This is a genomic window from Fictibacillus barbaricus, from assembly GCF_031457135.1.
Classification (GTDB): Bacteria; Bacillota; Bacilli; order Bacillales; family Fictibacillaceae; genus Fictibacillus; species Fictibacillus barbaricus_A.
The window spans coordinates 916128-1005508 of the sequence record NZ_JAVDWA010000001.1 but is presented as its reverse complement, the minus strand read 5'-3'; the positions used below and the strand labels follow the sequence as shown (position 1 = coordinate 1005508).

Annotated in this window: 101 protein-coding genes and 1 tRNA gene; 32 read left to right on the top strand and 70 right to left on the bottom strand. The window is 37.9% G+C overall.

Annotated features, from left to right (window positions below):
* Positions 1 to 212 precede the first annotated feature (212 nt).
* Positions 213 to 1256 (bottom strand): SepM family pheromone-processing serine protease, encoded by a 1044-nt coding sequence (locus J2X07_RS05415; RefSeq protein WP_310257338.1) that lies wholly within the window; start codon positions 1254 to 1256, stop codon positions 213 to 215.
* Positions 1246 to 2040: a patatin-like phospholipase family protein gene (locus J2X07_RS05410; protein ID WP_310257336.1), complete on the bottom strand. Its 795-nt coding sequence runs from the start codon at positions 2038 to 2040 to the stop codon at positions 1246 to 1248. Before J2X07_RS05410 ends, J2X07_RS05415 begins: the two co-directional genes overlap by 11 nt.
* A 123-nt stretch (positions 2041 to 2163) precedes the next feature.
* Here J2X07_RS05410 and ylbJ point away from each other — a divergent pair, with 123 nt between their 5' ends.
* Complete coding sequence (gene ylbJ, locus J2X07_RS05405; RefSeq protein WP_310257334.1) at positions 2164 to 3381, top strand: sporulation integral membrane protein YlbJ; 1218 nt, start codon at positions 2164 to 2166, stop codon at positions 3379 to 3381.
* Here the strand turns inward: ylbJ and coaD are convergent.
* From coaD to J2X07_RS05390, 3 genes are read right to left on the bottom strand one after another with little or no spacing between them, the layout of a single operon-like run.
* Positions 3378 to 3866: a pantetheine-phosphate adenylyltransferase gene (gene coaD, locus J2X07_RS05400; RefSeq protein ID WP_310257333.1), complete on the bottom strand. Its 489-nt coding sequence runs from the start codon at positions 3864 to 3866 to the stop codon at positions 3378 to 3380. The two genes, ylbJ and coaD, sit on opposite strands and share 4 nt — an antisense overlap.
* Positions 3867 to 3886: 20 nt before the next feature.
* Positions 3887 to 4441, bottom strand: coding sequence for a 16S rRNA (guanine(966)-N(2))-methyltransferase RsmD (gene rsmD / locus J2X07_RS05395; RefSeq protein ID WP_310257331.1), 555 nt, complete (start codon positions 4439 to 4441; stop codon positions 3887 to 3889).
* Positions 4441 to 4830: a hypothetical protein gene (locus J2X07_RS05390; protein ID WP_310257329.1), complete on the bottom strand. Its 390-nt coding sequence runs from the start codon at positions 4828 to 4830 to the stop codon at positions 4441 to 4443. Before J2X07_RS05390 ends, rsmD begins: the two co-directional genes overlap by 1 nt.
* Between J2X07_RS05390 and J2X07_RS05385 the strand changes: the two genes are divergently transcribed.
* Positions 4822 to 5199: a DUF7147 family protein gene (locus J2X07_RS05385; protein ID WP_310257327.1), complete on the top strand. Its 378-nt coding sequence runs from the start codon at positions 4822 to 4824 to the stop codon at positions 5197 to 5199. The two genes, J2X07_RS05390 and J2X07_RS05385, sit on opposite strands and share 9 nt — an antisense overlap.
* Before the next feature lie 404 nt (positions 5200 to 5603).
* Here J2X07_RS05385 and J2X07_RS05380 read toward each other — a convergent pair whose 3' ends face one another.
* Positions 5604 to 5879, bottom strand: a complete 276-nt coding sequence (locus J2X07_RS05380) for a YlbG family protein (RefSeq protein WP_310257325.1) — start codon at positions 5877 to 5879, stop codon at positions 5604 to 5606.
* A gap of 92 nt (positions 5880 to 5971) precedes the next feature.
* On the opposite strand from J2X07_RS05380, the gene J2X07_RS05375 reads away from it, so the two are divergent.
* Positions 5972 to 6295, top strand: a complete 324-nt coding sequence (locus tag J2X07_RS05375) for a hypothetical protein (protein WP_310257323.1) — start codon at positions 5972 to 5974, stop codon at positions 6293 to 6295.
* 3 nt (positions 6296 to 6298) lie between these two features.
* Here the strand turns inward: J2X07_RS05375 and J2X07_RS05370 are convergent, their stop codons facing one another.
* The 4 genes from J2X07_RS05370 to ylbD all read right to left on the bottom strand — a co-directional run bounded on the left by J2X07_RS05370 (position 6299) and on the right by ylbD (position 8055).
* Entirely contained in the window at positions 6299 to 6733 is a 435-nt protein-coding gene (locus J2X07_RS05370; RefSeq protein WP_310257321.1) for a YlbF family regulator, read from the bottom strand.
* Positions 6734 to 6849: 116 nt separating this feature from the next.
* Positions 6850 to 7287, bottom strand: coding sequence for a hypothetical protein (locus J2X07_RS05365; RefSeq protein WP_310257319.1), 438 nt, complete (start codon positions 7285 to 7287; stop codon positions 6850 to 6852).
* Positions 7288 to 7331: 44 nt separating this feature from the next.
* The gene (locus J2X07_RS05360; RefSeq protein ID WP_310257317.1) at positions 7332 to 7640 is read right to left on the bottom strand and encodes a YlbE-like family protein; all 309 of its coding nucleotides are present in this window, start codon (positions 7638 to 7640) and stop codon (positions 7332 to 7334) included.
* A 16-nt stretch (positions 7641 to 7656) separates the two neighbouring features.
* Positions 7657 to 8055 carry a spore coat protein YlbD gene (ylbD, locus tag J2X07_RS05355; protein ID WP_310257315.1) on the bottom strand — a complete coding sequence of 133 codons (399 nt, stop codon included), beginning with the start codon at positions 8053 to 8055 and terminating at the stop codon, positions 7657 to 7659.
* A 170-nt stretch (positions 8056 to 8225) separates the two neighbouring features.
* Here ylbD and J2X07_RS05350 point away from each other — a divergent pair, with 170 nt between their 5' ends.
* Positions 8226 to 8699, top strand: coding sequence for a PaaI family thioesterase (locus J2X07_RS05350; RefSeq protein ID WP_310257312.1), 474 nt, complete (start codon positions 8226 to 8228; stop codon positions 8697 to 8699).
* 71 nt (positions 8700 to 8770) lie between these two features.
* Here the strand turns inward: J2X07_RS05350 and J2X07_RS05345 are convergent, their stop codons facing one another.
* Entirely contained in the window at positions 8771 to 9805 is a 1035-nt protein-coding gene (locus tag J2X07_RS05345; protein WP_310257310.1) for a CAP domain-containing protein, read from the bottom strand.
* Between the two features lie 474 nt (positions 9806 to 10279).
* On the bottom strand, positions 10280 to 10708 hold the full coding sequence (locus J2X07_RS05340; RefSeq protein WP_310257308.1) for a CBS domain-containing protein: 429 nt from the start codon (positions 10706 to 10708) through the stop codon (positions 10280 to 10282).
* Positions 10709 to 10878: 170 nt separating this feature from the next.
* Between J2X07_RS05340 and J2X07_RS05335 the strand changes: the two genes are divergently transcribed.
* Positions 10879 to 11229 carry a YugN family protein gene (locus J2X07_RS05335; protein WP_310257306.1) on the top strand — a complete coding sequence of 117 codons (351 nt, stop codon included), beginning with the start codon at positions 10879 to 10881 and terminating at the stop codon, positions 11227 to 11229.
* Between the two features lie 31 nt (positions 11230 to 11260).
* Here the strand turns inward: J2X07_RS05335 and J2X07_RS05330 are convergent, their stop codons facing one another.
* From J2X07_RS05330 to cyoE, 7 genes are all read right to left on the bottom strand, one after another.
* On the bottom strand, positions 11261 to 11983 hold the full coding sequence (locus J2X07_RS05330; RefSeq protein WP_310257303.1) for a nucleotidyltransferase domain-containing protein: 723 nt from the start codon (positions 11981 to 11983) through the stop codon (positions 11261 to 11263).
* Positions 11984 to 12242: 259 nt separating this feature from the next.
* Positions 12243 to 13115 carry a cytochrome c oxidase assembly protein gene (locus tag J2X07_RS05325; RefSeq protein ID WP_310257301.1) on the bottom strand — a complete coding sequence of 291 codons (873 nt, stop codon included), beginning with the start codon at positions 13113 to 13115 and terminating at the stop codon, positions 12243 to 12245.
* A 158-nt stretch (positions 13116 to 13273) separates the two neighbouring features.
* Positions 13274 to 13618: a cytochrome C oxidase subunit IV family protein gene (locus tag J2X07_RS05320; RefSeq protein WP_310257299.1), complete on the bottom strand. Its 345-nt coding sequence runs from the start codon at positions 13616 to 13618 to the stop codon at positions 13274 to 13276.
* A 3-nt stretch (positions 13619 to 13621) separates the two neighbouring features.
* Entirely contained in the window at positions 13622 to 14242 is a 621-nt protein-coding gene (locus tag J2X07_RS05315; RefSeq protein ID WP_310257297.1) for a cytochrome c oxidase subunit 3, read from the bottom strand.
* Positions 14242 to 16086: a cytochrome c oxidase subunit I gene (gene ctaD / locus J2X07_RS05310; protein ID WP_396193568.1), complete on the bottom strand. Its 1845-nt coding sequence runs from the start codon at positions 16084 to 16086 to the stop codon at positions 14242 to 14244. The genes J2X07_RS05315 and ctaD overlap by 1 nt, the downstream gene beginning before the upstream one ends.
* Positions 16087 to 16117: 31 nt before the next feature.
* Positions 16118 to 17137 (bottom strand): cytochrome c oxidase subunit II, encoded by a 1020-nt coding sequence (coxB, locus tag J2X07_RS05305; protein WP_310257295.1) that lies wholly within the window; start codon positions 17135 to 17137, stop codon positions 16118 to 16120.
* A 170-nt stretch (positions 17138 to 17307) separates the two neighbouring features.
* A complete protein-coding gene (gene cyoE, locus J2X07_RS05300) occupies positions 17308 to 18201 on the bottom strand; it encodes a heme o synthase (RefSeq protein ID WP_310257405.1) in 894 nt (297 codons plus the stop codon).
* 375 nt (positions 18202 to 18576) lie between these two features.
* Here cyoE and J2X07_RS05295 point away from each other — a divergent pair, with 375 nt between their 5' ends.
* Positions 18577 to 19473 (top strand): COX15/CtaA family protein, encoded by an 897-nt coding sequence (locus J2X07_RS05295; protein WP_310257293.1) that lies wholly within the window; start codon positions 18577 to 18579, stop codon positions 19471 to 19473.
* A gap of 238 nt (positions 19474 to 19711) precedes the next feature.
* Here J2X07_RS05295 and pyc read toward each other — a convergent pair whose 3' ends face one another.
* The 3 genes from pyc to J2X07_RS05280 all read right to left on the bottom strand — a co-directional run bounded on the left by pyc (position 19712) and on the right by J2X07_RS05280 (position 25110).
* Positions 19712 to 23155, bottom strand: coding sequence for a pyruvate carboxylase (pyc, locus tag J2X07_RS05290; RefSeq protein ID WP_310257291.1), 3444 nt, complete (start codon positions 23153 to 23155; stop codon positions 19712 to 19714).
* A 23-nt stretch (positions 23156 to 23178) separates the two neighbouring features.
* Entirely contained in the window at positions 23179 to 24348 is a 1170-nt protein-coding gene (gene ftsW, locus J2X07_RS05285; RefSeq protein ID WP_310257289.1) for a putative lipid II flippase FtsW, read from the bottom strand.
* 492 nt (positions 24349 to 24840) lie between these two features.
* Positions 24841 to 25110 (bottom strand): YlaN family protein, encoded by a 270-nt coding sequence (locus J2X07_RS05280; protein WP_396193595.1) that lies wholly within the window; start codon positions 25108 to 25110, stop codon positions 24841 to 24843.
* 142 nt (positions 25111 to 25252) lie between these two features.
* Between J2X07_RS05280 and J2X07_RS05275 the strand changes: the two genes are divergently transcribed.
* Positions 25253 to 25756 carry a peptidyl-prolyl cis-trans isomerase gene (locus J2X07_RS05275; protein WP_310257284.1) on the top strand — a complete coding sequence of 168 codons (504 nt, stop codon included), beginning with the start codon at positions 25253 to 25255 and terminating at the stop codon, positions 25754 to 25756.
* Positions 25757 to 25799: 43 nt separating this feature from the next.
* Here J2X07_RS05275 and J2X07_RS05270 read toward each other — a convergent pair whose 3' ends face one another.
* Complete coding sequence (locus tag J2X07_RS05270; RefSeq protein WP_310257282.1) at positions 25800 to 27134, bottom strand: PhoH family protein; 1335 nt, start codon at positions 27132 to 27134, stop codon at positions 25800 to 25802.
* A 133-nt stretch (positions 27135 to 27267) separates the two neighbouring features.
* Between J2X07_RS05270 and J2X07_RS05265 the strand changes: the two genes are divergently transcribed.
* Both J2X07_RS05265 and J2X07_RS05260 read left to right on the top strand, forming a co-directional pair.
* Positions 27268 to 27900, top strand: a complete 633-nt coding sequence (locus tag J2X07_RS05265) for a YhcN/YlaJ family sporulation lipoprotein (protein WP_310257280.1) — start codon at positions 27268 to 27270, stop codon at positions 27898 to 27900.
* Between the two features lie 94 nt (positions 27901 to 27994).
* On the top strand, positions 27995 to 28195 hold the full coding sequence (locus tag J2X07_RS05260; RefSeq protein WP_310257279.1) for a YlaI family protein: 201 nt from the start codon (positions 27995 to 27997) through the stop codon (positions 28193 to 28195).
* Between the two features lie 251 nt (positions 28196 to 28446).
* Here the strand turns inward: J2X07_RS05260 and J2X07_RS05255 are convergent, their stop codons facing one another.
* From J2X07_RS05255 to typA, 3 genes are read right to left on the bottom strand one after another with little or no spacing between them, the layout of a single operon-like run.
* Positions 28447 to 28725 carry a hypothetical protein gene (locus tag J2X07_RS05255; RefSeq protein WP_310257277.1) on the bottom strand — a complete coding sequence of 93 codons (279 nt, stop codon included), beginning with the start codon at positions 28723 to 28725 and terminating at the stop codon, positions 28447 to 28449.
* A gap of 13 nt (positions 28726 to 28738) precedes the next feature.
* Positions 28739 to 29068, bottom strand: a complete 330-nt coding sequence (locus J2X07_RS05250; protein WP_396193567.1) for a YlaH-like family protein — start codon at positions 29066 to 29068, stop codon at positions 28739 to 28741.
* A gap of 30 nt (positions 29069 to 29098) precedes the next feature.
* Entirely contained in the window at positions 29099 to 30934 is a 1836-nt protein-coding gene (gene typA, locus J2X07_RS05245; RefSeq protein WP_310257275.1) for a translational GTPase TypA, read from the bottom strand.
* A gap of 153 nt (positions 30935 to 31087) precedes the next feature.
* Between typA and J2X07_RS05240 the strand changes: the two genes are divergently transcribed.
* Positions 31088 to 31258, top strand: a complete 171-nt coding sequence (locus J2X07_RS05240; RefSeq protein WP_310257274.1) for a DUF5325 family protein — start codon at positions 31088 to 31090, stop codon at positions 31256 to 31258.
* Positions 31259 to 31660: 402 nt separating this feature from the next.
* Here J2X07_RS05240 and J2X07_RS05235 read toward each other — a convergent pair whose 3' ends face one another.
* Together J2X07_RS05235 and J2X07_RS05230 are read right to left on the bottom strand one after the other, a co-directional pair.
* On the bottom strand, positions 31661 to 32455 hold the full coding sequence (locus J2X07_RS05235; RefSeq protein ID WP_310257272.1) for an inositol monophosphatase family protein: 795 nt from the start codon (positions 32453 to 32455) through the stop codon (positions 31661 to 31663).
* Positions 32456 to 32568: 113 nt separating this feature from the next.
* The gene (locus J2X07_RS05230; protein WP_310257270.1) at positions 32569 to 32757 is read right to left on the bottom strand and encodes a hypothetical protein; all 189 of its coding nucleotides are present in this window, start codon (positions 32755 to 32757) and stop codon (positions 32569 to 32571) included.
* Between the two features lie 150 nt (positions 32758 to 32907).
* On the opposite strand from J2X07_RS05230, the gene J2X07_RS05225 reads away from it, so the two are divergent.
* Positions 32908 to 33537, top strand: a complete 630-nt coding sequence (locus J2X07_RS05225) for a YktB family protein (protein WP_310257269.1) — start codon at positions 32908 to 32910, stop codon at positions 33535 to 33537.
* Between the two features lie 102 nt (positions 33538 to 33639).
* On the opposite strand, the gene J2X07_RS05220 is transcribed toward J2X07_RS05225, so the two are convergent.
* Positions 33640 to 34602: an NAD(P)H-dependent flavin oxidoreductase gene (locus J2X07_RS05220; RefSeq protein WP_310257267.1), complete on the bottom strand. Its 963-nt coding sequence runs from the start codon at positions 34600 to 34602 to the stop codon at positions 33640 to 33642.
* 124 nt (positions 34603 to 34726) lie between these two features.
* On the opposite strand from J2X07_RS05220, the gene J2X07_RS05215 reads away from it, so the two are divergent.
* On the top strand, positions 34727 to 36205 hold the full coding sequence (locus J2X07_RS05215) for an aminotransferase class I/II-fold pyridoxal phosphate-dependent enzyme (protein WP_310257266.1): 1479 nt from the start codon (positions 34727 to 34729) through the stop codon (positions 36203 to 36205).
* Between the two features lie 42 nt (positions 36206 to 36247).
* Here J2X07_RS05215 and J2X07_RS05210 read toward each other — a convergent pair whose 3' ends face one another.
* Entirely contained in the window at positions 36248 to 36370 is a 123-nt protein-coding gene (locus J2X07_RS05210; RefSeq protein WP_310257265.1) for a GapA-binding peptide SR1P, read from the bottom strand.
* Positions 36371 to 36484: 114 nt separating this feature from the next.
* Complete coding sequence (locus J2X07_RS05205) at positions 36485 to 36784, bottom strand: DUF3055 domain-containing protein (RefSeq protein WP_310257263.1); 300 nt, start codon at positions 36782 to 36784, stop codon at positions 36485 to 36487.
* A gap of 215 nt (positions 36785 to 36999) precedes the next feature.
* Here J2X07_RS05205 and J2X07_RS05200 point away from each other — a divergent pair, with 215 nt between their 5' ends.
* Entirely contained in the window at positions 37000 to 37425 is a 426-nt protein-coding gene (locus J2X07_RS05200; RefSeq protein WP_310257261.1) for a DUF1885 family protein, read from the top strand.
* Positions 37426 to 37474: 49 nt separating this feature from the next.
* Here J2X07_RS05200 and J2X07_RS05195 read toward each other — a convergent pair whose 3' ends face one another.
* The 5 genes from J2X07_RS05195 to pdhA all read right to left on the bottom strand — a co-directional run bounded on the left by J2X07_RS05195 (position 37475) and on the right by pdhA (position 42750).
* Entirely contained in the window at positions 37475 to 37711 is a 237-nt protein-coding gene (locus tag J2X07_RS05195; protein ID WP_310257260.1) for a hypothetical protein, read from the bottom strand.
* 138 nt (positions 37712 to 37849) lie between these two features.
* Positions 37850 to 39262 carry a dihydrolipoyl dehydrogenase gene (gene lpdA, locus J2X07_RS05190; protein WP_310257258.1) on the bottom strand — a complete coding sequence of 471 codons (1413 nt, stop codon included), beginning with the start codon at positions 39260 to 39262 and terminating at the stop codon, positions 37850 to 37852.
* A gap of 4 nt (positions 39263 to 39266) precedes the next feature.
* Entirely contained in the window at positions 39267 to 40586 is a 1320-nt protein-coding gene (locus tag J2X07_RS05185) for a dihydrolipoamide acetyltransferase family protein (protein WP_310257256.1), read from the bottom strand.
* Between the two features lie 102 nt (positions 40587 to 40688).
* A complete protein-coding gene (locus J2X07_RS05180) occupies positions 40689 to 41666 on the bottom strand; it encodes an alpha-ketoacid dehydrogenase subunit beta (RefSeq protein WP_310257254.1) in 978 nt (325 codons plus the stop codon).
* Between the two features lies 1 nt (position 41667).
* Complete coding sequence (gene pdhA, locus J2X07_RS05175; RefSeq protein ID WP_310257252.1) at positions 41668 to 42750, bottom strand: pyruvate dehydrogenase (acetyl-transferring) E1 component subunit alpha; 1083 nt, start codon at positions 42748 to 42750, stop codon at positions 41668 to 41670.
* Positions 42751 to 43287: 537 nt separating this feature from the next.
* Here pdhA and def point away from each other — a divergent pair.
* On the top strand, positions 43288 to 43839 hold the full coding sequence (def, locus tag J2X07_RS05170; RefSeq protein ID WP_310257250.1) for a peptide deformylase: 552 nt from the start codon (positions 43288 to 43290) through the stop codon (positions 43837 to 43839).
* A 98-nt stretch (positions 43840 to 43937) separates the two neighbouring features.
* Here the strand turns inward: def and J2X07_RS05165 are convergent, their stop codons facing one another.
* Positions 43938 to 44846: a DMT family transporter gene (locus J2X07_RS05165; RefSeq protein ID WP_310257248.1), complete on the bottom strand. Its 909-nt coding sequence runs from the start codon at positions 44844 to 44846 to the stop codon at positions 43938 to 43940.
* An 894-nt stretch (positions 44847 to 45740) separates the two neighbouring features.
* Between J2X07_RS05165 and J2X07_RS05160 the strand changes: the two genes are divergently transcribed.
* Both J2X07_RS05160 and rnjA read left to right on the top strand, forming a co-directional pair.
* Complete coding sequence (locus J2X07_RS05160; RefSeq protein ID WP_310257246.1) at positions 45741 to 45950, top strand: DNA-dependent RNA polymerase subunit epsilon; 210 nt, start codon at positions 45741 to 45743, stop codon at positions 45948 to 45950.
* Between the two features lie 3 nt (positions 45951 to 45953).
* Positions 45954 to 47624, top strand: a complete 1671-nt coding sequence (rnjA, locus tag J2X07_RS05155; RefSeq protein ID WP_310257243.1) for a ribonuclease J1 — start codon at positions 45954 to 45956, stop codon at positions 47622 to 47624.
* Positions 47625 to 47666: 42 nt separating this feature from the next.
* On the opposite strand, the gene J2X07_RS05150 is transcribed toward rnjA, so the two are convergent.
* Both J2X07_RS05150 and J2X07_RS05145 read right to left on the bottom strand, forming a co-directional pair.
* A complete protein-coding gene (locus J2X07_RS05150; protein ID WP_310257241.1) occupies positions 47667 to 48332 on the bottom strand; it encodes a potassium channel family protein in 666 nt (221 codons plus the stop codon).
* A 148-nt stretch (positions 48333 to 48480) separates the two neighbouring features.
* Positions 48481 to 49029 carry a peroxiredoxin gene (locus J2X07_RS05145; protein WP_310257240.1) on the bottom strand — a complete coding sequence of 183 codons (549 nt, stop codon included), beginning with the start codon at positions 49027 to 49029 and terminating at the stop codon, positions 48481 to 48483.
* A 250-nt stretch (positions 49030 to 49279) separates the two neighbouring features.
* Here J2X07_RS05145 and J2X07_RS05140 point away from each other — a divergent pair, with 250 nt between their 5' ends.
* The gene (locus tag J2X07_RS05140) at positions 49280 to 49483 is read left to right on the top strand and encodes a ChaB family protein (protein WP_310257238.1); all 204 of its coding nucleotides are present in this window, start codon (positions 49280 to 49282) and stop codon (positions 49481 to 49483) included.
* A 6-nt stretch (positions 49484 to 49489) separates the two neighbouring features.
* Here the strand turns inward: J2X07_RS05140 and J2X07_RS05135 are convergent, their stop codons facing one another.
* The 5 genes from J2X07_RS05135 to J2X07_RS05115 all read right to left on the bottom strand — a co-directional run bounded on the left by J2X07_RS05135 (position 49490) and on the right by J2X07_RS05115 (position 54285).
* Positions 49490 to 50800, bottom strand: a complete 1311-nt coding sequence (locus J2X07_RS05135) for a hemolysin family protein (protein ID WP_310257236.1) — start codon at positions 50798 to 50800, stop codon at positions 49490 to 49492.
* Positions 50801 to 50914: 114 nt separating this feature from the next.
* Positions 50915 to 51163, bottom strand: coding sequence for a YkuS family protein (locus J2X07_RS05130; RefSeq protein WP_310257235.1), 249 nt, complete (start codon positions 51161 to 51163; stop codon positions 50915 to 50917).
* A 319-nt stretch (positions 51164 to 51482) separates the two neighbouring features.
* Positions 51483 to 52607, bottom strand: a complete 1125-nt coding sequence (locus J2X07_RS05125; RefSeq protein ID WP_310257233.1) for an N-acetyldiaminopimelate deacetylase — start codon at positions 52605 to 52607, stop codon at positions 51483 to 51485.
* A 24-nt stretch (positions 52608 to 52631) separates the two neighbouring features.
* Positions 52632 to 53348, bottom strand: coding sequence for a 2,3,4,5-tetrahydropyridine-2,6-dicarboxylate N-acetyltransferase (dapD, locus tag J2X07_RS05120; protein ID WP_310257231.1), 717 nt, complete (start codon positions 53346 to 53348; stop codon positions 52632 to 52634).
* Positions 53349 to 53415: 67 nt separating this feature from the next.
* Positions 53416 to 54285, bottom strand: coding sequence for a LysR family transcriptional regulator (locus tag J2X07_RS05115; RefSeq protein WP_310257229.1), 870 nt, complete (start codon positions 54283 to 54285; stop codon positions 53416 to 53418).
* 121 nt (positions 54286 to 54406) lie between these two features.
* Between J2X07_RS05115 and J2X07_RS05110 the strand changes: the two genes are divergently transcribed.
* Entirely contained in the window at positions 54407 to 55138 is a 732-nt protein-coding gene (locus tag J2X07_RS05110) for a sulfite exporter TauE/SafE family protein (protein ID WP_310257228.1), read from the top strand.
* A gap of 5 nt (positions 55139 to 55143) precedes the next feature.
* Positions 55144 to 55506, top strand: a complete 363-nt coding sequence (locus tag J2X07_RS05105) for a VOC family protein (RefSeq protein ID WP_310257227.1) — start codon at positions 55144 to 55146, stop codon at positions 55504 to 55506.
* Between the two features lie 10 nt (positions 55507 to 55516).
* Here J2X07_RS05105 and J2X07_RS05100 read toward each other — a convergent pair whose 3' ends face one another.
* The 5 genes from J2X07_RS05100 to J2X07_RS05080 form a co-directional block, all read right to left on the bottom strand.
* A complete protein-coding gene (locus J2X07_RS05100; protein WP_310257225.1) occupies positions 55517 to 56389 on the bottom strand; it encodes a cation diffusion facilitator family transporter in 873 nt (290 codons plus the stop codon).
* Between the two features lie 91 nt (positions 56390 to 56480).
* Positions 56481 to 57227 carry an SDR family NAD(P)-dependent oxidoreductase gene (locus J2X07_RS05095; protein ID WP_310257223.1) on the bottom strand — a complete coding sequence of 249 codons (747 nt, stop codon included), beginning with the start codon at positions 57225 to 57227 and terminating at the stop codon, positions 56481 to 56483.
* A 124-nt stretch (positions 57228 to 57351) separates the two neighbouring features.
* Positions 57352 to 57798: a CotD family spore coat protein gene (locus J2X07_RS05090; RefSeq protein WP_310257220.1), complete on the bottom strand. Its 447-nt coding sequence runs from the start codon at positions 57796 to 57798 to the stop codon at positions 57352 to 57354.
* 131 nt (positions 57799 to 57929) lie between these two features.
* Positions 57930 to 58005: transfer RNA gene (locus J2X07_RS05085), tRNA-Val, on the bottom strand.
* A 415-nt stretch (positions 58006 to 58420) separates the two neighbouring features.
* The gene (locus J2X07_RS05080) at positions 58421 to 58978 is read right to left on the bottom strand and encodes a phosphatidylglycerophosphatase A family protein (protein ID WP_310257218.1); all 558 of its coding nucleotides are present in this window, start codon (positions 58976 to 58978) and stop codon (positions 58421 to 58423) included.
* Between the two features lie 497 nt (positions 58979 to 59475).
* Between J2X07_RS05080 and J2X07_RS05075 the strand changes: the two genes are divergently transcribed.
* The 4 genes from J2X07_RS05075 (at position 59476) to J2X07_RS05060 (ending at position 62156) form a co-directional block, all read left to right on the top strand.
* Positions 59476 to 60207 (top strand): alpha/beta hydrolase, encoded by a 732-nt coding sequence (locus tag J2X07_RS05075; RefSeq protein WP_310257216.1) that lies wholly within the window; start codon positions 59476 to 59478, stop codon positions 60205 to 60207.
* Between the two features lie 59 nt (positions 60208 to 60266).
* Positions 60267 to 60782, top strand: coding sequence for a YjcG family protein (locus J2X07_RS05070; protein WP_310257215.1), 516 nt, complete (start codon positions 60267 to 60269; stop codon positions 60780 to 60782).
* Between the two features lie 5 nt (positions 60783 to 60787).
* Positions 60788 to 61222, top strand: a complete 435-nt coding sequence (locus tag J2X07_RS05065; RefSeq protein WP_310257213.1) for a GNAT family N-acetyltransferase — start codon at positions 60788 to 60790, stop codon at positions 61220 to 61222.
* Positions 61223 to 61460: 238 nt separating this feature from the next.
* The gene (locus tag J2X07_RS05060) at positions 61461 to 62156 is read left to right on the top strand and encodes a DUF421 domain-containing protein (RefSeq protein WP_310257211.1); all 696 of its coding nucleotides are present in this window, start codon (positions 61461 to 61463) and stop codon (positions 62154 to 62156) included.
* Here J2X07_RS05060 and J2X07_RS05055 read toward each other — a convergent pair.
* Together J2X07_RS05055 and J2X07_RS05050 are read right to left on the bottom strand one after the other, a co-directional pair.
* Positions 62128 to 63045 carry an MBL fold metallo-hydrolase gene (locus tag J2X07_RS05055; protein ID WP_310257209.1) on the bottom strand — a complete coding sequence of 306 codons (918 nt, stop codon included), beginning with the start codon at positions 63043 to 63045 and terminating at the stop codon, positions 62128 to 62130. The two genes, J2X07_RS05060 and J2X07_RS05055, sit on opposite strands and share 29 nt — an antisense overlap.
* 72 nt (positions 63046 to 63117) lie before the next feature.
* Positions 63118 to 63348: a hypothetical protein gene (locus J2X07_RS05050; protein WP_310257207.1), complete on the bottom strand. Its 231-nt coding sequence runs from the start codon at positions 63346 to 63348 to the stop codon at positions 63118 to 63120.
* A gap of 249 nt (positions 63349 to 63597) precedes the next feature.
* On the opposite strand from J2X07_RS05050, the gene J2X07_RS05045 reads away from it, so the two are divergent.
* A complete protein-coding gene (locus J2X07_RS05045; RefSeq protein ID WP_310257205.1) occupies positions 63598 to 63780 on the top strand; it encodes a hypothetical protein in 183 nt (60 codons plus the stop codon).
* Between the two features lie 107 nt (positions 63781 to 63887).
* Here J2X07_RS05045 and J2X07_RS05040 read toward each other — a convergent pair whose 3' ends face one another.
* Complete coding sequence (locus J2X07_RS05040; protein ID WP_310257203.1) at positions 63888 to 64781, bottom strand: hypothetical protein; 894 nt, start codon at positions 64779 to 64781, stop codon at positions 63888 to 63890.
* 132 nt (positions 64782 to 64913) lie between these two features.
* Positions 64914 to 66059 (bottom strand): hypothetical protein, encoded by a 1146-nt coding sequence (locus tag J2X07_RS05035; protein WP_310257202.1) that lies wholly within the window; start codon positions 66057 to 66059, stop codon positions 64914 to 64916.
* 125 nt (positions 66060 to 66184) lie between these two features.
* Between J2X07_RS05035 and J2X07_RS05030 the strand changes: the two genes are divergently transcribed.
* On the top strand, positions 66185 to 67225 hold the full coding sequence (locus tag J2X07_RS05030) for a hypothetical protein (RefSeq protein WP_310257200.1): 1041 nt from the start codon (positions 66185 to 66187) through the stop codon (positions 67223 to 67225).
* A gap of 168 nt (positions 67226 to 67393) precedes the next feature.
* Here the strand turns inward: J2X07_RS05030 and cysC are convergent, their stop codons facing one another.
* Positions 67394 to 67999 carry an adenylyl-sulfate kinase gene (gene cysC / locus J2X07_RS05025; RefSeq protein ID WP_310257198.1) on the bottom strand — a complete coding sequence of 202 codons (606 nt, stop codon included), beginning with the start codon at positions 67997 to 67999 and terminating at the stop codon, positions 67394 to 67396.
* Between the two features lie 22 nt (positions 68000 to 68021).
* Complete coding sequence (gene sat, locus J2X07_RS05020) at positions 68022 to 69152, bottom strand: sulfate adenylyltransferase (protein WP_310257197.1); 1131 nt, start codon at positions 69150 to 69152, stop codon at positions 68022 to 68024.
* Positions 69153 to 69347: 195 nt separating this feature from the next.
* Between sat and J2X07_RS05015 the strand changes: the two genes are divergently transcribed.
* The gene (locus J2X07_RS05015; RefSeq protein ID WP_310257195.1) at positions 69348 to 70676 is read left to right on the top strand and encodes a glycosyltransferase family 2 protein; all 1329 of its coding nucleotides are present in this window, start codon (positions 69348 to 69350) and stop codon (positions 70674 to 70676) included.
* 69 nt (positions 70677 to 70745) lie between these two features.
* Here the strand turns inward: J2X07_RS05015 and J2X07_RS05010 are convergent, their stop codons facing one another.
* Genes J2X07_RS05010 through wecB form a run of 4 tightly spaced genes read right to left on the bottom strand, consistent with a single transcriptional unit; the run spans position 70746 to position 74494 of the window.
* On the bottom strand, positions 70746 to 71615 hold the full coding sequence (locus tag J2X07_RS05010; RefSeq protein WP_310257193.1) for an NAD-dependent epimerase/dehydratase family protein: 870 nt from the start codon (positions 71613 to 71615) through the stop codon (positions 70746 to 70748).
* Positions 71612 to 72418 (bottom strand): dTDP-4-dehydrorhamnose reductase family protein, encoded by an 807-nt coding sequence (locus J2X07_RS05005; protein WP_310257402.1) that lies wholly within the window; start codon positions 72416 to 72418, stop codon positions 71612 to 71614. The genes J2X07_RS05010 and J2X07_RS05005 overlap by 4 nt, the downstream gene beginning before the upstream one ends.
* A gap of 5 nt (positions 72419 to 72423) precedes the next feature.
* Entirely contained in the window at positions 72424 to 73413 is a 990-nt protein-coding gene (locus J2X07_RS05000; protein ID WP_310257192.1) for a polysaccharide biosynthesis protein, read from the bottom strand.
* Complete coding sequence (wecB, locus tag J2X07_RS04995; protein ID WP_310257189.1) at positions 73403 to 74494, bottom strand: non-hydrolyzing UDP-N-acetylglucosamine 2-epimerase; 1092 nt, start codon at positions 74492 to 74494, stop codon at positions 73403 to 73405. Before wecB ends, J2X07_RS05000 begins: the two co-directional genes overlap by 11 nt.
* A 178-nt stretch (positions 74495 to 74672) precedes the next feature.
* On the opposite strand from wecB, the gene J2X07_RS04990 reads away from it, so the two are divergent.
* Positions 74673 to 75731 carry a glycosyltransferase family 4 protein gene (locus J2X07_RS04990; protein ID WP_310257187.1) on the top strand — a complete coding sequence of 353 codons (1059 nt, stop codon included), beginning with the start codon at positions 74673 to 74675 and terminating at the stop codon, positions 75729 to 75731.
* Positions 75732 to 75780: 49 nt separating this feature from the next.
* Here J2X07_RS04990 and J2X07_RS04985 read toward each other — a convergent pair whose 3' ends face one another.
* From J2X07_RS04985 to J2X07_RS04975, 3 genes are all read right to left on the bottom strand, one after another.
* Positions 75781 to 76485, bottom strand: coding sequence for a glycosyltransferase (locus tag J2X07_RS04985; protein ID WP_310257184.1), 705 nt, complete (start codon positions 76483 to 76485; stop codon positions 75781 to 75783).
* Positions 76486 to 76753: 268 nt separating this feature from the next.
* Positions 76754 to 77668 (bottom strand): glycosyltransferase, encoded by a 915-nt coding sequence (locus J2X07_RS04980; protein ID WP_310257182.1) that lies wholly within the window; start codon positions 77666 to 77668, stop codon positions 76754 to 76756.
* Positions 77669 to 77741: 73 nt separating this feature from the next.
* Entirely contained in the window at positions 77742 to 77984 is a 243-nt protein-coding gene (locus J2X07_RS04975) for a hypothetical protein (protein ID WP_310257180.1), read from the bottom strand.
* A 306-nt stretch (positions 77985 to 78290) separates the two neighbouring features.
* On the opposite strand from J2X07_RS04975, the gene J2X07_RS04970 reads away from it, so the two are divergent.
* Positions 78291 to 78632 carry a hypothetical protein gene (locus tag J2X07_RS04970; protein WP_310257178.1) on the top strand — a complete coding sequence of 114 codons (342 nt, stop codon included), beginning with the start codon at positions 78291 to 78293 and terminating at the stop codon, positions 78630 to 78632.
* A gap of 119 nt (positions 78633 to 78751) precedes the next feature.
* On the opposite strand, the gene fabI is transcribed toward J2X07_RS04970, so the two are convergent.
* From fabI to J2X07_RS04955, 3 genes are all read right to left on the bottom strand, one after another.
* Positions 78752 to 79531 carry an enoyl-ACP reductase FabI gene (gene fabI / locus J2X07_RS04965; protein ID WP_310257175.1) on the bottom strand — a complete coding sequence of 260 codons (780 nt, stop codon included), beginning with the start codon at positions 79529 to 79531 and terminating at the stop codon, positions 78752 to 78754.
* Positions 79532 to 79644: 113 nt separating this feature from the next.
* The gene (locus J2X07_RS04960) at positions 79645 to 79791 is read right to left on the bottom strand and encodes a hypothetical protein (RefSeq protein WP_310257407.1); all 147 of its coding nucleotides are present in this window, start codon (positions 79789 to 79791) and stop codon (positions 79645 to 79647) included.
* A gap of 273 nt (positions 79792 to 80064) precedes the next feature.
* Positions 80065 to 81909, bottom strand: coding sequence for a monovalent cation:proton antiporter family protein (locus J2X07_RS04955; RefSeq protein WP_310257173.1), 1845 nt, complete (start codon positions 81907 to 81909; stop codon positions 80065 to 80067).
* A 152-nt stretch (positions 81910 to 82061) separates the two neighbouring features.
* On the opposite strand from J2X07_RS04955, the gene J2X07_RS04950 reads away from it, so the two are divergent.
* Positions 82062 to 83219, top strand: coding sequence for an FtsW/RodA/SpoVE family cell cycle protein (locus J2X07_RS04950; protein ID WP_310257170.1), 1158 nt, complete (start codon positions 82062 to 82064; stop codon positions 83217 to 83219).
* 65 nt (positions 83220 to 83284) lie between these two features.
* A complete protein-coding gene (gene prpE, locus J2X07_RS04945; RefSeq protein ID WP_310257165.1) occupies positions 83285 to 84025 on the top strand; it encodes a bis(5'-nucleosyl)-tetraphosphatase PrpE in 741 nt (246 codons plus the stop codon).
* Between the two features lie 320 nt (positions 84026 to 84345).
* On the opposite strand, the gene J2X07_RS04940 is transcribed toward prpE, so the two are convergent.
* The 5 genes from J2X07_RS04940 to J2X07_RS04920 all read right to left on the bottom strand — a co-directional run bounded on the left by J2X07_RS04940 (position 84346) and on the right by J2X07_RS04920 (position 87963).
* Positions 84346 to 85128, bottom strand: a complete 783-nt coding sequence (locus tag J2X07_RS04940; RefSeq protein ID WP_310257162.1) for a sulfotransferase family 2 domain-containing protein — start codon at positions 85126 to 85128, stop codon at positions 84346 to 84348.
* Positions 85129 to 85209: 81 nt separating this feature from the next.
* Positions 85210 to 86106 (bottom strand): RluA family pseudouridine synthase, encoded by an 897-nt coding sequence (locus J2X07_RS04935; protein WP_310257159.1) that lies wholly within the window; start codon positions 86104 to 86106, stop codon positions 85210 to 85212.
* A complete protein-coding gene (locus J2X07_RS04930; protein WP_310257156.1) occupies positions 86103 to 86903 on the bottom strand; it encodes an NAD kinase in 801 nt (266 codons plus the stop codon). The genes J2X07_RS04935 and J2X07_RS04930 overlap by 4 nt, the downstream gene beginning before the upstream one ends.
* A gap of 14 nt (positions 86904 to 86917) precedes the next feature.
* On the bottom strand, positions 86918 to 87559 hold the full coding sequence (locus J2X07_RS04925) for a GTP pyrophosphokinase family protein (RefSeq protein WP_396193593.1): 642 nt from the start codon (positions 87557 to 87559) through the stop codon (positions 86918 to 86920).
* A 2-nt stretch (positions 87560 to 87561) separates the two neighbouring features.
* Positions 87562 to 87963 carry a hypothetical protein gene (locus J2X07_RS04920; protein WP_310257154.1) on the bottom strand — a complete coding sequence of 134 codons (402 nt, stop codon included), beginning with the start codon at positions 87961 to 87963 and terminating at the stop codon, positions 87562 to 87564.
* A 121-nt stretch (positions 87964 to 88084) separates the two neighbouring features.
* On the opposite strand from J2X07_RS04920, the gene J2X07_RS04915 reads away from it, so the two are divergent.
* Positions 88085 to 88675: a CYTH domain-containing protein gene (locus J2X07_RS04915; RefSeq protein WP_310257153.1), complete on the top strand. Its 591-nt coding sequence runs from the start codon at positions 88085 to 88087 to the stop codon at positions 88673 to 88675.
* Positions 88672 to 89340: a lytic transglycosylase domain-containing protein gene (locus J2X07_RS04910; protein ID WP_310257151.1), complete on the top strand. Its 669-nt coding sequence runs from the start codon at positions 88672 to 88674 to the stop codon at positions 89338 to 89340. The genes J2X07_RS04915 and J2X07_RS04910 overlap by 4 nt, the downstream gene beginning before the upstream one ends.
* The last annotated feature ends 41 nt before the right edge of the window (positions 89341 to 89381 follow it).

Below are 89381 nucleotides of genomic sequence, written 5' to 3'. Positions count from 1 at the left end.
CTCGGATAGCGCTCGTATTTCTCGGATAGCGCTCGTATTTCTCGGATAGCGCTCGTATTTCTCGGATAGCGCTCGTATTTCTCGGATAGCGCTCGTATTTCTCGGATAGCGCTCGATCAGCGGGTAAATAACCCGCTGATCGAGCTTTATTTATGCAATAAAAATAATAAAATGCGTGCGGTTGTCAATAAACCGCACGCAGCCTTCTTTTTTTATAGCTTGTTTAAATAATTCAGTGCATCATCCAATGTTTTAACAGGAACGATCTTCATTTTTGAACCGATATCTTTTTGAGCCTTGAGCGCATCTTTGTAGTTATTGCCGGCTACTGGAGCAAAAAAGATTTCCGCCCCTGCATCATTTGCTGCGACCACTTTTTGCTGGATTCCTCCAATCGGACCAACATTCTTTTCAAGGTCCATCGTTCCGGTACCTGCAATTTTTTTACCGTGTGTCATATCTTTGTCGAGAAGCTGGTCCATAATTTCCAATGTAAACATTAAGCCCGCTGAAGGTCCTCCAATTTGAGATGTATTAATCTTAATAGAAGGATCAGTTGCAATTGAAACGTCAGTTACCGGAGAGGTAATCCCCAGCCCTGCTTTTGGCCCTTCATTTTGGATGTATTTCTTAGGAAACTGTTTAACATCAAGATTGACATTCATTTTCTTCTCTCCGCGAAGGACAGTGAGATCCACTTTGTCCCCTGCTTTTTTAGGACCAAGTACATCTAAAAGTTCTTTTGTTGTCATAACCGGGTTATGGTCAACTGCTACTATTTTATCTGCTACTTTCAGCTTGCCTTCTGCTGGCATACCTTCCATAATCCCTGTCACGTATACACCGTGATATTTAATATCTACTTTTTTCCCAGCCGATTGATACGCAACAACCGTTGCTGCATGCTGTGAATCTTCCATCATCTGCAGCTGACGCTGGTTATATTCTTCGTCTGTTTCTTCATCACTGCGAATTTGATTGGCGGGAATGACTTCTTTATAATCACTGAATTTTGCCCATATGTATTGAGGAATATTCGCTTTTCCTACTGCCACCGTCAGCAGCATGAATTCCCCTTTGTCTTTGTCTCCTCCCTCGACTTTAATGATGGGGTCGAGTACCATGGCGTCACCTGGAGAAGTAATATAATAAGGAAGCGGATAGAAGACTAAAACCGCAAAAATCAAAATGGTTAAAAGAATTCCCTTGTTCTTTGAGAAAAAGCTCTTCTTTTTCTCATCTGTGTTATTGGACATTTGTTGATTCCCTCCACTCGCTGATCTTTTCTAGAATTTTTGGTATGTGTTTTTTCCCTGCTTCTTCCCCAATAGCAATTATATCATTAACATCTTTAAATGCAGTTGAACTAAATTGTTCAACCATAGGACGAATCATAATATCGGAAGAGACTTCATGCCATCTCACCATTTCCCGCTGCATAATATCAATACTCTGAAAGATTACATCAAAAATTGAGGATACTTGCTGCTCAGCTTTAAAATGGGAAATATCAACGGCTATTACTAAATCTGCTCCCATTTCTCTAACGACCGAAACAGGAACTCTGTCAATTACTCCTCCATCCACTAACAGCTTGCCATCTATTTTTTCCGGTACAAGTATTCCAGGAATAGATATACTTGCTCTTACTGCATCTGCAATCGGCCCTTTTCTAAATACAACTTTTTCTCCATGGATAAGATCTGTAGCTACAATTGCTAAAGGAATCTCCGCTTCTTCAATATTTTTTTGTTTCGTTAAAAGCTTCATCAGTTCCTTTATTTTTTTTCCAGAAATAAAGCCCATTTTCGGCACCGTATAATCCATATAGTATTTCCTTTTAAATAAGGTTGCCATTCTATACATATTTTCATCACTTTGTCCGATGCAAACCATTGCTCCAACCAAAGCACCCATGCTGCTGCCAGCAATCATATCAATAGGAATATCTGCTTCTCTCAACGCTTTTATTACTCCAACATGAGCAAATCCTCTAGCTCCACCTGAACCAAGAGCAAGTCCGATTTTCGGCTGATTCATCCTTTGCTCCTCCTTTAGAAGCATCATCTTTTTTTAACATATGGTCTAAAGAGTATGGCTATACGTATAAATAAGGATGAGGACAAGGTAAGACTTGTATTATTTAGTGAGAGGAGTCCCTTTATGAACAAAGCATTTTTCAAGTCTGTCGTGCTGGCAGCTTCGGCCATTATTGTTGCCTTATCTATTATTATATACCCGAAAGATACGTATTTAGCTTCTGTTAATGGGCTTAAAATGTGGTGGGACGTTGTCTTCCCTTCTCTTATGCCTTTTTTTATATTATCAGAAGTATTGATGGGCTTTGGTGTCGTTCATTTAATTGGTGTCATGTTTGAACCGCTGATGCGCCCTTTATTTAGAGTACCTGGAAGCGGAGGCTTTGTATGGGCTATGGGGATTTCTTCAGGATTCCCAGCTGGAGCCAAACTAACAGCTAGACTATGGCATCAAAAACAAATTACTACCCTTGAAGCTGAAAGGCTCGTCTCATTCACAAATTGTTCTAACCCGCTATTTATGTTCAGTGCAGTAGCTGTCGGTTTTTTTCATAATGCCGCCCTTGGCATCGTTCTTGCGGTCAGCCATTATGCCGGAAATATTTTTGTTGGATTAATCATGCGATTCCATGGCTGGAAAAAAGATTCTGCTTATTCAAAAGATACTTCAAGAGGCGGAGGAATGAAGAACGCTCTCACTCAAATGCATAACGCACGCCTTTCTGATAACCGTCCAATAGGACAGCTGCTTGGTGATGCGGTACAACAATCCACTAAAACTTTGCTTATGATCGGCGGTTTTATCATTCTTTTCTCGGTGCTAAGCCGTATGATGGATCTGCTTCATGTCACTGAGATGCTTTCAAAACTAATCAGCCCTGTATTTCTTCTATTCTCTTTTTCAGAAACGTTAAGTCTGCCCCTCATGAAAGGAATTTTTGAGATTACCTTGGGCAGCAGTTTAACAAGTGTGGCACAATCGTCAGTTTTGCAGCAGGCTGCGATAACAAGTTTTATACTTGCTTTCAGCGGTCTTTCTGTACAAGCGCAGGTAGCAAGCATTCTCGCAGAAACAGATATAAAATTCAGACCCTTCTTTATCGCCAGAATCATGCACGGGTTTTTGTCCGCTGGAATCTGTATGTTAGTATTCCCTTATTTGTACAACACTAAAAGCAATGCCGCACCCGCATTTCATTATATAAGAGAAAAAAGTGAAAGTATTGGGGAATGGGGAATGACTGCCATCGCTCACAGTCACTATGTAACACTTGTCTTTCTGCTGCTTTCTATTGGTCTATGGAGCAGGAATATGATGAAAAAAAACAGCCTCCGCTATTAACGGGGGCTGTTATATTTTTCTTTTAACGCTTTTTCTACGATTTCAGGAACGAGGTCAGAAACATTAGCATGATATTTTGCCGCTTCTTTTACGATGCTAGAACTTAAGAATGAGTACTGGTTGTTCGTCATCATAAAAAATGTCTCGACTCCATCATCAAGCTTTTTATTGATCGATGCGATTTTCATCTCATATTCAAAGTCAGAAACGGCACGAAGCCCTCTTAAAATTACATTTGCTCCTATACTTTTTACATAATCGATCAGAAGACCGTTAAAGGAATCTACTTTTACATTCGGAAATTTTTCCGTAACTGCTTTTAAAAGCGTAATTCTTTCTTCTACCGTAAATAACGGATCTTTACTTTGATTATTCGCTACCACAACAATTACTTCATCAAAAACATCAGCACCGCGTTTAATAATGTCTAAATGTCCGCGAGTTACAGGATCAAAGCTTCCTGGACATACAGCTGTCGTTGGCATAAAAGTCACCTCATATCATCTTAATTGCGTTTATAAATCGAGATTGTTGTTGTTTTGCCGTACGTCTCCTGTCTTATTAATTCAAAATCACCTATTTTTTCAGGAAGCGTTACTTCTGAGCCATGCTCTGCTACTATACTTCCGCTGTCCGCTAAAAGATTCAGCTTTCCGATTTCTTCTATATCCTTCAGTAGCATTTGCTTAGCATATGGAGGATCTAAGAATATCATATCAAACTGCAGCTCTCTTTTGTGAAGCGCTTTCAATGCGCGTTTTGCATCATTCCGGAAAATCTCAGCTTTTTCTTCATACTTGCATTGTTTTAAATTCTCTTTGATCGTTTGTAAAGCTTTCTGATCTTTATCAATAAAAATAAAATGGTCCATGCCGCGGCTAAGTGCCTCAATGCCTAATCCGCCGCTTCCGCCATAAAGATCAAGCCCTTGACCACCATCAAAAAAGGGACCGATCATATTAAAAATAGATTCTTTTATTTTATCGGTAGTCGGTCTAGTCCCCATTCCTGGTACCGCCTTAAGCGGTCTGCCTTTGCAATCGCCTGCTATAACTCTCACTATTTCTCACCTGATTCTTTATCCTTTTTTCCATTACCTATCCTATCATAAGTATTCATGTAATCAAATAATGAAATCTTATTCATATAAGTATAAGGCAAAATAAATGAGGTCATACTACAATTAACAACATCAGTGAACGATGTTGTTGCCAACCGCGGAGAAGACTTACTCCCCATAAGTTCTTCATCCGGTTTCTCCTCTCCCATCGCCTTTGAACAGAAGTGATTTTGTTTTGAAGGCAACCTGCAGTTATTAGCTGCAGGTTTTTTTGTTTGGATAACGTAAAGATTATCCATCATCAATCCTATCGTATAAAAGCTCTTTATCCTCTCTGGCCTTTGTGCTACATTTTTAGGAGAAGAAAGGAGCAACACAATATGATTCAACGATTCATCGAACTCGGTGAAGGGTATTCTGATCTTTATGAACTCTTTGAGATCATAGAGACCAACCAGCACCGATTATCACAGCTTTTATGCTTGAGGGTTAAGAAGGACAGCAAAGAATATGCTTCTTTTATCGCGGTGCTTGACCCTGCCTCAGAAGGAAAGTTTCAACCGCTTTATATTTGCAGGGAAGGAATTCCGATGCCTTCTAAACGCTATGAATTGTTTAAAGCAAAAGCTGCAGAAGTAAATAAAGAGATCATTACATTTGATGTCAAACATTCAACGGATTTTGCTGATACAGAACTCTTTTTTAACTATTTAACAGGCATATTACGATTGAACTACTTAATACCGCCGTTACTGTAGATGGCTGTTTCGCTATCATTGTTGCTTTTGAAAGTAGTTGAATTCCGTTCCAGGTTGCTCGCTTTCCGCGGGGCAGGCGGTGAGCCACATTCGGACGTTTCACTTATAAGTGTCTCACCTGTCTAGCTGCAGCGGTTAGCCCCTCGAGGTCAAAAGTTCAATGGTCCCGAAGGCAAAAAACGCCTTCTTAGCCCATTTCCCTTTTGCTTGTCGGGGCTGACCAAACCGCTTCCGCTTTTCGAACTGCCCGCCTGTCCCGCAGGAGTCTCGCACCTTCTACTCCATTCAACTGTCAAGGAAGACAATAAAAAGATTAAAAAGCAACAATCTTTTTAGAAAACAGCCTTTAGAAAAGGACCAAATAAAAAACAGGCAGCAGCCACATTGGCATTGCTTGCCTGTATTTAAATACCCATTTTATAATCGTATTCTTTTGCCTTATCTACGATTTTGCTTTCATATTCAGTTTTGATGTCTGGTTTGTGAGATTTTTTTACATCTTTAACAAAATGTAATGATTTAAGCTTCTCTGCTATTTCATCAATTTTATTTCCATCACAATATAGTACGGCATATTTTAATCTTCTTGAAACATAATGAACATTGCCATAGCGCCGCAATTGCTTTGAAAACTTTAATGAATGAAGATAGACAGAAAGTCCACGGCGGTTACCTATCATAATAATAGCCCCTTTTATTATACTTAAATACGAGTGCTAAAAGTGAGTGCGTATGATACTCAAAATAACAGCAAATAAGGATGTGATGCACGATGGATTTAAATGACATTTGGAGTATATTCTTCGATCATATTAATAAAGATCCTCACATCATAACCATCGATAAAAAAATGAAGGCTGGCATTCCATTTGTTTATGTATGCACTTGTCCTGACGCATCTTTAGACGCGACATTAGCCATTTTAAAGAAATATGCTGTAAAAGCAATGAAAGGGAAACGGCTTACACTCGAACTCGCTTTTATCAGGTCAGAAGAAAACCTGCATGTATTCCGGATGCGTTTCCTCGTTCCTCAAGAGAAGATGTTCTGCTGCGGAAATCTATGCTTTGATTGTATCAGGTTAAGAGAACTTTAATGTTTATGCACAACCGCATGAACCGCCAGATCCACAGCCGCCGCTGCACGAACTTTCGTCAAAAAATGGATTGCCGGTCGGCACCTTTATCTGTTCTGAAACACTATAGGCCAATATTCTGCTGCATTCTATTAAAAGACTTTCCAATTCTTTTTCAGCTTTTTTAAAATTTGCGATATTCTCATGAAAATCAAGTTCCCGTTTAAGCGTTCGAATTTGACTTGAAACTGTATGAAAATCCGGATGATATTTCCCAAAACGCTGAACTTCCTCGTACTTGTCCTTCATCTCAGAAAAACGAGCAATCATCTCCTGAGCTTGCTTATCTTGTTCTAATATATGTTTCATATACCGATAGTCTTCTGCAATGCTGGAATTGGATACCATGTCTGCCAATGCAAATGAACCATCCAGCAATTCAGTCTGATCTATACTCATACTTCACACCTCCCTTTAGGTATGAGGTTTCTATTTTATTATAGCGGATATCCTTACTATATAAAAGCATGGTGTACGAATCCGGCAAAAAATAAAACCCCTCTCCATAAGAAGGGTTAGTGCACATGAACATATATGTTTTTCTTTAATCCATAATCTGTACCGTCTTTTTTCTTTAATCTTAGTGAAACTTCATGTTTCCCTTGCGGCATTTGCTTGATGATAAAAATGGACTGGTGTACATTCATCTTCCATTTTCCGTCTATGAAAACCGCAATGAATCCATCCCTAGATGCAAGTTTTGAATCACTGCCTTGAAAAGAAAACCTTGTAATGACATTTTCAAAATATATCCCTTTATTTTTCACATGATATTTCACAGACCAGTCACGGTCTGTTAACGGATAGCTGGAAGCCTCTACTGACTCTTGTTTTTCAGCAAATCCACCTTTTTGTAACAGGTTATGATTATTAAAATTATTGATAAGTAATACGGCACATACAGCAGCACTTAAAAAAATGACTAGTAACCTTCTGTTCTTATTTTTTTTCATGAAAAAAACCACTCCTTCTGGAGATAGTTTTTTCCATTTGCTGTTTAATTATCCATCATTGGCATGTCTGGCGGCATTTCAGGCATCATTTGCGGCGGTTCTGGCATACTTCCTGATTTATCTTCTCCCATAACACTGATTAACTCCATAAGCAGGCCGAAATTTTGTACTTGCTGATGGAAACGGTCAACACGCTGCCCGAACGTACGCCCATAAAACACTTTTGCATTTTCCTCTAACTCCGAAACGGTAAAGGGGTTACGGCTTAGCTTTCGATACCACTCCGGTTTTTCTCTTATAAAATATTTAAGGTCGGGTCTAGTATTTAAATATTCCAATATCTCTCTGCGCACTCTAGATACACATCCTTTAATCTTTATAAGAAGGATAATCATGAATATTATTCTCCGGCAGCTGGGTAGATCTGTCAGACTGATTGTTAAACTGTTGCAGAAGTTCTTGAACAGCATCCATTAAACTGCCAAATTGAGATAAATACTTTTGAACATCAGTTATCTGTAATTTACTTAACCCTGAGACAATATCTCCTACGGTTAGTTCTACTTTTGTTCGTTCTGATTCAGAAGCTTTTTCTTTTTTCTTATTTTTTCCTTTTGCATACTGATTCCAGCTTTCATGTTCCTCGCCTAATATAATCCAGTCTTGATAAATTTCTTTCCAAGGCCGGTTATTTTTCTTTACCTCTTTAACTAATTCAGGATGTTTTTGTACAAATTCCTTAAAACTTTCAATATCAGTCTTTACCACAGAATACACCCCCAGCCGTCCACTGACGATTCATTATCTATTACATGATACATAAATGCCCATTAAAAGGTGCGCCCATTTTTAAATAATTTTTTATTTCAAATCCTGTTTACTTTATTCAGCCTTACATAAAGAGTTACAATAAAGGAAAAAGATTGAGGGACATCATCGTGGATATTAGAGAAGAACTAAATGACTTTTTTGAAGAAAGCAGCACTGAAGAACAGGATGTATTAAAAATTGTTCTAGCTAGTTTAAAAGCAAAGCGCAATCTTCATAATAAAACTCATATCGGTGGGTTATTACAGTTTGAGACAACTTATATCGATGACAAGATACTTGAAATGGTTATGCCGAACACTCCGATCCTTGATAATTCAATCGGGATCGTTCACGGCGGTCTCACAGCAACATTGCTGGATACCGCTATGGGAACAATGGCAAGCCGTGTTCCGGGAAACAAAAAAGGTGCCGTTACAGTTGAATTAAAAGTTGATTTTCTAACTCCAGGTATCGGCGAAAAATTTACTTGCCGAGCTGAAGTAGTTCATAATGGAAGGCAGCTGGTTCGAATGGAAGGTAAAGTTAGAAATGAACTAGGAAATTTAATTGCTTCAGCAACGGGGACATTTTACAAACTATAATTTTTATATGCATATGCAGGAACACAAAAGAACTGGCTTCTGAAAAAAACAGCTTCAGTGCCAGTTCTTTATTATTCTGCAGGTACAAGAAAGTTTTGTGTATAATATTTCTTATAAACTCCTACGCCTAGATGTGTATATTCTTTATTTAATAATGCCTTTCTGTGACCCTCACTATTCATCCATCCATGAACTGCTGCAATACCATCCGTGTAATTAGCTGCAATATTTTCTCCCGCCTGCAAAAAGGAGACATCCCCTTCCTCTAAACGGTCAGATAAGGTTCTTCCATCTTTACTTTTATGAGAAAAATAATTTTGGTCAGCCATATCTTTCGAATGCAAAAAAGCTACTTCAGAAGTTGCCTCATCCCATTCAACAGGGTTTAAATCATAACTCATACGGATTACATTTGAAAGTTCATAGATTTCCTTCTCTTCGGAATCGTCAATTTCTTTCTGTTTAGCTTCTGATAGTTCAGGCAGAGGCGGCAAATTACCTCGATATACAATGGAATATGGTTTTTGCTTTAATAATAGATCTGCAGTTATGTATCTAACACTCGACAATTTATTTGTGAATTTATCAAAATAAAGCTGAACCCAAACATCATTTCCTATATCAACGAGCGGTCTGACCACCACTTCTTCTTCTGACAGTTCAAATTTATAAAAATCTTTCCCTTTATGAATGGTAATGTCACTTTCCACTGGATATTTTTCAATAATGCCATTTGAAGAAGCTCCGATATTAAATGGCTCTGTATTCACTTCTGAACCAATAACATATAGAGTTACTATTTTGCCGTTTTCAACACCTGCCTGCAAATACCCTTTCGTGCTTTTGCTTCCATAGATATACCATTCATATCCATATGCAGAGGGATCGATTCTCTCAGGTTCTCCCCATTTTTTTTTGAAGGAATCTATGTCTCCTCCTATCCAATTAGACACCGCATCATCAGGAATCGTAACGGATTGTTCATTTGCATATTCCAGTTTCGTTTTATTAGGTTCTTTTTCAGTCTTGAAATCGGGAAGTAAATCCTGAAAAAACAACCCGATTAAAATAAAGACGGATAGAAAAAATGTCGTCAGTCCACGCATTAAGGTTCCCCCTGTATCTGTCTATTACTATAAGTGTAGCATAATGGGGGCTTAAATGGCTTTAATAAAAGGCTGTTTCCGCAAACTTTGTTGTCCATGGATGGGGTTAATTTCCGCTACAGGACTCGCTTTCCGCACGGTGTGCGGTGAGCTCATTCGTCGCCTTGCGACCTTGATTGGTCTCACCTGTCCCACTCATCCTGCAGGAGTCTCGTCTTTCCGCTCCAATTAACTGTTCAACGAAGTACGTGATTAAAATCTCTTGATAGCTACTATCTTTAGAAAAGCTCTTTTCGAAAAGATTGGTGCTTATGGGGGTTTTTGTAATATGACTTCAACGCCTGCCCAGTGGAAAGCGAGCAACCTGGAAAGGAAATCAACTACTTTCAAAAGCAACGATGAATATGAGAAGAACGTTTAGTAAAAAGCATTAAAAAACAGCGTCATCTATGATGACACTGTTTACCTTCTATATTATTGCAATTGGTTATTGTGCTCAGACACTTCTGATAATGCATGACCAGCTGCTGAATTACTTTCTTTTGTTAATGAGAGATCTCCTAAAGATATAATCCCAACCATTTTATTGTTTTCAACGATCGGTAATCTCCTAATTTGTTTTTCTGCCATCAGTTTTGCAACTTCTTCAACACTCATCTCGGGAGTACCTGTATATAATTCAGAACTCATAATATCAGAAACATTTGTTGAGCCAGGACGCTTTTCCGCTACTCCTCTTATTACAATATCCCTGTCTGTTATAACTCCAAGTAACTGATCATTCTCACATACAGGAATAACCCCTACATTATTATCTTTCATTTTGACGGCTACTTCATATACATTATCTGCTGGTGCAACAAAATCAACTTTTTGTGTCATGACATCGCGAATTTGTTTCATGAACTCTTCCTCCTTTATTTCCATTTCTGGTCATTTTGTTCATTCATTATCCTTTAACCGATGTGAAGTAAATATGCATAGCATTTTCAGAAGGATTGCATCTTTAGCGCTTTCATAATATCATTAAGAAGTAATTGTAATTTTTTATTGAATTCCTAGGAGGTTTCATAATGAAATTTGAAGAAAGCGGCTTAAACGGGAAGGTTCTTGAATTCTCACTTTTAGAACATGTGATGGAAAAACACGGAATTATTCGTGCTGGTCAATGGGATTACGAACGAATTACATACGATTATAAATTTGAAGACATGACAAATGGTGATGTCTATTATTTCCGTTTCCCATGCCACGTAATTGAAGCTGAAACTGAAACACCGCATGCTAAAGTTGAACTGGGTACACCATATTTAGGTAAACACTATTATCCGCACGGTGTTGAATATGATGAAGAATTTCCAAAAAACATCGTGACACACTGCAACAAATTAATTGAAGCCTTACATAATGAACTGCATATTTAAACGAAAAACCCTCAATTTTGAGGGTTTTTTACTATTCTGCAGCACTTTCTCTTGTTTGGGATACATACCCTTCGAATAATCTGCCTCCGTAAGGCGCGATGATTTCATCAACGAAGTGGATGACTGATGTTTTCTCACGAGTTGAAAAATAGTGGTCGAAAACATTAGCGAATTTTTCAGCAAAAGAATCGTTATATTCTTTTAATGCGCGTAACATCCATTTTCCTTCGCCGATCCAATGCCCATTTACACGTAAAACAAACTCATGTGTAAGATCAGCAAGTTTTGTGACAATGAATAAATCTTCTAACGGGTTTGTCGAACCTTCTAAATCATTTAACAAGTCAGTAAGATGATACCTTGCTTTTTCAATCTCTATCGTTTTCCAAGGTGTCGGACCTGCTTTTAGTAATTGCAGAGCTTCATTTTTAATGCGTGAAGCTTGTCCATTATCACGTAAAATAATTCCTTCTGCACACATTTGAGGCAGAGATGGTCTGGCACGATCTATATTTTCTTTAAAATAATTCTTATATGTAAACATATTATAGACAAACACTTCGATTGGCCAATCAAATTCATTTAATGATTGACGATAGGATTCATTAACACTGCTGTCAATAATAATGATGTCTAAGTCTGAGTTCTCTGTGTCTTCTCCCCTTACGACGCTGCCGGCCAAAAAGGCGACTTCACAGGAAGGATAGTGCATCTCGATAAATTTTTTTGCAGCTTCCCTGGCGGATGTTTTCATGAGTTTATTCTCCTTTACAAATCTTTTGCTTATATTTTATATTCGACATCCCCCTCTTTAAATCTTTTTTTATCTAAGGCTGTTTTCGCAAACATCGTTAATCTCGAGTGTGGTTAATTTCCTCTGCATGCCTCTATCCCTTCCGCGCCAATTAACTCTTTAATGAAGAACTTTTCATAAATATCTCTGTAGTAACAATCTTTTAGAATAGAGCCATTTATAAAGGGATAAAAAAAATAACCAGCGCTCTACAGGCTGATTATTTTAATTCTGGATGAAGATGTCTATTTTCATTTTTTATCATTTCTAAATCTGCTTTATCTTGTGCTCTTTCTTTCTTTACCCAGCGTGCAAAAATCAAAGCAAGTACGAAAGCATAGATCACTTCTTGGAAAATTTTCATTGTTACTCCGCCAACACGCTGGTCTTCAGCAGGTGTCATTGCAGTATAGAGCTGCGGAACATTCCGATATGCCTCGTATAAGGGCATGTCTGAAAACATGATCAATGCACAGGCAGGTGTCATTAAAACACCGTTCGCAAATACATATCCAATTTTTTTAATATCGGAAAGAGAATCTAACTCTTTAACTGGACATAGCACCGGCCACCACATCGTAATGGAAGTAATGAGCAAAATGATATGATAAATATAGTGTAATAACATATTCTGTACAACTGTATCGAATACAGCAGGAATGTGGTAAAACGAGAATAATGTGTTAAAAACTAACAGTGCAATTAATGGTTTCGTCAGTATATGAAATACATTAGTCAGCAAGTTTTTTTTGCCTAACCACGTTTCCCAGCGCTGTGAAGGAATCGCTAAAATCATACAAGGTACGATCATTAAGTATAAAACAGCCATTTGTGCCATATGAACGCTAAAAAGATAATGATGGCCAAGAACCTCTAATGGTGTTCCTTTAATAACAATCAGTGAAACAAGTGCTCCTATCATAGACGTCTGCTGCCAGCGTGTAGCTATTATTTCTCTCTGTTTTCCACGTGCAATCCACTGGTAATAGAGTACAGCTAAAATAACAGTAAATATGTAAACAGCAGGTGGGTATAATTCATACCAGCTATAGTCACTTAAACTCATAGGCATATGATGGTGATCATGTTGCATGTGCATTCATCTCCTTTATAGATAGTACCCATACTAACTATAACAGTCTTTTAATATCTTGTAATCGTCATATTATGACAATTCTTCATCTTATAAGATTTCCTATACTGACAGTAATAAACAAATAAAAAGGGCTGCTAATAAGCAGCCCTTTATTATTATGAAGTCCAAATCATTCCCATTAAAGAAGCTACAGTAACGGCTGCAACTAAAATACCTGTAGCCATACCCCAGATCGGGAAGTCATGACCTTTGTGGTTTAAGTGCATCCATACATAAAGCTGGAAAAATACTTGAACAACTGCCAATGTCAGGATAAACAGGACAGCGAATGAATCACTGATTTTATCACTCCAAATGGCATAGAAAGCAACAATTGTTAAAAGAATCATCATAATAAAAGATACATTATGATGTTTTCTTTCTTCTTTTAAGGCAAGTTTGCGCTGTACCGCCTCATGACGGTGTACGTTTGTTTCAGGAGTTTTATGTTGATCAGCCATGGTTTAACCTACCTTTCCCATTAGATAAACAACTGTAAAAATGAATACCCATACTACATCGACAAAGTGCCAATAAAGAGCAAACAGATAATACTTAGGTGCATTATATAATGAGATGCCTCTGTTCCAGTTCCTGAAAATCAGCGTAGTAATCCATAAACATCCAAACGCTACGTGAGCTCCGTGGAAACCAACGAGTGTATAGAATGCAGATCCAAATGCTGAGCTAGTAAACGTATGTCCTTCATGTACATAGTGGTTGAACTCGTAGATCTCTAAGCCAAGGAAACCAAGACCCAAAAGCAGCGTTACAAGAAACCAGCCTTGCAATGAGCGAACTTTGTTTTGTTTCAAAGAAAGAACTGCATATACACTCGTTAATGAACTAGTCAATAGCAGCATTGTTGCTAGAAAAACTAAGGGTAATTTAAATAGTTCTTCACCTGTAGGACCATCCAAGTGCATATTTCTGAGCCCTAAATACGTTCCAAATAATGTTGCGAATAAAACTGTCTCTCCGCCTAGGAAAAGCCAGAAACCTAAAAATTTATTTTTACCTTCAAGGGTCGCTTTTTCCGGGTGAGCAGGAAAATTAGCATCAGTTAAACGTTCACCTGCATTCATTAAGCTCTACCCCCTTTAATGTCTGCTTCCACTTCTTCTTTGTGGATATGGTAACCGTGATCATCAAGGATGGAACGAAGGAACATCGTTAATAACACGATTCCTAAGCCGACTCCCGCAATGATCCAATTTGCATAAATTAATGCAAATCCCGCAATAAACAATCCTAATGATAAGACAAATGGAAGAATTGAACCATTCGGCATATGAATCTCTCCTACAGGTTCTGCAGGTGTCATCTTACCGTTGCCAGCCATTTTTTCAACAAATAATGCATCAAGTCCACGTACTAGCGGAGTTTGAGCAAAATTGTATTCAGGCGTTGGAACTGGCATTGACCATTCAAGCGTACGGCCATCCCATGGATCTTTATCTGCAACTTTTTTAGACGATGCTGTAACGATAATGTTAATAAATAAAACAATCGTTCCGGCACCCATGAAAAGTGCTCCAATTGTACTTACGAAGTTTGCTTCATCTAGATGCTGTCCAGACATATATGTAAACACACGTCTAGGCATTCCCATTAATCCTAACCAGTGCTGAGGGAAGAACGTTAAATGGAAACCGATAAAGAATAACCAGAAGTTAATTTTACCAAGTGTTTCATTCAATACACGGTTAAAAATTCTTGGGTACCAATAGTATAACCCAGAAAACAATCCTAAAATTAATCCACCAACAATTACGTAATGGAAGTGAGCTACTACGAAGTAACTGTCATGGTATTGGTAGTCAGCTGCTGGAACAGCTAGCATTACACCAGTTACCCCACCCATTACAAATGTAGGGATAAAACCAACTGCAAACAGCATAGCTGTTGTAAAACGAATCTGTCCGCCCCACATAGTGAAAATCCAGTTAAAGATTTTTACACCTGTAGGAATTGCAATAGCCATTGTTGCTACCGCAAAAATGGAGTTAGTAACTGGACCAAGTCCAACAGTAAACATGTGATGGACCCAAACCATGAATCCTAGGAATCCGATTAATACAGTTGCGAATACCATCGCACTATAACCAAAAAGGCGCTTATTAGAAAATGTTGATACAACTTCAGAGATAATACCGAATGCTGGAAGAATCAAGATATAAACTTCCGGGTGTCCGAAAATCCAGAAAATGTGTTCCCAGATTAAAATGTTACCGCCCATTTCAGGATTAAAGAAGTTGGCATCGAATACTCGCTCAAACATTAATAAAAAGAAACCCACTGTAAGAGCAGGGAAAGCAAATAAAATAAGTCCTGATGTTACAAAAGATGCCCAAGTGAATAGCGGCATACGCATAAACGTCATTCCAGGTGCACGCATGTTGATGATAGTAACCAAGAAGTTAATACCACCGGCTAATGTACCAGCACCAGCGATCTGCAGACCCAACACGTAGAAATCTACACCTGTATCTTGTGCGCTGGTTGATAATGGTGCATATGCTGTCCACCCTGCTTCAGGTGCTCCGCCTAAGAACCAGCTTAGGTTAAGAAGCACTCCACCGAAGAAAAACAGCCAAAAACCTACAGCGTTTACATATGGGAACGCAACGTCGCGCGCACCGATCTGCAATGGAATAACTGCGTTCATATATGCAAAAATCATCGGCATCGCTGCCAAGAAAATCATGGTTGTTCCATGCATCGTTAACAACTGGTTAAACAGTTCACCTGTAAACAAATCGTTTTCAGGTTTAATTAATTGAATACGCATTAATATAGCTTCAAGTCCTCCGATTAGAAAGAAGAACCCACCAGCCAGAAGATATAGAATACCGATCTTCTTATGGTCAACGGTTGTGAGCCAATCCATTAGCCCACTTCTCTTTTTGTGACTTTCATGAGTTGCCACGGTTTACCCTCCTTTTCCGCTATGCTTTAGACTATTTAAGTTTAAGACCTAACAAGTAATCCGCTACAGCATCAATTTCCTCATCTGAAAGGTTAAGTTTTGGCATGTTATTGCCAGGCTTAACGGCTTGAGGATTTTTAATCCATTTTTTCACGTTTCCTTTGTTATGAGCTAAAATACCGGCCACACGATCTTTATCCCCAAATCCATTTAAGCTTGGGCCTGTGTTTCCGCCGTTTTGTCCAACTGCGTGACAAGATAAACAGTTCTTTTCAAAAACTTGTTGTCCATTAGCATTCGCAGAAGATTTTCCGTCTGCAGCTTTAAAGCTTGCAACCCAGTTTTTATAGTCTTCTTTAGAAACTACTCTAACTTTGAAATCCATTAGAGCATGCGATGCACCACAAAGCTCTGCACATTTACCTTTGTAGACAACATCTGTCTTGCTGCCAGTATCAAACCACATATAGTTTTTGCTCTTGTCTCCAGGGTTTGTATCTGTTTTTCCTGCAAGTGAAGGAATCCAGAACGAGTGAATTACGTCAGCTGAGGATAACTCAACATGTACTTTCGTATTAACTGGCAATACTAATTCTTGTGACGTAATAAGTTCTTCTTTCGGATACTCAAACTCCCACCAATATTGGTGTCCTGTAACTTTTAGGCTTAATTCACCTTTTGAACTAGGCTTAGCATCTGCAGAGAATTCAAATGTTCTCATTACAGTAGGCACTGCTAAAATAATCAAAAGAAGAATTGGAATAACTGTCCAAAGCAGTTCTAGCATGTGATTTCCTTCCACTTGCTTTGGTGTAGAATTGTCGCCCTTTTTCTTTCTGAATTTCAGTAGTACAAATGCATAAAGAACAAAAACTACCACAAGTACCAAAATCATAATGCTAATGGAAATTAACATTAACTGATACTGTTTGTCAGCAACTTCACCTTGCGGAATTAACGTCGATAATGTCGGATCTCCGCACCCCATCAAAAGAAGAGCCAACATGGCAAATAAGGAAACAAATCGTCCTTTGTGTAGCCATTTTCTCATCACTACATATACCCCACTTTCTCGTTGTAGTCTGTTTTGACTGGATTGTCTATCTATTCAATTCAAATAGTTTTATTTGAATGGAAATAGCTTAATAGCTTTTGTAAGCCCTTTTATGTAAAGGCAATTAGAGGAACAGCACTAAATATGCACTGTTCCGGTTCAAATTACTATATGTTAACTAGAATCATAGCTACAAACATGATGGTTAGATAGTTTAATGAATAAATAAACATCATGCGAGCCCATTTCATATCATCTTTCGTTTTCAATCCGGAAAGGGCTAATACGAGCCAGCCAATTCCTAAGACGGAAGCGAGGATCAAATAAATCTTTCCAAAATCGAATAAATAAAGGGAAACTGGAATTAATGCAGCAACATACCAAATCATCTGTCGCTTCGTGATTCCAAATCCTGATACAACAGGAAGCATCGGTATACCGGCATTTCGGTAATCTTCACACCTTTTCATAGCAAGTGCCAGAAAGTGCGGCGGCTGCCATAAAAACATGATCAGGAATAAAATCCAAGCTACCCAATGAAGGTTTGCATCAATAGATGCCCAGCCAATTAACGGAGGCACTGCACCAGATATTCCGCCTACAACCGTATTAATTGAGTGAGTACGTTTCAGCCACATCGTATACACGACAACGTAGACGAAAAGTCCAATCAAACCCATTACAGCAGCTGTAAGGGTTGTCATTGCTAATAAAACCGTACCTAAGGCTGATACAATTATTCCGACCCATAAAACTTGACTGGCAGGAATTCTCCCTGTTACAGTAGGTCTTTTAATTGTTCGCTCCATGTGCTGATCGATATCCCTATCAATATAGTTATTTAAGCAGCAGCCTCCCGCAATTACTAATGCTGCACCGAGTATGCATAGTATTAACGTCATAATGTTATCAGAAAATACGGCGTCATTATATTTAATAGCCAGAAAAAAACCAGCAAATGTAGTAATCAAATTACTAAATACAATGCCAAGTTTTGCAATGGTTAAAAAATCTTTCCATGTTCCTGAAGGATTCGATTCAGAAAGAGGACCGGGTTCCATGACTTTGTTAGCTGCTTCAAAAGCAGTTTTGCTCAACAGATACACCCCCTTCTCAATGGAAACTTCTGTTCAATTTCACAATTTGTGCAAAGTAAGCCCTCATTCATTCTATATGGGCTTGTATGTAAAAGCAATGGTTAAAAAATGTGCTTATCTGTTCACAATATAGGAAAACACTCTATTTAACCGTATGTTACGATAGACATAATTAAAGAAAATGTCCTTTAACATTATAAAACAAATCATGTACTTTGTATACTTCAACAAATATTGACAATTCCTTAATTTATTTGTACTATCAGGCAGGTTAGAATACCAGTTTAAATTATTACAAATTTGTGAAGTGTTCATTTTATATTAAAGCAGGTGGATTATTTGAAAAAAGCATATCAAATTTATTCAATCATCACTTCCTTTGGAATGCTGCTTGTCCTCTTAATGGGAGCTATCGTAACAAAGACAGATTCTGGAGATGGCTGCGGTAATTCTTGGCCCCTTTGCTATGGTCAACTTTTACCGACACAGCCTAAATTAGAAACTATAATTGAAGTCAGTCACCGTGCAGTTTCTGCCTGGCTTGGAATATTGGTTATCATATTAGCAATATGGGCATGGAGAAGAGAGCCGCACAAAAAAGAGATTAAGATACTTGCTTTTATTTCCGTATTCTTTATCGTATTACAAGGACTGTTAGGAGCAGCTGCCGTAATTTGGAGCCAATCTTCACTCATCTTAGCTTCTCACTTCGGCTTTTCACTCGTTTCATTTGCGAGTGTGTTGATGCTAGCCATTCTTTCTTTTGAGGATTGGGACAAACCATACATTGCAACTGTTTCCCGATCATTTAAAAAGAACATCTATTGGCTTTTTATTTATATGTATCTGGTCGTGTATACGGGTGCTCTAGTGCGTCATACTGGATCAGCTATGGGTTGCTCAGATGACTTTCCACTGTGTAATGGATCATTGATACCCGAGTTTACCAAGCAAGCGAGCATTCATTATTTGCATCGTACCGCAGCGTTCATCTTGTTCATATGGATTCTATATTCGTGGTATCATGCCAGAAAACATTATCGAGATCAAAAAGTTTTAAACAAAGGATTCCAGTTTGCACTTCTTTTCATTTTTCTGCAAGCAGCATCTGGGTCGTTGATTGTGATTTCAAATCTTAACTTATTCGTAGCTTTATCTCACGGATTAATCATTTCCTTTTTATTTGGAACATTATCCTTTATTGCATTGATTGTATATCGAAAAAAAATAACTTGATCGATTAAAAAGCCGGCCAAATTTGCCGGTTTTTTTGTTGGATTGAACGTAGTAGAGTCAGGAACCTGCAAATAGATGGATTTGCAGCTTATCAACTCATTACAAAAATTTATACGAAAAACATCGGCTGCGTTGCATCTCACGAAGAATTAGAAAAGAATCTATAGAAAACAACCTTGAGAAAAAATGCCTTACACCAAAAAGGATGTCCCGATATTCGGGCCATCCTTTTTATTCGTTATTTTGTTAATTCAATTAACAGGTCTCCAGCACTAATGCCTTCCCCATCTTTTACAGTAATTTCTTTCACTCTTCCGTCAAAAGGTGCTTGTACAGTCGTTTCCATTTTCATGGCTTCTGTAATCATGAGATGATCACCTTTTTTCACTTTTTCACCAGGCTCCACTAAAACTTTAATCACCGTCCCAGGCATGCTTGCACCAATCTGACCAGGAACTTGAGGATCGTATTTCTGTTTTGCCGTTACTGAAACTTTTGCGCTCTCGTCTATAACAACGATTTCACGGGATTGTCCATTAAGTTCAAAGTAGAGAACTCTAGAACCATCATTTTGAGCTTCACCAATTGACACAAGTTTAACGATTAACGTTTTCCCTTGTTCGATCTCTACTTCAATCTCTTCTCCTAATGTCATGCCATAGAAGAATGTAGGTGTATCTAACACGGAAACATCTCCAAATTGCGCATAAACTTTTTCCCGATCTAAGAACACTTTAGGATATAAAGCGTAAGAAAGGGCATCAAAACTAGTGATTTGACGATTGATCTTATGGAAAAGCGTTTCCTTGATATCATTAAAGTCCGCAGCTTCTAAAAGTTCCCCTGGCCTTACATGGAGAGGTTCTCTTCCTTTTAAGATAATGCGCTGAAGTTCTTTCGGGAAACCTTGATAAGGCTGACCGATATAACCCTGGAAGAACTCAACTACTGAATCTGGGAAGTCCAATGATTCACCTTTCTCATAAACATCATCTTCCGTTAAATTGTTTTGGACCATATACAAGGCCATGTCTCCTACAACTTTAGAAGATGGCGTTACTTTTACAACATCTCCAAACATATCATTAACTCTTCGATACATTTGTTTCACTTGATCCCAACGCTCTCCAAGTCCGACAGCTTTTGCTTGCTGCTGCAGGTTGCTGAATTGGCCGCCAGGCATCTCATGCTCATAGACTTCAGGATCTGGAGACGTCATGCCGCTTTCAAAACCGCGATAATATTTTCTGATGTCCTCCCAATAAGAAGAAAGCTGATTAGCATGGTGAATATTGAGATCAGGCTGTCTTTCATTGCCCGTTAGCGCATATAAAAGAGAGTTGCTGCTAGGCTGTGATGTTTGTCCTGCCATTGCACTTAATGCAACATCTACAATATCAACACCCGCTTCAGAAGCCTTCGCATACGTATAAATTCCGTTACCGCTCGTATCATGTGTATGCAAGTGAATCGGAATATCAATGGAATCTTTTAAAGCTGAAACGAGATCGTAAGCTGCCTGCGGCTTTAACAGTCCAGCCATATCTTTAATCGCAAGAATATGTGCTCCTTCTTGCTCAAGCTCTTTTGCTAAATTCACATAATACTTCAGATCATATTTCGACCTGCTCGGGTCGAGAATATCACCCGTATAGCAAATTGCAGCTTCAGCAAGCTTTCCTGAATCTCTGACTGCTCTTATGGCTACTTTCATACCTTCTGCCCAGTTCAAGCTATCAAAGATCCTGAATACATCAATCCCTGCCATTGCAGATTTTTTAACGAATTCCTCGATTACATTGTCGGGATAATTTTTGTAACCCACAGCATTCGATGCTCTTAATAACATTTGAAACAGAAGATTCGGAATTTTTTCTCTAAGCTTTAATAAACGCTCCCATGGATCTTCATTCAAGAATCGGTATGAAACATCGAAGGTTGCGCCTCCCCACATCTCTAATGAAAACAAATCTGGCATTAGGCGTGCTGTTGGCTCTGCAATATTTACAAGGTCATTCGTTCTTACACGAGTTGCCAAAAGTGATTGGTGACCATCACGGAATGTTGTATCTGTAATCAGGAGTTTCTTTTGATTTTTTACCCATTGTGCAACCGCTTCAGGTCCCTCGTTATCAAGCAGCTGCTTCGTACCAGAAGGAATAGGTTCAGATAATTTAAGCTTCGGTACACGCGGTTTATCAAACAATGGCTTTTCTTGTTTGGCTAATCCAGGAAACCCATTGATCGTTGTTGAACCGATATACGTAAGCATCTTTGTTCCTCTGTCCTTACGTTTAGGAAACACAAATAGTTCACTGCTCGTATCAATAAAGGATGTATCGTAATTACCCGTGAGGAATTTCTCATGAGTTACGACATTTTCAAGGAAAGCAATATTTGTTTTAATGCCTCGAATTCGGAATTCCTTTAGATTTCTAAACATTTTTGATGCTGCCTGCTCGTAGTTGAGTGCCCATGTGGAAAGCTTTACGAGTAGTGAATCATAGTATGGTGTGATAACAGCACCCTGGAAACCATTCCCGGCATCTAATCTTACTCCAAAACCGCCACCAGAGCGGTATGCCATGATTTTTCCTGTATCAGGCATGAACTGATTAGAAGGATCTTCTGTTGTTACACGGCTTTGAATGGCAAATCCATGGCAGTAAATATCTTGTTGCTCAGGAATCCCAAGCTCATCACTATGCAATGAAAAGCCCTCTGCAATCAGGATTTGAGATTGTACGATATCAATACCCGTTACCATCTCGGTAATTGTATGTTCTACCTGTACACGCGGGTTCACTTCAATAAAATAAAATTTGCCGTCTTCTGTTACAAGGTACTCTACGGTTCCGGCATTCAAGTAGCCAACATGTTCAGAAAGGGATACAGCTGATTCACAGATTTCATGACGCAATGAATCAGGTAAAGAAACACTTGGAGCAACTTCTACCACTTTTTGATGTCTTCTTTGAACAGAGCAGTCACGTTCATATAAATGAACGATATTCCCTTCTTTATCTGCCAGTATTTGAACTTCAATATGCTTAGGACGCTCGATAAACTTTTCTACATATACTTCATCTTTTCCAAAAGCAGCTTTTGCTTCTGATTTTGCTCTTTCATAGCTTTCCTTAAGCGAATTTTCGCTTCTAACGATCCGCATACCGCGGCCGCCACCACCCATTGAAGCTTTTATAATGATGGGGTATCCGTTTGAATCTGCAAAGTCTTTTACTTCTGACAGATTGTTTACTGGTCCATCACTTCCAGGAATAACAGGGATATTTGCTTCGATTGCAGCTTGTCTTGCTTTCACTTTATCTCCAAAAATATCTAAGTGCCTTTCTTCTGGTCCGATAAAAATGATGTTTTCTTCACGGCAGCGAATTGCGAAATCTTTATTCTCAGATAAAAAACCATAACCAGGATGAATCGCGTCTACACCATTTGTTTTCGCGATTTCAATTATGCCTTCAATATCTAGATAAGCATCAATTGGTTTCTTTCCCTCACCAACAAGATAGGCTTCGTCCGCTTTATAACGATGATAGGAACCGGTATCTTCTTTCGAATAGACGGCTACTGTTCGAATGTTCAGCTCTGTACACGCTCTGAAAATCCGGATTGCGATTTCTCCTCGATTTGCTACTAAGACTTTGCTGATCTTTCTGTTCATTCCAGTTCCTCTCCTTTTAACCGTTACGTTATTGCTCGTAATCTCTTTTCTTTTACATTCGGCTTTTTGTCAGGTACTTTGTTATTCAGTTTTACTTTTGCAGATATATTAATTAAAATCCCCATCGACATTAAGAATAGTAATAGGGATGATCCGCCATATGATATAAATGGCAGCGGTACTCCTGTTATCGGGAGAAGCCCGACAGCAGCACCTAGATTAACTACCGTTTGAATCCCGATCATTCCTGAGATTCCAAAGGCTAAAAGACTTGAATACGTATCTGTACTTTGCATACCTATCCAGAAACCCTTTAATACAATATAGGCTAAAAGACAGATGATTACAAATACTCCGACAAATCCAAGCTCTTCAGCAATGATGGCAATAATGAAGTCAGTGTGCGGCTCAGGCAGGAAACCATACTTTTGGATACTTTCACCTAATCCAGAACCTGTTATTCCCCCTGCAGCCATCGATACATAAGCATTTACTAACTGATAGCCATCCCCCGCAGAATCTTTAAATGGTGCATATGCGGCATCAAAGCGTGATAGTTGTTCATCACTCAGCCTAAAAAACAAACCAACTGCGCAAATGCCTGCGAAAGCTGCCATAGAAAAAATATGTTTGAATTTAATTCCGGAACAAAATAGGATGACACCTGCGACGCCGCTAACAATGATGCCAGTCCCTAAATCCGGCTGCAATAAAATCAAGAAGAACATGATGGCAAAAATAGTTAATGGAGGTATTACTCCCTTTTTGAAATCATGCATTTTGCCTTGTTTTTTTGAGTATATAGCTGCTAAATACATGGCAAGAGTTAACTTAATAAATTCAGCAGGCTGAATTCCAACTGGCCCAATATACACCCAGCTTTTTGCGTTGTTAACTTCCCTTCCGAAAAGCAATACTGCAACGAGCATTCCAATTGAAAGAAGCACAATCGGCATCATCATTTTTTTGTAAATTTGAATGTTGAATCTCATTGTAAAATACATGAGGAATAGACCTACAATTAAAAAAACGAGCTGTCTGAGGAAGAAAAAATTTGTACTATACTCATACTTGTTTATCGTAACCCCTATACTCGCACTGTATATCATGACTAATCCGGCACTACATAACAATAGGACGGCTACGAGCAGTGAATAGTCATATGGCCGCACTACTTTTTTCACGATCTTCACATTTCTCCTCTCAATTAATTCTTTTATGTATTCTTTATTATTAGATATTGTATCATAGAAAACCTTTTTCTTTTATTCTCACTCCCTTACCCGTTATCTAATTATTCGAAGCATTATTCATTTTTTTGATTGACTGTTATGTAAAAGGTTGTTCTAATAAGAGATTTTGGAATGTTCTTCTTTGAACAGTTAATTGGAGCTTATGGGCGAGACTCCTGCATACCAGCTACCTGAATATTCGTCTAGAAAGGTATGCGATGAGGAAGCTAACTTCGGCAGGATTTCATGCAGACGCAGGAGCAGGATTCATTCTTATTCTAACGAGTGCTCAGCGCACACACTAAGGAAAGCGAGTCCAAAGTGCGGAAATTAACCTCATGAAAAAAGCAACAAAGTTTACGAAAACAATCTTTTGATTTTACTTAACTAAACTGAATTAAACGATATGACTATATAAAAAAATCCAGTCCAATTAATTCGGACTGGTAGTTATCATTTTTTCATAGACGCATCATGCAAAGCAGTCAGCTGCTTTTCAAGTGATTCTAACAATTGTTTCCCCGCCTCTTCATTAACTAAATTAAGGCGTACTGCAAAATCTATTTCACGGGATAAACCAAACATTTGCGTGTCCAATACTTCCTCATAGAGGGGACATTGAGGCATAGTTAAGTTTTCCATTTGAACTTCAATTAATTTCAGGATTTTATCTGCATCTGCTTTTAAAAGCTCATATGCTTTTTCCTGATGTCCTGTTGCCATCTCAGCGGACAATGATCATCCCTCCGTTCCCTCGAACTTCTATCTTTAAATATAAAGGTTTAAAATAAAAAAATCAACATATTACAGTATTCGGATAATCATGCTATGCTTTAAATAGTGTTTATTTTTCAAGGAGGTTTCTATGGATTTTATTGTATCTCTAAACGGAAACGTCAATTACCCTTTAACTTTAGATCCTGGAGTTTGGATATTTGATGACAGAAAGAAAGATTTGAATACATTATTTGATTTCAGTCAATCAAATGAAAGTGAACAAGAGAAATACCTTAAAGATGTTTCAGCCCACTGGGACAGAGAATTACAAGAAGGTGCCGTCCCCCCATCTGAACAAGATAAACAGCAGCCTAAAAAAACATTAAAAGAAACTTTGCTGACAAGTTCATTTGCAATTTCACTTTCTTACTTTATCTTTAACGCACAACCTAAGCCAGGTACAGATAAAGTTTTGATTACATCATCTGACGGTAATGTTGAAATTACTTTAGAAGAAGCACAACAAGGATATCTCGCCTTTTCCGACAATGGAAAACCCTTAAAAGTAGATGGACCTGTACATTTTTACTTTGGTGATGGGCGCAATAAGAAAAACCCAATTAAAAACATAAAAGGTATTACACTTCAATAGTAAGTTTGGAGACAGCTCATTTTACGAGCTGTCTTTTTTACTTTTATAGTAAATCGGCTGCTAATTGCGCCAAAGATGAACGCTCCCCTTTTTCAAGCTTGACATGTCCGCTAATGGCCTGATCCTTTAATTTTTCTACCACATAAGTCAAACCGTTTGTAAATTCATCAAGATAAGGGTGATCAATCTGCTGCGGATCTCCGAGCAGTACGATTTTACTTCCCTCGCCTACCCTTGTCAAAATGGTCTTTACTTCATGCTTCGTTAAGTTCTGTGCTTCGTCAATAATAATAAATTGGTCGGGAAGACTTCTTCCTCTTATATAAGTAAGGGCTTCAACATGAATAGAACCAATTCCGGCTAGGATCTTTTCAAGTTCGCCCTGTTTTTTCGTATTGAACAGGTATTCTAAATTATCGTAAACCGGCTGCATCCAAGGCTTAAGCTTTTCTTCTTTTTCCCCAGGCAAATAACCGATGTCCTTCCCAACTGGTACAATTGGGCGAGCAATGAACAATTTGATGTAATCCTTTAAATCCTCAGTCTGCAAAAGAGCAGCAGCAAGCGTGATAAGCGTCTTTCCAGTTCCTGCTTTTCCGATAAGTGTAACGAGCGGCAAGTCTTTACGGAGCAATAACTCAAAGGCCATTTTTTGCTGAACATTTCTTGCACGGATGCCCCAAATTTGTTCAGAATCATATCGAAGAGGTTTTAATAGCTTTCCATGATCATCCACTTTTCCTAATGCTGAAACCGACGCTCTGAATACATCCTTTAAAATCACAAACTGATGCGGATAAAATGAATGACCAGACAGTTCAATGAGTTGAAGTTCGCCTTTTTCATAAAATTTATTAAGCAGATCTCCTTGCACATAGATCTCTTTATACCCCGTATAAGTTTGATCATTTTTATCGATAACACGGTCGCTCAAAAAATCTTCAGCAACAATTCCTAGAGCATCTGCCTTCACTCTTACCAAAACATCTTTAGACACAAGCACAACTCTTATGCCCGTTTTCTTAGCTTCTTCTTCTAATTTCAAATTCAATGTCACAGCAAGAATACGATTATCGTTTGTTGGCTCGACAAACGTTTCCTGCAATCTTTGAAACGATTTATGGTTAAGTTCTACACGAAGTTTCCCGCCATTTTCTAATGGGACACCTTCATGTAGCCTCCCGTTCTGTCTCACTCGGTCAATTAAACGGGAAACCTCTCTTGCGTTCCTTCCTATTTCGTCCATGTAGCGTTTTTTGGAATCCACTTCTTCCAAAACAACAGCAGGTATGATTACTTCATTATCTCCAAACGATTGTATCGAGTAAGGATCCTGTAACAGTACGTTCGTATCAAGGACGTATCGTGTATTCAACATTCAGCCTCCTGACCTAAATGTATTGGAATTTGATCGCTTTTATGGACTGCCTTTTTAAAAATGTATGTGTAAAAGAATAAAGTTAGAAGAATGTACAAAAAATAACGGAAATGACTAGGAAGGATTGATTGCAATGAAAACACTTCGATTACTTGCCGTTTTAAGTGCGATATTCGTCTTGTTCGGCTGTATGAATAATAAAAAAAATGAAAATGCACAAACCGATCAAAATGCACCGCAGCTTACAAAAGTTAATCAAACGGCTGATAATAAGGAAAAAGGAACGAAAGGAAACCAGGCTGTTTCCAAACACCTTGTTCAACTAGCAACTGGTATTCCCGGTGTTAGAGATGCAACAGCAATAGTATTAGGTCCTTATGCTGTAGTTGGAATTGATATTGACCGAAAATTAGATAATTCACGTGTAGGAACGATCAAATATTCTGTTGCCGAAGCACTTAAAGAAGACCCGAACGGAAAAAACGCTGTAATTACCGCGGATCCGGATACAGTTGAAAGATTGCGCCAAATGGGCAGAGAAATTCGCCAAGGTCATCCTATTGGAGGCATTATGAGAGAGCTTTCGGCTATCGTAGGCCGGTTAATGCCCCAAATACCGCAAACATCACATACAAAAAAACCATCTCCTACTGAGACGAATAACAAACAGCTTAATAATAAAAATGAACAGAAACTAAAAAATGAACAGCAGAAACAAGAAAAATCAGATAAGAACCAGCCTCAACGCCTGAAGAATGCACAATAACAAAAGCCCGTATGTCTTTTCTTACTGACGTACGGGGTTTTGGTTTAATTTAGGTTTTTCTTTGTGGTATACTTACACAAAGAGGTGAAATACGATGCGTGTAAAATGCGTATTATGTGATAATATTGAAGTCATTGAAAACGAATGTTTACTTGCAAAAAAATTAAGAAATCGTCCTATACACACTTTTATGTGCGAAAAATGCAAAGAGCGTATTACTGACAAAACAGCACAGAGGGCTGCAACAGGTAATTTCACTTTATATAGAAGTCCTGACACCAATAACGATTGGTAAAAGTAAGTTAAAAATTCATACATGATAAAACTCGCTGGTAGAACACAGCGAGTTTTTTGTTTTGCCTGAGCCCTCAGTTTCGCAGGTCGTTTCGAGGAGAGGAGTAATTAGCCACAACTTGCATAATTACTAGGAATTGCGATGAGTAACCACAGGAGCTTACTATGCCTACATATGCACCCAAAAACAAAGCGAACGAAGAGATTCACAGCTTATCAATTAACAAAACAAAAAAGAGTGCTGAAAAAAATTCAGCACTCTTCATTGAACCTTGGTTCATTCGCAATTCCTTCATATAGAGCATCAATCATATCCGCAAAAAAACGTTCGGATTGATCAACACCATCCGCCGTGAAGTCCACAATATAAAATGGACCTTTTAACGAAACAGACAGGTTTTCAACTTTATGATCTTCTTTTAAAATCTCGCTAAAAAAATCAAACGTATCTTTTGCTGCTAAATCAGCTGGCCGTTCTTCATGAACCTTTTTTATACTTAGCCAATTTGAAAGAGCGTCTGTAAGCTTCATTTAAGAGATCCCCTTACTCAGCTTTTTCTTTCTTGCTTTGGTGCAGTCGTACCTTATAAATAATAAGGATTAGCGCTGCTGCAATTAAGCCTTCCGCGACCGGAAGACCGATCCCGAAAAAAGCAAGCGGTACACACCCTATAATTAAAAACAGATAAATTACTGCTGTTTTCAATGGGGGCAGTTTTTTTGCGAATCCTAATTTAAAAACAACGATACTTAGTACGGTGATGAGTAAATAAAGCAGTAAAAAACCTCTGACAGGATCATCCTGAATGCCTAATAGCAAAGCAATCGATGATGAATCTTCCCCAGTTGCTGCCATGATATTGTTTTCTTTCACGAGTCCCACTCCCGCTCATCAAAAAGAAGTTTAGTTTGAAGCAAGCTTCTTTTTCTTCTCGATTCTTTCACGTTCACTCTTATCAAGAATTTTCTTGCGAAGACGGATGCTTTCAGGTGTTACTTCACAATACTCGTCATCATTCAAGTATTCAAGAGCTTCTTCCAATGACATAATACGCGGCTTTTTCATACTTACTGTTTGGTCTTTGTTTGCGGAACGCATATTAGTCATTTGCTTCATTTTAACAATATTTACTGTGATGTCATTCTCACGAGTGTGCTCCCCAACGATCATACCCGTGTATACTTCTGTTCCTGGTTCGATAAAGATCGTACCACGGTCTTCAACACCCATAATTCCATATTGAGAAGCTTTTCCATTCTCCATAGAAACAAGAACACCTTGACGGCGGCCACCAACATTACCAGCAACCATTGGCTGATAGCTGTCAAATGTGTGGTTTAAGATTCCGTAACCGCGTGTTTGTGTTAAGAACTCAGTTGTGTAACCGATCAATCCTCGTGCAGGTACCATGAACTCTAGACGAACTTGTCCAGAACCATTGTTAACCATGTTCTTCATATCACCTTTACGGTCACCTAATGATTCCATGATCGCACCTGTGTATTCTTCAGGGATGTCGATTTGTACGTGTTCAACTGGCTCACATTTAACGCCGTCAATTTCTCGTACGATTACTTCAGGTTTTGATACTTGGAGCTCAAATCCTTCACGACGAAGGTTTTCAATCAAGATTGAAAGGTGAAGTTCACCACGGCCTGAAACGATCCAAACATCTGGTGATTCAGTGTTTTCAACGCGTAAACTTACATCTGTTTCAAGTTCAGACATTAAACGCTCTTCAATTTTACGGCTAGTTACGAATTTACCTTCACGGCCAGCAAACGGCGAGTTGTTAACAAGGAACGTCATTTTAAGAGTTGGCTCGTCAATACGCAGAACCGGAAGTGCTTCTTCTTTCCCTTCTGGACAAACCGTCTCACCTACGTTGATCTCTTCCATTCCTGAAACTGCAATAAGATCTCCAGCTTTTGCTTCAGTAATTTCAATACGCTTTAAGCCTAAGAAACCAAATAGTTTTGTTACTCGGAACTTCTTAACAGATCCGTCTAGTTTCATAAGTGAAACTTGCTGACCAACTGAAATTGTTCCACGGAATACACGTCCGATTCCGATACGTCCAAGGTAATCGTTGTAATCAAGCATCGTTACTTGGAATTGAAGCGCCTCATCACTGTTATCCACAGGAGCAGGAATAGTATCAATGATCGTATCAAGCAAAGCTGTCATATTTTCATCTTGCTTTTCAGGATCCATACTTGCAGTCCCTTTTAATGCAGATGCATAAACAACCGGGAATTCTAACTGATCTTCTTCAGCACCAAGCTCGATAAACAAGTCGATTACTTCATCAACTACTTCTTCAGGACGAGCGAAGTCACGGTCAATTTTGTTAACGACAACGATTGGTGTTAATTTTTGTTCTAAAGCTTTTTTCAAAACGAAACGAGTCTGAGGCATACAACCTTCATATGCATCAACAACAAGAAGTACACCGTCTACCATTTTCATGATACGTTCAACTTCTCCGCCGAAATCGGCATGTCCAGGCGTATCCATAATGTTAATACGCTTGTCGTTATAATTGATTGCTGTATTTTTCGCTAGAATGGTAATTCCGCGCTCACGTTCAAGAGCGTTTGAATCCATAGCACGTTCGTTTACTTGTTCATTTTCACGGAACGTTCCTGATTGATGAAGCAGTTTGTCCACTAGTGTTGTTTTACCGTGGTCAACGTGGGCAATAATCGCTATATTGCGTAAATCTTCTCTTCTATTCAAAGTTATTCTCTCCTTATAACTATATCTCTTTAAGTCATTTTTTTGTTCAACTTGACTATTATATCATATTTTTATGTTTAGGCTTTTTCTTTTTACTTAAATTCGATACACTTAATAGTAAGTATAGACAAGTTTTCTACAGTGGAGGTCATCATGAAGGCAATTTTCTTTATTATTTCGCTGTTAACGGCATTATCCATTTGTGGTATTGGTGTTGCAATTGGTGAAAAAAGTTTTCTTATTTTTATTATTTCTGTAGTTTTGGTAATTATTTTGATGGGGTTAGGATTTACGTTAAGAAAAAAACAAAGAGAGCGTTCGTAATTGAATGCTCTCTTTTTTTATTTGGATTTATTTTCTAAAAACTTTTTTTAAAAGCTTATTACTAAAAATTATTGCTATTTCGAGTTAATGTTTGAGAAATTCTTCATGGAAAAGTTAATTGGAGCGGAATGGGTGAGACTCCTGCAGGATGAGTGGGACAGACGAAAAGCGAAAACGGTTTGTACCGCTCCGACAAGCAAAAGGGAGATGGGCTAAGAAGGCGCTTTTTGCCTTCAGGACCATTTAACTTTTGATCTCGAGGGGCTAACCGTTGTAGCTAGACAGGTGAGATTTCTCACTGTACACAGTACGGAGGGGGCTCACCGCACACCCTGCGGAAAGCGAGCCCATGCAGCGGAATTGACCTCTTTCAATAGCAACAAAATTTACGAAAACAGCTTTTTATTTTAATAAATGATCCAGCATTTCTCCATGGAGACCTGGTTTGCTCGCAAGGATGCTGTTTTGTTCGAGTAGACGGATTGGTTTCCCATCAGCATTTGTTGCGATTCCGCCTACTTCATTTAATAAAATAATTCCCGCTGCAAAATCCCACGGCGACAGTCTCATTGTTAAATATGCATCTATTTTTCCTGAAGCCACATAAGCCAGTTCAATTGCCGCAGATCCATAAGATCTAGTTCCTCTGGATTTTCTAACAATGCTTTGAACATTTTCATGATTAATTCTTCGATTCGGACCTACCCAAGTCGCATTCACACCAATTACAGCTTCAGATAGTGCAACATTTTCAAGCATCGGGAGCTTAACATCATTCAGGAAAGCACCTTCACCCTTTTTAGCGAAGAAAAAATCTCCGCTTGCAACATCAAAAATAATCCCTAAAATTCCAACTCCATCTTCATAAATACCGATTGAAATTGCGAAATTCGATTGCTGATGTACAAAGTTTGTGGTCCCATCAATCGGATCAATAATCCATATGACACCTGATTTGCTTTGAACGTCATCACCATAGCCTTCTTCACCCAGTACTTTATGGTCTGGAAATGATTCTTGGATTTTTTGAATAAAAAATTGTTCGACCTTCTTATCCATATCCGTGACAAGGTCTGCGATATGAGACTTATATGTAATTGTTAATGTGTTCTCAAATGAGTCTTTTAAAAGTTTCGCAGCTTCCAGCACCCACTTTTTTGCGGCTTGTTCAATTGTGATCCATTTCTCATTTTTCATCAATACCACCCCTTGCCTTTCCATATTAGTATATGCCATATTGCGTTTCATCACAAAAAAACGAACCATCCTTTCTTGATGGATTCGTTTTTGCTATCCGCTCTTTTGTTGAATCATGCTTCCAATCTCACGAGCTCCAGCCGTAATCGTTCTAATTTACGTTTACATTCATTAATCTGTTTTTGATCTTTTTCTTTTAAAGCATCGAACAATGTGGCCAACTCATAATCAATCTCAAGTTTCAGTACAGGTATTCTTCTTTCAGCATCCGTTCGTTTAAGGGTGTTAATTACTTGTTTCATTGCCGGCACATCCTTTCTTTTTCGTTTTCGTTTGTTTATTTTATGAATGGCAGATGTATATGGAGACGGCTTTTACGCAAACATTTTTTATTAAAGAGGCTTGTGTGATAGAATTTTTTGTATCGTTTCTAAATCAGGAGGAATAAGCTCATGTCGTTTAATGGATTTCAGGAAGAAGATTTTAACGTGTTTCAAACAGATGGTCTAGAGCAGCGAATGGAACAGATCATCAATCATATCCGTCCTAAACTTGAAACACTTGGAAAAAAATATGCTGATGAATTAACCGTTTTAACCGGTGAGGAAATGTACTTTCATGTGGCAAAACATGCCAGACGGACTGTGAATCCTCCGAAGGATACTTGGGTCGCATTTGCACCAAATAAAAGAGGCTATAAGATGCTTCCTCATTTTCAGATTGGATTATTCGGGACGCATGTTTTTGTTTGGTTTGCTTTAATATACGAAGCACCGATTAAAGATACATACGGGAAAGTGCTTAAGAAAAATCTCAAAAAGATTAAAACTAAGATCCCGGATTCCTTTGTCTGGTCGGATGATCATACAAAACCTGAAAGCTTCAAACATCGTGACGTTAAGAAGAAAAAATTAGAAGAAATGGCATTGCGTCTAAGTACCGTAAAAAAAGCTGAGCTGCTATGCGGTATTCACATACCAAAAGATGAGGCTGTTAAAATGTCTGCACATGATTGGTATGACCGCTTGGATGAAACATTTAAAACGTTAATGCCCCTCTACGCGTTAAAAAAGGAACTTTAATAAAAAAAGTGGCAGGAAGCAGGTTTTCTACTGCTTCTTACCACTAGTATATTGCCGTCATGCACAAATGTATGGGTATGTATCACTATTGTTAGAAAAGTGTTATAAAAGGCTGTTCCATTTTTGCTGAACAGACTTGGCTTCTTCCTTAATCTGCCGGAATAGTTCTTCCACTGTAAGGATTTCTTTAATTCTTCCGATCACTTGGCCAGCCCATCCAAATCCCTCGGTCTCATCGCCTTCATAAATAAACTTTCGGTTAGCTCTTCCGCTTATATATGATTTTAAATGTTCATAGGTTGCATTCTTGCTTTCTTCTTCAATTATTTTTTGTGCGAAAGCAGTATTCAATGTTCTACCAGGCATACCTAATTGTCTTTTTATTACGACTGTGTCGTTTTCTGTGCCTTCAAGGATTCTTTTTTTATAGTTCGGATGAGCGTGTACACATTCTTGCGTAGCAATAAACCGTGTTCCCATTTCAATCCCTTCGGCACCTAAAGCGATAGCAGCCATAAGTCCTTTTCCATCTCCTATCCCCCCCGAACCGATAACAGGAATAGATAGGCTTTCAGCAACTTGAGGGATTAAAACGAATGTACCAATATCATCTTTGCCAATATGCCCTCCCCCTTCTTGTCCGACAGCCATTACAGCATCTGCACCTAATTGTTCTGCTTTAATAGCCTGTCTTTTACTTGCTACAAGAACGAGCTTTTTGACAGTCGTATTTTCTAATCTTTTTAAAACTGGTGCGGGATTTCCTCCTGTTATACTAATGACTTCAACACCTTCTTCAATAGCTGTCTCCAGCATCTCTTCATATGTCCTGCCGTGTTGTCCGATGGCGAAGTTAACTCCGAATGGTTTTGAAGTCAGATTTTTCGTCTTCCTGATTTCTGTTTGCAATGATTGGGTGTCCGGCAGAGACATCGCCGTGATCTGGCCAAGCCCTCCTGCGTTTGAAACCGCAGCTGCCAGCTCGGAATAGGCTAAATAAGCCAATCCCCCTTGTATAATTGGTATTTCTATATTAAGCATCGTTGTAATTCGTGTTTTAAACATTAAAATATCCCCCTTGAAAATTCAATCATTTACTTACATCTTCATGCATTTTCTGTTATAATTCATTTGTTTTATAAATTATTGATATTGCATTTAGTTCATAATAGATGAGGTGTAGTAAAAATTGTCTCAACACGAAACTCCATTGTTTACAGGCTTGCGTAAACATGCAAGCAATAACCCATTACAATTTCACATTCCTGGTCATAAAAAAGGGCAAGGGATGGATGAAGAATTTAAAGATTTTATTGGACCGAACGCCCTTTCAATTGACTTAATCAACATTGCACCACTCGATGATCTGCATCACCCAAAAGGGATGATCAAGAAAGCTCAAGAATTAGCTGCACAAGCTTTTGGAGCTGATCATACGTATTTTTCCGTACAAGGAACGAGCGGTGCCATAATGACGATGATAATGTCTGTTGTATCACCTGGCGATAAAATTATCGTACCAAGAAATGTTCATAAATCAATAATGACAGCAATCGTATTTTCCGGAGCAACCCCGATCTTTATCCACCCGGAAATTGATCTTGAGTTGGGGATTTCTCACGGAATCACGCCTGACAGCGTAGAGAAAGCTTTGAATCAGCATCCTGATGCGAAAGCAGTACTTGTTATCAACCCGACATATTTTGGATTTGCTGCTGATTTAAAAGAGATCGTGACAATTGCTCACAGATCGAATGTTCCGGTACTTGTCGATGAAGCACATGGTGTTTTAATTCACTATCATGATCATATGCCGCTATCAGCTATGCAAGCTGGGGCAGATATGGCTGCCACAAGTGTTCATAAACTCGGAGGATCATTGACCGGCAGTTCCATTTTAAATGTTAAAGAAGGTCTTGTCTCTCCTGAACGTATACAGACTATTTTAAGTATGCTTACAACGACTTCTACTTCTTATATTTTGTTAGCTTCATTAGATGCTGCACGAAGACGTCTCGCTACTGAAGGATATACGCTCATCGAAAAAACATTACGACTGGCAAATGAAACAAGAGCTAAAATTAATGATATTCCTAACCTTTATTGTGTCGGCGAAGAAAGACTTGGTACATCCGCTACATTTGATTACGATCCTACAAAACTGCTAATTTCTGTAAAAGATCTTGGAATAACTGGGTATGAAGCAGAAACGTGGCTTCGTGAAGAACATAACATCGAAGTTGAACTATCCGATTTGTATAACATACTTTGTTTAATTACAACAGCAGATCATGAAAGAGATACAATGATACTAGTTGAAGCTCTCAATCAATTATCAGCAATAAAGAGTTCTTCTGAAACAACTGAAGTGCAATCTCTGCTTCCTGTACACGTTCCAGATATACCGGTTTTGGCTCTTTCTCCGCGTGATGCTTTTTACGCAAATACTGAAAGCATTCCTTTTGATGAATCAGCCGGAAGAATTATTGCTGAGTTCGTCATGGTATATCCGCCAGGCATTCCAATTTTCATTCCTGGTGAAATTATCACAAAAGAAAATTTAGCTTATATTAAAGAAAATCTTGAAGCTGGGTTACCTGTTCAAGGGCCAGAAGATGCCAGCTTAAATTATTTAAAAGTGATTAAAGAACAAGTAGCGATACGCTAGCCGCAAAAAAAGAAGACCGTTTGCCGGTCTTCTTTTTATTTCTTATTTCTCCAATTTAGCTTGCTCTTGGCAATGTGGACATTTTTTAGAATATAAAGTGGTTACCTTCTCTTCTTCAAAATGTTCAATTGTTGTTTCACATGTTTGGCAAATGATTACTCCCATCCGATCCATCTCCCTTCACATTTTGAAAGCGCTTACTGTTTATACTTGTATAATATTATGTCACAATTAATTTGTCAACGGTTTTTAGTATAACACATTAAAAAAATATGATTATTAATCATATTGTTCAACAACGGGTAGTGTTGGTACAGCTTCTTCAAAAAACAATGCTAAATCTTCTGCTTCTTTGAGAGATTTAATATGAAATACTTGCTTAATATAATCAAGGTTTCTCATATCATTGGAATCCAGCAATGCTGATCTGCCGGTTTGCATGCAAACCACAAGTGGCTTGCCAAAAAACATATTCGTATACACAATCCCAAAATCATAGCGCACCGTATCTGTTGTAAACCCTACAAACCTAACGTTCACTGATTCACTTTCATCATACAATTTTTCAAACCATTCCATATTACCCCTCCTCGTATGATTGAAATGCTCTCAATGCCGTATAGTATGCCGATCTGCAATGTATTGAAATAATCACTAGTGAAATACGTTTTGAGTGTATAGGTTATTCCCTTGTTCAATGGTGCTTAAACTTATATTGTCAAAATCTTCTTAATATATGATAAACTATTCTATGTACATTTATTGTTAAAAATGACCTATTGGAGTGAGGTACATTGTCCAAAAATGCCTATATTAAGCTTGTTCCTGCATCTCTGAAACAAAACATTACTGTGGAAGAAGTTAAAGAATTATTCAATTTTTTTATGACCAACACAGCAAAAACGGGTGAACAGCTCTCATGGGGTTACTCCGAAGCTGCATTTCCCTATACAATTGAAGAAAAAGAAGATGCAAATGGGAACTGGTTTTATTTAAAAGGAAAAGATCCTCGAACACACAAATATATCTTAGTAGGTGTGGGAACGGAAGAAGGAGAAGATCACACTCATACTAGCTATATCCAATTCACTCTTACTGATATTTCCACACATGGTGACAAAGGCAAGGCGAATGAATACTGCAAATATTTAGCGGCTAAATTAAAAGGAGAATTGCATCTCTTTAATGGAAGGGTTATGTATCATTACCCGAAAAAGTAATAATTCCGCGAAAACTGAGGAAGTCCAATCATATGATTGGACTTCCTTGTTAGATAGTGAAAAGCACAATTCTTCCTATCAAATAAATGGATGCTGCAGACAAAGATAACAAAATAGAAAGCTTCGTGTTTTGAATCAATCTTAAAGCAACAAGATAGCCAAAATAAGCAAACATGAACATTAATATCGTTTCATAAAAAGAATGATCATGATGCGAAAGATATAAAACCAAAGAATATCCGCACCAGATCACAGCTTGACTAATTAAACAAAATAAAATAATCATCATGTCCTCCATCACATACTATTAGTAAATGGTATGTGACAAGGCAGAAAATAAGTCTTGGCAGAAACACAATTTGATAATACTAAGCACAACAAAACCCCCTTTGTGAACGTATCACAAAGGGGGTTTATTGATGCATTATTTTACAATGTGAACAGGTAATCCGATAGCCACTTCAGCAGCTTCCATTGCAATTTCTCCAAATGTCGGATGAGCATGAATTGTCATCGCGATATCTTCAGCTGTCATTCCTGCTTCAATCGCAAGACCTAACTCAGCAATCATATCAGATGCGTTTCCGCCTGCAATTTGAGCCCCAAGTACCAGTCCATCTTCTTTACGAGTGATTAATTTCATGAAACCATCAGTCTCGTTCATTGATAGGGCACGACCGTTAGCTGCAAATGGGAATTTAGATACGGTTACGTCAAATCCTGCATCTTTAGCTGATTTTTCGTCATAGCCAACTGTAGCAAGTTCTGGATCAGTAAATACTACCGCAGGAATCGCCATATAGTCGATTTCAGCTGCATGTCCACTGATAACTTCCGCTGCTACTTTACCTTCATAAGAAGCTTTGTGAGCTAGAGCTGGTCCTTCAACAATGTCACCAATGGCATAGATGCCATTTACGCTTGTTTGAGCTTTTTTGTTGATTTTAATCAAGCCGCGCTCAGACATTTCAACGCCAACTTGCTCAAGACCAAGTTCTTCAGTGTTCGGACGACGGCCAACTGTAACAAGAACATAATCAGCTTCAAACGTTTTAGATTCACCTTTAATTTCTGCTGTAACTGTTACACCGTCTTTTGTTTCTTCTACGCCTTTAGCCATTGCTTCAGTGAATACTTCAACATTGCCCTTTTTCTTCAAGCGTTTAGATACCACTTGGCTCATTTGCTTTTCAAAACCAGGAAGGATTTGCTTGCTTCCTTCAAGAATGGTTACTTCTGTACCGAAGTTAGCATAAGCAGTTCCAAGCTCCATACCGATGTATCCTCCGCCGATTACAACCATCTTTTTAGGAACTTCTTTAAGTGCAAGTGCTCCTGTAGAAGAAATGACACGGTCACTCCATTTGAAACCTGGGATTTCAATCGGACGTGAACCTGTTGCAATAATAGCGTTTTTGAATGTGTAAGTCTGAGAATTCTTTTCATCCATAATACGAACTGTGTTTTCGTTAACGAAATACGCTTCACCACGAATGATTTCAACTTTATTTCCTTTAAGAAGACCTTCAACACCGCCTGTAAGCTTTTTAACAATACCAGCTTTCCAGTCTTGGACTTTGCTGAAATCAACAGTTACGTTTTCAGCTTTAATCCCCATGTCTTCAGAGTGTTTAGCATGTTCAACACGGTGACCTGCATTAATTAAAGCTTTTGATGGGATACAACCGACATTCAAACAAACGCCGCCCATCTCGCCTTTTTCCGCAATAGCCACTTTTTGTCCTAATTGTGCAGCACGAATTGCCGCTACATATCCCCCAGGACCTGAACCAATAACAAGTGTGTCTAACTCAATCGGAAAATCTCCTACTACCATCGAATTACGCCTCCATTACTAATAGTTGTGGATCGTTCAACAAACGCTTAATGTGATTCAATGCATTTTGTGCAGTTGCACCATCGATCAGACGGTGGTCGAAGCTTAGAGAAAGAGCCAATACTGGTGCAACAACAACTTCTCCATCTTTAACAACTGCTTTTTCAGCGATACGGCCAATACCAAGGATCGCTACTTCTGGGTGGTTGATAACCGGTGTGAACCACTGTCCGCCGGCAGAACCGATATTTGTGATCGTACAAGATCCGCCCTTCATTTCTTCACCAGACAGTTTACCATCACGAGCTTTTGTAGCTAGTTCATTGATTTCAGAAGAGATCTTAAAGATCGATTTACGATCAGCTTCCTTTACAACTGGAACCATTAATCCGTTATCTGTATCAGCTGCAATACCGATGTTGAAATAGTGCTTGTACACGATTTCTTCATTTGCATCATCAATGGATGCATTCAATACAGGGTACTCACGAAGAGCTGATGTTAATGCTTTTACCACATATGGAAGATAAGTTAACTTAATACCTTTATCCATCGCAACTTGTTTGAACTTCTTACGGTGTGCAACAAGATCAGTAACGTCCACTTCATCCATTAGTGTAACATGTGGAGCTGTATGTTTGGAGTTAACCATCGCTTTTGAGATCGCTTTACGGATTCCTTTGATCTTCTCGCGAGTTTCCATTTCTCCAGCCGGGATAGCTTTTGGAGCTTCTTTCTTAGCTGTGTCAGCCTTTTGTTCTGCTTGTTCAGCTTTAGGAGCTTCAGTTGCTTCTCCTCCACCACTAGCAAATTTGTCGATATCTTCTTTAAGTACACGTCCATTATCTCCAGAACCTGTAACTTTACGGATATCAATCTCTTTTTCACGAGCATATTTACGAACAGAAGGCATAGCAATTACGCGCTTCGTTTCGTCAACTGGTTCTTCTTTAGCTGTATCTTCAGTCTTTTCAGCTGTTTTCTCAGTTTCTTTAGCTTGATCAGCCGTAACTTCTTTTTCTTCTTTCGCTTTTGGCTGTTCAGGAGCTTCTTCACTGTCACCATGTGCAGATGGAGGAATTTCTCCTTCCGCTTCGATTGTTAAAAGTACATCACCAACAACAGATACTGTACCTTCGTCTACTTTTAATTCTAAAATTTTACCGTCTACTGGAGATGGAATTTCAACTACGGCTTTGTCGTTTTGAACTTCAAGCAGGATATCATCTTCTTTAATTGTATCCCCTGCTTTTACAAACCACTTTACAATCTCACCTTCGTGAATTCCTTCACCAATATCGGGAAGCTTAAATTCAAATGCCAAGATTAACGCCTCCTATTTGTTCAATCTAATTTTGTCACTGATGTGAAAAGGCTGAAAGAAGCAGTCTCAAATAGACAGCCCTTTCAGCTAATTTTCAATTTTTTAGAAATTGTAGACTTTCTTCGCTTTCTCTACAATATCACGATGATCTGGAAGCCAAACATCTTCAGCAGATGCAAATGGGAAGACAGTATCTGGTGCAGTAACACGCAGTACAGGAGCTTCTAGGCTAAGAATTGCACGGTCGTTAATTTCAGCTACAACGAACGCACCGATACCAGCTTGTTTTTGTGCTTCTTGAACAACGATTGCACGGCCTGTTTTTTCAACAGAAGCAACAATTGTGTCAATATCCAGCGGACTGATCGTACGAAGGTCAATTACTTCAGCAGAGATGCCGTCTTTTTCAAGCTCTTCTGCAGCTTTTAATGAAGCATGGACCATAGCTCCATAAGTAATGATCGAAACATCTTTACCTTCACGTTTCACATCTGCTTTCCCGATTTCAATTGTATATTCTTCCTCTGGCACTTCACCACGGAAAGAACGGTACAGCTTCATGTGCTCTAAGTAAACAACAGGATCATTATCACGAATCGCTGAAATCAAAAGACCTTTTGCATCATAAGGTGTTGCCGGAATAACAACTTTAATTCCTGGCGTTTGATACATTAAACCTTCAAGGTTGTCTGCATGCAATTCAGGCGTTTTAACTCCACCGCCAAATGGTGAACGAATGGTTACTGGAGAATTGTAAACTCCTCCTGAACGGTAACGCATACGTGCCATTTGTGCAGCAACTGAATCGAATACTTCAAATACAAAACCGAAGAATTGGATTTCCATAACCGGACGGAAACCAGTAAGCCCAAGACCTATTGCAAGTCCCCCAATTCCAGACTCTGCAAGAGGAGTATCAAACACACGATCTTCACCGAATTCTTTTTGAAGTCCTTCAGTCGCACGGAATACTCCTCCGTTTTGACCTACATCTTCACCAAACACGAGCACATTTTCATTGTTTTTCAATTCTGTGCGCATTGCGTCTGTAATTGCTTGAATCATGGTCATTTGAGCCATATTATTTCGACTCCTTTGCTGTATATTCTTCTAATTGCTCACGAAGGTTAAAAGGCACTTCTTCAAACATAAAGTTAATAAGGTCTGTAACTTTTTGCTTTGGCGCTCCATCAGCTTTTTTGATCGCTGCTTTAATATCTTCCTTCGCTTGATCAACTACTTCATTTTCTTTCTCTTCAGTCCAAAGGTTTTTCTTTTCTAAGAATTTACGGAAACGAACAAGTGGATCTTTCTTTTCCCACTCGTTATCCAAATCCTTAGTACGGTAACGAGTCGGATCATCACCAGCCATCGTATGTGGACCATAACGATACGTTAATGTCTCGATTAATGTAGGGCCTTCACCATTTACAGCACGTTCACGAGCTTGTTGTGTAGCTGCATAAACAGCAAGTACGTCCATTCCGTCAACTTGAATGCCTTCGATACCAGCTGCAACAGCTTTTTGAGCAATTGTTTTTGCCGCAGATTGCTTTTCAACTGGAACGGAAATCGCAAAACGGTTATTTTGAACAACAAAGATTGTGTTTGCTTTATAAGCACCTGCAAAGTTAAGACCTTCATAAAAGTCACCTTGTGATGCTCCACCGTCACCTGTATAAGTAATACAAACATTTTTAAGATTCTTTTTCTTTAATCCAAAACCAACACCGGCAGCTTGAATAATTTGTGCACCGATAATGATTTGAGGCATAAGTACGTTTACTTCTTTAGGAATCTGACCGCCTTCGAAATGTCCGCGTGACCATAAAAATGCTTGAGATAATGGAAATCCGTGGAATACAATTTGAGGAATATCACGGTAACCTGGTAAAATCCAGTCTTCCTTATCTAATGCAAATTGTGATCCAAGCATTGAAGCTTCTTGGCCAGCAACTGGTGCATAAAATCCTAAACGTCCTTGTCTGTTTAATGAAATCGCACGCTGATCCCAAATACGAGTGTAAACCATGCGACGCATAATTTCTTGGAGCTGTTCATCAGATAAATCAGGCATTGCTGATTCATTAACTACTTCTCCATCTTCTGAAAGAATTTGAAAAGTTTCAAATTGATCTTGAACAGCATCAATTGTTTTCGCCATGAAAAGTCACCTCTTCCTTTCTTTTAACCCTGTCAATTTTCCCTATCTATAAAAAGCTGCACATATTTTACAGGTTGCCCAAAGTACTGCGTTTTTAAGACAGGTTTTCATATATTAAAGGCTTTAAGGCATACCCTCAGCTACCAATAGAAGTTTTCCCTTGTATTCAAGAGCTAAACCCATTGAAGGCATCCTAGCTGTATTACTTAAAATATGTATTTATAGTAACACAACATCCCTTTGCACGTAAATTAGTTTACACCAGCCGATAAAGTCCGTCAATCCTTATGATAAATAAGATTTTTTACTAAATTAAGATTCATATTTCCTATTCCTGTAATCGCTGTATTATAAAACTGTTTCATTAGTTATCCTATTCTGTATCAGTCCCAAAACAGTTCGTTGATAAAAGGAATCGGTATATTCCAGGAATAAATCATTATTAATAATTTGAGTTCTTTTTTACAAAAAAAGTTCTATGTTATGATAAGAGCAAATTATCTAAAAAAACATATTAGGTCACCGGAGGTTTTGCGCGTGTTAACAATGAAAGATATTGTGCGGGAAGGACATCCCGTTCTTAGACAAAAAGCTGCCGAAGTTTCCCAGCCATTTTCAGAGGAAGATGTTGCTGTTGCCAATCAACTGCTGGAATTTGTTAAGAACAGTCAAGATCCCGAAATTTCTCTAAAATATAAATTAAGACCCGGAATTGGTCTTGCGGCACCACAGATTGGTGTATCCAAGCGAATTTTCGCCATGCATGTAACAGATGATGAAGGAAAATTGTATAGCTATGCTTTATTGAATCCCAAAATCATTAGTCATTCGGTACAGATGACGTATTTAGATAGCGGTGAAGGCTGTTTATCTGTAGACCGTGATGTTCCTGGTTTTGTTCCCCGTTACGCAAAAGTAACCGTTAAGGGATATACCCCTGATGGATCTTTAGTAGAGTTGAAATTGAAAGGTCTGCCAGGCATCTGTATCCAGCATGAGATGGACCATCTGGATGGCATTATGTTTTATGATCGGATAGATGAAAAGAACCCCTTTGAACCGCCATCAAATTCAGTAACCATTCGTTAACAAAAAAGCTGGCATAACACACTAAATTCGTGTGCAGCCAGCTTTTTTGCATGATTTAAAAGGAAATCGTTAATAAAGTAAGTGACGCAAGCCCTTACCTATGCTGTACGATTATGCTCCATTGACGCTGATCTTGCAGACTTTTTTCGTCCTGTTAAATAAACGCCAAGAAAAATTAAAAACAAGCCCAAAAATGCGATGGGAGGAATTTTCTCATTAAGTAATACGCTCCCCCATATGACAGCTGAAACCGGCACAAGATAAGTGACAAGGGCTGCAAATTCAGCTGATCCCGCTGAAATCATATAATAAAAGAGTAAGTATGCTAGACCAGAGCCAAAAATACCTAATCCCAGCAATGAAAGAACAGCTTTATGTGTCACTTCATGTACAGGTAAATGCCAGCCCCCTGTAAAACTCATAATCATAGCGCTAATAATGGAACCTACGAGTAAAGTGGCCAATGCTGTAATCCATACAGACGTTTGTTGAAGATGCTTTTTAGCATATTGTGAACTAAACCCATAACAGCAAGTGGCCGAGAGCATAAATAAAATACCGATAAGAAACTCACTTTTGGATAGCCCAGGCGTATTGGCACCCATTAAAAAAATAATTCCTACAAACCCAACAAAAACACCTATCCACTGTTTCCATTTCATTTTTACAGAGAAAAACAGGACTCCCATCATCGCCGTCCAAATAGGAGTGGTAGCATTTAAAATAGCTGTATAGCCGCTATCTAGAAATGTTTCACTTAATGCAATCAATCCCCACGGAATTCCAGCATTTAATAATCCGACTAAGAACAGAGATTTCAAAGGAAGAACTTTAACTTTTATTTTTTGTCTGCGCAATAAAATAATCGGCAAGATCGTCAATGCCCCAAGAACGCATCGAATAAAAACAATTTGCCATGGATCAAACACTTCCAATAGAACTTTTATAAATAAAAACGACATCCCCCAAATAAGACTCAGCGTAAAAAGAGCAGAATAAAGTTTCATAAATCCTCCTAGTTATAAAAGCTAAAATGACCGTTAAGACACGACAAGCACTTTGATCTTGACTGAAGACACGCTTTTTGTGTCTAGGGAAAGAGAAAAGTGACCTCGAGTGTCTGGTCATTGAAGCTGGATAAAATTAAAGCTGAAGCGGCTCATTTAAAAGTGACAAGCACAAAGGTTTTTGAGGATGAACACGCTTTTTGTGTTCCTCGAAAAAACGTTGTGACCTCGAGCTTTTAGCCGCTGAAGCTGGATAAATAAAAGCTAAAATGACCGTTAAGACAAGACATAGAAAACACAGTTTGACTCTCATTCAAACTGATGTTGCACTTGTGCCTGTGGTGCAAGCACTTTGATCTTGACTGAAGACACGCTTTTTGTGTCTAGGGAAAGAGAAAAGTGACCTCAAGTGTCTGGTCATTGAAGCTGGATAAAATAAAAGCTGAAGCGGCTCGTTTAAAAGTGACAAGCACAAAAGTTTTTGAGCATGAACACGCCTTTTGTGTTCCTCGAAAAAACGTGTGACCTCGAGCTTTTAGCCGCTCAAGCGCAATTAAAATGGATTAACACAATTTCCCTCTAAAAAAACAACCATTATTACGCATACTATGTAATAAAAAATGGAACGGAGGGTAATAAATGAAAAAGAAACTGCGCTTGTTAAAGAAATTTAAAAATTGGGTAAAACGGCAAAACAATAACGGTAAACTGATCATGAACTAAGACAAGCAATAAATCCATTATAAAGGTTTTTACAGTTTGCTTAACAGCAAATATTTGTTAGCGTTGCCACTATTCGTGCAGCGTTATGAAAAATACATGAAAAACATGTCGCTTTCCTTTATAATAGAACGAAGACAGCAAAAAACTAATGATCGGTAAGGAGACATGAAAATGATTTTTAAAGTATTTTTTCAAAAAAGTTTAACTGAGGTACCTGTTCGCGAACACACACAAACGGTGTATGTAGAAGCCGAAACTGTAAATGAGGTCCGTCAAAAATTAGCTGACCGTAAATATAATATCGAGTACATACAAGAAATTAAAGGTAAATTTCTTGATTATGAAAAAGAAACGAATTCCTTGGAATTGGAGAATGTATAATATATGAAATTTGTAAAAAACCATCAAGCTGCCGTGTTCGCCCTCGGCGGTCTAGGGGAAATCGGCAAAAATACCTATGCCGTACAGTTCCAGGATGAAATCATCCTGATTGATGCAGGAATAAAATTTCCGGAAGACGAGCTATTAGGTATTGATTACGTTATTCCTGATTATACGTACCTCGTTAAAAACGAAGAAAAAATAAAAGGTTTATTTATTACCCATGGTCACGAAGATCATATTGGCGGTATCCCTTATTTATTAAGACAAATCAATATCCCTATCTATGGAGGGAAATTAGCTCTTGCTCTTATAAAGAATAAACTGGAAGAACACGGTTTACTTCGCCGCACTACACTTAATGAAATTTCAGAAGATGATGTTGTGAAGTTCAGAAAAACATCTGTCAGTTTTTTCAGAACAACACACAGTATTCCTGAATCCTACGGTGTCGTTGTAAAAACACCTCCTGGTAATATCGTTCATACGGGGGATTTCAAATTCGACTTCACCCCAGTTGGTGAACCAGCAAACTTAACCAAAATGGCTGAGATAGGAAAAGAAGGTGTTCTATGTTTACTTTCTGATAGTACAAATAGTGAAGTACCTGGCTTCACGCTATCTGAAAGAAAAGTCGGAGACACCATTCAGGATATTTTTAGAAAAATGGATGGACGAGTAATATTTGCTACATTCGCTTCAAACATTCATCGGTTACAGCAAGTTGTAGAAGCATCTGTTGCCAACAACCGTAAAATTGCTGTTTTTGGACGAAGCATGGATTCTGCTATAACGGTTGGTCAAGAGCTCGGGTTTATCAAAGCTCCTAAAAACACGTTTGTTGATGCTAATCAAATCAATCGCCTGCCTGACAATCAAGTTACAATCCTATGTACAGGAAGTCAGGGAGAACCTATGGCTGCGTTATCTAGAATCGCTAACGGTACACACCGTCAAATTCAGATCATTCCTGGAGATACTGTTGTATTTTCGTCATCACCTATCCCTGGAAATGCATTAAGCGTCAGCCGTACAATCAATCAATTATATCGTGCAGGTGCGGAAGTTATTCATGGCTCTTTAAGTGATATTCATACTTCTGGCCACGGCGGGCAGCAAGAACAAAAATTAATGCTTCGACTAATGAAGCCAAAATTTTTCTTACCGATTCATGGCGAATACAGAATGTTAAAAATGCATACAAAACTAGCTGAAGAATGTGATGTTCCACTACAAAATTCATTTATTATGGATAATGGAGAAGTATTGGCTCTCTCTCAAAATGAAGCTATGATTGCTGGCAAGATTCCTTCTGGTTCCGTTTATGTAGACGGAAGCGGAATTGGCGATATCGGCAATATCGTACTTCGTGACCGAAAAATACTTTCAGAAGAAGGTCTGGTTGTCGTTGTAGTAAGTATGGATATGAAAGAGTTTAAAATTGAAGCAGGACCTGATATCATTTCCCGCGGATTCGTATACATGCGTGAATCAGGTGACCTTATCCAAGATGCTCAAAATTTATTAAGCAAGCATCTTCAAAAAATTATGAATGAGAAGCGTACAACACAGTGGTCTGAAATTAAAAATGAAATTACAGATACACTCGCTCCTTTCTTATATGAAAAAACGAAAAGACGCCCAATGATTTTGCCAATCATTATGGAAATCTAATCTATAAAACAAAAACCGTTTCCCTTTAAGGGGAACGGTTTTTTATGATTCGTTCGTCATATGTTTTTCCAAACGGTTTATATCTTTATCTCTGCCGATTACGATTAAAATGTCACCTTGATGGATGGACTGATTAGCTTGCGGAGAAACATATATCTCTTTTCCTCTCCTAACCGCTACAACGTTGCATCCAAATCTTGCGCGAATATCAAGTTCGATTAAATTCTTGCCATTCATCTTTTCCGACGCTTTAAGCTCGACCATACTATGCTCTTCCGATAATTCAAGATAATCTAATACACTGCTGGATACAATTTGATGTGCAATGCGGATGCCCATATCACGCTCAGGGTGAATGATTTTGTCAGCACCAATCTTTTTAAGTACTTTTTCATGGTAGTCATTTTGAGCTTTGACAGTAATCTTTTCAACACCCATCTCTTTTAAGATTAAGGTGGTTAAAATGCTAGCTTGTAAATTATCCCCGATCGCAACGACAACATGCTGGAAATTACGGATTCCTAAGCTCTTTAAAACACTCTCATCCGTTGTATCAGCAATTACAGCATGTGTAGCAATATTCGAAAATTCATTAACGCGTTCTTCATCTATATCAATGGCCAATACTTCCATACCTTGATCAGACAATGCTTTGACCATGCTGCCGCCAAAACGTCCAAGACCTATAACAGCATATTGCTTCTTCAATCGAGCCACTCCAATCTTGTTATGTAGCCTTATTTTACCATAAAAATGTATAAACGTTATATTCGTCCATATTAACTTATGTATTTTATTTAAAATGTGCAAAAATAACCCAAGAGCAAATCTCTTGGGTTACTTAAACATTCATGAATTAAACTTCTAAAGTTTTTTGACCTGGCTTCCAGTTTGCAGGACAAAGTCCGCCAGTTTGAAGTGCTTGAAGAACACGTAATGTTTCTTCAACGTCACGGCCAATGTTGTTATGGTTAACAACAGAATACATTAATTCACCTTCTGGAGAAATAATGAACAATCCGCGAAGAGCAACTCCTTCTTCCTCAATAAGTACACCATAATCGCGTGAAACTGAGTGATTTGTGTCTGCTGCTAATGAATAGTTCAACTCGCCTAGACCATTCATGTCACGTGGAGTGTTAATCCAAGCTTTGTGAGTGTGAATAGTATCAGTTGACACACCAATCACTTCTGCATCAAGATCCTCAAACTCATCAAAACGATCGCTTAAAGAAGTGATTTCAGTTGGACATACAAATGTGAAGTCCATTGGATAGAAGAAAAGTACAGTCCACTTATCATTTTTCATGTTCTCTTCTAAACTAACTTTACCAAATTCTTTGTTCGGTAAAACTGCATCCATTTCAAATCGTGGTGCTTGTTTTGCTACCATACGTTCTGCCATAGGTGTAAATCCCTCCAAAAAACATGTTTTTTACATGGGTAATTATAGTATAATCCTTATTTTTAGTCAATGTTAAATAATAATTAATTTAAATAAGTCAAAGCTCCCCACGTCTTAATTTCTCCTTAATCATAGCAATTTAAACACAAAATGTGAAATAATAAGCTTGTTTTTTACGATACTCATTCTCATTTCCGCTGTTTAAATAGATACTTACTTGGGAATCCATTGTACAAGGAGGTGTATTCATATGCCATATGATTCGTTAAAAGATCTTCCTGAAGGAGTGAAAGACAACCTCCCTCATCATGCACAGGAAATTTATAAAGAAGCATTTAATTCTGCTTTAGATGAGTACAAGGAAGAAGAAACTGCACACAAAGTAGCATGGAGCGCTGTGAAAAATAAGTATGAGAAATCAGACAGTGGAAAATGGGTAAACAAAGACTCCTGAAAAGAATCAGGAGTCTTTTTCTGTTTTCCCTTGTTTTATATTTTCAATTTGAATCCTTTTAACTTGTCGGCCATCGAGCTCTAATATCGTGAAGTGATAACTCTCATATTCAAATTCACTTTCATTTTCCAGATCGATAGGGCGTGTAAGGACCCATCCGCCAATCGTATCAATTTCAGAGTTATCGATATCAAGCGCAAACATGGCATTTATTTCTGAAATCAGAACTTTTCCATCAACAATCGTTTTTGTTGGTGTAATTTGCTGAATCTCGGGCACTTCATCAATATCAAATTCATCACGAATTTCTCCAACGATTTCTTCAAGAATATCTTCAACAGTTACAATACCTGCTGTTCCACCATATTCATCAACAAGTACAGCCATATGCGTACGGTCTTTTTGCATTTTTACAAGCAGTTTTTGAATAGGTGTATGTTCATGAACGGTAATAATCGGACGGATATAATCATGCAGGTCATATTCCTGGTTGTTAAAATGCTCATTGAAAAATTCTTTGATATTAACGAGTCCGACGATATGATCTTTGTCTTCTGTAGCTACAGGATAACGCGTAAACTTTTCTTCCCGCATGATAGCTAAATTTTCTGCACTTGAATTATCTAAAAACAAACATACCATCTCTGTTCGAGGAATCATGATTTCTTTTGCTACACGATCGTCAAATTCAAATATTCGGTTCACATAGCGATATTCCGACTGATTGATTTCCCCACCTTCTAAACTTTCAGATAGAATCAATCGCAGTTCTTCTTCCGTATGTACAGCTTCATGTTCACCAGCTGGACCGACACCAAACATTTTAGTAAATAAGTTTGCTGATCCATTCAGAACAAAAATAAATGGAAACATTACTTTATAAAATGTGATGATGGGTCTAGCAATCGCTAAGCTAATAGCTTCTGCTTTTTGAATTGCGAATGTTTTCGGTGAAAGTTCTCCAAGGACAACATGGATGAATGTGATAAAAGAAAAAGCAATCGTAAATGACAAAGTGTGTGTTAATCCTTCACTTAATCCAGCTTTTTTAAAAAGTGGATCAAGAAAAGCTTGAACGGTTGGTTCACCGAGCCACCCTAAACCTAATGCTGTAATTGTGATCCCTAACTGGCATGCTGAAAGATAACCGTCCAAGTTTTCAATAACTTGTTTGGCAGCTATCGCATTCTTGTTTCCTTCTGCGGCCAAATGATCGATTCTCGTCTTTCGGACTTTTACTATTGCGAATTCGGTAGCCACGAAGAACGCTGTAAGAATGATGAGTAAAATGATCATGAGTACGTTTATGTATGGCATAAGATCCTCCCCATCTGTAGTTCTAGGTATAATTGTGAGATTGGTCAACATATTCCCTATTCTGGAACGTATTAAACAGAAAGAAAGGGGCAGCATGGCTGTCCCCGGGAAATGTTATGATTGTAATCTGCTTTCAACAGCCTGACACACTTCCTCTGCTGACATACCATGAGCATTTAATACAGAACCTTGGATCGCCGCATTTTGAATACCCATCACGTTTTGATCTTGTCCTGTAATTACACAGCAGTCACAACCATTAGCATCTTGTTCCTGTTGAAGTTCTACTACGTCATAACCCTTTGCTCTTAATGCATCACTTACATTCGTTAAAGATTGTTCAACACCAATTCTTTTACCCATAATCCCACCTCCTTACCACTTTAATGTTTCCAACACAGGAAAGGAATATGTATCCAAAGTATCTCTTCAGACAAAGGTAATCTGGTCATTATATGAGGATGTATATCATGTGATGGATCTATGAAAAATCGCGACGAGGAAGCCCGTATCGATAGCGTTTGCGTACAGAAGCAGGAGCAAGGACTTCTATGTTTTTCAAAATAGCTCACCGCCTGCCCCATGGAAAGCGAGCAAACTGGAACGGAAATCAACTACTTTCAAAAAAGCAATAATGAATACGAAAACAGCCAAAGAAAAAAAACGGCACTTTCGCCGTTTTTTAATTTCTCGTACCTTTAAAGGTAAAATATTTAGTTAATAAGTCTACAGCGCTTTGTATGGCACCTTCTTGCGGAGTTAATCGTGAATGATGAAGTCCATATGGCGTATCTACGCCAAGCCAAAACATGAAGCCTGGCACTTTTTCTAAAAAGTAACCATAATCTTCTCCAGTCATAGCCTCTTTACATTCAACCACAGTCAGATTTGATTCGTTCGATGCAAACTCCATGAACTCTCGCGTCAATATTGGTTCATTATCGACTTGACGATAGTTGGAACCATAATCGATGACAGCTTCACAATCAAATCCATTCGAAATCCCCTCGACCAGTGATTCAATCCGTTTTTTTACTTTTTCCATGGCTTCCTGAGAAAGTGTACGAATTGTCCCTTCAAGTCTAGCCTGTTCAGCAATAATATTCTGCTTTGTCCCGCCCGTAATCTTACCGATTGTCACGACTGCAGAATCGAGAGGGTCAATATTACGGGAGATGATGGTCTGTAATTGTGTCACAAGATGACTGCCGGCTACCACCATATCATTACTTAAATGAGGATAGGCTGCATGGCCGCCTTTACCTATTAGGTCGATAAACAGTTCAGACGTATTTGCGAATAACAGCCCTTCTTTTAAAGCGATTGTCCCAACCGGATATTCCGGCGCAATATGAAGTGCGGTTATTTGGTCAGGCTGGAGGCTTTGAAAAAGTTCACTTTCTCTCATCGGAAGCGCTCCTCCTGGTCCCTCTTCTGCTGGCTGAAATATAAATAGCAGATTATCATCCAGTGGATGCTGTGCAAAATGGGACAACAACCCAATCGCAATTGTCATATGAATATCATGTCCGCAAGCATGCATCATACCCTCATGAATAGAAGCAAACTCATATCCGGTCTCTTCCTTTATAGGAAGTCCATCCATATCCGTCCGGTAAGCTAATGTTTTCTTCGGGTCTTTCCCCTTTACTTTCACGAAAATACCCGTTTCCCAAGTTGTTACTTCAAGATGATCAGATGGAAAAGAAGAGATGAGATCCAGCAAATACCTTTGTGTCTTAAACTCTTGAAAGCCTAGTTCAGGTATTTGATGAAGATCTTTTCTGATATCCGTTAGTGGCTTCATAATCTCATCCCCTCAAAAACTAAATTAATCGTTTAATTGGCGTAATTCTTGCTTGATTTCTGTTTTTGATTTTGTTTTTTCGTCGATTTGTTTCAGAACACGAGCAGGTGTACCGCCAACTACAGTGTAAGGGGCTACATCTTCAATAACGATTGCGCCAGCTGCAACAACTGCGCCTTTACCTACTGTAACACCTTCAAGTACTACTGCATTCGCTCCGATTACTACATCATCTTCAACTACAACCGGCTTAGCAGATGGCGGTTCAATAACGCCTGCTAAAACAGATCCTGCACCGATGTGGCAGTTTTTACCTACAGTTGCACGTCCACCAAGGACAACGTTCATATCAATCATTGTACCTTCACCGATTACAGAACCAATATTAATTGAAGCCCCCATCATGATGATAGCATTGTCTCCAATTTCAACTTGATCACGAATAATCGCGCCTGGTTCGATACGTGCTTTAATATTTTTCATATCAAGCAATGGAATCGCTGAATTACGTCGGTCATTTTCTACTACAAAGTCTTCGATGCTGCTTTCATTTGATTTTAGAGCAGCTTCGATTTCTTTCCATTCACCAAATAATACTGCTGTATTACCTGAAGGGAATACTTTAGTTTCTTTACCGAAATCTATATTTTCAAGATTTCCTTTTACATAGACTTTAACAGGTGTTGATTTTGTACTGTTTTGAATAAATGAGATAATCTCATTTGCATCCATCATTTTCATAATGCATGTCCTCCTTAAAAATCATTCTGTATTGTATTAAACCACTAAATATTGAAACATTCAAACGTTATTCATTGATAAATTTTTGGATTAATTCCATAAACACATTTACTTGTTTCAGTTCAGAAGCCGTACCATGATGAATCAGCCACGTATCCCTCTTTAGTACATTTCCGGTTTTATCACTTAATGGTATTTTGTACATGTCATCTTCAGGTCTAAGACTGATCGACGGAAGAATGGCATATCCGATACCGTTTAGAGCCATCTGTTTACACGTTTCAATCTGGTCCACAACAATTGTCTTTTGCGGTGTAGTATTGAATTGGGTATGCCACCAGTCTTGAATTTCTTGATAATACGTTGAATGACTTCTGAATTGTATAAAAGGCTTTGTCGTTTCAGAAAGCTCTTCTATGGAGGAAATCGTTGTATCCACTAAATATAGGTGATCTGATAAAATGTGCTCTTTGTTGCCTCGCCATTCCGGATTTCCTCGTACAATTCCAAGGTGAATTCTGTCTTCGTATAAATGCTTGATAATTTCCGAACTCCACCCCGTTATTAAAGAAATATTAACGTACGGATAAAGCTTCACATACTCTTTTAAAACATGCGGCAGCCAATACTGGCCAATAATTGAAGCAACTGCAAGCTTCAGGGTTCCGTGTACATGTTCGGAAAGAGATTGGAGTTCTTCTTTCACTGATTCTTCTTTTTTTAACACTTCATTGACAAACGCTATAATTTTTTCACCTGCTGGTGTTATGGTAAGCCCTTTTTGAGATCGAATAAATATGATTGTTCCCCAATTGCTTTCGATTGTTTGTAGCCGCTGACTTAGAGCTGGCTGTGATACATAAAGTCTCTCAGAAGCTTTTCTCATATTTAATTCTTGAGCCAGTACTTGTAAAATACGAAATTCAGACAGCTGCATAGTAAACCTCTTTTCAAACAATAAGTTTTTCTTATTAAGAAATGTCCGTTTTTTGTAATTTTATTTAAGTATACCTTAACATAGGATAATAATGTAAACAGAAAACATAGGTGGTGATTTGATGTACATTTTATTAATCGTTGGATTTGCTGCAACTTTTGTCGGTACCTTAGCCGGAAGCGGCGGAATGATTAATTTTCCGATTATGCTGCTGTTAGGTGTACCTGTCCACTCCGCCATTGCCGCAAATAAGTTTGCTAATATGTTCAGTTCCTTTTCCAGCTTTTTTGTACTTATAAGAAAGAGCAATACAAAACTTACACCTTACTTGTTTTCAGGAATCTTGAGCTTAACTGGAGGAATAAGCGGTGGTTTAATTGCTTCTTCTATATCCAGAGATCACTTAACAATCATTGCATTAGTTTTATTATGCGGAGCTCTCTTTTTAACATTTGTAAAAACAAAAAAGGATGCTAATGCTGAAAACGAAGTAATAAGATTGCCTGCTCGACTTTATCCTTATTTGTACGGAATCGGTGCTTATGATGGAATGTTTGGGCCGGGTCAAGGAACGATGCAGATGCAGTTATTTTTAAGAAATGGATTCTCCTATTTACAGACCGTCTCATTTACACGGTTTAATACCTTTTTAAGCTGTACTGGCGCAGTATTTACTTATTTCTTTGCTGGCCATTATATGTGGAACGTTGCAATCCCTCTTACCATTGGCAGTATTTGCGGTGCGCAAATGGCGGTCAGGCTTGCACCAAAACTCAACACCAAACAAGTTACAATCCTAATGCGGACTGTAACCGTGTTTTTAATTCTTCAATTGATTTTTAAATGGGGGTAATTCAAATGAAAATAGTCGGCGTTCACCATGTTCAATTATGTATTCCTGCTAATCAGGAGAAAGAAGCTCAAAAGTTTTACTGTGAAATTCTTCAGCTGCAAGAAATAGAAAAACCCGATTCACTAAAAAAGAATGGTGGCATGTGGTTCCAGCTAGGCTCGCAGGAATTACACATTGGTGTTGAAAATCTGTCGGGACCTAAAGGAAAACAACACCCAGCCTTTTTAGTTCAAGAGATTGACCTTTGGCGGAATCATTTAATCGAACAAGGTATAAACATTCAAAAAGAAGCCGCCATACCTGGTTTTAACCGTTTTTCCATACGTGATCCTTTTGATAACCGATTAGAATTCATTGAGCCCATTTGATTAAATGGGTTTATTTTTTTTCGTCTTCCGGCTCCACGTGAACTTGTATGCTTTCCACATTGTATGCTTCTTTAATCGTATCTTCAATTTTCTCGGTAATTTCATGACTTTCAATAACATTCAAGGTCGGGTCTACTTTTATTGTTACATCAATAATCGCACGGTTACCATGTCTTCTTGCCTTTAAGTCTCCTACCATTTCTACGCCATCAACATTTAAAATCTTATCTTCCATTTCCTTTCCTTCCTCATAATCAAATCCATCGGAAAGATTGTGTGAGGTTTCAGAAAAGATCTCCCACCCTGTTTTAATAATAATTAGACCTACAAAAACAGCAGCTGCAGGATCGAGCCAAGGCAAACCAATCTGGGCACCTAAGATTCCAACAGCAGCCCCAATACTGACAAAGGCATCAGACCGGTTATCAAGCGCTGCCGCTTTTAATCCTTGACTGTCTGTTTCTCTTGCGACTTTAATATTATAAAAATAAACCCCAAGCATTACAGCTGCACCAAATAATGCAATCATTGCAGCAATTAATGACGGCTCTGTTTCAATGCCTTTAAACACTTTTTTAATAGATGATATTAATACTTGCAGACCGATTACCACCATAATAAAGGAAGCAACCATAGAAGCGATCGTTTCCGCCCGTAAATGTCCATACGGGTGATCTTCGTCTGCAGGTTTCCGGGATATTTTCAACCCGACCAAGACTGCCATTGACGCAATAATATCTGTTGCATTGTTTAATCCGTCAGCTATTAACGCATCTGAATGAAAGAAAAAACCAGACACTAACTTTACAATTGAAAGGAAAATATATGCTCCTAAACTGATATAAACCCCGCGTTCCACTCTTTTTTGCTGATCTAAATGCATTCTCTTTTCTCCTTCGTTCCATAATACCTAAATAATCATAATGAATGATTACCGAGTGGGTCTAGAGCAATCTTTTTCCCCTTAGGAAACATTAGTGTTCATAAATCATTTTACGCGTCATACCGCCATCAATGACCATGTTTTCACCGGTTATAAAATCATTCTCTGGATCAGCTAGAAACAGGCACGCTCTTGATATATCAGAAGGCTTCCCGACTCTTTTTGAAAGATGCTGTTCATGATCAATATCTCTTAATTTTGAATAATCACCTGTATGAATCCACCCTGGACTGATCGAGTTCACTGTTATCTTATCTTTGGCTAATGAAGCAGCGAGCGCATGGGTAAGTGCAACGATACCTCCTTTTGTCGCAGCATAAGCTTCAGAATCCGGCTCTGACATAAATGCCCTTGTCGATGTCATGTTTATAATCGTACCGCCGTCTGAACAAGACATGTATTTTGCCGCTTCTCTTGAAAAAAGAAAAACACTTCTTAAATTTGTATGTATGATTTCATCCCATTCCTCTACTGATAATTCATATGGAGACTTCCATTTTGAAATGCCTGCATTATTGATTACACATTGAATACCTTTTAATTTATCTTGTGTTTCCGTTACTGCTTTTATAATTGAATCAGGATTTTTAACATCACATTGTATAGCAATGCTCTCCGGCTGAACAATACGAACTTCAGCTAATGTTTTTTCTAACTGATTTTGATCAACATCCACCAAAGAAACAATCCAGCCCGCTTTTGCAAAATCAATTGCTATTTGTTTTCCAATTCCTTGTGCCGCACCTGTAATCAGTACATTCCTTCTGCTATTTTTCATTTTAAGATGCCTCCCATCCATTTTTCACTCTATTATTCATTCCCCAGTTTCTTTCATTTTCAACAACAATATTAAAAATGAAGCTGCCAACTTCATGTGTTGACAGCTTTTCATAGAGAATCAATTATTTTTTTCGGAACGGAGAGCATGGACACGGACAAGGCGGCGGGCAAAGAAATGGTTGTACGGGCTGCGTAGTTCCTAATAAATTTTGCTGTGTTGCTTGATTAACGACGTTCGTGTTCTGAGGGAAGTAATGAACATATTTGTAGTTCATTTGATTTACCTGTGTGTTTTGAGTTGGATGAATCATCGGTACGTAAACATCTTGCTGGTTAAATTGTAATTGTTGATTAGTAGGGCTGACTTGAGCTGGCAGAACTTGTGGAGGATAATACTGTGATGGTAGTGTTTGAGGGAAACCCCAAGAAGGCTGCTGCATTTGTGCCATTTGCGCTGCCTGTACAGCTTGCATTTGCTGCATCTGCTGCATTTGTGCCATCTGAGCCATTTGTGCTGCTTGAACAGGTGATCCCATCCCTTTCTTAGGGAATAAAGGGCGTTTAAACAAAAATAGTTCTCCTTTCAAAAAAACTTAAATACTTATTTCTCTATATTTTATGTGAGACAACTTAAAAAGTTCGTCCAAATTTCACACAAAAAATCCTTCTTGGAAAACCAAGAAGGATGTATGTACGTTTATGGTGACCCGAGAGGGGTTCGAACCCCCGACCTCTACCCTGTCAAGGTAGCGCTCTCCCAGCTGAGCTATCGGATCTTAATTTTTTCGGACAATTTAAAATATACGATACAGACCGATTTCTGTCAATAAAAAATTACTCAAGTGAAGCTCCCCTCTTGTTTGTTGGACTGCGACCTTCGTTTGTTGGACTAAGCCCTTCGTTTGTTGGATTTGGACCTTCGTTTGTGGGACTTTGCCCTTCATTTGTTGGATTAAGCTTTTCGTTGGTAGGATTGAGCCTTAGTTTAGTAGGATTACACCTTAATTGGGTTGGATTGTACTCTGAAATGGTTGAACCAAAGAATTTTTGCGCTGCATTGCACTCTTCGTTTGTTGATTAGGGGATTCACCTGCTAAAAAACGACTCTAATCCAAAATGATTGGAGGAAATTTCAATAAATGACCCAAAAGCGATACTTCTATCAACTTTCGGGTCTTCAGCAATTATTATTTATCCTATTTTCTCTTCTTCATCCCGCATCTGGATTTCTTCACTGTCGAGCCGTTCTTGTTTGTCTCGCAGTCTATGCGCGAGTCTGCTCGACGCGTTTGCAGCGATACTGGCAACGAGGTCATCTAAAAAAGTATGAACTTTCCCGTTTGCTATTTTCGTATCCAGTTTTTGAATGATACCCATCTTAAATTTGTCTAAGTGACCAAATGTCGTTACCGCGATGCTTCCGTAGCCAAATACCGCTCCGAGTGCGATCGTCTCATCTACGCCAAAAAGTCCTTCGTCCATTTCGACAATACTTTGTAAAGGTTCTGACAGCATTTTTTTCTCTGCTAATATATCCAATTCAACACCCACTAAAATGGCATGCTGAATCTCTCGTTTAGTTAAAACTGCATCAACACTCTCAATGCAATCTTCTAAAGTAAGACCTGGTGAAAACGGAATTTGCATTTCATAGACGATTTCAGCAATTTCAGGAATGGTGACGCCTCTTTCCATAAGCAGTTTTCTGGCGGCTGCTTCAACTTCTCGACTGTGCACTCTTTTTTTCAACAGACTTCACCTCTTCTATTTCTTTCAATATAAAGCTTAATCTTATTGATATTTTCATTATATCATTGTGTGTTACAATAATACGAGTTGTATGAAAACGCTTTTTTAATTATAGCTCTTTTCTAAAATTTATTGCATTTAGCTCGTATTGTTCATTATCATCATTGACAAGTTGATTGGAGTGCAAGTTGCGAGACTCCTGCGGGATCAGCGGGACAGTCCGAAAAGTGAATGCGGTTTGATCAGCCCCGACAAGCAAAAGGGGAATGGGCTAAGAAGGCGCTTTTTTGCCTTCATGACCATTAAACTTTTGACCTCGAGGGGCTAACCGCTGCAGCTAGACAGGTGAGACACTTAAAGGTCGTAACGCCAAGGTGGCTCACCGCACGCCCCGCGGAAAGCGAGCATCAAGAAACGGAGATTAACTTCTTTCAAAAACATCAATGATTGAGTAAACTGCCATTGTTATTATCAACTTGAAACAAGGAGGTCTTCTCATGGCCATTCTAAAAGGATCCATAACAGACGATAAAATTTATAGTAAATACCTAGATGAAACAATAGATCTTTTAATCTACCTCCCTTCCAGATTTACACCGCTATTAAAATATCCCATTCTAATCGCTCAGGATGGCAGAGATTATTTTCAATTAGGAAAACTTGCAAAAACAGCCGATCGGCTTATGGAAGAACGAGAAATTCAGGATTGCATTATCATTGGTGTCAACCATAAAGGGATAGAAGATCGAAAATCAAAATACGACCCAACCGGTGAAAAACACGAAGATTATATTCGATTTATGGCCATTGAGCTAACAGCTTATTTAAATGGCAAATTTAACACGCTTCAACTCGGTGCAGGTTTAGGCTTAATTGGTGATTCTCTTGGCGGATATGTAGCATTAAAACTAAGCCTTCTCTATCCGCACACTTTTGGAAAATGTATTCTTCAGTCTCCATATGTCCCTGAAGAAATGATTCAAACCGTTGAAGACATTGAACAAATGCAGACGCTCACAATTTATCATTCAATCGGCGACGAAGAACATAGCTTTACAAACCCCGAAGGAATCACGCGTGATTTCCTGGACCCGAATCGCCGAATAAATCAGCTTTTAAGTAACCTTGCACTTGATTATGAATACCATGAATTTCAGGGAAATCACCTTTGGAAAAACTGGCAAAATGACTTGGTGCCAGCTTTAATGTTTCTTTACAACGATCACTAAAAGTGGGAAATAGAAAGAATATTTGGTATACTATTTCAAAAGATGAGGGAGGAAGAATCATGAAATATGGCATTGCTATTTTTCCATCAAAAAATTTACAAGATAAAGTTAATTCTTATCGGAAAAGGTACGATCCCCATTATGCCCTTATCGCACCTCATATCACATTAAAAGAACCATTCGAAGCTACTGAAGAAGAACTTCAAGAACAAATTGCATTTATTTCTTCTATAGCAAACGAGACAGAACCTTTTTCAATTTTCATTAATAAAGTGGGATCATTCCATCCCGTAAATAATGTTATTTACTTAAAAGTGAATGATTCAGAACAATTAAAATCGTTGCATGATCAACTATATACAGGTCCTCTCGATCACCAGCAGCCTTACAATTTTGTACCTCATTTAACAATGGGGCAAAAACTTTCAGATGAAGAACATTCCGATGTGCTGGAAAGACTGCGTATGATAGACATTGAACATGAAGAAACGATTGACCGATTTCAATTACTTTATCAATTAGAAAATGGTTCTTGGACTGTTTATGAAACATTTCGGTTTGGAAAGGGTGTTTAACAAGATTGATTAAGAAGTACTCAACTGAAGACAAAGGCTACAAAGATGCATTACATGTTAGAAGAGACGTGTTCGTGCATGAGCAGCAAATAGATGAAAGTGAAGAAATCGATGATTATGAAGATTCTTCTCTCCATTTCGTATTATATGATGAAGAAAAGCCTGTTGGTGCCAGCCGGCTTCGACAAGTAAATAAAGATGGCAAAGTTGAACGAGTTTGTATTCTGTCTTCTCATCGAAAAAAAGGGCTTGGCGAAAAATTGATGCGTGCTATGGAACAAACAGCTATTGATCAATCCTTTTCCAGCCTTATATTATATGCACAAATTCAAGCTGAAGACTTTTACAAAAAACTTGGGTATGAAACTACTTCAACAGAACCTTTCTTAGATGCCAACATTCCACATGTAGCGATGAAAAAAGTATTGAAATCGTCTTAATGGCGAAATCAATACTTTTTTTAGTTTACAAATGATTGTTCTCGTCAAAACTGATAAGGAAAATCGGCTGACATCTAGCCCTTAAGTTAGCCTTAGTTGCACCTATACTATAGGCTTTCATTTGTTTCAGCATCGAAAACATCTAGCGAATAAGTACTTTCTGTTCGTGTAAGAATAACGTGGCTGAAAGCAAACCTTAAGAATAAAAATACATTCATTTTGAGGAGACATGGCTGGAATGGAATTTCACGTTGGTCATTTAACAATTGAATTAATTGTAGGATTTATTTCACTTTTTTTATTGACTAAAATTTTAGGGAAAACTCAAATTTCGCAAATCACACCTTTTGATTTTATTTCATCTATCTTTTTAGGTGAACTGGTAGGAAATGCGATGTATGATGATAAAATCTCTATTTTTATAATTCTTTATGCAATCTTAATCTGGGGAACTCTCGTCTACGTCGTGGAGATCATCACACAAAAATTCAAAAAAACAAGAAAACTTTTAGAGGGCGCACCCTCTATTGTTATTCGTAAAGGTATGATAGATAGAGAGCAATTAAAAAAGAATAAGCTGGATATCAATCAGCTTCAAAATTTGGTAAGACAAAAAGGCTACTTTGGGCTTAGGGAAGTAGAATACGCTATATTGGAAACAAATGGTGCACTTAGCATTTTACCTAAATATCAATACGGTGCTCCTACTCGACAGGACATGAGGTTATTTAGTCAACAGCAGCCTGAGCTTCCTATTACCCTTATTCTAGACGGAGAGCTCAATCATGATAATTTATCAACCGCAGAAATCTCAGAAAAACAGCTGTGGGAAATGCTGCATGAGAAGGGCTATAAATCATATTCTGAAATTGTTTATGCTGAAATGTCTGAGGGAAAATTGCTTATTATGCCGATGATTGACCCGAATAAATAACTGGGCGGCCTTCTTTAATTGTATAGACCGCTCTTTTCTCATGAATAAGATGAATGAGATAGGCCGTAATTGTAGTTCGGAATAAAGAATAGGATCCTAAATTATTAGGTTTGATTTCTTGTTTATTAAGCATTTCTGCGACTAAATCTTCTAGGGATAATCCTCGATCCCTCTTTGTTAATATGATATTCAGTATTTGGCTCTCAACCATTGAATGAATCTCTAAGTTAGCGAGTATTATGTCTTTATAACTCTCAGAATATGAGCCATGGCCAGGTATCATTCCTTCAACTTTCAAATCAAACAAATATTCTAATGTCATCCTATTCGTCTCTGAATCCACAATAAAAGGAATTTTATGTTTTAAAAGTGCTTCATCTCCTAGAAAAGCATCTGCTGCATAACAGATGTCATTATAGATCATTCCGAACTGATTATAGCTATGCCCTGGAAGAGGAATGAATTCAACATTAAGGTTAGAATCATTCCATTTTCCTTTTTGGCATATTTCATCAATCCTTATTGCCGGAGCTTCCAAGAACTTGTTTCTCATCTCATTTAATGGAATGCTTCCATGTAATAGATAGATTGGTTCTAATATAGGATATTTCATGATTGCTTCTTCTAATGAGGGAGCAATTGTATGAACATCATATTTCTTTTGAATATACTGTGCCCCACCAAAATGATCGGCATGGGCATGTGTAATAAATAAATGTGTTAACGGCAACTTATTTTCTTCAAGAACTCTCAGTACTTTCTTCGCTGATGCAGCTTCTAGACCTGCATCTATCAGCATCCCGCTTCTTTGGTCTTCACTCGTAATATAACCCATATTAACAGCACTGCTGAAATAGTAGCAATTCTCTTTTATTGTGATAAATTCCATTATGAACACTCCCGTATATCATATAATCCATGTATTATAATCAGGTTAACTTTTCAAAAAAAAGAAACCCTATTAAATGGTTTCGTTAATGATTAACCCCTTTCCTTCAATACGGCTCAAAACTTGCTGAAAACTTATTTTTTTATGTTCTTGGCTGGTTTTATGATGCGCAGAAAAACTATTTTGAATATCGTTTTGTATAATCGGAACGCTAGAAACAACCGGGATTCCTTGTTCCCCTTTTTCCATTCGATTTGCATATTGCATGCTTTGAATAGGTATATAAGGTAATATGTAACCCATCTTGTCTCTCTCCTTTTACTTAAGGTTTATTTATCATTTTATATTCCCATAAAAAAGAAAGAGTACTCCTCTATTTGGAGCACTCTGCTGGAAAACATGAAAATCTTTTACTCCCAAGGATCGTAAAAGTTGCTGTGACTAGAACTTGAGCTTGAGCTTGAACTTGAGCTTGAAGAAAGTGTATCCTTGCTAGCGGCAGGATCCTTCATAGAGGATTTTGGTTTATCCTGACTTGATGAAGGCTTTTGCTTGCTAGAACTGCTGCTGATGCTCGAACTGCTTGAACTTGAAGATTCAGACTTGCAAAAGCCGCAAGAACTGCTGGAGCTTGAGGATTCACACATACAAAAACCGAAACAGCTCGAGATGCTAGAGCTTGAGGATTCCCTTTGCTTCATTTTCACGTTCTTGTTCTTCGTATTCTTGTTCTGATTGCTGTTCTTCTTCTTCATTTTAATGAAAAAAAAGTCTTCCATGTTTCAACCTCCTCGAATAGTACATCTTATGCATGTCTAACGAGTTGGTTATAGGCTGTCTTACTAAAAATTGATTGCAATATGGTTTACTGCCTTTGCTCGAAAATTTTGTTTGTGACAATAAACGAATGCCTCTACTGTAATATTTTCATCAATTTTGCTTTTTATCGGAATTTGAAAATCATCTAACGATATTCGCTCTCCGCTCTTTAATTTTGTTTCGCGCAGCGGGCAAATCCAGATTTCCCCTCTTTCTTTTGCTTTTTCCGCCCATTCGTTATCGTCCATATATATCCAGAGGGATTGCGACATTTCTTCTTGTGTCGGTGAAGCAATTAAAGAAATGATCTTTCCTTTTAAAGCTAATGTCTCAGCTGGCTGGAACCGAAAACATATATACGGATTATCTAATGGTTTTGCACCTGTGTTTTCAATATAAAATGTCCCTCTGACAAAACCGGTTCTTTCTTTGGTAAAGATAACCGAGTAGTCAAAATAGCTCATGCAGTTGTATTCTTCTTTTTTCCTTGGTGCTGAATCTGCATTTCCTAGATTGGCTACCTCAAATACAGGTTCAGATGTACGGTTAATATTTATCCGTTTCTCCATACTTTTCATTCGCTGCTGATATAAGTCGATCTGCTGGTCTTTATCATTTAATTCTTCTTGAATACTGCTAAGTAACTCCTCATAACTCTTTATTCTTTTTTCAAGTTCATGTTCCTCTAATTTTTGCACTTTATTTGTAAGGTTTTTCATTTCTGCTCTTAAAGCAACCAGTTCTCTTTCCTTCTCTTCAATGATTTGAAGTGAATCACTCGAGTTCACTTCACTTTCTAATCGTTCAATGGTCTCTTCTGCAAATACTAGCTTTTTCTCGAGGTCGAGTGCTTTTTCCTTATAGTATTCAACCCGTGATATGAGCCGTTCGTAGCTTAATTTATCTTTCGTACCCATCCAACTTCCCCCTTGCTAAAATAGGCTCTTTTTTTATTGTATGTATGCCCTATCCATTCGTTCACTCTTTTTTAGTAAACAAAAAAGAACCAGCTGGATTTTATAACCAGCGGTCCTTTTTCATATCTTTTTTTACTGGTGCAGCAGGCAATTTTCTACAGCGATTAGACCTGCGTTGGCAGCAACTGTTCCTGTTGAGAATTCTCTTGTACCTGAAGAATTGATAAGCTCCGCTTCAAAAAGATTGCCATCTGCTGTTTGTACTAGAGCTAGATTAAAATTAAATTGTTCTCCAGTTTTATCTACAATACCTCTTCCAGAAACCGTTAGCTTTAAGCCTCCATCATAATCATCACAGCATAAAGTGTTTTGAGTAAATTCGGTAGCAGTGAAAGTAAACGCTCTATCACCATCTGATGTATCAGAGTCAGTAAAGCTTAACCGGAAACTACTGTTTACCAGTTGATCATTTGGACAAATATCAACTAAAACTACGGCACTGCCGGTTTCTGTTGCTCCTTCTAACTTGCTTGTTAATCCGCTTGATTCTCCTGTGGCCCTGCATCTACACCCTGGCCTGGGATATATGTCCGGGCATCTTTGTGGGTACGATACCGCTGGACACAATTCACCTTCACTTTCGGGTGCGACTAAGTCATTTCCACGAGGTGAACAGAATTTAGCAAGGACCTCGAGTCTTACTTCTGCTTCAACCTGGATATCTACACAGAAAGTAATATCCACTACAAAACCTGTTGGTGCCGGACTGTTTAACATGACTGTACCTGACGGAACTCGGGAAAAGATTTTAGAAATACGGGCATAAAGTTCTGTTCCGTCTGGATAACAAAGTACAAAGGATTCAAATACAGAAGCATTTACCAACAATTCAGTAACGACATCGCCGTTTCTGTCTACAATTTGAACAAGAGTATCTGCTGTAAACAAAAGTTCGACAAGCTGGGCTTCTGCACGCCCTCCATTTAGCACTACTGTTACGTCTCTCTTATCTCCTACTTGTTCAGTTAGATAATGTTCAGTAGTATCTTCTTGCGGTTCGACGGCTGCTGTTGTTGGTGGTGTTGCTGTTGTTTTAGGTACTTTTGCTACGATCCTTAACGGGCGCAGAGAAGGATCTTCCAGAGCTTTTTCGATTGCTTCGACTTGTTCTTCAGTAAAAGATACTGTTTTTCTTACATTTAGTGTATCGGTCACCCAGTCGTAAACTTTCTGTACGCGGATACACTCATCCTGCAAGTGGTTATGATTGTTTCCCATTGTTTCCCTTCCTTTCCTCATCATGATCTCAAGATTCCATACATACTATGGGAATAGAGTGGGTTATGACACAAGAACGAAAGCCTATTTTTATAGAGAAAAGCGCTTAAGGAGGAAGAACATCAATGAAATCAGTTTGGTATAACAATCAAAAAGTGTGTGACTTAACACCATTGGAATATGAAGCTATCTGCCTTTTAATGCCTTATTGGGGATTACAGATTGAAGAAGACGGCGAATCGATTTCCGGTGCTCTCTCTACTTTTATGTTAGGGATTCAAGGTCTAACCCCACAAAAAGTAAAAGAGCTAAATCAACTTTTACGTCATACTGGCATTTCAATAACAACAGATGATCATGTTAAATGTGATCAAAGATTCTATGTAGATTTTCATTCAAATCATCCTATGCCTTTAGCACTGAATACACCTAACAAAAAGCTTTATTATATAAACCCTGCCACATCGTTTCAACTGCCGGTACAATCCGGCATTCATAAAGGGATCACATTAAAAAGAAAAGATGGCCCTCTCTTTTTAGCTGTACAGCCATCTTATGAAAAACAAATTGCGGAATGGATAAGTTATTTAGTGATCCAATCGTTTATGCGTTTCTCATTTGAATCACTCTCCTCCATATCCGAATCAACCTTTCTTTCATGTGCTGAAAAAGTTTTAAATCCTATTAATAATAGTTTTGCTGCTGTTCAAGTTCCTGATATAAATAATAGTTCCGCTATCAAGCCGAAAGCTGAAAAGAAAACTCAGCCAAACAAAAAACCATATGTTGAAAAAGCTGAAAAAGTGAATAATGACGTCTTTTATGAAAAAGAGAAACTATCCAAATCTAAAATACTTTCAGGTCCAAAATCAAATGTGCCACAAATACGGCCGTTTTCTGCAAAAGGTACATTAATAACAAATAGTGTTCCTAAACTGCGAGATGAAAGTCAATTTATACCACCAAATGCGCAGCCCATTAATCCATTTAAATCAAAAGCAGCTAAACATCAGCCCATACGGCCATTCCATACTAATTCACAAAATACTCAAGAAAAACACGTTATGCGTCCATTTCAGAAAAATCAAAACACTCCGTCCTCTGATAAAGAATATACTGACAATGAATCTACGATATTTAATAATCAGAGGAGAGATGGCAAGTGACTAAGGACGATGTGCAAAAGCTATATGCAGAAATAAAAGCAAATAGATCAAAAGTTTCTGCTTCTAATAATACTCTCTTTAAACCCGCAGTAAAAAAGGGATGCGGTTCATGCGGAAAGGTAACATGGAAACCAAATAAGACGAACTAATCAAAAATGCAGCAGCACTTTAATTTATGAAGTGCTGCTGCATTAAATATTGAATAATATGATTTGTACACTCATCTATATTGTTCTTTTCTGTATCGATGACGATCTCAGACGAATCTGGGATTTCATACGGCGTAGCAATACCCGTGAAGTTTTGAATCAGGCCGTTCCTTACCTTTTTATAAAGACCTTTTGGATCACGCTTTTCACATTCAGTAATACTGCAATTTACATAAATCTCAATATATTCATTTGAACTAAATTTTTTTCGCACCTCTTGCCTTATTTGTTCCATGGGTGAAATAGCCGCTACGATTACAATAATTCCGCTATCCACAAATAACTTAGCCACTTCCCCTATTCTTCTTATGTTTTCCTTTCGATCAGCATCACTAAATGAAAGATCTTCGTTTAGTCCATGGCGGATATTATCTCCATCCAGCATATAGGTTGATAGACCTCTTTTATATAAAAAATGTTCCAATTCTGACGCGATTGTTGATTTTCCTGAACCCGATAAACCAGTAAACCACAGGACAAAGCTCTTATGACCATGCAGTTTCTGTCTCATTTCTTTTGTTATATTTGTTTTTTGCCATTTAATATTTTTCTGCGAATCATCCATTACTTTTCCTCCACGTTGCTTATTAATCTGCGTAATAGTTCCTTAATATGGAAACAACCTCTGGTCTGCTATAGTGATAGGGAATGGGTTCTTGATTACGCAGCATTTCTCTCACTTTTGTCCCTGATAAGATGAGCTTATCGCTCTCTTCATGGGGGCAGGTTTTTACCGTAGCCATGGATTGGCACTTATTACAATAAAAACTATTTTCAAAGAATAGTGGTGTAATCCCTATTTCTTGTTCTTGAAATTCTCCAAAAATTTTATGCGCATCATAAGGACCGTAAAAATTCCCTACCCCTGCATGATCTCTTCCGATAATCATATGTGTACATCCGTAATTTTTTCTTATAAGTGTATGGAACAGCGCCTCTCGCGGACCGGCATACCTCATTGAACCAGGAAAAACGCCTAAAATTACTCGATCCTTTGGATAATAATTTTCAAGCAGGGTTTCATAGGATTTTATTCTGACTGCAGCTGGAATGTCATCCTGTTTCGTTTCACCTACAAGCGGCTGCAAAAAAAGGCCGTCCATGTTTTCAAGTGCTGTCTTTTGAATATATTCGTGTGCCCTGTGAACGGGGTTTCTCGTTTGAAAGGCAACGATTTTCTTCCAGTCTTTTGAAGTAAATAATTCTCTCGTCTTCTCTGGTTCTAAATAATAGTGAGAAGCAATTATTCTTCTTGGCTGATTTACCATTGTTATTCGTCCGCCTACATACCAATTTCCACGTTCCCTTAATTTTTTTACTCCGGGGTGTGTCTCATCTATTGTTCCATATACAAGCTTTGATTCTAGGTCATGATCAGCTTGATATATTTCTTCAATTTCAATTTTGCCAAATAAGCTACTTTCATAAAGCAAGGCTGCTTCTTTCACATGAAAAAGCCCCTTAGCCTTTTTATATGACACGGGCAGCGTAATGGGTAAAGACCAAGGAATACCGTTATTTAATCGCATATGTTGAATAACTGATAAATAATCAGTCTGATTCATAAAAGATTCTAATGGGCTAAATGCCCCAATTGCTAAACATTCTAAATCTGACAGTGAAATTGCATCTAACTCAATTTGTACTTTCATATTTTGAAAATCATCATTTAACTTCATACGGTTTACTAACTTTCCGCCATGAGGAGGAATTGGCATATGTTTCACCTCAAAAATGATTCATTTTAAAAACTAACCATATTCAAGGTATGTATGATAAAAACGTTCTGTGAAGAAAGATTAAGATTTAATATTTATTACCGAAATAACCATGTCCATTTTCAATTGCAAGAATAAAATACTTGTAACGTATTATGAAGTTTCATAGAGCAACTGAATTTAGGAGGAACATGAGTGAAATTAGGCGTAGTACTCCCTGTTTATCATCAAGAGAGGGATTATATTTTTGAATGTATAGAATCAATTGAAAAACAAACTTTCCGAGACTTTAAGCTCATTATCGTGCTTGATGGACCAAATGAAGAAACGGTTAAAGCCATAAAAGAGGCTAGTAAAAGATTAACTATTCCCTATCAAATCATTGACCGAAAAGTAAATAAAGGCATCTCCCCAACCTTAAATGAAGGATTTCAACTCCTGCAAGATTGTCCTTATTTCACCTGGATATCGAGTGATAATAGACATGATCCCATTTTTTTAGAACGGTTGGTTACAGCAATGGACAATGCTTCACCTGAGACAGTATTAGTTTATTCTTTTTACAGACGTATTGATCAGCATGGCATTCCTATTACGTATACGAAAGCCTGGTATGAATACGTGGAACAATTTATGACGAGAAAGAAAGAAGATATCTTTCAAAACTGTTTTATCGGGGCTTCCTTTCTATTTAAAAGGGATGCATTCAATAAAGCAGGTGGATATCGTGAAAATTTTCCGAATGTACAGGACCACGATTTTTGGATTCGCCTATTACAGCATGGTGATTTCTTTTTACTGCGTGAATATATTATGGAATATCGTTTTAACGGGCGGTATGCCTTAACAACGAATATTCCGCCAGAACAGCTGACATTAGAAAGCATGGCAAGCAGTATAGATGTTCAAAAACAGATTGGCAAAAAACCAAAAGTGAGTGTAGTTCTATTCACTCACAACCAAGTGAAAACCATTAAGCAAGCTTTAAACAGTGTATTACAGCAATCGTTTAAAGATTTTCAGCTTGTTATATTGGATGATGGGTCTAAAGATCACACAGCTGATGCCATTCATTTAACCCACGATTCCCGAATGATTCCTTTATTGCTAAGTCATCGAGGCAAGGTAAAATCATTAGAAATCGCCCTTGATTATTGTATTGGTGAATTTGTTCTTTTTATGAGCGGAGAAGATTGGCTCGACCCTCAAGCTCTTGAAATGATGGTTCATCAATTGAATCAATCACCTGCTGAAATCGATATGCTTCTATCTAATCATAAGGTTTGGCATGATCGACGCAGAAGATTGATCCCAGGTGCCATTGTTTCTGGGCAAAACTATGGAAAATTACCCTTTAACGATTTTAATAAGCCCTATGCAGTCCTCTATAGAGCATCTGTTCTTAATAGAAATCTAACGGCAAGTACAAGCCAATCAATCGAGTTTGATCTTTTTAAACAAAACAAAAAAGAAGCGAACACTTTTTGGCTGAATATGGCTCTTTACCATAAACGGGTAAAATAGAAAATGGCGTCCCCAATCAAAGGGACGCCTTTTATTTTTGTTACTTATTAAACCGACTGATTTAGCTTTTTAGACCTGATTTCTAAAATAAGTAAGGATATCGGTTATCGAACTTTTCAATGGAATTTTCGGCTGCCAATTTAAATCCTTCAATTTTTTAGAATTCATTAATGGTGGAGGGCAATCTGGTAAGGAACTGGAATTTGCGAAGGTGAGCTTGATTGATGTTAAAGTTTGATAGGTATTCGTAATATCTGATAATGAAATTAACCGGCTTGAACCCATTTCGTAAGTGGTGTTTACGCTGCCTTTGTTCAGCAAGATATCATAAGCTGATACCGCATCTCTGACATCTAAAAATTCACGAACATTTTCTAAATGACTAATAGTAATAGGCTTTGAAACATTGATTTTTTCCAATTCTGCTATTTGTCTAGCTAAAATCGAAACAATCCCTGCTGATTGGCCTGGCCCTATTAAGTTACTTGGTTTAGCCACGATAATCGGCAGCTGAAACAACCGTGACCATTCTAAAGCAAGATTTTCTTGAAAAAGTTTACTTACTGCATACGGATGATTGCCGCCTGACAGTGCTGATCCTGCAATAACCGTTCTGCACTCCTCTTTTATTTGTCTGATTGCTTCAAGAAGATGAAGTGTTCCCATGACATTACTTTCGATAGCTGACATCGGATTTGTCCATGAGTGCACAACAGAATTATTACCAGCAAGGTGTAAACAATAATCTGGCTTATATTTTTTTATGACATGAAGAATCTGTGACTTATCCAGTAAGTCACATCCTGCCATTTCCCATTTTTGAGAAGCTAGCTCATTGCGTGATGTACCTATTACTTGATATCCATTTTCATAAAAGTAGCTGCATGCATGTGTTCCTGTAAAACCTGCAGCCCCAGTTATTAAAATTCGTTTATTCATGCCAACCATTCTTTTAATTCTTGAAGCTGTTTTTCGTAAGCAGAAACTTTGTACGGATAATCGAGTCTGGAGTTAAAAAGTGTGCGGTCGATCCTGAGATCAGTATGGGGAATAAGATCGATATGATCTACTTGAAAAACTTGTTTGATTAAGGAGAGCAATTCATATTTTGATACGATTTCTGGTGCAGTTAAATGAAATAAACCTGTAACAGGATGCTCGATAGCATGATGAATGAATTTCGCTAACTCTAATGTTGTTACGCCGTTCCACTTCACATGGGTAAAACCTTTTATGGTACCTTTTTGTTTCATAAACCAATGAAACAGTCCAATTCCATCTTTTAATTCAGGACCTATTATCGAAGTTCTAATCGTTAAATGCTGTCCTGATTTCACTTCACCGAGTTCCTTTGTTTTGGCGTACATCGTAATCCCGTCTGGAACTGACTCTTCGTTGTAATTTCCTTTATTGCCGCTGAATACACAGTCTGTACTAATATGAATTAATTTCCCGCCATATGCATTCAGATGCTTCGTTAATTCATGCGGAAGCAGACTATTTACTAATATGGCTTCCCTTTGATTGAAGGCAGCATGTTCGTTTAACAGTCCGATACAATTAATGATAATATCGGGTTTATAGCGCTCGATGACTTCTTTAATCTGATTAAGATCAGTAGCATCCAGCATAATTTGACCTGCAACTTCGTCTCTGGATGTTACATACAGCTTATAAGTAGTGTTTTTTCTAAAATAGGAAGCAATCATATGACCTGCCATCCCATTCGCCCCTAATATCATTACATTCAAGTTAAGAACCCGCCTTCAACGAGCATTTGGTGAATTTCTTCTTTTGTCATTAAATTTTTTTCTGAACTGTAGCTTTCAAGCTCTACCTTTTCAAAAGCTGCATAATGCTCATTTAAGCCTTCAATCTCGATCGTAGGAAGAATAACAAAATATTCACTGTCGAAATAAACGGTTGTTGCACTCTCATATTCGGATAACAAAATCTCATGGAGTTTTTCACCAGGGCGTTTCCCTAATTCAACCATTGTCACTCCTTTTTTTCCTGATGAATCGATCAGCACTTGGGCTAAATCTGTAATTTTGCAAGTCGGCATCTTCATAACGAATATCTCTCCGCCCACGCTTTCGAACGTAGCTTTAAATAATAAACTGATCGCCTCTTCTAGTGTTAAAAAGAATCGAGTCATTTCAAAATCGGTAATACCAACTTGTCCTTTATTGGCAATCTGGTTTTTAAAGACGTGTATAACACTCCCGTTCGTCCCTAATACATTACCGCCTCGCACACAAACAAACTTTGTATGTTTCGTTAAAAGGTTGGCATGGATAATTAATTTTTCACCAATGGCTTTTGTCATACCATATAGATTAGATGGATTGGCAGCTTTATCTGTTGAGATATAGATTACTTTCTTTACTTTATGATGGATGGCGGATTCGATCACATTTTGAGTTCCGGCGATATTGCTCTTCATTGCTTCATAAGGCTGTAATTCACATATAGGAACATGTTTTAATGCAGCGAGATGATAGAGATAATCAACACCCTCACATGCTTTCATGAGAGAATCTTTATCTCTTATATCACCAATCAAAAAGGTTAGTTTATTATTATAATCAAATTGACGCTGCATAGCCACTTGACTAGCTTCATTTCGTGAAAGAATAATAATTTCTTTTGGATTTTTGGGTAAAAGCTGTTTGACAAGCTCATGTCCCCAGGAGCCTGTACCTCCCGTAATTAATATTTTTTTATTATGCAACAAAATTTCCTCCTAAAATAAACTTTACCACCCTGTCCGATACATCCAGATCGTCATAACCGTCAGGGATCGACCATGTTTTGGGCTGATTCGCCATCACTTTTACAGATGATAAAATCTGTTCAGCTTTAACACCTGATACACAGTTGCTGCCGCATTCAACGGTTTCTGGACGCTCTGTACTGTTTCTCATCGTTACAGTAGGTACGTGGAATAAGCAGCATTCTTCCTGAACAGTTCCACTGTCTGTAAGCGCACAGAACGCATTTTTTTCTAATTTCACAAAATCAAAGAAACCGAATGGTTCATGAAATTGTACGAGTTGATGCATTTTGATGTCTGCCATACTATCAATTTTTGATTTCGTCCGTGGATGAATAGAGCATATAATCGGCATTTGAAAAAATTCTGCTACTAGATTTAATCCAGATAAAATTTCATTCAAATGGTGAGGTTGATCTACATTCTCTGCTCTATGTGCTGTAACGATCATATAATTTCGAGGATGAATCTCCAATTGATCTAATATCTGGCTCTTATCGATTGCGTCCTTAAAATGATTCAGCACCTCATAGATGGGGTTACCCGATATCATAATTCGATTTGATGGTACACCTTCTCTTATTAAATTCTCCCTGCTGATTTTCGTATATGGCAAATTGAAGGTTGAAATGGCATCAATGACTTTTCGGTTTTTTTCTTCTGGAACGCTTAGGTCAAAACACCTGTTCCCCGCTTCCATATGAACTACGGGTATACTTAACCGTTCCGTAACAATGGATGATAGTGCACTATTTGTGTCCCCTAGAACCAGTACTTTATCTGGCTTTTCGTGAAGCAATATCTTTTCCAGTTCTGAAAATAAATGTGCGATCTGGTTTCCGAAAGAGTATTGCTTGCTCATTAATATATAATCGGGTTCTCTCAGTTGAAACTCTTGAAAAAATACATTGTTCAAAGAATGTGTAAAATTTTGTCCGGTATGAATCAAGATGTGCTTATCTGCTAATTGATCCAGCTTTTTTATGATTAAACTTAGACGGATTATTTCAGGTCTTGTACCAATAATGGTTACAATCTTCAATGAAACTCCCCTTTCTATCATTGATTTTACTTCATATACTAAACTATGATTAATGATTAAAATTGGACTAGACCCCTACCCTTTAATCCAAAAAAAGGCGTGTTTCAATTTTTCTCTGTATTGAACATCTTTTTCATATATTCATACTATGGCATATAAGAATTAAAGGAGCTGTAGTATGGCTAAAGCAAAAATTTTATTAGTATTTTATTTGCCTAGCGGCGGTATGGAAACACTAAACAGGCAGCGCTGCAAAGCACTGCAATCACAAGGAATTGAATGTCATCTGCTATACTTGCAGAATGGTACTGGTATGCAAAACATCTCCCAAATCCCAACGTATATTACAAATAAAGACGAGGAAATCAAACAGATTTTATTAAATCATTTTGATACGATAATTGTCAGCTCAGACTTTCCGATGCTTCAACGAATAAGGAAACTTGGGTATAAAGGTAAAGTTATTTATGAGATCCAAGGGTTAGGAAGTTTTACAAATGCTGAGAGAATTCTAACTCAAGCTAAATCTAATGTATTGACGTATTCAAATGGTATTTTGTATCCAAAAACTCAGCATTTAATAGGTTTGATTGAATCCCTTTATCCCGCTCATCCAAAATATTGTTTCCATAATTGCTTTGACACATCAGAATTCTCATATCGACGCACTCATCAATTGGATTATCCAGTAGTCGGATGGGTCGGACGATTGGAACAAAATAAAAACTGGTATGACTTTGTAATGTTTGCAATCCGTTTTATTAAACATAAACCGAGCTCAAAATTTTGGATGTTTATTGATGATACGCTTAGTAACCCGGTTGAAAAAAAGAGATTTACACAAATGTTAATTCGATATAATTTAACAAAACATGTGGAAATCCTTTCAAATATTCCTCATAAGACGATGTCAGATTATTTTTCTATAATAGGAGATTCTGGGGGATTCTTATTATCTACTTCAAAAGTTGAAGGGTTTGGGTATGCAGTGATTGAAGCGATGAGCTGCAGGTGCCCAGTCCTTTCATCTGATTCAGATGGTGTAAAGGCATTTATTACTCATAATGATACAGGTAAATTTTATCAAAATGGCAATATTGGTTCAGCTGTTAACCAGGCCTTGGATCTCATTAACAATCTAGAATTACGAAATCAAATCATTTCAAATGCATTAAATCATCTTTCTATTTTTAGTTTAGAAGCCTACGCAAAGGAATTTATGAAAATATTGGATTAAAAAAAAGAAAAAGTCTGTTGGCTTTTTCTTTTTTAATGAATACATCATATTATTTACATGTTTGAATAAGCTCATTAATTTTTCCTTTATGCCTATTGATCGTTTCTAGTGTTTCCAATCGTATCGCAGCTTTATATTTTTTGGTACCCATGTTCGAATGAATTCGATAGTTTACTAATGGTTCGTTGTAATTCGAAATATCATACTTCTTTAGTATTCTTAACCAGAAATCATAATCTTGTGTATATTTTAATGTTTCGTCAAATAAACCAAACTCATTAAATATGTTCATTTTCAACATAACAGTGCAGCCATTGATAATGCATTTCCGCTTCATTATTTTTAGAAATTGAAGTTTAGTAGTTATATTGATTCCTTGAGGCGGTGATATAACACTTCCTTTCTCATTAATTAAATAATAGTTCGTGTAACTCGCAGAAAAATTATTTGATTGCAAAAAGTAAAGTTGATTTTGAGTTTTTTGAGGATGATAGATATCATCTGAGCTGAGCCACGCAAAATATTCCCCTGTAGCATTTTGAATTCCCATATTTAATGCAGATGCAGTTCCACCGTTAACTTTTTCAAGATATTTAATCTGTTTCAAAAATGGTTTGATTTTTTCAATATATTTTGTTGAACCATCATTTACAACGATAACTTCTATATTTTTATAGGTTTGATTTAAAGCACTTTGTATCGCCTGATCAATATAAGGACAATTGTAAAATGGAATAATAATGCTTACTTTCAATACAATGTTCTCCTTTTTTTCTAAATTACTTGTTTTCACAATCTTTGTTGTTCGCAAATGTTGATTTCCTCTATAGAATGCTCGCTTTCCGCGGAGTGCTGCTCCTGCTTCTATAAACAAAAAACATTGAAGGAAGCTTCCTCGTTGCCTTACGAGAAGAATACTCAGGTGGCATCACGTCGGTCCTAGCCATAGTCTCGCACTTTGTGCACTCCAATCACTTTATTAATGGTTAGAATGAACCAAACGAGCCAATATCAACACCTTTTTAGATAATAGCCTTGATTTTTTGTAAAAGCTCTCCTACTCGAACCTCGATAGTATGAAAGTTCATCACCATTTGATGTCCTTGATATGCAATTTTTTTACGAATAGTTTCATTTGAATTATAGTATCTAGCTTTTTCGATGACATCTGAAGGATCAGCTGCAATATATGTTACACCATCCACAAAGCCCAAATCGGCAAGTTCCTTTGAGGCTGAAGCTATTAGTAGAGTATTGCACGCCAATACTTCAAAATATTTTAATACGGGATAACCATAATTTGAATCACATGTAAAAAACATCTTTGCACGGTTAATTTCCATCGCATAATTAACGCCCTGCATTCCCGAACTTGTTGTTACCAGGCCATAACCAGGGTGATGATAACTTACAAATCCAGGTTCTTTGATTAATTGCTGCATAAAGTTATTTCTTACGGGATATAAGTGAGGAAAAGCTGCACCTATCATTAAATAATTAATCGTTTTTGGTGCACCATAATCTTTAAATATTTCGGGGTGAATAAAATGAGGAAACCATACCATTCTGGCAGCAAGCTCAGGGTACCATTTTAAAAATGCATCGCGATAATGAGTAAATACTAGCTGTATATTTTCATTTTCAATAAATTTTTTTCTATGGAATTTTTTATAATGTATTTCATGCATAATCATTCCTTTTGGAATTGAAACTGAGTGGAGTCCGTAAATCCTTGGTGAATATTCAGGATGATAATCATTGATTAGTATAAAATCTGGGCTAAAAGGAATATTTGCTAATATATCATGTATTGAACCATTAGCTGACCAAGTTACTAAATTAGTTCTCTTTGATAATTCTTCCGCTAAATACCATGTGCTGCGTTCAAGATGATTTGAACGATTTTTTGTAATAAATAATAAATTTATTTTTTCCAATCTATCACCAACTTACATTTGTTTTTTCCATATTTTTAAATGAAAAGACCCCTTAGAAAAGGGGCCACATTCATTAAGTCGCTAAGTCAATTGCTACAATTTTGTCAATAACTACTACGATGTCACCAAGAATGGTTCCAGAAGATGCTTGGTTAAACGTTACAAAGTTACCATCGACACGTTTAACGGTTACACCTGTTAAATCCGGTTCTCCCGGGATTTGAGTTCCTAAAACATAAACTTCATTAATTAATTGCCCAGAAGCTGCTAATAATGCAAGCTGAGCACGTAATGCATAACGAGATACAATCGGCATTCTAAAAAAATCCCCTTCCTTTTTAAAAAACCTAGTAAATAATACTAGTTCTAAATGTATATGCAATAAGGGGACAGGTTGTTTGGACGGATATAACATAATAAAAAAATGTTTTGCGTTAAAATATTGCAGTTTTAAACTTTGGGTATTTATATAGGACAGGCTTTAGGCTTTTGCATATTTTCATATAAGATAGGTGATTTCCATGTAACGCTTGTACTTTTTTTGTATATAGTATATTAATCCTGATCGAGAAACTGGAATCAGGTACATGTATCTCATTCAATAAAGGAGGCAACATTTAAAATGAGCCTATTAAATAACTCTTGTTGCGGAAATGGTCAAGCAGGAGCTCAAAGACTAAACGGATGTGTTAGCGAACTTTTAAATCAGCTAGCAAACGCAAATACTAACCTTTGTTCACTTGGACAAATGAACCGTGTTTTAATCATTCCTAGAGGAGTAGCAGTTCCACTAGATTTAGGAGGAGCAACTACACCAACTGAATTTACACTAGTTCGTTATGACGCAATTACACATTGTGCTGTCTTCACGTATGCAGATGTAGATGGAACTGGTGCTGCGATTACTAGAACATATGTAACAGATGCCCGCGGTATCGTCGGAATCGTTTGCTTAAGTGCTTAATCACCATACTGCGTATTAATATCTAATCCAGACTTCCCCCAATGTGTGCGGAAGCTGGATGCAAAGAAAAAACCCCGAATCCCAATGTGAGCTTTCGGGGTTTTTGCATTTAATTCATCTTATCTTGCAATGATATTATAACCACTGTCTACATGAAGAATTTCTCCAGTAATTCCTCGAGCCAAGTCACTCATCAAGAACAATGCAGCATCTCCTACTTCTTCTTGCGTGTTTGCTTTACGTAGAGGTGATCTTTCTTCAATTTCTTTAAGAACAGAGTTGAAGTCACCGATCCCTTTTGCAGCCAGTGTACGGATTGGTCCAGCCGAAATTGCGTTTACACGGATACCATCTTTACCTACATCGCTTGCCAAGTATTTCACGCTTGCATCTAAAGAAGCTTTTGCAACTCCCATTACATTGTAATTAGACACAACTCTTTCTCCACCAAGGTAAGTTAAGGTTACAATACTCCCTCCTTCTGTCATTAACGGACGCGCTTCCTTAACAACTGCTGTTAAAGAATAAGCAGAAATGTTATGAGCGAGTAAGAAACCTTCACGCGTTGTATTTAAATATTCGCCTTTTAATTCTTCTGTATTAGCAAATGCAATACAATGTGCCAGACCATGAATCACACCTACTTGTTCTTTAATGTCAGCAAATGTTTTCTTGATTTCTTCATCATTTGTGATATCACATGGAAGAACTATTGAGTCATTACGATCTAAAGATTCAGCAAGATCTCGAACATTCTTTTCAAGTCTTTCGCCTGCATATGTAAAGATTAAACGGGCACCTGCATTTGATAAAGATTGTGCAATCCCCCATGCAATACTTCGCTTATTGGCAACTCCCATGACTACAAACGTTTTATCTTTTAGTGATAATTGATACATATTAAATGCCTCCCTCAATATCTGTTCATCTTTGTCTTTGATTTTAGTATTAGTAATTGTTGTTAGTACCAAGTCCTAATTAGTATAACAGATAGAGAGAAATAAATCATTACTTAACCTTTGCTTGTCTGAATATTTTTCACTTCAAAGCCACATGAATGGCAGCGGAATATCACATTTTGATTAGATTGAGCGATTAAAACTTCTTCATTTAATTCATGTTCTCTCTCACAATTAGGGCAATATACAACTGGAACCATAGAAATCCACCTTTCATTCGTTTGTATAATTAGCATGCTCAAATCTCAGAAAAAAATGGGGGTCTGACCCCTTACAAATTATTTCCCTTCGTGTTTATGAGAATTTCGTTAGGACGGTATGCTCATGATTCTCCATCGTTTAAATCAGTTTTCAAATTAAAGTATAGCTTTTCCATATACCTTATAATTTATTGCTTTTTCCTCAATGTAAAAGAGACAAAAGGCTGCGGTTAGCAGCCATTTGTCTCTTTTGACCTTATTGTATTTTGTTTTTTATGACAAAGCTTCTTTCATTTGCTGAATCTGCTCCTTGCTTCCTGTTACGACTAGCTTATCCCCTACTAGCAGTTCGGTATCCCCATGAGGCATTATGGATTCTTTCCCGCGGTAGATCCGGACAATAATACTGTCCCCTAAGAACGGGAAATTCCTAAGTGCTGTACGATTATAGAAACTGTTTGCAATGCGGATCTCGTTCAAGCTATTATCCTGTGCAGTTAAGATATCTACAACCGATGGGTTTTCTATTAAGGCTTTCAAAAGAACTTGGGAAGAGAAATAAACAGAATATACTTCTATCCCCTCGTTCTTTAGCGTATCTCGTTTTTCGGGGTTTTCAATACGCGCGATAATTCTCTCTACTCCTTCACCTTTTGCAAACAGTGCCAGCTCCTGGTTTGTTTCATCTTTGCCAGTGGCACATATGAGAACGTCTGCTGAAAATACATCCGATGATTGTAATGTTTTGAGATCATAATTTTCAAGTTCCTGAATGTTAAAGCTTTCGAGCTGTTTTTGGTCTTTTTCATCTTGTTTCGTATGATAAATTCTTAAATCGAATCGTGTTTGATCTAACTCCGCTGTTATCGGGAGAGTGTATTGATTGGCCCCTACAATAACAAGCTGCTTTTTTTCTGTCTCCCCTTCTTTTTTCTTCGGGAACAGTTTTTTAAAGAAAATCGGCGTAATAATCGCACTGATAACAGCCGTCAATATTAAAGCGGAAGATGTTCGGCTGTCAATCACATTTATACGTTCACCAATTTTAGCAGCTGCGATAACGAGTGATAAAGTTGAAGTTAATAAAAAGCCAGCGGCAGTGACCGTTTTCCAGTCATACCATTTTCTTAAAATCAATATCGGTAAAAACTTCGAAATAAGCAGTCCTATTAGCAATAATGGTATAAGAACCAGTGCTTTGGAATCTGTAAAAATAGAACGGATATCCAGTTCTACCCCTACCATAACGAAAAAAATAGGAATTAAAAATCCATACCCAAATGAATCCAGTTTGTGTACTAAATGCTTATTCGGTGACAACAAGGAAACGAGTACACCTGCTAAGAAAGCACCGAGAATGTTTTCAGCACCAACCGTTTCAGATAATCCGACTAAAACGATAATGAGTGTGAACACAGCTCGAGTATCTAGTTGAATTGTTCCTTTTGACATCGTATCGATAAAGGATTGATGTCTGATTTTTTTCCCAATAAAGTAGAGAATTACACCAGCTCCAAAAAGAATTAGCAGCAGCCACATTCTGCTGGAATCTCCTGATTGTAAAGAAACAAACAGTGTAAGCAATATCATTGTTACAAGATCTGCGATTACAGCTACCAATAAAATGATTTGACCGATTGTGGTTCTTGATAGCTTTTCTTCTTTTAACGTGGGCACGACTACACCGAGTGAAATCGTTGAAATGATTAATGTCATAAAGAAGGCGCTTTGTGCAAATCCACCCCAAACAAAAAGCAGTGACAATCCGTAAGAAAGGATGAGAATAAAAAGAAAAATTACTGATGCGACAAATATCCGGTTTGGCTCTTTCTTTTTCTTACTATTTTTCTTTTGTGACGGGCCTCCGGCAAAGATACTAAAATCAATTTCTAGCCCGCTTAGAAACATGAGGAAAATAAAGCCAAGCACCGATAAAATTTCTAGCCATGCGTCAGAATGAACAACATCAAAACCACTTTTTCCTAGAATAATTCCTGCAATAATCTCTGCCACAACTACAGGTATCACACGCAAACGCAGCTTGTTGAGCAGAATCGGTATGACAAAAGCTGTTAAAATGACTAATACTAATGAAGTAAACGATGCATGTTCTTCCATAAGCCCTCCGTATTTTTTTCAAATGATTTATTGGTTACTATAGTAAGAAAGAAAAAGAAATGTCAAACGATTGTGTGTAAATTCATTTGCAAACGTCTTATTTTTAGGTAAGATAATACATGTTATTGTTTTACTTAAGGAGTCGGTCCAATATGCAAAATAACCATAAATCACCATGGCAGCAAATCGATTACAATTTAGTATTTATTTTATTTCTCATGGTCATCACGAGCTGTATTGCTATCTATAGTGCACAAATGATGGACCAGTACGGAAGCAACTTTGTTATTAAGCAGCTTGCTTGGTACTTTGTAGGCGGAATCGCTATTATAGGCGTGATGTTCTTGGACTTTGACCAGTTCAGAAAATTATCTTGGCATCTTTATGGCCTTGGAATTCTGTTATTGATAGGTATCATTATTGCACCAGAAAGCATTGTACCAAATATTAACGGTGCCCAAGCTTGGTACAGATTTGGACCTTTTGCTCTTCAACCGTCAGAACTCGTAAAAGTGGCACTCGTTATCTCGCTTGCCAACACGATTACGACTCATAATGAAAAGTATATTATAAGAACGATGCATGAAGACCTATTACTTCTTGGTAAAATTGCACTGATTGCTGGGGTTCCGACATTGCTGGTTCTCATGCAGCCCGATTTAGGTACGACCCTCGTGTTCATGGCGATTACGATCAGCCTTTTACTCGTATCGGGAATTAGATGGAGAATCATCTTTGTTCTTATTCTTTCCTTTATTTTGTTCATCTCAATCTTAGTTTGGATTTATTTCACTTTTCCACACTTTTTCGTTGAACATATACTGGATCAATATCAATTAAATCGTTTTTATGCTTGGCTCGATCCATATGGACATAAAGATGCCGGCTATCATACGCGAAATGCATTACTGGCTATCGGCAGCGGAATGTTATTTGGAAAAGGATTTACAGAAGGAACCGTTTATTTACCAGAAGCCCAAACCGATTTTATCTTTTCAATCATTGGTGAAGAGTGGGGATTTTTAGGCTCCAGCATCATCATCTCATTGTTCTTTTTGATGATTTATAGAATGATTAATACAGCACTCGAAAGTAATGAACCTTTCGGAAGCTACCTATGTGCGGGTGTTATCGGGATGTTAACCTTCCAAGTATTCCAAAACATAGGAATGAACATACAAGTTATGCCGATTACAGGGATACCTCTTCCCTTTATCAGCTATGGTGGAAGTTCTATTCTCGCCTATATGATCGCGTTCGGTCTTGTTCTGAATGTCCGCTCACGAACGGTTAAGTACATGTTTGAATAACACCTGCATAGCAGGTGTTTTTCTTTTGCAATTGAGTTATCCTAATGAAGAACGAGGTGAGTAATTTGAAATACGATATCATCGGTGATATTCATGGCTGTTTTGATGAATATCAGCAACTTGCAGAAAAATTGGGATATGATTGGAACAATGGTTTACCTCGGCATAAGGATGCAAGAAAACTTGTCTTTTTAGGAGACTTAACAGACAGAGGACCCGCTTCCATTCAAGTTATGGAGCATGTCTATCATCTTGTCCAAAATAATTTAGCTCTTTATACGCCTGGCAACCATTGTGACAAGCTTTATCGTTATTTTTTAGGCAGAAAAGTTCAAATTAGACATGGACTGGAAACGACTGTCGCTGAACTTGAAGAGCTTGATTCAAATAAAAGATCAGCAGTAAAGGAACACTTTTGTTTCCTCTATGAAAATGCACCTCTCTATCTTGAGTTGGACGAAGGGAAACTAGTCATAGCACATGCAGGCATCCGAGCTGATTTCATAGGTCAATCAGGGAATAAAGTAAAGACATTTGTATTGTACGGAGATATTACCGGTGAAACAAATCCTGATGGCACTCCTGTCCGTAGAGACTGGGCTAAGAAACATGAAGGCCCTCAGACAATCGTTTACGGTCACACACCTGTAGAAAGTGTGCGGCATGTCCAAAACACTTGGAACATTGACACAGGATGCGTTTTTGGCGGGAAACTAAGCGCACTTCGATATCCTGAAATGGATGCGGTGAGTGTACCATCCTCTATGCCGTTCTTATCAGAGAAATTCCGTTCTTTCGAAGATTAATAAATAGCAGTTTTCGTAAGCTTTGTTATATAAGGTTAATTTCCGTTGCAGTGGCTCACTTCCCACTGTCAAGAAAGCCGAGGGCAACAATATTTCGTCCGAGTAAATATGCTTCTCATTTTTCGGGGATTCTCGCCCCGCTGCGGTTGGACAGGTGAGACACCTAAAAGTGAAACGTCCGAATGTGGCTCACCGCCTGCCCGCTGAAAGCGAGCATCCTGAAACGGAAATCAACCACTTTCAAAGGCAATAATGAACACGAAAAGAGCCAATAAAAAAGGAGCAGCAGTTATGTAACTACTCTCCTTTCCTTCATTACTTTACAAATGATTCAGATCATATCCAAACATAATAAAGTCATTTCTGTAAATTTTTTGGACTAAACGTTTTGTAACGGCATCATAAAAATTCTGATAAGGCGGAAGTTGACTGTTTTTCATAATACTAGGAAACATATTAACATCTGCAAATAAGCTTTTTAAGTTTTGGTTCATATTATGAGAAACATGATGATGCGACTTACTAATCTCTTCTAATGGCGATGCTGAAAGCCTATACTTTTTTTCAAAATTTCTTATCTCTGCGTTAAACTCTTCTAGTTTAATGTAATTTTTGATAAACAATTCTTCCCCCTCTATATATTGCATCGCAATATGCGAATTAACTTCCTCTCGATTAACGCCAATGGCTCTCAATCTATAAAGAAACTGTCTGAAAGATAATCCGTTTTTTACCCCCGGTGCAATTTGATTCATGATTTCAGGAACAGCCAACACTGCAAAATAAGAACTGACTGCCCTTTTAAATGGGTTACGGACAAGCTTATACATATCTTTGTTCCCATGTGTAATTTCGTTTTTTATAGAAAGCTGGTAATCAGACTGTGCTTCAAAAATTTGCTCTCTATAATGGTGAATCCATTCAGAAAATTCGTTAGCTTCTTGCAAAAGGCCGACCTGAAAATAAAACCACTTGATTAAAGAGGTGCATCCACACTTAGGGTTCCAAAATAGGATAATGGGAAAATCCTTATGATATAAAGGCAACGGTGCAGTAATTAAGTTTGAAAGAATATGATCTTTATCAGGATTGTTATTAGGCAAGGTTTTCACCCCCGTTCTTCTATTAGTATTAAATGAATGGGGGTGTTTTTTTGATTGTATTTTCTACCATTATTTCGTTCTTCATTTCCATAACATTTTCATGTCTAGGGGAAGAGGTACAGACAGTTGTACAACCTGTTCTGTAAAAGGATGGATAAACATGGTTTTTTCACTATGCAGAGCCTGACGTTTAATTAACGATTCACTTCCGCCATATAAATCATCTCCCAGTAAAGGATGACCAATCGATGCCATATGTACCCTGATTTGATGTGTTCTTCCGGTTTCCAGTTGGAGTCTTACAGCTGAAAAATCACATTTTTCGTTATAGTTTAACTTTACATAATGTGTTATTGAAGGCTGTCCGTCTTCTCTTACCATCCTTTCAATAATACTTTCTGGATTTCTGCCGATTGGGCTATTTATTGTTCCTTTATCACCACATACGTTGCCATGAACAAAAGCGACATACTCTCTCTTTATCGTCTTATCCTTTTGCTGATTAGACATCAGGGAATGGGCAAAACGGTGTTTCGCAACTAGCACGATCCCTGAAGTATCTTTGTCCAAACGATTTACAGCATGAAAAGTAGCCGGAATGCCATTTTTTTTATAATAAAATAAAACAGCTGCAGCTAGTGAACCCTTTGGCTGGTAGAGAGACGGAATCGTAGGCATGCCAGGCGGCTTGTTTATGACAAGAAAATGCTCATCCTCATAGACGATATCTAATGAAAGATCTTCCGCTTCCATTGAATCACTTCTAACTTCAGGGGGAAAGCAAACATGAACTACATCACCTTTTTGAAGCATTTTTCGAACTGTGGACTCTTCTCCATTTACAAAAAGAGCGCCGCCGTGGAACTTTATATCGGTCAGCGCAGCTTTTGATATTTGTTTTTGTTTTAAAAGATCACGTAATAAAATGGGAGCTTCAGTATCTGAAACTTCCCATTTGATTGAAAAAAATTTATTCATTCTATTCCACCAATAAAGGAATCTTTTACCCTTTTCCAAAACGGGAAAGGACGGAATCTCGCAAATCGTATTTTCTCTTCTGCTACCCTGTATTGAATCGACTTTACTTTTTTCTGTACTAAAAATAAATGGTCGATCGTAATATGAAAATCAACATCATTCACTGGCTTTAATATACATGTGTGATGCTGCGGCAATACGAGCGGCGATCCAATCGTACGGAATACACGATTGTTGATTGAAGCCATTTCAGATAGCTGAATCGAAGCAAGCGATGGATGAATGATTGCTCCGCCTAAAGCCTTGTTATACGCAGTACTTCCAGATGGAGTCGAAATGCAAAGACCATCACCACGGAATGTTTCAAATCGGTCTCCTTTTATCTCAACATCCATTACTAATGATCCTTCTACACTTTTCACGGTACATTCATTAACAGCTAAGTATCTTTTCTCATCTAAACCATCGATATATCGTACTGTAACTTCTAATAATGGATATTCAACAATCTGAAAAGGTGTTTTTGCAATATGTATGACTAATTTTTCTACTTCTTCAGGGAGCCAGTCAGCAAAAAAACCAAGATGTCCTGTATGAACACCTACGAAAGCGGTCTGATCAATTCGATGCACGTAATGATGGAAAGCATGCAATAGCGTCCCGTCACCGCCTACCGTAATAACGATATCAGGTTCTTTTTCTTCATATACCAATTCGAACTCTTCTAAATAAGACCTGATCTTCTCCGTGAGTGTGTTCGATTTGTTGTCTCCTTTAGATATGACGGCAAATTTCATTTCGTATCCACCCTTTATGAATCAAGATTCGTTTCGCTGGATTGATCGTTTCTCTCTAGAAACACGAGCTGAGCATCCTGTATCTCGCCCCTGATTTGAGACATTTCTTCATCAAGACGGTTTGCAGCCTCAGCTGCTCTTTGAAGACGTTCCCGAATATCTTCAGGGATCTGACCCTGATACTTATAATTAATGGAGTGCTCGATCGTTGCCCAAAAATTCATAGCAAGCGTACGAATTTGAATTTCAGCTAAAATTTTCTTTTCGCCTTCCAGTACTTGAACTGGATATTCAATGACAACGTGATAGGATCTGTACCCGCTTGGTTTTTTATGTGTGATATAATCACGTTCTTCCAAAATGGTAAAATCATTGCGCTGACGAAGCAAATTAATGACTGTTTCAATATCGTTCGTAAACTGGCACATAATCCGTATGCCAGCCAAATCCTGGAGTTCGTTCTCTAACCGGTCTTCTGTGATATTTTTCTGATACGCTTTGTTGATTATTGATTTTACCGGTTTCACTCTGCCTGTTACGAACTCGATCGGACAAGACTGACTTGATTTTTCAAATTGTTCCCTTATTCCCCGGAACTTAATTTTCAGTTCATCTACAGCTTGCTTATAAGGAACTAACAGAGTTTCCCAGTCCATATTCATCCGGCGTTCTCCTCTGTGCCAAATATTTTCATCACTTCATCTTCCATTTGCTGCCCATAGTTTGCGTTACCTTTAATATTCTCAGTCAAATATTCCATTTCCTTGTTAAAGGAGCTTAATTTCAGCTTTTCACCTGTATCGTTTTGTATCCATACATCTGAACTGTTAGAAATCGCTTCTCTTAAATCTTCCCAGTGATTGTTATCAATTGCTATATAAATAAATCCTTCGCTGTTTTCTAATACATAGATAAAAGATAGACCATCAGAATCTACTAACATTCTCTCACTATCTTTCCATTCCATGATTCCTTTACTTTCTTGAAGTGGTACGTTTAATACAAGTGTGTTGTTTTCCCATGCAGTTGACTGCACATTCAATCGTAGTGGCATCATCATAAAAACCTCCTGTTTCTTCACTAATAGTGTAACATAAAATGCGATAAAATTATGAAATTGAGAAGCTTGTTTGACTGTGAGATAATGGTTTTACTTTCTTAATACAACTGGAGGAAACACAGTGGCACAAGAAATCGAGATTGAATTTAAAAATATCCTGACATATGAAGAATATTCACGTCTCCTACATGCGTTTTCTGTTCAAAAGACCGCACTTAAGGAACAAACCAACTATTATTTTGATACTGCCGATTTTCAATTAAAGACTCATAAAAGTGCATTGCGAATTCGATTAAAACACAATACATATACGCTAACCCTTAAACAGCAAAAGGAGGAGCATATACTTGAAACCCATCAACAGCTGAGTGAAGAAATGTTTTCTAACGTAATAAATGGGCATACGCTTCCAGCTGGTGAGGTCACAACAATACTTGAAAACTTACATATTCCACTAGATAAAATCCACCACTTGGGCGAATTGACGACCCATCGGGCAGAAATTCCTTATGAAAACGGGTTACTCGTTTTTGATGAAAATCATTATTTAGGTAAAATCGACTATGAACTTGAATACGAATCAGCCGATTATATAAAAGGGAAAGAAATTTTCCTTTCGCTTTTACAAGAAAAAAACATCCCAATCCGTGATACAGAAAGTAAAATTTACCGATTTTTTCTGGAAAAACATAATCGAGGTGGACAATCTTGAACATTCAATCTTGGAAAGCCTTAATGGAAATCCAAGCTTTACAGCAAATTAATATAAATACTCCCTCTTCAAATACTCGAGAAGACAGTGAGAATTCTTTTTCATCACTATTACAAGAAGCTTATGCTAAGACAGGATTGCCTGCTTCATCAGGAACCGGGCTCGATTTTAATCAAAGCGTTCAGCTACAAATGCCTAGCCAAACATCGTTGTTAAATACTAACTTTTTGAGTCCTTCATTTCCCGTTGGTGAGATGACCTCAGCTAATATGAGCATCCCTTCCAAGGATCTTGATGAACTTATTACTCGTACGGCTTCAAAATTTGGTGTTGATCCACAATTGATTCGCTCGGTCATCAAGCACGAATCTAACTTTAAGACTACTGCCATCAGCCATGCTGGTGCTCAAGGTCTTATGCAGCTCATGCCTGCTACGGCAAAATCACTTGGGGTTACGAATGCACTCGATCCTGTTCAAAACGTTGAAGCAGGGACCAAATACTTAAAAATGATGCTTGAAAAATATGATGGCAATGAGCAGCTCGCCCTTGCCGCATATAACGCCGGACCGGGAAACGTAGATAAATATAATGGAATCCCGCCTTTTAAAGAAACGATCGCTTATGTCAATAAAATCATGAATACGTACAAAACAAGTATCTGAACTCTCCTTCTGGAGGGTTTTTATTTTGAGCTTAAAGGTTC

Coding starts and splice junctions, on each gene's coding strand:
- J2X07_RS05210 (WP_310257265.1), bottom strand. CDS start 36,370: ATGGGAGTAATCATTTGCCAAACATGTGAAACAACAATTGAACATTTT.
- fabI (WP_310257175.1), bottom strand. CDS start 79,531: ATGTATCAATTATCACTAAAAGATAAAACGTTTGTAGTCATGGGAGTT.
- J2X07_RS05070 (WP_310257215.1), top strand. CDS start 60,267: ATGAAATATGGCATTGCTATTTTTCCATCAAAAAATTTACAAGATAAA.
- J2X07_RS05410 (WP_310257336.1), bottom strand. CDS start 2,040: ATGAATCAGCCGAAAATCGGACTTGCTCTTGGTTCAGGTGGAGCTAGA.
- J2X07_RS05135 (WP_310257236.1), bottom strand. CDS start 50,800: ATGCCATACATAAACGTACTCATGATCATTTTACTCATCATTCTTACA.
- pyc (WP_310257291.1), bottom strand. CDS start 23,155: ATGAACAGAAAGATCAGCAAAGTCTTAGTAGCAAATCGAGGAGAAATC.
- J2X07_RS05055 (WP_310257209.1), bottom strand. CDS start 63,045: ATGGAATTTATCACAATAAAAGAGAATTGCTACTATTTCAGCAGTGCT.
- J2X07_RS05030 (WP_310257200.1), top strand. CDS start 66,185: ATGAAATCAGTTTGGTATAACAATCAAAAAGTGTGTGACTTAACACCA.
- J2X07_RS05005 (WP_310257402.1), bottom strand. CDS start 72,418: ATGATATTAGGGGCGAATGGGATGGCAGGTCATATGATTGCTTCCTAT.
- J2X07_RS05125 (WP_310257233.1), bottom strand. CDS start 52,607: ATGAAGCCACTAACGGATATCAGAAAAGATCTTCATCAAATACCTGAA.
- lpdA (WP_310257258.1), bottom strand. CDS start 39,262: ATGGTAGTAGGAGATTTTCCGATTGAGTTAGACACACTTGTTATTGGT.
- J2X07_RS05075 (WP_310257216.1), top strand. CDS start 59,476: ATGGCCATTCTAAAAGGATCCATAACAGACGATAAAATTTATAGTAAA.
- J2X07_RS05165 (WP_310257248.1), bottom strand. CDS start 44,846: ATGAAACTTTATTCTGCTCTTTTTACGCTGAGTCTTATTTGGGGGATG.
- J2X07_RS05280 (WP_396193595.1), bottom strand. CDS start 25,110: ATGGCAACAGGACATCAGGAAAAAGCATATGAGCTTTTAAAAGCAGAT.
- J2X07_RS05050 (WP_310257207.1), bottom strand. CDS start 63,348: ATGGGTTACATATTACCTTATATACCTATTCAAAGCATGCAATATGCA.
- J2X07_RS05275 (WP_310257284.1), top strand. CDS start 25,253: ATGGATTTTATTGTATCTCTAAACGGAAACGTCAATTACCCTTTAACT.
- J2X07_RS05105 (WP_310257227.1), top strand. CDS start 55,144: ATGAAAATAGTCGGCGTTCACCATGTTCAATTATGTATTCCTGCTAAT.
- ylbJ (WP_310257334.1), top strand. CDS start 2,164: ATGAACAAAGCATTTTTCAAGTCTGTCGTGCTGGCAGCTTCGGCCATT.
- J2X07_RS05235 (WP_310257272.1), bottom strand. CDS start 32,455: ATGAAAAATGAGAAATGGATCACAATTGAACAAGCCGCAAAAAAGTGG.
- rnjA (WP_310257243.1), top strand. CDS start 45,954: ATGAAATTTGTAAAAAACCATCAAGCTGCCGTGTTCGCCCTCGGCGGT.
- J2X07_RS04930 (WP_310257156.1), bottom strand. CDS start 86,903: ATGAAATTTGCCGTCATATCTAAAGGAGACAACAAATCGAACACACTC.
- J2X07_RS05365 (WP_310257319.1), bottom strand. CDS start 7,287: ATGAAAAAAAATAAGAACAGAAGGTTACTAGTCATTTTTTTAAGTGCT.
- J2X07_RS05260 (WP_310257279.1), top strand. CDS start 27,995: ATGCGTGTAAAATGCGTATTATGTGATAATATTGAAGTCATTGAAAAC.
- J2X07_RS04920 (WP_310257154.1), bottom strand. CDS start 87,963: ATGATGATGCCACTACGATTGAATGTGCAGTCAACTGCATGGGAAAAC.
- J2X07_RS05145 (WP_310257240.1), bottom strand. CDS start 49,029: ATGGCAGAACGTATGGTAGCAAAACAAGCACCACGATTTGAAATGGAT.
- J2X07_RS05375 (WP_310257323.1), top strand. CDS start 5,972: ATGGATTTAAATGACATTTGGAGTATATTCTTCGATCATATTAATAAA.
- J2X07_RS04970 (WP_310257178.1), top strand. CDS start 78,291: ATGAGCCTATTAAATAACTCTTGTTGCGGAAATGGTCAAGCAGGAGCT.
- J2X07_RS05240 (WP_310257274.1), top strand. CDS start 31,088: ATGAAGGCAATTTTCTTTATTATTTCGCTGTTAACGGCATTATCCATT.
- coxB (WP_310257295.1), bottom strand. CDS start 17,137: ATGAGAAAATGGCTACACAAAGGACGATTTGTTTCCTTATTTGCCATG.
- J2X07_RS05345 (WP_310257310.1), bottom strand. CDS start 9,805: ATGCGTGGACTGACGACATTTTTTCTATCCGTCTTTATTTTAATCGGG.
- J2X07_RS04955 (WP_310257173.1), bottom strand. CDS start 81,909: ATGGAAGAACATGCATCGTTTACTTCATTAGTATTAGTCATTTTAACA.
- J2X07_RS05060 (WP_310257211.1), top strand. CDS start 61,461: ATGGAATTTCACGTTGGTCATTTAACAATTGAATTAATTGTAGGATTT.
- J2X07_RS05035 (WP_310257202.1), bottom strand. CDS start 66,059: ATGGGAAACAATCATAACCACTTGCAGGATGAGTGTATCCGCGTACAG.
- J2X07_RS04925 (WP_396193593.1), bottom strand. CDS start 87,559: ATGGACTGGGAAACTCTGTTAGTTCCTTATAAGCAAGCTGTAGATGAA.
- J2X07_RS05180 (WP_310257254.1), bottom strand. CDS start 41,666: ATGGCTCAAATGACCATGATTCAAGCAATTACAGACGCAATGCGCACA.
- pdhA (WP_310257252.1), bottom strand. CDS start 42,750: ATGGCGAAAACAATTGATGCTGTTCAAGATCAATTTGAAACTTTTCAA.
- cysC (WP_310257198.1), bottom strand. CDS start 67,999: ATGGATGATTCGCAGAAAAATATTAAATGGCAAAAAACAAATATAACA.
- J2X07_RS05230 (WP_310257270.1), bottom strand. CDS start 32,757: ATGAAACAAGTAATTAACACCCTTAAACGAACGGATGCTGAAAGAAGA.
- J2X07_RS05255 (WP_310257277.1), bottom strand. CDS start 28,725: ATGAAGCTTACAGACGCTCTTTCAAATTGGCTAAGTATAAAAAAGGTT.
- J2X07_RS05385 (WP_310257327.1), top strand. CDS start 4,822: ATGATTCAACGATTCATCGAACTCGGTGAAGGGTATTCTGATCTTTAT.
- J2X07_RS05380 (WP_310257325.1), bottom strand. CDS start 5,879: ATGATAGGTAACCGCCGTGGACTTTCTGTCTATCTTCATTCATTAAAG.
- J2X07_RS04975 (WP_310257180.1), bottom strand. CDS start 77,984: ATGCCGATTGTATCTCGTTATGCATTACGTGCTCAGCTTGCATTATTA.
- sat (WP_310257197.1), bottom strand. CDS start 69,152: ATGCCAATTCCTCCTCATGGCGGAAAGTTAGTAAACCGTATGAAGTTA.
- J2X07_RS04935 (WP_310257159.1), bottom strand. CDS start 86,106: ATGAATAAATTTTTTTCAATCAAATGGGAAGTTTCAGATACTGAAGCT.
- dapD (WP_310257231.1), bottom strand. CDS start 53,348: ATGAAAATGATGGATGCAAATGAGATTATCTCATTTATTCAAAACAGT.
- J2X07_RS04960 (WP_310257407.1), bottom strand. CDS start 79,791: ATGGTTCCAGTTGTATATTGCCCTAATTGTGAGAGAGAACATGAATTA.
- J2X07_RS05140 (WP_310257238.1), top strand. CDS start 49,280: ATGCCATATGATTCGTTAAAAGATCTTCCTGAAGGAGTGAAAGACAAC.
- J2X07_RS05340 (WP_310257308.1), bottom strand. CDS start 10,708: ATGAAACAAATTCGCGATGTCATGACACAAAAAGTTGATTTTGTTGCA.
- J2X07_RS05110 (WP_310257228.1), top strand. CDS start 54,407: ATGTACATTTTATTAATCGTTGGATTTGCTGCAACTTTTGTCGGTACC.
- coaD (WP_310257333.1), bottom strand. CDS start 3,866: ATGCCAACGACAGCTGTATGTCCAGGAAGCTTTGATCCTGTAACTCGC.
- J2X07_RS04950 (WP_310257170.1), top strand. CDS start 82,062: ATGCAAAATAACCATAAATCACCATGGCAGCAAATCGATTACAATTTA.
- cyoE (WP_310257405.1), bottom strand. CDS start 18,201: ATGGAACCCGGTCCTCTTTCTGAATCGAATCCTTCAGGAACATGGAAA.
- J2X07_RS05220 (WP_310257267.1), bottom strand. CDS start 34,602: ATGTTTAAAACACGAATTACAACGATGCTTAATATAGAAATACCAATT.
- J2X07_RS05315 (WP_310257297.1), bottom strand. CDS start 14,242: ATGAATGCAGGTGAACGTTTAACTGATGCTAATTTTCCTGCTCACCCG.
- J2X07_RS05325 (WP_310257301.1), bottom strand. CDS start 13,115: ATGCAACATGATCACCATCATATGCCTATGAGTTTAAGTGACTATAGC.
- J2X07_RS05130 (WP_310257235.1), bottom strand. CDS start 51,163: ATGGGTAAAAGAATTGGTGTTGAACAATCTTTAACGAATGTAAGTGAT.
- J2X07_RS05160 (WP_310257246.1), top strand. CDS start 45,741: ATGATTTTTAAAGTATTTTTTCAAAAAAGTTTAACTGAGGTACCTGTT.
- J2X07_RS05270 (WP_310257282.1), bottom strand. CDS start 27,134: ATGTTGAATACACGATACGTCCTTGATACGAACGTACTGTTACAGGAT.
- J2X07_RS05370 (WP_310257321.1), bottom strand. CDS start 6,733: ATGAGTATAGATCAGACTGAATTGCTGGATGGTTCATTTGCATTGGCA.
- J2X07_RS05265 (WP_310257280.1), top strand. CDS start 27,268: ATGAAAACACTTCGATTACTTGCCGTTTTAAGTGCGATATTCGTCTTG.
- J2X07_RS05205 (WP_310257263.1), bottom strand. CDS start 36,784: ATGGAATGGTTTGAAAAATTGTATGATGAAAGTGAATCAGTGAACGTT.
- J2X07_RS05415 (WP_310257338.1), bottom strand. CDS start 1,256: ATGTCCAATAACACAGATGAGAAAAAGAAGAGCTTTTTCTCAAAGAAC.
- J2X07_RS05320 (WP_310257299.1), bottom strand. CDS start 13,618: ATGGCTGATCAACATAAAACTCCTGAAACAAACGTACACCGTCATGAG.
- J2X07_RS05195 (WP_310257260.1), bottom strand. CDS start 37,711: ATGATTATTTTATTTTGTTTAATTAGTCAAGCTGTGATCTGGTGCGGA.
- J2X07_RS05095 (WP_310257223.1), bottom strand. CDS start 57,227: ATGAAAAATAGCAGAAGGAATGTACTGATTACAGGTGCGGCACAAGGA.
- J2X07_RS05115 (WP_310257229.1), bottom strand. CDS start 54,285: ATGCAGCTGTCTGAATTTCGTATTTTACAAGTACTGGCTCAAGAATTA.
- J2X07_RS05335 (WP_310257306.1), top strand. CDS start 10,879: ATGAAATTTGAAGAAAGCGGCTTAAACGGGAAGGTTCTTGAATTCTCA.
- J2X07_RS05330 (WP_310257303.1), bottom strand. CDS start 11,983: ATGAAAACATCCGCCAGGGAAGCTGCAAAAAAATTTATCGAGATGCAC.
- J2X07_RS05225 (WP_310257269.1), top strand. CDS start 32,908: ATGTCGTTTAATGGATTTCAGGAAGAAGATTTTAACGTGTTTCAAACA.
- J2X07_RS05100 (WP_310257225.1), bottom strand. CDS start 56,389: ATGCATTTAGATCAGCAAAAAAGAGTGGAACGCGGGGTTTATATCAGT.
- J2X07_RS05040 (WP_310257203.1), bottom strand. CDS start 64,781: ATGGGTACGAAAGATAAATTAAGCTACGAACGGCTCATATCACGGGTT.
- J2X07_RS04990 (WP_310257187.1), top strand. CDS start 74,673: ATGGCTAAAGCAAAAATTTTATTAGTATTTTATTTGCCTAGCGGCGGT.
- J2X07_RS05010 (WP_310257193.1), bottom strand. CDS start 71,615: ATGAATAAACGAATTTTAATAACTGGGGCTGCAGGTTTTACAGGAACA.